80 protein-coding genes and 2 rRNA genes are annotated in these 88,995 nt (G+C 39.0%); 3 read left to right on the top strand and 79 right to left on the bottom strand.

The window, feature by feature from the left end; all coding sequences use genetic code 11:
• Positions 1-189: 189 nt before the first annotated feature.
• From lepB to VCHSUH04_RS08275, 48 genes are all read right to left on the bottom strand, one after another.
• Positions 190-762 carry a signal peptidase I gene (gene lepB / locus VCHSUH04_RS08510; protein ID WP_005387312.1) on the bottom strand — a complete coding sequence of 191 codons (573 nt, stop codon included), beginning with the start codon at positions 760-762 and terminating at the stop codon, positions 190-192.
• A gap of 9 nt (positions 763-771) precedes the next feature.
• Positions 772-1,641: a YitT family protein gene (locus tag VCHSUH04_RS08505; RefSeq protein WP_105086201.1), complete on the bottom strand. Its 870-nt coding sequence runs from the start codon at positions 1,639-1,641 to the stop codon at positions 772-774.
• Positions 1,631-2,158, bottom strand: a complete 528-nt coding sequence (locus tag VCHSUH04_RS08500; protein WP_105086200.1) for a hypothetical protein — start codon at positions 2,156-2,158, stop codon at positions 1,631-1,633. The genes VCHSUH04_RS08505 and VCHSUH04_RS08500 overlap by 11 nt, the downstream gene beginning before the upstream one ends.
• 114 nt (positions 2,159-2,272) lie before the next feature.
• Positions 2,273-3,487 (bottom strand): DUF3084 domain-containing protein, encoded by a 1,215-nt coding sequence (locus tag VCHSUH04_RS08495; protein ID WP_105086199.1) that lies wholly within the window; start codon positions 3,485-3,487, stop codon positions 2,273-2,275.
• 83 nt (positions 3,488-3,570) lie between these two features.
• A complete protein-coding gene (locus VCHSUH04_RS08490; RefSeq protein ID WP_105086198.1) occupies positions 3,571-4,662 on the bottom strand; it encodes an LptF/LptG family permease in 1,092 nt (363 codons plus the stop codon).
• 9 nt (positions 4,663-4,671) lie between these two features.
• Positions 4,672-5,391 carry an LPS export ABC transporter ATP-binding protein gene (lptB, locus tag VCHSUH04_RS08485; protein ID WP_105086197.1) on the bottom strand — a complete coding sequence of 240 codons (720 nt, stop codon included), beginning with the start codon at positions 5,389-5,391 and terminating at the stop codon, positions 4,672-4,674.
• 9 nt (positions 5,392-5,400) lie between these two features.
• Entirely contained in the window at positions 5,401-6,123 is a 723-nt protein-coding gene (locus VCHSUH04_RS08480; protein WP_105086196.1) for an LptA/OstA family protein, read from the bottom strand.
• A 12-nt stretch (positions 6,124-6,135) separates the two neighbouring features.
• Positions 6,136-6,672, bottom strand: a complete 537-nt coding sequence (gene lptC, locus VCHSUH04_RS08475) for an LPS export ABC transporter periplasmic protein LptC (protein ID WP_105086195.1) — start codon at positions 6,670-6,672, stop codon at positions 6,136-6,138.
• Positions 6,662-7,591, bottom strand: coding sequence for a lysophospholipid acyltransferase family protein (locus VCHSUH04_RS08470; protein ID WP_105086194.1), 930 nt, complete (start codon positions 7,589-7,591; stop codon positions 6,662-6,664). The genes lptC and VCHSUH04_RS08470 overlap by 11 nt, the downstream gene beginning before the upstream one ends.
• 14 nt (positions 7,592-7,605) lie before the next feature.
• Complete coding sequence (locus VCHSUH04_RS08465; protein WP_105086193.1) at positions 7,606-8,127, bottom strand: HAD family hydrolase; 522 nt, start codon at positions 8,125-8,127, stop codon at positions 7,606-7,608.
• Entirely contained in the window at positions 8,127-9,098 is a 972-nt protein-coding gene (locus VCHSUH04_RS08460) for an SIS domain-containing protein (RefSeq protein WP_060924938.1), read from the bottom strand. The genes VCHSUH04_RS08465 and VCHSUH04_RS08460 overlap by 1 nt, the downstream gene beginning before the upstream one ends.
• An 11-nt stretch (positions 9,099-9,109) precedes the next feature.
• Positions 9,110-9,928 carry a 3-deoxy-8-phosphooctulonate synthase gene (gene kdsA / locus VCHSUH04_RS08455; protein WP_105086192.1) on the bottom strand — a complete coding sequence of 273 codons (819 nt, stop codon included), beginning with the start codon at positions 9,926-9,928 and terminating at the stop codon, positions 9,110-9,112.
• Complete coding sequence (gene kdsB, locus VCHSUH04_RS08450; protein ID WP_105086191.1) at positions 9,929-10,660, bottom strand: 3-deoxy-manno-octulosonate cytidylyltransferase; 732 nt, start codon at positions 10,658-10,660, stop codon at positions 9,929-9,931. It lies immediately after the preceding gene.
• A gap of 44 nt (positions 10,661-10,704) precedes the next feature.
• A complete protein-coding gene (gene lpxK / locus VCHSUH04_RS08445) occupies positions 10,705-11,817 on the bottom strand; it encodes a tetraacyldisaccharide 4'-kinase (protein WP_105086190.1) in 1,113 nt (370 codons plus the stop codon).
• A gap of 56 nt (positions 11,818-11,873) precedes the next feature.
• Positions 11,874-13,178 carry a 3-deoxy-D-manno-octulosonic acid transferase gene (locus tag VCHSUH04_RS08440; protein WP_105086189.1) on the bottom strand — a complete coding sequence of 435 codons (1,305 nt, stop codon included), beginning with the start codon at positions 13,176-13,178 and terminating at the stop codon, positions 11,874-11,876.
• Between the two features lie 2 nt (positions 13,179-13,180).
• Positions 13,181-14,911 carry an ABC transporter ATP-binding protein gene (locus VCHSUH04_RS08435; RefSeq protein WP_105086188.1) on the bottom strand — a complete coding sequence of 577 codons (1,731 nt, stop codon included), beginning with the start codon at positions 14,909-14,911 and terminating at the stop codon, positions 13,181-13,183.
• Positions 14,904-16,046 (bottom strand): lipid-A-disaccharide synthase, encoded by a 1,143-nt coding sequence (lpxB, locus tag VCHSUH04_RS08430; protein ID WP_105086187.1) that lies wholly within the window; start codon positions 16,044-16,046, stop codon positions 14,904-14,906. The genes VCHSUH04_RS08435 and lpxB overlap by 8 nt, the downstream gene beginning before the upstream one ends.
• Complete coding sequence (locus VCHSUH04_RS08425) at positions 16,046-16,882, bottom strand: LpxI family protein (protein ID WP_105086186.1); 837 nt, start codon at positions 16,880-16,882, stop codon at positions 16,046-16,048. The genes lpxB and VCHSUH04_RS08425 overlap by 1 nt, the downstream gene beginning before the upstream one ends.
• A 367-nt stretch (positions 16,883-17,249) precedes the next feature.
• Positions 17,250-18,062, bottom strand: coding sequence for an acyl-ACP--UDP-N-acetylglucosamine O-acyltransferase (gene lpxA / locus VCHSUH04_RS08420; RefSeq protein ID WP_174683260.1), 813 nt, complete (start codon positions 18,060-18,062; stop codon positions 17,250-17,252).
• Between the two features lie 19 nt (positions 18,063-18,081).
• Complete coding sequence (gene fabZ, locus VCHSUH04_RS08415; protein ID WP_004695477.1) at positions 18,082-18,507, bottom strand: 3-hydroxyacyl-ACP dehydratase FabZ; 426 nt, start codon at positions 18,505-18,507, stop codon at positions 18,082-18,084.
• Complete coding sequence (gene lpxC, locus VCHSUH04_RS08410; protein ID WP_105086185.1) at positions 18,504-19,343, bottom strand: UDP-3-O-acyl-N-acetylglucosamine deacetylase; 840 nt, start codon at positions 19,341-19,343, stop codon at positions 18,504-18,506. The genes fabZ and lpxC overlap by 4 nt, the downstream gene beginning before the upstream one ends.
• A gap of 262 nt (positions 19,344-19,605) precedes the next feature.
• Entirely contained in the window at positions 19,606-20,508 is a 903-nt protein-coding gene (locus VCHSUH04_RS08405) for a lysophospholipid acyltransferase family protein (protein WP_105086184.1), read from the bottom strand.
• Positions 20,509-20,514: 6 nt separating this feature from the next.
• Positions 20,515-21,546: a UDP-3-O-(3-hydroxymyristoyl)glucosamine N-acyltransferase gene (gene lpxD / locus VCHSUH04_RS08400; protein WP_105086183.1), complete on the bottom strand. Its 1,032-nt coding sequence runs from the start codon at positions 21,544-21,546 to the stop codon at positions 20,515-20,517.
• A 31-nt stretch (positions 21,547-21,577) separates the two neighbouring features.
• Entirely contained in the window at positions 21,578-22,108 is a 531-nt protein-coding gene (locus VCHSUH04_RS08395; protein WP_105086182.1) for an OmpH family outer membrane protein, read from the bottom strand.
• Positions 22,109-22,119: 11 nt separating this feature from the next.
• Positions 22,120-23,091 (bottom strand): hypothetical protein, encoded by a 972-nt coding sequence (locus VCHSUH04_RS08390; RefSeq protein WP_105086181.1) that lies wholly within the window; start codon positions 23,089-23,091, stop codon positions 22,120-22,122.
• A 29-nt stretch (positions 23,092-23,120) separates the two neighbouring features.
• Entirely contained in the window at positions 23,121-23,609 is a 489-nt protein-coding gene (locus VCHSUH04_RS08385; protein ID WP_105086180.1) for an OmpH family outer membrane protein, read from the bottom strand.
• 107 nt (positions 23,610-23,716) lie between these two features.
• The gene (locus VCHSUH04_RS08380; protein ID WP_105086179.1) at positions 23,717-25,918 is read right to left on the bottom strand and encodes an outer membrane protein assembly factor; all 2,202 of its coding nucleotides are present in this window, start codon (positions 25,916-25,918) and stop codon (positions 23,717-23,719) included.
• Positions 25,919-26,095: 177 nt separating this feature from the next.
• On the bottom strand, positions 26,096-30,382 hold the full coding sequence (locus VCHSUH04_RS08375) for a translocation/assembly module TamB domain-containing protein (RefSeq protein ID WP_105086178.1): 4,287 nt from the start codon (positions 30,380-30,382) through the stop codon (positions 26,096-26,098).
• A 330-nt stretch (positions 30,383-30,712) separates the two neighbouring features.
• Complete coding sequence (locus VCHSUH04_RS08370) at positions 30,713-32,173, bottom strand: TolC family protein (RefSeq protein ID WP_105086177.1); 1,461 nt, start codon at positions 32,171-32,173, stop codon at positions 30,713-30,715.
• A gap of 42 nt (positions 32,174-32,215) precedes the next feature.
• Positions 32,216-33,475, bottom strand: a complete 1,260-nt coding sequence (locus tag VCHSUH04_RS08365; protein ID WP_105086176.1) for an MlaD family protein — start codon at positions 33,473-33,475, stop codon at positions 32,216-32,218.
• Positions 33,475-34,233, bottom strand: a complete 759-nt coding sequence (locus VCHSUH04_RS08360) for an ABC transporter ATP-binding protein (protein ID WP_105086175.1) — start codon at positions 34,231-34,233, stop codon at positions 33,475-33,477. The genes VCHSUH04_RS08365 and VCHSUH04_RS08360 overlap by 1 nt, the downstream gene beginning before the upstream one ends.
• A 20-nt stretch (positions 34,234-34,253) precedes the next feature.
• Positions 34,254-35,015, bottom strand: coding sequence for an ABC transporter permease (locus tag VCHSUH04_RS08355; protein WP_105086174.1), 762 nt, complete (start codon positions 35,013-35,015; stop codon positions 34,254-34,256).
• 31 nt (positions 35,016-35,046) lie between these two features.
• Positions 35,047-37,029, bottom strand: coding sequence for a SpoIVB peptidase S55 domain-containing protein (locus VCHSUH04_RS08350; RefSeq protein ID WP_105086173.1), 1,983 nt, complete (start codon positions 37,027-37,029; stop codon positions 35,047-35,049).
• A 12-nt stretch (positions 37,030-37,041) separates the two neighbouring features.
• On the bottom strand, positions 37,042-37,326 hold the full coding sequence (locus VCHSUH04_RS08345; RefSeq protein WP_005387253.1) for a biotin/lipoyl-containing protein: 285 nt from the start codon (positions 37,324-37,326) through the stop codon (positions 37,042-37,044).
• Between the two features lie 88 nt (positions 37,327-37,414).
• The gene (locus tag VCHSUH04_RS08340; RefSeq protein WP_105086172.1) at positions 37,415-38,758 is read right to left on the bottom strand and encodes a phosphodiester glycosidase family protein; all 1,344 of its coding nucleotides are present in this window, start codon (positions 38,756-38,758) and stop codon (positions 37,415-37,417) included.
• Positions 38,759-38,973: 215 nt separating this feature from the next.
• Positions 38,974-40,359, bottom strand: a complete 1,386-nt coding sequence (locus tag VCHSUH04_RS08335; RefSeq protein ID WP_105086171.1) for a rod shape-determining protein — start codon at positions 40,357-40,359, stop codon at positions 38,974-38,976.
• Entirely contained in the window at positions 40,340-41,605 is a 1,266-nt protein-coding gene (murA, locus tag VCHSUH04_RS08330; RefSeq protein ID WP_105086170.1) for a UDP-N-acetylglucosamine 1-carboxyvinyltransferase, read from the bottom strand. Before murA ends, VCHSUH04_RS08335 begins: the two co-directional genes overlap by 20 nt.
• A gap of 223 nt (positions 41,606-41,828) precedes the next feature.
• Positions 41,829-42,791 (bottom strand): class II fructose-bisphosphatase, encoded by a 963-nt coding sequence (glpX, locus tag VCHSUH04_RS08325; RefSeq protein WP_105086169.1) that lies wholly within the window; start codon positions 42,789-42,791, stop codon positions 41,829-41,831.
• 66 nt (positions 42,792-42,857) lie between these two features.
• Positions 42,858-43,502, bottom strand: a complete 645-nt coding sequence (gene fsa / locus VCHSUH04_RS08320) for a fructose-6-phosphate aldolase (protein WP_105086168.1) — start codon at positions 43,500-43,502, stop codon at positions 42,858-42,860.
• A 13-nt stretch (positions 43,503-43,515) separates the two neighbouring features.
• Positions 43,516-44,796 (bottom strand): serine--tRNA ligase, encoded by a 1,281-nt coding sequence (serS, locus tag VCHSUH04_RS08315; protein WP_105086167.1) that lies wholly within the window; start codon positions 44,794-44,796, stop codon positions 43,516-43,518.
• Between the two features lie 124 nt (positions 44,797-44,920).
• Positions 44,921-45,874, bottom strand: a complete 954-nt coding sequence (locus VCHSUH04_RS08310) for a cation diffusion facilitator family transporter (RefSeq protein WP_105086166.1) — start codon at positions 45,872-45,874, stop codon at positions 44,921-44,923.
• Between the two features lie 166 nt (positions 45,875-46,040).
• Positions 46,041-47,321 (bottom strand): guanine deaminase, encoded by a 1,281-nt coding sequence (gene guaD / locus VCHSUH04_RS08305; RefSeq protein WP_105086165.1) that lies wholly within the window; start codon positions 47,319-47,321, stop codon positions 46,041-46,043.
• Between the two features lie 62 nt (positions 47,322-47,383).
• Positions 47,384-49,552: an ornithine decarboxylase gene (gene speC / locus VCHSUH04_RS08300; protein ID WP_105086164.1), complete on the bottom strand. Its 2,169-nt coding sequence runs from the start codon at positions 49,550-49,552 to the stop codon at positions 47,384-47,386.
• Positions 49,553-49,720: 168 nt separating this feature from the next.
• Positions 49,721-51,244, bottom strand: a complete 1,524-nt coding sequence (gene lysS / locus VCHSUH04_RS08295) for a lysine--tRNA ligase (RefSeq protein WP_105086163.1) — start codon at positions 51,242-51,244, stop codon at positions 49,721-49,723.
• Positions 51,245-51,273: 29 nt separating this feature from the next.
• Positions 51,274-51,747 (bottom strand): transcription elongation factor GreA, encoded by a 474-nt coding sequence (greA, locus tag VCHSUH04_RS08290; RefSeq protein WP_105086162.1) that lies wholly within the window; start codon positions 51,745-51,747, stop codon positions 51,274-51,276.
• Positions 51,748-51,873: 126 nt separating this feature from the next.
• Positions 51,874-52,860, bottom strand: coding sequence for a tRNA dihydrouridine synthase DusB (gene dusB, locus VCHSUH04_RS08285; RefSeq protein WP_105086161.1), 987 nt, complete (start codon positions 52,858-52,860; stop codon positions 51,874-51,876).
• Between the two features lie 88 nt (positions 52,861-52,948).
• Positions 52,949-53,716 (bottom strand): type III pantothenate kinase, encoded by a 768-nt coding sequence (locus VCHSUH04_RS08280; RefSeq protein WP_105086160.1) that lies wholly within the window; start codon positions 53,714-53,716, stop codon positions 52,949-52,951.
• A 9-nt stretch (positions 53,717-53,725) separates the two neighbouring features.
• On the bottom strand, positions 53,726-54,700 hold the full coding sequence (locus VCHSUH04_RS08275; protein WP_105086159.1) for a biotin--[acetyl-CoA-carboxylase] ligase: 975 nt from the start codon (positions 54,698-54,700) through the stop codon (positions 53,726-53,728).
• Positions 54,701-54,871: 171 nt separating this feature from the next.
• On the opposite strand from VCHSUH04_RS08275, the gene VCHSUH04_RS08270 reads away from it, so the two are divergent.
• Positions 54,872-56,215, top strand: a complete 1,344-nt coding sequence (locus tag VCHSUH04_RS08270; protein ID WP_105086158.1) for a threonine/serine exporter ThrE family protein — start codon at positions 54,872-54,874, stop codon at positions 56,213-56,215.
• A gap of 146 nt (positions 56,216-56,361) precedes the next feature.
• Here VCHSUH04_RS08270 and ftsH read toward each other — a convergent pair whose 3' ends face one another.
• The 22 genes from ftsH to VCHSUH04_RS08160 form a co-directional block, all read right to left on the bottom strand.
• Positions 56,362-58,290 carry an ATP-dependent zinc metalloprotease FtsH gene (ftsH, locus tag VCHSUH04_RS08265; protein WP_105086157.1) on the bottom strand — a complete coding sequence of 643 codons (1,929 nt, stop codon included), beginning with the start codon at positions 58,288-58,290 and terminating at the stop codon, positions 56,362-56,364.
• Between the two features lie 88 nt (positions 58,291-58,378).
• The gene (gene hpt, locus VCHSUH04_RS08260; protein WP_105086156.1) at positions 58,379-58,924 is read right to left on the bottom strand and encodes a hypoxanthine phosphoribosyltransferase; all 546 of its coding nucleotides are present in this window, start codon (positions 58,922-58,924) and stop codon (positions 58,379-58,381) included.
• A 23-nt stretch (positions 58,925-58,947) separates the two neighbouring features.
• Positions 58,948-59,946: a tRNA lysidine(34) synthetase TilS gene (gene tilS / locus VCHSUH04_RS08255; RefSeq protein ID WP_105086155.1), complete on the bottom strand. Its 999-nt coding sequence runs from the start codon at positions 59,944-59,946 to the stop codon at positions 58,948-58,950.
• Positions 59,915-60,811 carry a phosphatase gene (locus tag VCHSUH04_RS08250; RefSeq protein ID WP_105086154.1) on the bottom strand — a complete coding sequence of 299 codons (897 nt, stop codon included), beginning with the start codon at positions 60,809-60,811 and terminating at the stop codon, positions 59,915-59,917. Before VCHSUH04_RS08250 ends, tilS begins: the two co-directional genes overlap by 32 nt.
• 94 nt (positions 60,812-60,905) lie before the next feature.
• A complete protein-coding gene (locus VCHSUH04_RS08245; protein ID WP_105086153.1) occupies positions 60,906-61,307 on the bottom strand; it encodes a S1 RNA-binding domain-containing protein in 402 nt (133 codons plus the stop codon).
• 69 nt (positions 61,308-61,376) lie between these two features.
• Complete coding sequence (locus VCHSUH04_RS08240) at positions 61,377-61,709, bottom strand: septum formation initiator family protein (protein ID WP_105086152.1); 333 nt, start codon at positions 61,707-61,709, stop codon at positions 61,377-61,379.
• A gap of 164 nt (positions 61,710-61,873) precedes the next feature.
• Entirely contained in the window at positions 61,874-62,821 is a 948-nt protein-coding gene (locus tag VCHSUH04_RS08235; RefSeq protein ID WP_105086151.1) for an L-lactate dehydrogenase, read from the bottom strand.
• 232 nt (positions 62,822-63,053) lie between these two features.
• Complete coding sequence (locus VCHSUH04_RS08230; protein WP_005387228.1) at positions 63,054-63,290, bottom strand: GlsB/YeaQ/YmgE family stress response membrane protein; 237 nt, start codon at positions 63,288-63,290, stop codon at positions 63,054-63,056.
• A gap of 10 nt (positions 63,291-63,300) precedes the next feature.
• Entirely contained in the window at positions 63,301-64,107 is an 807-nt protein-coding gene (locus VCHSUH04_RS08225) for a hypothetical protein (protein WP_005387227.1), read from the bottom strand.
• A 123-nt stretch (positions 64,108-64,230) separates the two neighbouring features.
• Positions 64,231-64,704 (bottom strand): 2-amino-4-hydroxy-6-hydroxymethyldihydropteridine diphosphokinase, encoded by a 474-nt coding sequence (gene folK / locus VCHSUH04_RS08220; RefSeq protein ID WP_105086150.1) that lies wholly within the window; start codon positions 64,702-64,704, stop codon positions 64,231-64,233.
• Positions 64,704-65,066 carry a dihydroneopterin aldolase gene (gene folB / locus VCHSUH04_RS08215; RefSeq protein ID WP_105086149.1) on the bottom strand — a complete coding sequence of 121 codons (363 nt, stop codon included), beginning with the start codon at positions 65,064-65,066 and terminating at the stop codon, positions 64,704-64,706. The genes folK and folB overlap by 1 nt, the downstream gene beginning before the upstream one ends.
• Positions 65,066-65,902, bottom strand: a complete 837-nt coding sequence (gene folP, locus VCHSUH04_RS08210; RefSeq protein ID WP_105086148.1) for a dihydropteroate synthase — start codon at positions 65,900-65,902, stop codon at positions 65,066-65,068. The genes folB and folP overlap by 1 nt, the downstream gene beginning before the upstream one ends.
• Positions 65,895-66,464, bottom strand: a complete 570-nt coding sequence (folE, locus tag VCHSUH04_RS08205; protein WP_005387220.1) for a GTP cyclohydrolase I — start codon at positions 66,462-66,464, stop codon at positions 65,895-65,897. Before folE ends, folP begins: the two co-directional genes overlap by 8 nt.
• Before the next feature lie 8 nt (positions 66,465-66,472).
• Positions 66,473-68,029 (bottom strand): ABC-F family ATP-binding cassette domain-containing protein, encoded by a 1,557-nt coding sequence (locus VCHSUH04_RS08200; RefSeq protein ID WP_105086147.1) that lies wholly within the window; start codon positions 68,027-68,029, stop codon positions 66,473-66,475.
• Between the two features lie 111 nt (positions 68,030-68,140).
• Positions 68,141-69,280: an amidohydrolase gene (locus tag VCHSUH04_RS08195; protein WP_105086146.1), complete on the bottom strand. Its 1,140-nt coding sequence runs from the start codon at positions 69,278-69,280 to the stop codon at positions 68,141-68,143.
• 63 nt (positions 69,281-69,343) lie between these two features.
• Positions 69,344-70,282, bottom strand: a complete 939-nt coding sequence (locus VCHSUH04_RS08190) for an LD-carboxypeptidase (RefSeq protein WP_105086145.1) — start codon at positions 70,280-70,282, stop codon at positions 69,344-69,346.
• A gap of 56 nt (positions 70,283-70,338) precedes the next feature.
• On the bottom strand, positions 70,339-71,940 hold the full coding sequence (locus tag VCHSUH04_RS08185) for a peptide ABC transporter substrate-binding protein (protein ID WP_105086144.1): 1,602 nt from the start codon (positions 71,938-71,940) through the stop codon (positions 70,339-70,341).
• Positions 71,937-72,755 (bottom strand): serine hydrolase, encoded by an 819-nt coding sequence (locus tag VCHSUH04_RS08180; protein ID WP_105086143.1) that lies wholly within the window; start codon positions 72,753-72,755, stop codon positions 71,937-71,939. Before VCHSUH04_RS08180 ends, VCHSUH04_RS08185 begins: the two co-directional genes overlap by 4 nt.
• Positions 72,756-72,767: 12 nt before the next feature.
• Entirely contained in the window at positions 72,768-73,715 is a 948-nt protein-coding gene (locus VCHSUH04_RS08175) for an ABC transporter ATP-binding protein (RefSeq protein ID WP_105086142.1), read from the bottom strand.
• Complete coding sequence (locus VCHSUH04_RS08170; protein ID WP_105086141.1) at positions 73,715-74,695, bottom strand: ABC transporter ATP-binding protein; 981 nt, start codon at positions 74,693-74,695, stop codon at positions 73,715-73,717. The genes VCHSUH04_RS08175 and VCHSUH04_RS08170 overlap by 1 nt, the downstream gene beginning before the upstream one ends.
• On the bottom strand, positions 74,695-75,594 hold the full coding sequence (locus VCHSUH04_RS08165; RefSeq protein ID WP_024066371.1) for an ABC transporter permease: 900 nt from the start codon (positions 75,592-75,594) through the stop codon (positions 74,695-74,697). The genes VCHSUH04_RS08170 and VCHSUH04_RS08165 overlap by 1 nt, the downstream gene beginning before the upstream one ends.
• Positions 75,587-76,519 (bottom strand): ABC transporter permease, encoded by a 933-nt coding sequence (locus VCHSUH04_RS08160; RefSeq protein WP_105086140.1) that lies wholly within the window; start codon positions 76,517-76,519, stop codon positions 75,587-75,589. The genes VCHSUH04_RS08165 and VCHSUH04_RS08160 overlap by 8 nt, the downstream gene beginning before the upstream one ends.
• Before the next feature lie 135 nt (positions 76,520-76,654).
• Here VCHSUH04_RS08160 and VCHSUH04_RS08155 point away from each other — a divergent pair, with 135 nt between their 5' ends.
• Together VCHSUH04_RS08155 and VCHSUH04_RS08150 are read left to right on the top strand one after the other, a co-directional pair.
• Positions 76,655-77,488 carry a pyridoxamine kinase gene (locus tag VCHSUH04_RS08155; protein ID WP_005387198.1) on the top strand — a complete coding sequence of 278 codons (834 nt, stop codon included), beginning with the start codon at positions 76,655-76,657 and terminating at the stop codon, positions 77,486-77,488.
• Positions 77,489-77,509: 21 nt separating this feature from the next.
• Positions 77,510-78,094: a DUF805 domain-containing protein gene (locus VCHSUH04_RS08150; protein WP_105086139.1), complete on the top strand. Its 585-nt coding sequence runs from the start codon at positions 77,510-77,512 to the stop codon at positions 78,092-78,094.
• 109 nt (positions 78,095-78,203) lie between these two features.
• On the opposite strand, the gene VCHSUH04_RS08145 is transcribed toward VCHSUH04_RS08150, so the two are convergent.
• The 9 genes from VCHSUH04_RS08145 to VCHSUH04_RS08105 form a co-directional block, all read right to left on the bottom strand.
• Positions 78,204-79,373: a hypothetical protein gene (locus VCHSUH04_RS08145; RefSeq protein ID WP_105086138.1), complete on the bottom strand. Its 1,170-nt coding sequence runs from the start codon at positions 79,371-79,373 to the stop codon at positions 78,204-78,206.
• A 210-nt stretch (positions 79,374-79,583) separates the two neighbouring features.
• Complete coding sequence (cydD, locus tag VCHSUH04_RS08140) at positions 79,584-83,171, bottom strand: thiol reductant ABC exporter subunit CydD (RefSeq protein ID WP_105086137.1); 3,588 nt, start codon at positions 83,169-83,171, stop codon at positions 79,584-79,586.
• 225 nt (positions 83,172-83,396) lie between these two features.
• Complete coding sequence (gene cydB / locus VCHSUH04_RS08135) at positions 83,397-84,416, bottom strand: cytochrome d ubiquinol oxidase subunit II (RefSeq protein ID WP_105086136.1); 1,020 nt, start codon at positions 84,414-84,416, stop codon at positions 83,397-83,399.
• The gene (locus tag VCHSUH04_RS08130) at positions 84,407-85,795 is read right to left on the bottom strand and encodes a cytochrome ubiquinol oxidase subunit I (RefSeq protein WP_105086135.1); all 1,389 of its coding nucleotides are present in this window, start codon (positions 85,793-85,795) and stop codon (positions 84,407-84,409) included. The genes cydB and VCHSUH04_RS08130 overlap by 10 nt, the downstream gene beginning before the upstream one ends.
• A gap of 62 nt (positions 85,796-85,857) precedes the next feature.
• A complete protein-coding gene (locus VCHSUH04_RS08125; RefSeq protein WP_105086134.1) occupies positions 85,858-86,310 on the bottom strand; it encodes an Rrf2 family transcriptional regulator in 453 nt (150 codons plus the stop codon).
• A gap of 220 nt (positions 86,311-86,530) precedes the next feature.
• Positions 86,531-87,025 (bottom strand): molybdenum cofactor biosynthesis protein B, encoded by a 495-nt coding sequence (locus VCHSUH04_RS08120; RefSeq protein ID WP_105086133.1) that lies wholly within the window; start codon positions 87,023-87,025, stop codon positions 86,531-86,533.
• A gap of 8 nt (positions 87,026-87,033) precedes the next feature.
• A complete protein-coding gene (locus VCHSUH04_RS08115; protein ID WP_105086132.1) occupies positions 87,034-87,894 on the bottom strand; it encodes a polysaccharide deacetylase family protein in 861 nt (286 codons plus the stop codon).
• A gap of 542 nt (positions 87,895-88,436) precedes the next feature.
• A 5S ribosomal RNA gene (gene rrf / locus VCHSUH04_RS08110) occupies positions 88,437-88,553 on the bottom strand.
• A 77-nt stretch (positions 88,554-88,630) separates the two neighbouring features.
• Positions 88,631-88,995 (bottom strand): 23S ribosomal RNA (locus VCHSUH04_RS08105); the annotation flags it as partial.

The following is an 88,995-nucleotide window of genomic DNA, read 5'->3' as shown; positions in this document are numbered from 1 at the left end:
AGATGTGTATAAGAGACAGTCTTTATTTTGTCTCTCTAATTTCTATTAGTAATAACCTTATCAAAGCCATGCATCATATATTAGCTCTTAAAATATGTCATTAATAATATTAAGCTTTAAATACCCCATTATTTAAATACAAAAAACCTCTCTATAGTAATTACTACTATAGAGAGGCTTTTAGAAGCATTAAATTGCATAGGATACAAAACCTAGGACGTGATCAACTGGAACAGGACCAATGAAACGACTATCACTAGAATGATTTCGGTTATCCCCCATCACAAATACATGTCCTTCTGGAACAGTAACCGGTGTAGAACGTGTATAATTCATTATTGTATCTTTAGTATATGGTTCTTGTAATTGTTCACCATTACGCCATACATGACCATCTTTAAACTCTAATACATCACCTGGACGACCAATAACACGCTTAACCCATACATCATTTGTTTGAGCAGCTTTATTAAAGACAGATGCATAGTTCATCAATGGTTCTTCTACATCATCTACCCAAGTACGTGCACGATTAACACGACTATCAATGATTACAATTTGTCCATAATTTGGCATTTCATTCATAATATGATGCCACTTCGTTACAATTAAATATTGACCATTATGTAGTGTATCCTCCATTGATTCACCAGATACCCGTGTTGGTTGAATCAAGAAGATATGAATTACCATAGCAATAACCAATGCTAATACAATGGCATAAATCCAATCTAATATTTCTTTTACTATTTTATTACTCATATTAACCCCTTAATGACCGTTTTTTGTAAATCTACCACCAAATACATCATGTACATCCTGAATCGTAATAAATGCCGATGAATCTACTTCATAAACAGTATTTTTTAACCTCATAATCTCAAGTCTTGTCACCACAGAATACAAAACATGTTTAGGTTGCTTTAAATAGCCCCCTTCACCATACATGATGGTAACACCACGATTTAGGTTCGCATTTAATGCATCTGCAATCTTTTTAGAATTCTCTGCATCGGTAATAATCATGACCCCTTTAGATTCATCAAGGCCTGTAATTGTAATATCAATCATCTTATAGGCAATGAAGTATGCAATCAAGGAGTACATAGCACTATTCCAACTATATACAAAACCCGCTGCGCCGAGAATAATAAGATTCATGGCCATTACGATTTCACCTACAGAGAAGGTTGAACGTTTATCAAATATAATGGCTACGATTTCAGAGCCGTCCAAAGAACCACCGTTACGTATAATGAGGCCAACCCCAATGCCTAAGATGATACCACCAAAGATAGATCCTAAAAATGGATCCGATGTAATCGGTGTGAAATCATGAGCAAAGGTTGAAAAAATAGCCATCCATACGATGGAGAACAGTGTAGAAAATGTAAAGTTTTTACCGTTAGCTCTATAGCCAAGATACAAAAAAGGCAAGTTCAAGAGTACAACGAAAATACTGAAAGAAATTCCTGAAAGCTCTGCAGCCATCAAGGAAATACCAACTACACCACCATCGATGATACTATTCGGTACTAAAAATAAATCTAAGCCTATAGTATAAATTAGAGCCCCTAAGATCATCATTAAGCAACGCATAATAAAATTTGACCACTTATGCGTTGAAGCTTCATTTTTCATGCACTTCTCCTTTACCGTACAACTGCTCCATAGCATGTAGTCTCTTTTCTTCCAACTCACTAGAGTCCATCATATTATTTTGTATATCATTAGCAGTTTGGTTTAACTGTTTTGTATAACGTAAACCAATAACAAAAGCAGTCAAATCATCTACAGGCTCTGGTGGAAATTGCATAGACGTAGGGATAATCTTACGCCACCCTGTAGGTGAATTATATTGCCAATATAATTTTCGAGCCTCCTCAGTACTATGCGATTCATCAATTAAACTAGTAGTAATTCTGTGATTTCGTCCAATTTGTTGGAGAGATGGATATAAATATTTATGATTTGTACCATTTCCACATACCATATGAACAACACCATAATATTCAGTTAATATACGTTCAATTTCACCATTGAACTGTTTTGTCATAATAATTTTACGACATACCATAGTACCAGAAGGTGTTACAATTGCTACACCTGTTTTTTCATTGCCTGGATCTACAGCCAAAATGTACGTAGTATCAGTCATATTACTATCCTCATTTCTAATACAGCATTTATATTTTAACACAAAACGAAGGTCTTATGTAAAAATTTACATAAGACCTTCGTTTAAAGTATATAAACCAAAATACTATTCAATTTAATAAGCTGGCATTTTAGCCTTATCATTAAAAACAGGCATTTGAGTAATACGTAATTTAAGATGTACAGGACCAGATGAATATGTATCACCATCAACATACGCTTCCACATGAACCTTGCCATGCATTGTAGCAATACGACGAATAGCAGTAAACAAATCATCCCCTGGTATCGTTCCGATATCACCAGATAAGGAATCCGGAATAATCCCTTTCTCTCTTGCCTTTTCATTTACTTGCTTTAAGAATTGAAGCATAGCAGATTGAGCGTTAGGGCCACCATCCATTACAGCAGAATAGATTACTTCTCCATTTTTATAAATAAATTGTTGTGGGTAAACTTGAATAACTGCTACCGCTGGTTCACCAGCAATAATATTTCCAGCAGCAACCACTTGAACCACCATTGGAGTCTTTGCACTATTAAGCTTTTGTGTAGCTACCTCAATATTTTGACGATCTACATACACAACAGCCTGACCTTGATCTTCTATACCAAGACGACGTAATACCAATTTATTTGTATCATCAATAATATTTTTGATGGCTACATGGCTATCTTCTTCACTTAAACCAGGTCGAACAACAGCTTGAGCCAATAATTGATCAACTTGGAAAAGAATTGTACCTTCACGCAAATGAATAATGCCATTTTGCAACTGTTCCTGCGTTGTCTGTAAATCCTTAATATGAGCTTCCATCTTGGCTCTTGTAGCCTCTAAATCAGCTAATTTTTTAGATACTTCATCATATGAAGCTTGAAGTGTAGCTAACTCAGCTTCAGTCGCATCTTTAGCCGCTTGTGCACTAGCCAACTCAGCCTTAGTTGCATCAACCTCTTTACGAATTTGCTCTATTTCAGCCATTCGTTCTGCTAATTCTTGCTTATTTTGCTCAAGCAATGCTTGTCCTCGAATAAGCTCTTGCGTCTTAGCAGCTACCTCATCATTAAGTTGCTTCATATCTGCTCGTAACTGATCCATCCCAAAGAGCGCTGTTCGTACGCTTTGAGATGTAATAGTTAATACACCTACTGTAGCAGCAGCAACTAACAATCCCGTTACGATAGTAACAATAATCGATGTATGCTTAGGCCTTAATCCAAAGAGGGACATGCGACGCTTACCAACTTTGGTGCCTAACTTATCCCCCATGTAGGCAATAAGTCCACCCATAAGGGCGATAATAACTAATATTTTAACACCTACTAACATCGAGTCCCTCCTTTCATAAGATTACACAATTATTGGATGCGAAAATATGCTATTTCTTAAATCAAATTTATTTATATACTAGGTTACTTAGATACACGCCAATTTAAGTATAGGCCAGCAATAATGCCTAATGTATCTGGAATTAATGCAGCAAATACGGTTGGCAATGCACCACCTTTACCTAATGCACCAGCAAATGTCATCACTCCATAATAAATAAAGATGATTAAAATACTGATACCAAAACCAATCGATGAGCTAGAACGTTGCTTTTGAAGACCTAATGGAGCACCTACAAGAGCAAATACAAAGCTAGCTAATGGAATTGTAAAACGTTGATACATTTCCATTTCTAGTTTATTGGCATTCGTATAAGCCGCCTTATACGCTTTAATTTGATGACGTAATTCTTTGATTGTTAATTCTTCTGGTTTACGTTGATCTTGTTGAATATCCTTTGGTGCAGACTTAATTGGCAAGGATTGCTCCTTGAACTTCATTGTACGTTCTACACCATCGCCAGCGGAAATATCATAAATGATACCATTTTGCATCACCCAATATTGACCATTCCAGATAGCAGTATCCGCATTTTCAACTTGTTGTAGTTTTCCACCTTCTCCAAACTGTTGCACCGTAATCATAGATAACTGTTTAGTTTCAGCATTATAGCTCTTAGCATACATCAATGTACCTAAATCATTACCATTCATTGTTTTCAAAACGATATGATTTTGTGTTTGAGGAGACGCATTTTTCATAATCTGCTCGCGCACAATCGTTTGATACATATTATTTGTACGTGGTACAACAAATTCATTAAATGCGACAGCCCCAATTGAGATGATAAGGGCAATAATGTATACAGGCATCGCTAAGCGTAAAAAGCTAAGACCACCGGCACGCATAACAACAATCTCACTAGTACTACTCAAACGACTAAAGGTCATAAGAGAAGCCAATAATACTGACATCGGGAATGTTAAGATAACAATACTTGGCAAGGCCAACACAAAAGCTTTCATAACAAGCACTAGCGGTGCCCCATATTCAGTAATATATTGAGCAATTCTAAACAATGTGCCTGTGCCAATAAAAATACTGGTAAAAGCAAATACCCCAAATAGGAACGGACCTACAAAGGCTTTTAATATATATTTATCTAATAATCTCATAGTCCCCTCCTATAATCTAAAGTTATCCCCTAAGTAATGCTCACGAGCGATTGGGTCGTTTGCAATTTCTTCAGGGGTGCCTTCTAGGAGGATCTTACCACTACTTAAAATATAAGCCTTATCTACAATCCCCAATGTTTCACGCACATTGTGATCTGTAATCAAGATACCAATACCGCGATTTTTTACATGCAAAATGATTTGTTGAATGTCAGCAACCGCGATAGGGTCGACGCCAGCAAAAGGTTCATCGAGAAGAATAAAATTCGGTTCTAACGCAAGACAACGAGCGATTTCTACACGACGGCGTTCACCACCAGATAGCTGCATCCCCATACGATCCCGAACATGACCAATATGAAATTCTTCAATGAGGGATTCCACTATAGCTTCAATTTCATCAGATTTCTTCGATGTTGTCTGTAACATTGCTCGAATATTATCCTCAACAGTCATAGAGCGAAAAATTGATGCTTCTTGCGGAAGATACCCAATACCTTCAGCAGCGCGTTTATACATTGGAATATTCGTAATATCCTTGCCATCAACGGTAATGATACCTGAACTAGGTCGTTCAATGCCAACAATCATATAGAATGATGTAGTTTTCCCTGCCCCATTAGGACCTAGGAGCCCAACGACTTGCCCCTTATCAACGCGTAGACTAACCCCGTCTACTACGTTGCGCCCGTTAAAGGTTTTGACTAAGTTTTTGGTTTCTATATACATATTTAATCCTTATTGATTTGGAACAATGATAAGCGTACTACGACCACCTAATGTTTCAGCAGAATCATCAGCAAGGCGAATCTTAAGCTCTGGTGCATTAAGTACATTACCGTTTTGAACAGCATGAGCAGAGCCAGATAAGAGTACAACTCCATCATTTTGATTTGGTGTTTGTGTATAGGTAGCTCGTTCTGCAGAACCAGATACATTTCGTTCTGGATTAGAGAATGTCACATCCCCTTGTGCTACTGCGCGAATTTCTTTTAGCCAACCTTCTACTTGATTACCTGTTAATGTAGTACCTTCTGCAATTAAACGAGCGTTGCCAGATACAAGGCCATATTCTGTATCTGTATTATATTCAACTTTATCGCCAAAAATTTGACGATCACTACGTTGTAAATGAACACCGCCATTAGCAGTAAATTTATTATTATTGTAGCTGTGCACTGATTGTGCAGACATAGCCATATCAGAACCAATCAAAGATACACCACCTTCAAGACTTGCTTCTTGAGTTTTTGTGTTGTACCAACCATTGGCACCAGTCATAGTTTTATCAGCTTGAGTAATAACAACATTACCGGTTGCATCAGCACGACCTGTATTGCCATCATAAGACAACGTATCAGCGCTAATAGTCAATGGGTCATTTGCAGCCCAAGCTGTAACAGATGCTGTCATGAGTACAGCCAAAATAGCCATACCAATCTGTTTTTTCTTATTCATCATATTTCCCCTCAATTACTTCTTCGTTAATTTTGCGTTGCCAATGGCTTTAATAATTTTCAAAGCCATATTACCTTCAAGCTTATCGCCTGTAATAGTTACATCCTTACTGTTATAAGTAAAAGCCGTCTTAGATGTCAACGTTTTCGTTTTGTTATCAAAGTGAAGGGCTTCTGTTTTAAATTCTGCACCTTCTGTATTGGTAGCTGTAACGCCTTGGTCGATATCAAGAGAATTGCGGTCCCCCGTCAATACAGCATGAGGAGCTGTAATAGTAGTGGTCACATCATCTTGATAGAAAAGACCCTTCAAATTAGTCAAAACGATGGCCTTTGTCCGTGGGTCATATTCAATCTTTTCAGCTGATAAGGCCCACACTAATTTGCCATCCTTTTCCTCTTGTAGGTCAGCACCTTGGAAATTAACGAGTTGACCATTCTGATTTTGAGTGGTACCCACATCACCAGAGTCTTTCATAATATATACGATAAGACCAATTAGAGCCAACACTATAACGGCCACTATGGCAATTAATTTTTTATTATTTTTCATGTGCCCTCTCCCGTGCAGCTATCTTCTTATCATAATCAATAATTTGATCCATCTTAGTCATCCAGCGATGTTGGAACCAAAGCCATTCATCTGGATGCTGGCGAATAAAGTCTTCAGTAACGCGTACACATTCCTCAGTTAGGCGATACATATCTGCATCTTCATCGCCAGTGTCAATATAATGCAATGCTGGTAAAATGTGAACAATATGCCCACCTTCAGCCTTGCGAGATGCAAAAATGGGAACTACGGGAGAACCAAATTTTTTCGCAAATGTAGCTGGCCCAATAACCGCTGAGGAGTCTTGACCTAAAAACGGAACTGGTAAACCATGTATATATCCATCTTGGTCAGCTAAGAAGCCAAGCAGTTTTTTCTTCTTTAAAGCCTTTGCAGCGGAAACGATTTCATTGCCACCACTAGCAAATACATCAAGTCCCACCATCTCACGATACTCATTCATGAGACGTGTAAATTGAGCATTCGGTTGTTTTTTAACAATTGTGGTAGATGGATATCCATGAGCCGCCATAGCAGCGCCCATCCATTCCCAATTGCCTACATGTCCAGTAAGAACAATAACGCCTTTATCTTCTGCGATGGCTTCTTCTAAATATTCGACACCACGCATTTCAATATGTTTATCGATAAAGGATTTTGTAAGGTTTGGCATGTACAATACTTCCATAACACTACGGCCAAGATTTTTAAATAACTTTTCAATTAATTGTTCTGCCTCTTGATCATTCATGTTCATGCCAATTTTTATGTTTTTTATACCTCTAAGTTTTTGCTTCTTCGCTATGAGACCATATACTGGTCCTAAACTAGCGCCTATGAGCAAAATGAGCTTATACGGCAGTCGGCAAACGAGCCAGCTAATGCCTTTAACTAAATGGTATTGCCATTCGTTATTCATTCTGCCCACCTCCTTTATTGTCCATGAGCATGGGCCTCTCGTGCATAGTCTGCTACAACAGTTTCCCATAAACCTTGATTTTTCAAGATATATTCTACAGCCTCTCTAACAGCACCATGGCCTCCATTGACAGTAGATATAAATTTAGCTAATTCTTTGACCTCTGGTACCGCATTATTTGGTGCCATTGGTAAACCTACGATTTGGAGTGCCCCTAAATCATTTAGGTCATCCCCCATGTAAGCAATCTCTTCTAAATTGATTTGATGCTCTTTACAAAGGGTTCTTAATGCTTCTGTCTTATTCGCATGCCCCATAAGCAATGCATCAAAATGAAGTTCCTTAGCACGTCGCTCAACCATAGGAGATATCCGTGCTGTGATGATGGCAAGCTTAAGACCTACTTTTCGAGCTGCCGTTAATCCTAGACCATCTTTTACAGAGAAAGACTTAAGCTCTTCCCCACTTGATGTATAGATTAGAGTACCATCAGATAGCACGCCATCAACATCAAGAACAATCCATTGAATATTCATTATACAATGCCTCTACGCAATAAATCCGTAATATGAACAATGCCTAGACATTTATTATCTGTATCTACAACTGGTAACACCGTAATAGGGCGTGGTTGATTTTTCTCCATTAAATGAAGAGCTTCAGCCGCTAATTTGTCCTTTGTAATCGTACGAGGCATAGAGGTCATCATATCCTCTACAGGCCATTCTAGGAAATTACTACCAGAATCTAATCCGCGACGCACATCACCATCGGTAACAAGGCCTAATAAGTGACCTTCTTCATCAATAACATTAGTAGCACCTAAACCTTTTTCGGTCATTACAAAGAGTGCATCTCGCACTGTTGCACCTTTAAATACCGTAGGATTATCTTCACCACCATGCATAATATTTTCTACGGTCAACAATAATTTGCGACCAAGAGAACCACCTGGATGGAATACAGCAAAGTTTTCAGGTGTAAAGTGATGTCGTTCTAATAAGCATACTGCTAAGGCATCACCTAATGCTAAAGCAACAGTAGTACTTGTAGTAGGCGCTAACCCTAATGGACAAGCTTCACGTTCTACTTCAGCAAGCAATACAATATCAGAATTCTTAGCTAATGTAGATTCTGGTTTACCTACAACACAAATTAATTTTGCACCTATGCGACGTAAGGATGGTAAGATACTGATGATTTCGCCTGTTTCACCACTATTGGAAAAAGCTAATACTACATCATCTTCTGTAATCATACCAAGATCGCCATGCACACCTTCACCAGGATGCATGAAAAGTGCCGGTGTACCAGTACTAGCCAAAGTAGCCGCAATTTTGCGACCAATATGACCAGATTTTCCCATACCAGTACATACTACACGACCCTTACAAGCCAAAATCATATTTACAGCATTTACAAAATTGTGATCCAAACGAGAACTTAATTCCTCAATAGCACGTGCTTCCTCATGAAGTACCTGCGCTGCTTGTTCTAAAATAGTCACAAATACCGCCCCTAACCTTTTACGATTTTATCAATAGCTACTAAATCTCGTAGCAAAGCTTCAAAATTATCTAAGTATAACATGTTTGGACCATCGGATAAGGCTTCCTCTGGATTATCATGTACTTCAAAGAATAGACCATCTACACCACTTGCAACAGCGGCACGAGCCAAGTTTGGTACAAATTCGCGATTACCACTAGATTTAGTACCTGCACCACCAGGTAATTGAACGCTATGTGTAGCATCGAATACTACTGGATAATCGAAAGAACGCATAATTGGGAAGGATCTCATATCTACAACGAGATTGTTATAGCCAAAGCTAAATCCACGCTCTGTAAGCATAAGATTTTCATTGCCTGTTTCTTTCATTTTGTTTAAGACATTTTCCATATCTTTAGGCGCCATAAATTGACCTTTTTTCACATTTACGCATTTGCCAGTTTTAGCTGCACCATATACAAGGTCTGTTTGACGACATAAGAAGGCTGGAATTTGTAAAACATCCAATACTTCTGCAGCCGGTTCGATTTGTTCAATGGAGTGAATATCACTTACAACTGGTACATTGAGTTCTTTTTTAATAGAAGCAAGGATTTTTAGACCTTCCTCAAGACCTGGTCCACGGAAAGAACCATAGCTAGAACGGTTAGCCTTATCAAAAGAAGCTTTAAAGATATATGGAACTCCTAAGCCTTCACAAATTTCTTTTGCTCGTTTGCCAATAGCCAATGTACGGTCATAATCTTCAATAACACAAGGTCCAGCAAGGACAAAAAGACCTTTACCGCCACCGACAGTAATATCTTTAATTTGAACTGTTTTCATTTATTTCTCCTCTTGCTCGTAAATTGCATTTACACGAGCTAAGTCTTCCGGTGTGTCTACACCGATAAATCGTTTATCTGTAAGAATAACACGAATAGTATAGCCATTTTCAAGAGCGCGCAATTGCTCTAACGATTCGGTTTGCTCCGCTGGTGTTGGTTCCATCGTTGCATAGTTTAATAAGAAATCTCTACGATATGCATAGATACCAATATGTTTTAACGGCGCACGTACAAAATCATGACGAGGATAGGGAATTAAGGATCTAGAAAAATACATCGCATCATTGCGATTATTTAAAATAACCTTTACCGCTGACGGTTCATCGTATTCATCCTCCAATAAAGGAGTAGCTACGGTAGCCATTTGCAAGTTTGGATCTTCTTCAAAAAGATGGGCCAAGTCATCAATAAGGTTTGGCTCAATCATAGGTTCATCACCTTGAACATTAATAATGACATCTAAGTCTGTATAATGATTAGCAACCTCGGCTAATCGATCAGTTCCTGTAGGGTGATTAGGGTCTGTCATCATAACAGATCCCCCAAAGTTTTGAACTGCAGAATATACACGTTCATCATCTGTAGCAACAATAGTACACTCTGTTTTTGTCGCTTGTGACACTCTTGCATAAACCCGTTCAATCATTGGTTTACCTGCAATATCCGCTAATGGTTTCCCTGGTAATCTTGTAGAACCATAACGAGCAGGAATAACGCATCCAAACTTCACAATAAAACCCCATTTCTGTTATTCGTGTATCTAATTATTATACACTAAATCTCTAAATTTTCTATGAATTCTTGTTTTCCAGAGATGAACTCAATTCCAATAGATAGCACTAGAATCGGTATTTTTAAATCTTCAATTGCATGCAATTGACTTAACTTCACCGCATCCTTCTCCGTGATACAAATAGCATCTGCTTGATGAGCAAATGCCTCTTTCCAAATATCTACAACATCATCATTTTCGAAATTATGATGATCACCAAATGGCATTGTATGGACCACATTATATCCGATATCGGTCAATGTTTGTGTAAAGGATTGAGGGTTCCCAATACCACTAACCGCCATGATTCGATGCTTTTCATATGTATCGACTGGAGAACCATTTTCTCCGTTAGCCCACTCATCTAATGTATACATACATTGAGGCTTATGGATTGTTTCATATACAGGTGTATTGGGAAGCATATGAGCTAAACGCTTACGGATGCCTGAAACAACACCTGGTGCCACTTGATCCACCTTGGTAAGAATGATAATACTAGATCTCTGTAAGCCACTAAGCGGTTCTCGTAATAAACCACGAGGTAATACATGGTCATAACCAAATGGGTTAGAAGCATCAATAAGAACGATATCAATATCTCGAGCTAATGCGCGATGTTGAAAGCCGTCATCCATAACTAAACAATCTGCACCGAGCTCATCTATGGCAATTTCTGCAGATTTGGCCCGTTCACGGCCGATAATCACATTAGACTTTTGTAATACTTTTGCCAACAACCAAGCTTCATCACCACTAATAAATGGCTCCACCAACATAGCACCATCTTTAGAAATAATTATATTTTTCTTATTGTCCTCAGCCCGATAGCCACGACTAAGCACAGTAGGATGGAGTCCTTTTCGGGTGAGCACATCACATATAAATCTCACCATTGGGGTTTTACCTGTACCACCAGCAGTAATATTACCAACACTGATAACCGGAACGGTAACTTTAGTAACCCCTTTTCCCGCATCAAATCGAGCGTTTCGTATAGATACAGCCTTTTCGTAACCTTTACTCAGAAAGCCCAAGCTGGAACGAGCTATATCACCTAATATGGATTGATTCTCACCACTAACGATGGATTTAAATAATGCTTCCCCACTCATAGGTGACTCCTCCTATTATGTAACATCATAGATGAATGTAATAAATTATATCTAGCTTATGGAATAATATGGTGTTTTTCAAATAACTGACGTAACTCTTGTGTATTGCGTTGTGTAGCACCGCGATTTTCACGAATAATATCAAGACAGTTTTGACCCATTTCCGTTGATAAATCCTTATCCTTACATAATTGCAATACCATATCAGTTAATTCTTTACCATTCTTTACCTGCTCACAAGCATGACGAGAATGCAATAAAGCGAAAATCTCTTTGAAATTGAACATATACGGTCCTACAAGAATTGGTTTACCATGTGCTGCCGGTTCGAGAATATTATGGCCCCCAGTTTTCACAAGAGAACCACCAACAAAAATAATATCCCCTAAGCTATACAAACGACCGAGTTCGCCAATAGTATCCAAAACAACTACAGGTATTCCTTCATGAACTGGCTCAGTCATATCACTACGACAAATAGCATTTAATTCATAACGGTTCGCTAGATTTTGAACATCATGACCGCGATATATCTCACGAGGCGCAATTAGTAAACGAGCTTGAGGGTATTCTTGCAATACTTGTTTAAAGGTCTCAAATATTGTTTCTTCCTCACCCTTATGTGTACTACCAGCAATAATTATAGGATGATTATTACCAAAGCCAAACTCTTCAAGAAGAGATTGTTTTTCTTCATCTGATACAGTAGCGTACGTTTGGTCGTACTTCATATTCCCTGTTACGGTAATATCTGGTGTATGAGCTCCTAACACTTCAATATGTGCTGCATCAAACTTAGATTGCATACAAAAACGTTCAATAGAACGCAACATTTCTTTTGTGAACGCACTAATATATTTATAGCGTTTCATACTACGATCAGAAATCCGCCCATTAACCATCATAACAGGAATATCTTCTGATTGCGCAATACGCAAGAAATTTGGCCAAATTTCTGTTTCTACAAGCAAGATGGCAATAGGTTTAATAATATGCAAAATCTTACGTGTCAAATAAGGTAAATCAAGAGGGAAGAAAATAATACCTTCTGCCTCAGGAATAATGCGATGTGCCATTGCATGACCTGTAGCCGTTACAACAGATACGACCACAACGGCTTCAGGAAATTCCTTTTTTACCTCTTTTACTAATGGACTAGTAGCTACAATTTCCCCTACAGAAGCAGCATGAATCCAAATAGCACGACGGCCTTCTATTTTCTTTAGTAATGAGGCTGGCATATAGCCTGCACTCTGTTTGATACGCTCATAAAATCCATCTTCAAAGGCGAGACGGTATAAAATAACCGGAATCAAGCCAATCCAATAAAATATGAGCAATACATTATATATCCAGTACATGGTTATCCTTTGTTGGAGAATTGAACGGAATAGAGATGATTGTACAATCCGCCATTAACAGCTAATAGCTCTTGGTGAGTCCCCTGCTCTACCAAGTGACCTTGATTAAGTACAACAATTTGATGAGCATTTTGAACTGTGCTCAATCGATGGGCAATAACAAATGCAGTACGCCCTTTCATGAGGCGATCTAGTGCCTCTTGTACAAGTTTTTCACTTTCTGTATCTAATGCAGATGTGGCTTCATCCAAGATTAGAATACGAGGATCTTTTAAAATAGCACGTGCAATGGCTATCCGTTGACGTTGACCGCCAGATAAGGAGCTACCTCGCTCACCTACAACTGTGTCGAGACCATCAGGCATCTTTTCTACGAACTCAAGAACATTAGCAGCCTTAGCAGCTTCATATACCTCTTCATCAGTAGCATCTAATCGACCATACAAGATATTCTCTTTAATCGTGGCATTAAATAATACTGTTTCTTGTGGTACAAGTCCAATTTGCTCACGTAATGATTTAAAAGTAACATCTTTTACATTATAACCATCAATGGTAAGAGCGCCACCCGTTACATCGTAGAAGCGAGGTAACAAGTTAGCAAGAGTCGTTTTACCTGCTCCAGATGGACCAACAAGGGCTACACTTTCACCAGCCTTAACAGACAACGTGAAGTTTTCAAGCGCCGTTTTTTCACCATCATAAGAGAAGGAAACATCTTTAAACTCTACATCGCCTTTAATGGATGGCAACGTAGTAGCATCAGCTTTTTCTACAACATCCGTCTTAGTATCTAAGATTTCAAATACACGATCAGCTGCTGCTAAGGCTTTTTGAATATTACCATACACTTGGCTCAAGCGTTTTACCGGGTTGGACAAGTTAATGGCATAAATCAAGAACGCAATTAAAGAACCAGCCGTAATTGCACCAGTTACTACGGAATAGCCGCCGTACCATAGAATAACCGCTACAGCGATAGCCGCAGAGAACTCAACCATTGGGCTTAGTAAGCTAGTCAATTTGGTAGCCTTAATAACAGCTCTAAAGTTACGATCATTTTCATCTTCAAAGCGCTTGCGCTCAAAATCTTCACGAGAAAAAGATTTCACCACTCTAATAGCGCTGATAACCTCTTGTAAAAGTGCCGTAATATCGGCTATACGTCCTTGCACGTCATGACCTGCAACGCGAAGCTTTTTACCAAACACATTAATAATTATCAAGACTACTGGAACTGTAACGAAGGTAACGAGTGTCAATTTCCAATCGATGAGAAGCATAGATACCAAGGAACCGATAAGTGTTACGGATTCAGTAATAAAGGAAATCAAATTATCTACAACGGCAGTTTGCAAGGCAGCAACGTCATTCGTAAGATTACTCATGATGACGCCAGTCTTACGACGGTCAAAATAAGATAAACTTAATTTTTGCAAATGATTAAAAATAGCCTCACGGACATCGATGATGACACGTTGTCCAATGTAGGACATATTATAGGTTTGACCATAGGTAGCAAAGCCACGAATTAAGAATATAAGAATGATAGCCCCTACAATGAGGTTCAACATAAACATATTTTTGTCATCTAATACTTGGTCTACTACATTTTTAATTAGCCAAGGCACTACCAAGTACGCCGCAGCCGCAATAATCATGCAAAATACTGCAAAGATCATGCGTTTATAATAAGGCTTTACAAAGTATAAAAGCCTAGAATAACTATTCATTACATTTCTCCTTACCGAGATCATATACAAGATGTGCTACTCGTTTTACAGCACCAGGCTCACCTAATTTATGATGCACCTCACGTAATTCACTGCGCATAGCTTTATTTTTCTCAACATCAGTTAGAAGAGGTTCCACTAAAGATACAATAGCCTGTGGTGTAACAGAATCTTGTAATAATTCAGGAATTACCTCTTTACCGGCCACAATATTAGGCAAGCCTACATGTGATACATTTACTACCATTTTCCCAATACCATAAGTAATTGGGGATACACGATACAGTAACACGGTCGGTAATTCCATCATTGCCGTTTCCAACGTAGCAGTTCCTGATGCGGCCAGGCATACATCACAAATCTGCATCAAGTCATACGTATGGTCTTCTGTAATCGTAACAGGCACCTTATGAGCATCGATGAAAGTTTCTAGTTCACTACGATCGATGGTATGTGCCCGAGGCAAGAAGAATTGAATATCTTCATGGTTTGCCATCAATTGCTCGCCACTTTTTAACATCGTATCAAGCAAGGATAAAACCTCTTGCTTACGACTACCAGGCATAAGCAATACTTTTTTAGCTTCTTTACGAGCCCCAAAGTATTCTTCAGCCTCCTCTTTAGTCATCGTAGGATGTACGATATCTAATAATGGATGCCCCACGAACTCTACATCGCATTTATATTTGCGATACGCTTCAGCTTCAAAGGGGAATATGGATGCAACCTTTGTTACATACTTACGAATTGTATTACCACGACTGCTATGCCATGCCCAAATTGTAGGAGCAATGTAATATAGAACAGGAATCCCTAATTCATGGGCTACGGCTGCCAGCTTCATATTAAATCCAGGATAGTCTACACATACGAGAATATCTGGTTTTTCCTTCATCATGACGCGTTTTAAATATGTGCGAAGTTTAAAGAATTTTGGTAAGGATTTAACAATCTCTACAATCCCGATAACACCTAAATTTTTAATATCATATACGATGCGAACACCAGCGCGTTCCATCAAGGTGCCACCCATACCAAACATATCGACCGAAGGATCTATTTCTTTTAGTGCATTAGCAACGCTGGCCGCATGAGTATCACCGGATGCTTCTCCGGCGGAAAACATGACTTTCATTATGCATCCTTTCTGGAATTCACAAATTCTTGGTCTACAGCACAGATGACAATACCATGGCGATTCGCCATATCAAGTACGTCTTCTTGCTGAACAAAAATAGTCTTTTCTGCTTCAACAGCTAACACTTTACAGCCACTGTCAATCATAGACATTAATGTTTTAATCCCCACAGCAGGTACATCAAAACGCACGTCTTGATTTGGCTTTTCTGTTTTAACTACAACTGCATCGCCACGACCTAACTCACCACCACGCAAAATGCACTTATCAGTACCCTCAATAGCTTCAATTGCCATCGCCGCTTTATGCTTAACAACAACGGTTTGACCAATATCAAGCCCCCCCATTTGTTTTGCTAATTCAAAGCCAAAGCAAATATCCGCCCATTGTTCATCAGTTGGTTGTGCTTTGGAAAGCACCCCCACCTTCGGCATAAATGGTTTAAGATATACGGTTTGATCTAAAACTTTAAACCCTTCTCTTTCAATTTCATCAACGATGGCAAGCATAATCGTGTCATCCTTACGATTTTTCAAACGTTTAAGCACGCCTAATGTTTTCAAATCTGGGAAAGCAAGGCCCTTAAAAAGAATTTCTTTAGTAACTTTGCCTAACATAGTTAACTCTACAACACCTTCATTTTTCAAGGTTTTGAAGATTTTACCTAGTTTAGCAACACTGATATCATAGAAAGCATCGGCCTCAGTCTTCAAAGCCGGGTCTATATCTGGAACCACGCCGATAACAACTACCTCGTGACCTAATACATGAGCGGCACGCATGAATTCTACAGGTAAAACTCCAATGCCTGCAATCAATCCTACCTTTGCCAAGACTATACCTCCTAGATGACCTACGGCCTATATATCAATTAGTAATTACAAATTTACAATAAATAATGCCTCAAAAAAGACATAATCATATACAATATATTGTACTATAAATGGACACTTTTTACCATTAAAACACCATGTTTTATGCCTATTTCTTCAACATTTTAACAGAATTATTTTAATACCAATTTTACAACTTAGAAACGTAAAATTTATTCAAATATTTTTATCAAAATATTTTATATTAATGAACTACCATTATAAAATTCTTATCCAATTAAAACTCTAAATTTTATAGATCATATAAAAATATTAATATTTATAGATTACACAAAAAGACCTCGTACATTGTACGAGGTCTTTTGAATTAGTCGCGACGTGTACGCATAATACCACGATCGGCATTGCGCAAGAAGCGTAATAAATTTTCAATTTCTACAGAAGAATCAAGCTGCATTTCCATTTCTTCAATAGCCTTAGATAAGCTAAAACCAGAACGATAAATAATACGGAATGCTTGTTTCAAATCTCGGCGTACTTCTTCTGAAATGCCTGCACGAGATAAACCAACAGAGTTAAGGCCGATAACACGCGCCGGTTGACCATCAGCAATAACGTACGGCGGAATATCTTGAACCACCTTAGCCATGCCACCAACCATAGCATTTCGACCGATCTTAACAAATTGATGAATACCTGCAAGGCCACCAATAACTACGCGATCTTCAACGATAGCGTGACCAGCTAAGCCTGCACAGTTACTCATAATTACATTATTACCAACAATACAGTTATGAGCCACATGTGTACATGCTTGAAGCAAGCAGTTATTACCTACACGTGTTTCTTCACCTTCTCCAGTAGCGCGGCTAATAGTAACAAATTCACGGATAACCGTTTCATCGCCAATATTACAATAGCTTTTTTCACCTTTGAATTTTAAATCTTGCGGTTCCAACCCAATAGATGCGTTAGGATAAATCTCACAACGCTTACCAATGGTTGTCCAACCACCAATTACAACATGTGCACCGATTTGTGTACCATCGCCGATTTCGACATGTTCGCCGATTACAGCACCAGGACCTACGATTACATCTTTGCCCAATTTAGCATTTGGATGGACTATGGCTGTACTATGGATGTTGGATTCTGCATTTTCCATGCCTACAACTATCACTACAATCACTCCTCAATCATTATACAAGGGCAAACATGTATTCACCGCTAGCGCACAATTTGTCGCCAACATAGGCACGGCCTTCAACCTTACCCATTTTACCTTTGATTTTTACAATATCAACTTCCATACGTACTTGATCACCAGGTTTTACAGGATGACGGAAACGAACTTTATCAATACCTGTAAACATAGGTGTAAGACCTCGGTTTTCTTCAGGGTATAACAAAGCAATACCACCAACTTGTGCAATAGCCTCAGTCAATAACACGCCTGGCATTACTGGATTACCTGGGAAGTGACCTTGGAAGAACAATTCGTTAAATGTAGCATTTTTAATGCCCACAGCGCGTTTCATAGGTTCTAACTCAACGATGCGATCTACCAAAAGCATAGGATAACGATGAGGTAAAATTTCTAAAATGTCTTCGTGATTAAGAATCATGGCTGTGTCTCCCTTATTTCTTCCATTATACTACGAGCCAATTTTGAGTTTAATTCATGACTCGATTTCATAGCAATTACATGACCTTCGATTCGTCCTAATAAGAATAAGTCGCCTACTACGTCTAATGCCTTATGACGAACTAATTCGTCATCAAAGCGAGGTACAGACAAACACTTCTCATCATCATAAACTAACGCATTATCTAAGGTACCACCTTTTGCAAGGCCCATAGCCTGTAATTGTTCTAATTCTTTCATAAATCCGATAGTTCTAGCAGCACTAATATGCTCTTTAAAGTATTCTGGTGAAACCTCAAAATCGCAATTTTGCGTACCAAGTAACGGATGACTGTTAACCGATGTAAATGTAATGCGATAGCCATCGTATGGCAAAATAACTATAAAACGATCACCATCATAAATAGCATGGGAGCGAGTTATTTTATATACATGACGTGGTGCTGTTTGTTCTTGAATGCCAGCCTCTTCTATAAGGCCTACAAAAATAGCACTACTACCATCACCTACAGCAGGTTCAGGAGAATCCATCTCGATATAACAGTTATCAATATTCATAGCACTGAACGCAGCCATAACATGTTCTACAGTGAAAACCTTCGCTTCACCATTTTCCAATGTAGTAGCGCGCATAGTGTTCGTCACATTATCAATGTGTGCTCGCACAGAAGGATGACCTTCAATGTCCGTGCGGATAAACACAATTCCTGTATTTTCAGGTGCAGGTTTAAAAACCATATTCACTGGTTCACCGCTATGAAGGCCAATCCCTTGATATGAAATAGCCTGTTTAATTGTTTGTTGTGGCTTACTCATAAGAAAGTCCTTTCATAATCTGAATTCACGTTTACTATACACCAATATGTATTATACCCTATTTGCATAGGTGATACAAGAAATTTACCATATATTCAATGATTTTGAAAGCATTTTTCACATAATTAACTTTATATAAATTTAATTATAAATACTACTTTATACACTGCAAAATAAAAAGAGACTTTACTATGCTTTATTCATGCGGTATCTAAATCGATACTGTACAAATAAACATGTAAAATCTCTTTATATTTAATAATTAGCGATATACATCTGGCGGAGTATCAATCTGCTCGCCGTAGAAACGACGTGTCCACTTCCAACGGTTATGAAGCCAGAACCAATCTTCAGGATAACGCCTAATATAATCTTCAATAAACTCATTAAGTAGAGTAGTAGTAACAGCTATATCGCGTTTTTTATCATCTGTACGCTCCACATAAATCGGTGGATGTGCTTCAATCTCATATTTTTCAGAAAATGGACTATAATGTATAGTCACAAAAATGATTGGTACATCTTGCATACGAGCCAGTACAGCCGGACCAGCAGCTGTCAATGTTTCATAACCAAAGAATGGTACAAGAACGCCATCATCACCAGGATCCTGATCCATAATAAGGCCTAAAAAAGCACCTTTTTTTAGTTCATTGATCATTTCCCGCACACCAGTTTTATAAGTCACATGTTGGTGCATAATCCGACGATATTCATTGATAAACTTATCGGCATCACCATTCTGTTTCATTGCTACAGAAATCAACGGATACCCTTCCGAAGCAAGAACCCCCCCAAGGAGTTCCCAGTTGCCACTATGAACAGCCGCCAAAATTGCGCCTCGACCATTTTCTAAAGCATCATCTAAGTACTCTTTGTTAATAAACTCTACCATATCTTTGTATGCACCATCCTTAATTTCAGGATAGCGTAATACATCGATAATCATGCGACCAAAGCGTGTTGTACTAGCTTTCGCAATGCGTCGAGCTTCCTTGGGATCATCGGTAATATTACAGAATAGAATTTGGCCTATCGCTAGGCGCTTGCGTTTAGGCGGCACTACTAGCCACGCAATTTCACCAAGCAATGTACCAATAGCATATTGCAAACCTTTAGGTAATAAGCAAATAAAGGCACTAAAGATTTTCATAAACCTATACATGGATTATTAGCTCTCCTTCAGCTGTGCTTTCAAAGCGTCAATTTCTTTTTGTAATTGTTTTACTGTTTTAACCATATCCGGCAAACGGTTTTCATAAGCGGCCAATTTTAACCATTCTTTATGTGGTCTCATAGGATAGCCCGCCATAATAGAATTAGATGGTACATTACCTGTAATACCAGTCTTTCCAGCAAATTGCACATTATCTCCAATTGTGATATGTCCAGTACAACCAGTTTGACCTGCAAAGATTACATGATTACCACATTTAGTACTACCTGCAATACCAACTTGAGCAATTAAGAAGCAATCTTCACCAATTTCCACATTGTGACCAAGGTGTACAAGGTTATCGATTTTTGTACCACGACGAACTAATGTAGATCCCATTGTAGCATTGTCAATTGTTGTACAAGAGCCAACCTCAACATCATCTTCAAGAATAACATTACCAACTTGTGGAATATGAGTATGTACGCCATTCTCTGTAGCAAAACCGAAGCCTTCGCCACCAATTACTGCTTTAGCACGCAATACAACGCGTTTACCTAAAATACAGTTTTCATGAACAATAGCGCCTGCATAAATATCAGAACCTTCACCAATACGCACATTATGTCCAATATAAACATATGGGCGAATTGTTACATTATCTTCAATGACTGCATTATCATTAATAACACAATAGGCACCAATAGCAACATTTTTTCCAATCGTTACATTTTCGCCAATAATAGCAGTGCTATGCACTTCTCTAGGAACAACAACAGGTGGATGGAAGAGTTCTAACACTTGTGCAAACGTTGCTTTTGCATTATCAACTACAATTTGAGCCATCGGTGCATCTTTCACTTCAGATTCAACGATCACAGCACCCGCTTGGCATAATGCAATATGTTCAACATATTCACCTACTGCAAAAGTTATGGATTGTTTTACAGCTTGTTCAAAGCTACGTGTCTCAGTAATAACAATAGATGCATCGCCTATAACACGACCACCTACTAATGTTGCGAGTTCCTGTAAAGTTTTTTCCAAGGTAAACTCCTCCCCCTGTAATAATCCTTAATTATTGTGCACTTTCCTCAGTATTAACTGCTGTAGTTTGACCTGCTTGTTGAGCATTTTGTTGTGCATCTTGTTGTTCTTGTGCTTTAGCTGCATTTTGAGCTTCTTTAATTTGGTCATCAGAAGCTTTGCCCATCTTCGCAATCAGATCATCAGTCACATCAGTGCCACCACCAACAACAGCACCTTTTTCGATAACAACATCAAGTTTTTTCTCTTTTACAAGTTCACCAACTTTTTGTTCTTGATATTGACGATATTCTTGTGCTTTTGCATTGGCAAAGGCGTTTAATTCTTGATTAGCTTGATTAAATACATTTTGTTTAGAGGCTTCATCAGCGGCTGCAATTTTAGCATCCAACTCAGCTTTTTTAGCATTGATTTCTTTAGTGATTTCAATACCTTTTTCAGTGCTGTTTGCTACTTTCACGCTATCAACATAACCGATATTATTAGAACCACAACCACCTAAAATAGCCATAGAAGCCACTAAGGATGCACCTAATACTAAAGATTTAATACGTTTATTCATAATATAACTCCTTATTGAACTCGATAGGACGCTTTTACAGCATCAGTAATATCAAGCCCCTTAATATTACCACCATCATCGATGATGACTAAATCTAAATGTTGTTCCTCTGCAATAATTGCTACACGCATACGGACATCTTCTAAAATGGCCTCATGAAGTGCACTCACTTCAGCTTCTTTATCTGAAAGCTTTTTAGCCCAAGAATCATTCCAGTCCTGAGCAACAGGTAAGTTATTATTAGCAATAATAGATTGTGCTTGTTGTTGTACCATAGTATCCCGTTTTGCAGCCAATTCCTTTTGTAAAGATGCTGCATATTGGTTAAGCTCTTCTTGCCCTTTTTGTTGCATAGGAGCAAGTTCTGCTTGTACTTTAGCCTTAATAGAGTCTACATCTAGATTAGATGGTTTTCTCTTAGCTAATAACTCCTTCAATCGTTCCTCTTTCTTAGCCTTCTCTGCCATAGCCGCTTCTTTTTGTGCATCATCAATGTATACACGAGCATCATAAGCATATAAATCTAATTGAAGATTTACAATTTCAAGATCATATTCATTAGCACTAACTTTTAACTGGGCTAAATATTTTTGAGTGAGTTCATTTCGTTTCGCATTTAATTGCTGATTCAATTCATTTTCTTTTGTTGCAATACGAGTTTGCAATTCCACCGTAAGAGCATCTGACAAGGTTGAATCTAATGCAAGAGATTTCAACTGTTCCTCTTGTGTCTCTGACTTGGCATTTAGAGCTTGTTGCTCAAGTTCATATTGACGTTGTAAAAGGTCCAATTCATTTTTTGCTTGTTTATAATCCTCATAAGAAGGATTAAACTCTAATACATCATCAATACGTACAACACCTATTGATACCCCATCAGGACTCTGCTGACGATTCGTCACAAATCCATAGGCCCAAACCATAGCACATAATGCAACAACGAGAAATATGGCAAATCCTATATATCGTTTTTTCCCGTTCATTGTCGTTCTCCCTTACATAGAACTACAGTTTATTTTTTCGCATCATTAGCTAATTTTTTCAATACTTGATCTGTAATATCTACACCACCGTATAATACAGTATCTTTAGTCATTACAACGCTAAGGCCTTTTGCATCACCCACAGCTTTTGCTGCTTCCATCGCTTTATCTTGAACGGATTTAGCAATTTCTTGATCTTTTTTTGCTAAGTTTTGACGTGCTTCTTCAGCTAATTTTTGTTTAGTCGCATCATCTTGTGCTGCATCAATTTTTGCTTGTGTTTCTTGTTGTAATTGACTTTGATAACTCATATATTCTTGAGCTGCAGAGATATAAATTGGATTATCTTGAGACATCATACGAGATGTATCGATAACACCAATTGTACTATTACCGCTATTACCACTTGGCGTAGCCATTTGTGTATACGCTAAAGCGCCAATACCAATAATAAAAATAGCAGCAATGACGATGGAAAAAATTTTCACATTCGCCTTGTTGTTCATCATTCGCATCATAATAGAGTGCCCTCATTTCTTTAAATTACTGCATCAAAGGATGCCATATAGAGATATTGGTGAAAGCCTCTTTAGAAACGAGGCCTCCACCATATATATTTACTATATTAGAATTGTGTGCCGAAGCTGAAGTGGAATTTATTTTTGTGTTTACCCACGCCATAATCAAGTTTAACTGGGCCAATTGGTGTAGTAATACGAACACCAGCACCAACGCCATAGTTAAAGGTTTTCTTGCCATTGTACCACGTAACATTTGGTGCATCCCATGCATCACCGATATCAGTGAACAACACACCACTAACCTTTTTAACGATTGGGAAACGGAATTCCAATGTCGCATTATACATATACTTACCACGGAATTGATCATCTTCGTAACCACGTAAGGAATCAGCGCCACCCAATGTAAATAATTGGCTATAAGGTGCATCACCTTGGATAAAACCACCACGTGCGCGGAATGCCAAAACGTTCTTAGCACCTAGTTTTTTATACATACGTGCTTCAGCTGTGAATTTATAGAAGTCGAAATCACCGCCTAAACCATGACCAGCCCATTGAGCTGTATAGGAAATACGACGACCACGTGTCGGATCATAAATATTATCACGGGAATCGTATACCTTTTGCCATGTAATGGAGTTAATACGGCCAAAGTTATTTTTTACGTAATTATTAGAGGCAAAATTCCAACTACCACCAGTATTTGGATTAGTATTATTCCAATCATTACCGCTACCACTTGTATTAGAGATAGCATCTGTGTCATAACGATAACCAGAGCTATCGTCACTATCCCATTTATAAGTATCTTTACGGGATTCTAATGTCAAGTAGTCACGTGTATATTCCCCAGTTTGACGACCGAAGGAGATATTGAAACCACGAGATTTCTTGTTATATTCTGCTACTTCATTACCATCTTCGTTGTAATCTGTATATTCATCTTCACGGTTGAAGAAGGAGAAACCAAGGGATGTACCCTTGCTGTCAATCCAAGGTTTCAAGTAAGAGATTTGGTAGTTTTTGTATTTTTTCTTACCACCGATTTCCCAGTGAACTTTGAATTTATCACCAGTACCGCGGAAGTTATCTTCACCAAATTCAATGATCCCCATCAAGCCATCAGATTTGGAGTAACCAGCACCTAATGTAATAGTGCCTGTTTTATGTTCCAACACATCGATTTCAATGATTACATTGTTAGGATCTTGTTCACCAGGCAACATACGGACATTTACATCGTCAAAGAAGCCTAAGTTGTATACGCGTTCTACAGAACGGCGTACCAAGAACTTATTGAAAGGTTTACCTTTCTTTTGAACGAATTCGCGAGTAATAACTTTGTCACGAGTTTTCTTGTTACCAGCAGGAACGATATCTTCTACAATACCTTCTACGATATGAACATGAAGCACACCTTGGTCATCTACACGAATACCATCTACATGTGCCAACATATAGCCATCACGAGCATATGCTGCGTTGATACCTTGAACTTTTTGGCCTACGTATACAGAGTTAAGAACTTGACCTGGTTGTAAATCCATGAATTTAGTCAACACTTCAGATGTATAAACCGTATTGCCTTCGAAAACTACACCAGTAGTAATTGGGTTTACTGTGACTGCAAAGTCCAATTTAACCCCTTCAGGTACGGTAGTGAATACAGGATTTACTTCAGAGAAGTAACCAGTATTACCTAAGTTAGTCACGTCTTTAAATACACCATCAACAGATACAGCATCGCCGATTTTTTCTGTTAAGATAGGTAATAATTGTGCTTGTTGTTCAGCTGTTACGCCAGAGATAGATAAACCAGTAATCAATTTACCTACATATGGATTAATAGACTCTGCATTTGCAGCTGTAACATATTGAGCCTCTACAGTTGTAACAGCTTGAGTTTGACCATTTTCAGCAGCCTTATCAAGGTCAGTACCACCAGTAGTTTTAGACACCATTTTTACTTGTTTGTCATCTGTTTTCAAAGCAGCATTATTTACTGTAACTGTTCCATCAGAACCTTTAACTACAGTACCATCGCTAGATATAGTTGTATCACCACGAGCAGCTAAGATAGCTGCATCAGTTTCATCTTGTGTACTTGTAGTAGTTGCATCAGCATTGTAAACAGCTTGAGTTGTAGCTGCATCATTAGTAGTAGCAGCATTAGTTGTTGTTGTGCTATTTAAATCTGGAGTATAGCCAGCTTGTACCTCAGCAGCAAATACACTGCCTGTCCCCATGACAGCAGTCAACACGGACGCTGCAAGCATACTTTTATAGGCTTTTGGTTTAAACATAAATTCCTCCTAGAACTCATCCCCATAAAAAGTTTACATCTTATTTTATAAAGACCAATAAATCTTTATTATTATAGCATAAAATACTGGGAATGAGTACTATATTAAACAAATTTTATGAAATTAATATGACTAGAATGTGCATACCTATGGGATTTGCACACTCTAGCCATAAACTTAAAAGCTTCTTGTCCAACGACCGCCTATATAATTGTTCCCTTGCGATGTATGCCATGCAGTGAACTTGAGGTTTCGTTTAACAGAATACTCTATACCATATTTATTTTGTTTATTATTGATACCCTGAGAATAAGTAAGCATAACTTTCGGAACAATATACTTGCCAATTTCAATATTATAATTGCCTGCTGTTTCTCTATTAGTCGGCTCATCAGGATCAATGGACCCAGTCGTAATATTAATCCTATCCAACCCCAATGTGTTTTGTAATGCATCTTGTACATAACCAAAGGCAAACATTTGTAGACCTGCTGTAGCAACAGCATTCACATCCTCATTTGTCAATGTACTACTATTAGAATCCGCACCACGCCCAAAGGTCAACATAGAGATAATTTGATTTCTAGACAAGCTAGGATTAGACGTCAAAGTTAAATCCATATGGTCCACAGTGCCCTTTACACCAAGCATGATATTATAATTGCTTACATTAGTTTCTGCCTCTAATTGCAAATTTGGTAAATAAGAGCCACTTACAAAGTGTGCATCGCCCTTAGTAATATTAAACACATGGTTTAAATACTTAAACGTACCAGACTTAACATCAAACTGCCCACTAGCAGTTGGATTTTGCAACGTGCCACCAAAATGAACATCACCACCAATGAACATGTTATATAAAGTACGATCATATAAACGTACCCCTTTACCAGCATGGACAGTAACATCTACCCCCATATTGGTACTACTTTCACTAGATTGTAAGGAAAGCGGAATCTTGAATTGGATATTTTCCAAGTCCAAATTACCTATCAATGTAGGTAGCCCATCGCGTTCAGCAATATAAAGTTCCCCATTTAATGGTCCCTTAATATACTCACTACCAATTTCTAAGCCATCCAGTTGAACCGCCGCCTTATAATTTGTGAGCTCATGACCAGACCAATTTACTTTAGCAGCTAAACCTGCAGTACCTTTCCCCATTGTAATTCGAGATTGGAAGTCTCCTTGTTGTCCAGAGAATATCAAATCCCCATCAATGTTTGTAATTTCACTATACGCATCAGCAAGCTTCATCGTACCATTTCGAACTGAAACTGTACCATATGCTTCAGGTTGATCTATAGTCCCAGTGAGTCTAATAGCACCTTTCAACGGGCCCGTAGCATCCTTAACACGCGTTGTTACTAAAGGAATAACCGCCATATCAGCTTCGTTAAAGTCAATCGTTACATCCATAGATTTAGCATCACTAGCTTCTAAATAACCAGATGTATAGAGTGCAGCCAATGGAATTTTACCATAAATACTGAGTTTATAACCGCTCTTTGTACCTTGGATGCGTTGAATTTGAATAACATGATCTTGCATTGTAGCTAATGCAAAGCCCTCATCAATACCAATTCCATTGAAAGAACCAGATTCTACCGCACCAGATAGTTCAACCTTTGGATTTTTGGTTTCTCCAGTAACATTCACAACGCCGGTCACCCAACCCGTAGCTTGGATATCCTTACCTATAAGTGGCAAGAATGGTACAATATCAACATCCTTTAATGCAACTTGTAAATCAGCTTGTCCATCAAGATCCAATGTGCCCCCCATTGCAATGAGGCCTTCATCTACAGGTAGCTTTAAAGTAGTAATTTTAAACTTTCGATTAGCTAAGCTAGCATCGATAGTCGCATCGCCTACAATTTTATCGTCAATACTAACATCATTAATCTTACCGTTAACAGTAACACTAGGATTATCCTTTGTCCCACCAACTTCAACGGAACCGTTTAATTTACCATCAAGATGCTCATTTGAGCGATCTAGCAAGTTTAATAAACTGTTTACACTACCATTAGTAACATCTAACACGCCAAATAGCTGTTTACTATCGTCGATCTTCATGCCGCCTTTAGCAACATAACGACCACCATCTTTTTCAGCAAAGGTAAAGTCTTGTACATTCACTACCGTTTTATCTGCATACACATGACCATGAATATCATTTAATAATTCCCCATTAATCGATAGTGCATCAGATAATATGTATCCATTAAATTGAGGGTTATCCATAGAGCCCGTGATAATTCCGCGCCCCGATAATAAACCATCAACGTGATAGTCTGTATTGATGAGCAATCTACCCATATCAATTTTCTTACCTTCAAAGTCTACATTAATGGCATCTTTAGAGATTGTACCGCCACCAGTGATAGTCGCACCATAACCTTCGATATCAAATCGATACAGCTCTAATATGTCATTTTTATAGTTGTATTTTACAAAGGCATTTGTTACGAGCTTGCCATAGGCAGAACCATCCCATAAATGAGCACGACCTTCTATAATAGGATTCGCCGCAGTGCCTGTAATATGATTATCTGATTCAAACCAGCCTGTAATTGGAATATTTGTAACTGTACGGATTAGGTTTTCAATGCGTACTGCTCGAGCTCGTGCATTTAAGTCTAATGCATCAGTATTAATGTTATACCACCCTGTTACATCATAGCCGCCACTAGCATCTCCAACATGTCCACTTGTGATGGTAAGAACATGATTATCCAACTGAATATCCCCATGGATATTATCAAATCGAGCCCCTTTATAGTGAACCTCTTGGCCCCATACAGTGCCGATCACATTTGGATTGTCCAAAACACCTTTTATTGTAATAGACGTATTCAACGTACCATCTACATCTTGTCCGATAATTGGGCTTAACGATGCCAATGGTAATGCATCACCAGAAACTGTAGCATCTACATTGCCGTTTTGGATATAGCCATATCCGCTAAACACACCATCTCCCATATTGCCTACAAGAGTAAGATTTGTTCGATTATCACTATGGGTAAAATTAGCTTTTGCTGCATCAACTACTACACCACGAATGCCAATTTGACGCCCTTCAACTGCGCCCACTACATCCGTAACTTGATTGTTTTTACCTAAGATACGAACCTCACCATCCACATTACCAGTAACCGGAGTGGACATATCTTTTGTAAAAGTATCCAAAGGTAAATTCTGAGCCTTTACGGTAGCATCAAAGTCACCTGTATCAACTACATATTGACCATTGACCTTAGCATTACCTTCGCCAACTGATAGGCGAGTATTTTCAAGACGAACTAATCCATCATCATAAACAATATCGCCTTGCAGGCGATCAACATGATACCCTTTATAAGAAATGCCATCGCTACCTATTGTTGCATCTACTCGAGGCGCTACAGTGGTTCCGCCAATATGCGCACGACCGCCAACAATACCAGTAACCCCAACATCGGTAATGGCTTCTAAATTCACCTTATCAGCTACAACATTAAGATTTAAATACTCTTCCTCTTTTCCCAATGTAATGAGACCATTCAGCTTTGCTTCCTGATCATTAATACGCCAAGAGCTGTGACTAATAACGATCTGGTCATGATTTAGCATAATGCGGCCTTCACCATCAGTAATAGTATAAAGCGTATTTCCCCGTTTATAAGTACCCGTTAAGCCTTTAAAGCCTACATTGCCACTCATAACATATTGGCCATCTTTACTTTTAACATTAAGATGTAAATCTTGTAATTTCCCACCCGTTACAGATAAATCTTTACGAAGTGGTACAAAACTCATGATACCAGTAGTATCAATTTCATCGGCTTGTACAAACACATCAAAATTAGATACATCATCCATGTCTATGTTGCCATTTACAAGAACAGATGAACCATCCACATCAGCAGTAAAAGCACCTTTAGACATACCACTCATATTGAGTGCAATAGTGCCATCAAGCTTTTCAACATTTCTCTTTATCCCATCTTTAGTACGTAGCGCTACACGACCGTTATTAATGGTAATATCGCCATCAAAACTGCCGGACTGATTCGGATCTGATGGTTTTACTAACTTTTCTACACTCCAAGATCCATCGACCAATTGCCATATGTGAAGATCAGGTGACTCCACTTTGACACTAGATATAGCTGTTGCCCCTGATGTATTACCACCAATTATGCTTGGCAACGCTGATAATTTAACCCCAACAGCTACATCTTGTGCAGTTCCTACTAAATGACCATCCCGATCTTTAATCACCACATCGTTTAGAACTACATCGCCATTCCAATTGATACGAAGAGAATCATAGTCCACCGAGCCGTTTATGGCATTATTTACTTGTTCTTTAACCATAGGTGCTACATAAGTTTGAGCGATAGGATTAATGCTGGCACCAATACCAGATAAACCTAAAATCGCTGCACCTATAAGGCACCACTTTTTACGGGTCATAATGATACTCCCATACACATTATGAATAATATAAATATATATACTAATCTTACCACAGACACAGTAATAACCATAGTGTTTTAGGGGTAAATTTTATAAAACTAATATTATTTCACACTAATCAATTTCTGCTATAAGTACACAGCTAATACAATCGCTCTAATATAAGTACGTTGAGTTATACGACTATAAATATATAGGCAATTAATTACTTGTTTACCATACCACAACCAATCTGAGCTAATATGAAATACACATATAAACTATTCAAGTAAATACTGCAATAGCAAAAAAGACGACCGAAGTCGTCTTTTTTGGTTACATATTATATTATTGATTGCTACCAAGTTTTGCTAATTGTTCAAGGGCACCACTATTAGCAATAACCTCACCACTTTGGCCAACTGGAGTATTCAATGGAACACCTGTTAATTGCTCAAGCGCTGCAATGCTAATATTGTAGTTATAAAGAGCTTGTACATAATTGTTACGAGCTGTTGTCAATTTAGTTTCTGCATCAAGAACGTCTAGGTTAGTACCAACGCCTGCACGATAACGAAGTGTAGCGATACGGAAGCTTTCTTGACCTTGAGCTACTGCAGTTTGTGTACTTTGAATAGTTTGTTCAGCAGAACGCAAATTCAAGTATGCTTTTTGTACTGCTAATAATACAGCATCTACAGTTGCTAAGTTAGCTTCTTTAGCTTGTTCAAGTTGCGCATTTGCTTTTTTAATGGCATTTTGTGTAGCACCGCCATCCCATAAACTCCAAGATGCACTAGCACCTACGCTCCAGGATTTTGTACTTGTTCCAAAATAACCATCTGGATCAATATAACCACGACCAGCTTTTACTGCTACAGTCGGTAAGTAGCCAGCTTTAGCAGATCTTACAGCTTCTTCTGCAGATTTTACATCAAGGGCAGATTTTACAAGAGCAGAACGATGAAGTAAAGCATATGCCTTAGCTTGTTCCAATGTAACATTATAAGGTTTATATTGTAAATCATGTTCTGCCGTATTAATAGCTGTTTGTACAGGATATGCAATGACTTGATTTAAACTTGCTTCTGCTAAATTTGCAGCATTTTGAGCTTTAACAAGGCTCGTTTCAGAGTCAGCAAGATTTGTTTTAGCAGCCAACACATCAGAACTAGCTACCAAGCCAACATTATATTGAGCTTGCACATTTGTTACATGACCTTGGTAATCTTTAACAGCTTGTTGAGCCACATCAACAAGATTACGGTTCATAATCAATGTATAGTAGCCACTAATAGCATCATATTTTGCTTGTTGAAGTGCTTCTTCATAGCTAGCACCAGTACCTTCACGTGTATAACGTGCAGAATCAATGCTTGCATCAAGTTGAGGATTAAATACAGGCGCACTTATGGAGAAGTTATGACTACCAGTTTTACCGCGACCAGTATCACCACCTGTTTTTTGAGCTGCCCAACCATAGCTAACAGTCGGGTTTTTAGCCGCAGCCACCTGGCTAACTGCAGATTTAGCAGCTTCATAACCCCATTTAGTTTGTTTTGCAGTGCGGTTATTCGCTAATGCTAACTCAATCGTACGAGACTCATCAAGGTCCAATTTGCTCTCATAAGTTTTGCTATCTTGCACAGATTTTTCAGCTAATTGCTTTTGTGTTAATTGAATAGCTTCTTTCTGATATTTACTTAATTGATCTCCATTATTAACGGAAGTTGTAACTACATCAGCAGCCATTGCACCTGTAGTAGCCAAGGAGAGCATTACCCCCAAGGATAAAACCTTTTTGTTCATAATATGTACCTCCATATTCACCTAAAGTGAATGTACTAGTCTTTAGAATACTTGTTTAATACCAAAGTAGGTACCACCGTTCGTGGAACTGAACGGCCTGGTCATTTGAATAACCCCATAAGTATCTTTATGTAAACGTATATCACTACGAATACGATATTTACGATTGTTAAGATCATATATAGCTGCGGACAAAGAAATTGGACTACCTAAATTATAATCAACACCTAGACCCAATTCACTTTCAAATATACCACCGCGCACTAACCATTTAGAACTAACGAATCGACCTGCATTCAAGTCAAATTTAGTGCCGTCTCCAATATTGGAAAGACCAAGCTCAGCCATCCCTTTATCATTAAAAGCACGAACACGACCATTGATGCGGAACTCATCATCTGTTGTGTTATACAACAAATCTACAGATGGCTCAATTTTAGTAGACGACTTTTTTTCAACGTTATTTTCGTCTACAACATTTCCATTTGCATCAGTTTGATACGGTTTACCACCCATCAATTTATTGATACGAGCAGAAATTTGTGCCGTATTATGTAATGTTTCCTTAATATTTTCCTGTGCTTTAGGATCTGTTACAGTAGACTCCATTGAACGAGCCATATTATCTACACGATCCGTAGTTTGTTTTAAGTTAGTCAAAATAGCACGCATATCATTGCCTGCATTACCATCTGCATTAAATTGCTGCGCTGTCTGATTTAACTGTGCTGTTACATCAGCCATATTTTGTGTAATCGCTACAGCATTATCAGCCATCGTTGCAGTAGATTGCAAGGAGTGCTTAAGTGCATTTTGCGTTGTAGGATCACCAATAATATTATTGATAGACTGCAACATTTTCTCTGTGCCATCCATTAATTTCTGAGCACTTTGCATGGCTTTCTCCATAGCATCTGCGCCTTCGCCCTTAACAGTGTCGCCATCTTGTAAAAATACTTTAGATTGACCTGGTGATATTTGAATAAATTTATCACCTAAAAAACCATCTGACCCTAATGTGAAAGTAGAATCACTTGGAATTTGTGTCTTTTCATCAAGCTTCATTTTTACTACAACACCATGCGGTGTAATTTCAATATCGGAAACATTACCGATAGCTACCCCAGAGTATTTAACCTGATTACCATTTTTTAGACCATTAACTTGAGCAAAATCCCCAGTAATCGTCATTTGCGGTTTAGCCAATATATCAATGCGTCCTACAAACAGTATGCCCGCAATAAATAATGCTATACCTATTATCGTGAAAGCCCCTACCTTGGCCTCCGTCGTCCACTTCATTATACCTCTCCCATCGCAGATACGTTAATTGGTTCTGCTTCGCCATGAATAAACTGTTGTACCTTTTTATTTGTAGAATTCTTAAAGTCTATTGTATCAGAAATTTCCACAAATTTCCCCTTATCAAGTAAAGCTATGCGGTCTGCTACATAAAATGCAGATTGCATATCATGTGTTACCACGATAGATGTACAACCGAGCCGTTGCTGCATTCCCTTAATCAGCATACTAATCGTACCTGATGTAATAGGATCTAACCCAGATGAAGGTTCATCATAGAGAATTAAACTCGGATCTAACGCTATGGCACGAGCTAAGCTAACACGTTTCTTCATGCCCCCAGATAATTCGTTAGGCATATAGGATTCATACCCTTTTAAACCGACCCAATCGAGACGCTCTGCTACAATGCGTTTTATTTCATCATCTCCTAAGTCCGTATGCTGACGTAAGCCAAAGGCTACATTTTCACCTACTGACATAGAATCAAATAATGCAGAGTATTGGAATACCATCCCCATTTTTCTTCGTACTGTATTAAATTCATCTTCAGATAATGTTGTAATATCTGTGCCATCTACTATAATCTGTCCCGATGTAGGACGCTGCAAGCCAATCAATAAGCGAAGTAGTGTACTTTTACCACTACCACTACCACCTAATATGACTAACGTCTCCCCATCATCGATAGTGAGATTAATAGAGTCTAAAATCACACGCGACTCATAGGCAACTACAACATTGCGTAGTTCTATCATAAATCCCTCTAATGTATCTACTAATATAATAAGGTAGATAAAAAGTAATTTAATACAAATACTAAAATGATACTAGTTACTACAGAACTAGTTGTGGAGAAGCCTACTGCTTCTGCGCCCATTTTAGTTTCCATCCCCTTATATGCACCTACCAACGCAATGACCGCGCCGAATACACTAGATTTAATTAAACCTAATGTAAAATCAGAAATAGTAGAGAACATTTGAATGGAATCTAAATATGTACTTGGTGCCAAACCTTTAATAGCAGTAGCTACAAAGTAACCACCAGCAATGCCAATTACCACACCGTAAAAAGCCAAGATTGGAACCATTACCATACAAGCCACTACACGAGGTACTACAAGATAACCAACAGGATCAACAGCCATAACACGTAGCGCATCAATTTGTTCTGTCACCTTCATTGTACCAATTTCAGCCGTGATAGCAGCACCAACACGGCCAGCCAATACAACGCCTACCAAAATAGGTCCTAACTCTCGCCCCATAGCAACAGCCATAAGACCACCCACAGTGCTTTGAGCACCATATGTAATCAATACGTCTGTAATCTGTAAGGTCATAACTGCACCAGCAAATAGCAATGTTAAACTGATAATTGGTAATGAATCCACGCCTAGGTGAGCCATCTGCTGAAATACATGCCATAGATTAATCATTTTCAGTTGTTTTATTGTTTGCCACACTAACAATGTAGCACTACCCATCTGTGATAGGCCTTTTATTACAGCTCGGCCTATCGATTCTAGCCAATTCAACAGTCTAGCCCTTTCCCCTTACGCTTTCAGCTTATTCAGCTGTATTAGTATCATTTACTTTAGATTCATCCTTTTTATCAGGTGTTTTTTTGTCTTGTTTATCAGACTTTTTCACATCTTTTTTACTGGATATATCCTTCTTAGATTGATCTTCCAATTCTAATTTATGTTCCATCTTAACTTGATTTTTAACTTCTCTTACGCGTTTAGCTAATGCTTTATCACGATCAGCTGGTTTCATAACATGAATTGTAAATTGACCATCACCTTGAACGATGTATTCTGTATCAATAGCAGTTTTTTCAATTTGATTATCATCGTCCTTACCAGAGCTCAAATCTTCTTGCCCTGTTTTTTTCTTTACATCCCCTGGCATAGGTTTTGATTCTACATCTTTAAGTTTAGCTTTTTTAACTGATTTAGAACCATCTTCATCAACCAGACTAATGCCATCTTCTAAAAACTCTACAACGATTTGATTATTCGTATCAGTCTTTTGAATTTCATCATAAAGCTCATTAAAATCTTTATGAACTTTTAATCGACGTAAAATTTCATCAGTTAAATTATATTTTTGTTTTTCTAATACATAAGGTAATGGGATCTCGCCTCCCCCACGTACCTCTAAGGTATACTTGCCAACAGCCTGATTCTCAGGAACTTTAAAGAAGATTTGTTTAACAACCTTCTCCCCACGGAATGGCTCCAATGTTACATCTACAACGATTGTATCCCCAGGAGAAACAATGGTAGAAGATGCAGACGCATCAATAAGCTTCGCAGTTTTCTTATCTTGTGTTACTTCAGTTTCTACAGAAATATCAGAGATTTCATAATTAATGAATCGGTTATTCATAAGAACATCGATAACATTGTAGAACTCATCAACAGCCTTCTCTGAGATAGAGTCAGAACTATAGAACATATTAGTTCGTGTCAATGGTTTATGTTCTTTACCTCTTGGAGTAATAGTATAAGAAATTGTAGCTGTACCAGCGCCACTACGATCTAATGTTTTATTCAACATATTATATAGAGATGTAGCCGCTAAGGTCGGTGTCATTTCACTATCTTCAATGACCTTAACAGAGCTAGTCTTATCACGCCCCATATCAAGGTCTTTCAAATGGAAGCGCATAGGAATGCCTGGAGAGATCACTCCAGATACGCCAGCAATACCAGCACCTCTATCTTCAGTTACTGAGCCTACTTCCTTGCCCATAGAACCTAATTTGAAAGCAGCATCATAACTTTTGACTACCGTAAAGATACTTGCATTGTGCATAAAGTAGTTTGAAGAGCCATGTTTCAAGAATGGATGACCAAAGGCTACAATTTTTTCACCATCTACATAAGTAACAGTACCAATAGCCCCTAATTTAAGATCTCCATCAACTAATAATGCTGCTACAGATCCACCAGCCTCTAATGGTTTAGTAATTTCATCACCACTAGCGCTAGCAGTATCATAAGTTTCATATTTATATTGTGGCAACTTAGATTTGAAGTAATCCATGGACGCTGCATCAAAGCCATAAGCCATAAGTGGGGTTCCAAGAGGGATCAATTGTTTATCGTCCCATGGTCTAGATAGATTCTTCTCATATGGAATATTCCATAACTTCACCATATCTTCGATAGGAGTAATCATCCCAATCGTACCATCCGCAAAGCCCCATCCATAGGCTACAGCACCAACGAGCTTGCCATTTATATATACAGGACTACCACTCATGCCATGAGCAATGCCTCCAGTTTTTTCCATAACAGGACCAGAGAACTTTGCCAAAATAAGATGACCAGATGGCCCCTTATCCTTCATGACACCCAGTACCTTTACATCAAAGGTTGAAATGGTATCTCCTACAATTACAGTTTTTGCAATACCTTCCATACCTGTAGTTACATCATTGACAGGCATGAAATCAACAGCCTGTGCAGCTGTAAGTGAAGTACAGAAGAAAAGCGCCAGTATCGCTTTTCTATACCGACGCCAAGAATGAGAAAACTTCATTCCTTCTCTCCTTTATTTACTTTCTACTGTGACAACGATTTGATCACGAGAAACGTCTGAACCCACTGTAACATTAACCGCCGTTACAGTACCAGTTACAGTAGATTTAGCAGCAGCCATAGGGCCAGCCAATGTCTCTACAGTTACCAATGTTTGACCTTCTGTTACAGCAGAGCCAACAGAAACTGTAGAAGCAACTTTACCTGTTAATACACTTTGGTATGATACAGGGGCCGCCATTACAGAGCTAACACTTAAAATGCCTAAAGCAGCTAAGGCCAACACTACTCTTTTCATAACGATCCCTCCTTTTACAAAATTAGTTATGTATGTATAGTATACTAAATTATTAGTAATTTTTCAAACAAAATTGTATGCAACGAATTCATTTTATAATTACAATATCCTCATAGGTCGTAGGATTTGGAGTAGCTTTATGTACGTACGTATCATTAACCACTAAATCAACGCTACCTTGATTTGATAATTCAGCACCATCTACGACACCTAGATTAGATAACAGTTTGGCCCCTTCTTGTTGTGTGACCCCTACAGATTGAAGGCCTGCTTTATCAACAGTAAGGACCACTAAATTATGATCTTTTGTAGTTCCTATGAAACTGCGAGCTTTATTATGGGTCCCATCAGCACCTACATAATTGCCATTCTTCAATACCATAGTACCCGCTTGTAGCGCTGCACCACCAGTAGTGCTAACTTGTGCTAACTCCGGTCTATTTTGAATCGTAATCGGTGTGCCCACTTTTAATTTACGCAGTGCATCTCTTGATTCTCCATGCCCAGATAATACATATTGGTTTTCTCCAATTTTAGAATTTCCTTTTTGACCACTAACAACCTTGCCATTGGCTACAGTCACTTCATAGCCGAAATCATTAGTTTTTGTAGAAGGCCCATAAGCTGATGTATATAGAGTCAAGGCATTTTCTTTACGTCCTGTATTAACAGATGTAATTAGGAATGTATCTTTTTGTGTTTTAGCTTGTAATAATGGTCTCTTTTCTTCAATAAAATATCCCCGATTTGGTGTATATCGCAAGGTGCCACGATTAGAAATACGCTCTAAATCAATCGTTCCATCACTAGCTACTGAATAAGGACGATCAAAACTTCCGCCCTTTACCTTTGCTCCAATGATGGCAGTATGTGATTGAACCACAGATGATAAGGTTTTTCCTTCTGGAACATGGGCTACTACCATAGGTGAATCATTATCAACAGATAACGCAAAGGCTTGAATCTTACCTTCTGCTACAGTGTTATTAATCTTGCTATACGTAACGGATTTATTTACATCTTTTGTTGTTTGTTGAGCATAGCTAGAAAATAAATCCACTACAATACGCGATGGCTTTTCCAATGTAAACTCATGGTGTTGTACATCCTTATTAGCCGTCAATGTTACTTGTAAAGCGCCATTAACAGGTTGCAAACCAATACCTTTTAAAACACCTGTTTTCGTGTTATTTTGAGCTACAGGTCCAGTCAATCCATTTGTGGTACCACCTAGGTTAAGGGTAAGAGCATGTGTGGACTCATTATAAGATTTAGTCCAAGATACAGGCATTTCAGACACATCTAATACGATTCGACTTGTACCTTCGTGATTAGATACACGTACGCCGGTTAAATTTCCAGCTTCCGCATAAGGTATTGTACTGCCTAGAAAGCCTAACACAGCAAAAGTCATATATAAATATCGTTTCATTTACAATTCCTCTATAGCGACAACCCATATTGATAGATTTATATTCATACATCAATTTTATGCAATATACTTTTACTATAGTATACATCATAACGATGAAAATTACAAAAAGGATGCACTAAAAAAGAAGTTACTATCTACCGTCATTCCATTTTTCAATGGTCTATCTATAAATAGTAACTTCCTCAAATTTTACATTATTTCAATGAAATATTTTATTGTAATTCATCCAATGTATCACGCAATTGTGACATTTCATCAAGAGCTTTTGCAACCCCTTTGATAACAGCATATCGCGGAGACTCTACCAAATAAGATGCAATACCAACAGAACGTGTAATAACACGATCTAAACCATCGATGAGAGCACCGCCACCTGTCAGAATGATACCATGATCATTAATGGCTGCTACAAGTTCTGGAGGCGTTTTTTCTAAAATCGATTTAATGCCTTCTAGAATATTCATCACTTGCGCCTCTAAGGCACGTTGAATTTCTAAGGAATTAACAGCAACCATCTTAGGTAGTCCAGAGCTGGCATCACGCCCTCTAACCTCTATAGTTCGTTCTTTAGCTCGTCGATCTACGGTACCAACAGAAATCTTTATCTTTTCTGCTGTTAAAGGTCCAATAACAAGTCGCTTCTTACGACGTATATAGCGAATAATAGATTCATTGAAGGAATCTCCCCCAATACGAAGGGATTCACTCACAACAACACCAGTATCACAAAGAACGGCAATATCAGTAGTACCGCCACCTACATCGACAACCATAGCTCCAACTTGGTCAGCATCATTGAGACCTGTACCCATAGCTGCTGCTAATGGTTCCTCAATAAGAACAGTCTTTTTCGCGCCTGTTCTAAGTAAAGCCTCTAAAATAGCACGTTTTTCAACAGGCGTAATTCCAGATGGCACACATACGATAATACGCATTTTCATCAATCTAGAAGCAGGCACAACGGAACGAATAAAGTATTTTAACATAAATTCGGTCATATCGTAATCTGCGATAACACCCGCTTGAACAGGACGAATAACAGATATGCCTTTAGGTGTACGCCCAACCATAGAACGTGCAGCTTCACCTAACGCGAGTATATCTCCGGTTTTATCATCACGTGCAATATAGGCAGGCTCATCTAAGACAAGCCCTTTCCCTTTAGCAAAGATAAGAATATTGGCAGTTCCCAAATCTATACCTAAGTCAAAATTCAATGAACGATTCAATCGCCCCATTAAATCGCCCACTTGTTCAGGACGAACTAAACGCTTTAATGTCATAGCAGGCGTAGTTTTAGCAATAGCTACGGTTTCACGACTACGGCGCTCTGCACGGCGCATCTTTGTAACCCTAACCATAGCCTCGCGCATATTAGAAGCTAAATGATTCGCTTGTTTAGCTACACCTTCTGAAAGTTTCGTAGACTTACGTTTTGTTCTACGCAAGGGCTTACGAGTCGTGCTCGCCTTAGAGTTTTCAACCTTTGCAGCACCTAAGTTTTGTTGCTTGTTGTATAAAGCCGGCCCTTTTGAGCGCCGGCTTCGTTTCTTTTTATTCTGTTTTGGCTCTGTACTTTTATTCGTCAACCCGAACAATATCAGCACCTAACCTTTGCAATTTACCTACGAAATCATCATAACCACGATCGATATGATGTAGACGACCTACTTCAGTTCTACCTTCTGCAGTCAACGCAGCACAAACAAGAGCCGCACCTGCACGCAAGTCTGTAGCATTAACTACAGCACCATGTAAGCGTGGCATACCTTCTACAATCGCTTGACGATTGTCGATATCGATATGGGCACCCATTTTGCGAAGTTCCGCAACGTGCATGAAGCGGTTTTCAAATACAGTTTCTGTTACAGTACTTGTACCTTCAGCGATTGTAGTAAGCGCCATAAATTGAGCTTGCATATCTGTTGGGAAGCCTGGGTATGGCAATGTTTTAATATCAACAGCTTTAATGCCTTTGCCAGTACTGATAACGCGAATACCATCAATTTCTTCCTCTACAGTAACGCCAGCTTCTTTTAACTTAGCTACTACTGGTTTCAAATGTTCTGGCAATGCATTTTCTACAAATACGTCACCACCAGCCATAGCAGCAGCAATCAAATATGTACCAGCTTCGATACGGTCAGGAATAACCGTATGAATCGCACCATGTAATTGAGGCACACCTTCAATGCGGATTACATTTGTACCAGCACCGCGAATATTAGCGCCCATTGCATTTAAGAATGTTGCTAAATCAACGATTTCAGGTTCTTCCGCAGCATTTTCGATAACAGTTTTACCTTCAGCCATGGAAGCTGCCATAATTACGTTTTCTGTAGCCCCTACACTTGGGAAATCCAAATAAATTTGAGTGCCTTTAAGACCTTCTGGAGCATGAGCATATACATAATCTTCAGTAATTTCAATTTTAGCACCTAGTGCTTCGAACGCTTTTAGGTGAAGGTCGATAGGACGTGCACCAATCGCACAACCACCTGGCATGGAGATTTTCGCCTCCCCTTTGCGCGCCAAAAGTGGCCCCATCACAAGGAAAGATGCACGCATTTTGCGTACAAGCTCATAAGGAGCTTCCGTAGCAGTCAATGTAGACGCATCGAAAATAATTTCATCATCTGCTTTATTACGAGTAATTTTAACCCCCAAAGACTCGATAACTTGGCAAATTGTACCTACATCTTCCAAATTTGGAATTTCAAGTAATTTACTAGGTGTTGATGCTAGCAAAGTACCGGCAATAATAGGGAGTACCGCATTTTTAGCACTACTAACACGTACACGGCCTTCCAACCGGTTGCCACCTTGAATGATTAGCTTTTCCAACAGAATTCCTCCTACACTTTATATCGATCATCTTGTATGAACTACAAGACGTTGTATTTATAACGTCATATACTAAATGTTATTATACTATTTTTCGATATATCTCATCAAGAGACTGTGAGAAAATACTGAGAAAAAAAGCCCCTCATTTTTGATATGTACCCCCTTTACTGGACAACCAGTAAAAATGGAGAGGACATATCAATTTTGAGGGGCTAAATTATTATTTGGCTTTTAAGGATTTTAGCTTCTCATCCATATGCACTGTATCTAAGAAACGAACAGTACCTGTTTTAGAACGCATTACGATAGTATGTGTACGCGCACCACCTGGGAAGTATTGAATAGCATTCAATAAGTTACCGCGAGTAATAGCAGTAGCCGCAAAGATGACATCATCTGTACGAACTAGATCATCCAATGTAAGTACTTGATTTACATCGGTAATACCCATTTCATGACAACGACGAATTTCTTCTTCTGTTTCTGGTTTCAAGCGCGCTTGCATATCGCCACCTACGCATTTTAAAGCTGCCGCAGCCAATACGCCTTCTGGTGCACCACCAGTACCAACAACCATGTGCACACCAGAGCCTTCGATACAACATTCCATAGCTGGGTTAACATCGCCATCAGAAATTAACATAATACGTGCACCAAGATCACGCGCTTCTTTCATCAAACCATAATGACGCTCACGATCAAGCATTACAAGTGTAATTTCATCAACATTGCGATTCATTTTTGCAGCTACATTTTTAATATTTTCTGTTAAAGATTTTGTAATATCGATAGCACCTGCACCACGAGGACCAACACAAAGTTTTTCCATGTACATATCTGGCGCATGTAACAAGCCACCTTTTTCAGCAATAGCCATAACTGCAATCGCACCATTTTGGCCTTTTGCAATCAAGTTTGTGCCTTCAATAGGGTCAACTGCGATGTCTACTTCTGGGCCACCCGCACCTACATGTTCACCAATGTAAAGCATAGGTGCTTCATCGATTTCGCCTTCGCCAATAACAACTGTACCAGAAATACGAACAGAGTCAAATGCTTGACGCATTGCGTCTACAGCAAGACCATCCGCTGCATCCTTTTGACCGCGACCAAGTAAACGACCGCTGCGCAAAGCAGCCGCTTCAACGACACGAGCAAATTCCAAAGATAATGTACGATCCATAATAGGCCTCCTTATAAGTCCTGTGTCTATTGTAATATGACCCTTACATCGAGCCGAATACTTAACTTATTGATTAGCTTGTTTCCAATCTGCCATAAACTTTTCAAGCCCTGCATCTGTTAGTGGATGTTTCATAGCTTGCATAAGCACTTTAAATGGCACAGTTGCAATATGAGCACCAGCTTTTGCACATTGAATGATATGCAATGGTGTTCTCACACTAGCCGCAATAATTTCAGTTTCAATGCTATGAATAGCAAATATATCTGCAATATCTTGAATCAATGTAAGACCATCCATACTGATATCATCAATACGGCCAACAAATGGGCTCACATATGTAGCACCTGCACGAGCTGCTAATAAGGCTTGGTTGGCAGAGAAGATTAAGGTTACATTAGTTTTAATGCCTTCTTTGCTTAAAACTGCAACAGCTTTAAGGCCTTCTGGAGTCATAGGCACTTTGATAACTACATTAGAGCCTAATTTTACAAGCTCATGAGCTTCCGCAATCATACCTTCTGCATCAGAAGCAATAACCTCTGCACTCACAGGGCCCTCTACCAAATTAGCGATTTCAGAAATAACTTGTTTTAAATCGCGTTTAGCTTTCACGATAAGGGAGGGATTAGTAGTAACACCATCGATAAAACCAAAAGCATACGCCTCTTTAATCTCATCAAATTCTGCTGTATCAATAAAGAACTTCATAGAATGCCCCCTCTTATTTTCCAGCCTTAATTACTTCTACGCCGCCCATGTAAGGTACAAGCACTTTAGGAATCACAACAGAGCCATCAGCTTGTTGATAGTTTTCCAAGATAGCTGCTACTGTACGACCTACAGCAAGACCAGAGCCATTTAATGTATGAACGAATTCTGGTTTACCTTTAGGTCCACGACGGAATTTAATGTTTGCACGACGAGCTTGGAAATCAGTCATATTAGAGCAAGAAGAAATCTCTCTATACTTGCCTTGAGCTGGCATCCATACTTCTACATCATATGTTTTAGCAGAACCAAAGCCAATATCACCTGTACAAAGTGTAATTACACGGAATGGTAATTCTAATAAGCGCAATACTTCTTCTGCATTATCAGTCAATGTTTCTAATTCTTTGTAAGAATCTTCAGGTTTAGCTAATTTAACCATTTCAACTTTGTTGAATTGATGTTGACGGATAAGACCACGAGTATCACGACCTGCAGAGCCTGCTTCAGCACGGAAGCATGCAGTAAATGCAGTATAATATTTTGGCAATTCCTCTTCGCTCAAGATTTCGCCACTGTGATAGTTAGTCAATGTAACCTCTGCGGTAGGAATCAAGAAATATTCAGTATCTTCTACATGGTACATATCTTCAGCAAATTTAGGTAATTGACCAGTACCTGTCAAAGTTTCACGCGTTACCATGTATGGAGTCATCATTTCAGTGTAGCCTTGTTTATCTACATGAAGATCAACCATGAAGTTAATGAGAGCACGTTCTAAACGAGCACCCAAACCTTTATATACAGTGAAACGAGCACCGCTCATTTTACCAGCGCGATTGAAATCAAGAATGTCGAGATTTTCACCTAAATCCCAATGAGCTTGTACATCAAAGTCGAATTGACGTGGTTCGCCCCATTTGCGTTGTTCTACATTTTCATCTTCATCAGCACCAACAGGAACAGATGCATCGCACATGTTTGGTAACATCAATGCCGCGTCACGTAATTTTGCTTCTACATCGCGAATACGATTATCAAGCTCAGCAATATCATCGCCTACTTTTTTCATTTCTGCGATTTTATCATCCGCATTTTCTTTATTGCGTTTTAATTGGCTAATTTCTTCAGTTACAGAGTTACGAAGAGCTTTTAACTCCTCTACTTTACCAATCAACTGACGGCGTTCATCATAAGCGGATACAAAGGTTTCCAAATCGCCTTTCGTGTGACGATTATCTAAGTTTTGTTGCACTAAATCAATATTTTCACGGACAAATTTCAAGTCTAACATACTATGAACCTCATCTTCCAACTATGCTACGAACAATATATTCAATACGTTTAAGTATACCATATATTGGTGTATTTATCATTAAATTATAAGACATCTACTAGTTTTGTCATTAATTTTTATACTATTCATCATCATCTTCCTCTAGTAAATAATCTTTTGCCATCCATTTTCGGGTGCCGGTGAAAGAAATGGTAACCCATTTTTCCGAAGGGTTTCCTCCGATTTCTTGGTCAATTTCATTGCGAATCGCATCGATTTCAGCAATCGTTTGATAGGGAAAATTCTTACGAACTAAAATATCAATCTCAATAATTCGAGTGTTGCCATATACTTGTACGCTAGAAACATAATCCTTGAAATTGTACTTTTCCATAAAACGATCCATAATTTCCTGCACTTCATTATGTAATGAAGTTGGTGCCCACCCCAACACTTGTTTTACAGATGGGATGATAATGCGGAACGCAGACGGTATCATTTGCACCGCTAATACAACGAGAACTATCGGGTCAATATAAGATGCCCAATCAGCATATTCAGTTCCTTCTAACATGATAGCTACGACGAAACTGATTAAGATAGCTGCTTCTAACAAAGCATCTACATACCAACTTACATTATCAAATTTGATTAAGTTGGACTGTAGACTCTTATTAATGCGACGCACATATAAGTAATATATTGTGTCCGCCACTGTAAAGAAGATAGCATAGTAAATAGCGGGTCCAAAATCTACATGACGACCACCCGATATAAGATCTGTAATACCACTAGATAAGGCATAGATTACAATTAGTAATATAAAAAATCCTTCTACGGCCAACACTAAAGGTTCAAACTGCCAATACCCAAACTGAAAGCGCTTACTCGTTTCACGCGCTATTAATTTGGCGGTCATTAACATCATGATTTTAATAACAACATCGACAAAGGAAAATACACCATCTAATAAGACCGCACTAGAACCCGTCACAATCCCCATTATAGTACCGCTTACCGCTACTAGAGCCATCAGGCCAACGGATTGCATAAGTAACTTCTGCTCTATAGAGCGCCTTGCCCCTAATATATCCATCAAGTACCCCACTTTCTTAATTTATACATTATTTTATTATACACCAAGGGTATTGATGCGCAATATGAGGCCAAATCAAAACAGGTAGTTTGCCTTATATACAAACTACCTGCTATAAATACTATTTAATTCTATTTTGTATTCCCATGCTATTACATATCACATATTAACCTTGAGGATTAGGTACTATATGGCCGGCTACATAGCGCTCAACAATATGTCGATCATCACCAACATATAACCAACGCTCTAATCGTTCTTCTAAGGTGCGTTCATTAGGGTCAAATAGTGATGTGTCGTCAATGACAAGGGCATCTAAGTCACAACCTTTTTCAAAGCTACCAACCTTACCAAAGAACTTGCCGCCGCCCTTTGTAGCCATATAGAAAGCTTCACTTAATGTAAGTGGAGCATATGTTTGATCGACTTCTACCCATTTCATTTTTGATAATCCAATAGCTTCCGTAAGAACTTTTGCCATCGATACAATATGACCACCTGAGATATCTGAGCCCAAACCAATCGGTATATTCCATTTCATTAGCTTACGAATCGGTGCAATACCACTTGATAGATTTACATTGGAATATGGACAATGCGATACCATAGTTTGTGTTTCTGCCATACGATCCATCTCAACATCACTTAAATGGATGCAATGAGCCATTACAGTTGGTACAACACCCATCAAATGGTGCTCATAGTACACATCTGTATAGTTTGGTGACTCCGGATGCAAGGATGCAACCCAATCAATTTCGCCATGATTTTCCGATAAATGAGATTGAATTGGTACATTGTACTCTTCGGCCAATTTACCTAGCCCAGACATTAACTCACTTGTACAGGATGGTACAAACCGAGGGGTAATGATAGGTTTTACTAAAGGGCTAAATGGAACAGATTCTTCTAACCACTCTTTAGTATCCACTAATGATTGATTCGTTTCTTCAATCAAAAAATCAGGACTATTGCGGTCCATATTTACCTTACCTACATAGGCTGATAATCCAGCTTTTTGTAAAAGTTCCATCAACACCAATGTACTTTCTTTATGGATAGTACCAAACAGTATACTTCTAGTAGTCCCATTTCTCCATAAGTCTTGGACAAAGGCGCCATATACTAACCGTGCATAATCTGGATCACTAAATTTTGCTTCTTCAGGGAATGTATAGGTTTCTAGCCATGGTAATAATTCTTTGTCCATACCAAGGCCACGATTACAATACTGCGGAGCATGAGCATGCGTATCTACAAATCCTGGAATGATGAGATTATCACCATAATCAGTAACCTCGCACTCTGCATAAGCTGGTGGAATACTTTCACCACAATATACGACCACGCCATCTACGGCAATGATATATCCATGTGGAATAGATATAAATTCTGAAGGCCGCGGTGTATATAATATATTTCCTTTTAAAATAAGTGTCGAATTCATATAACCTCCTCGCGTGATGAGAGCCCTAAAGCACTATGCTCGAATAACACGCTAGATTTTCTTTAATATTCTTTTTTCAATACATAGCCATAGGCTTGTTTATATCCATTTGATTGTTCAGTAATGTATACACCTTGTATTTCCGGCGCAAAACCAGGCAGTTGATTAATGCCTTCTTCTAAGGCTAAGAAATAGTCACACGCAGTCTTGGACCAACGCTCCCCTGGCTGAACACATATTACACCTGGCGGATACGGAAGAGCTCCTTCAAGAGCAATACGCCCTTCTGCTTCGCGTAGCGGCACTAATTCTCCCTTGTTACGTTGAAACTCAAAATTTGCCTCTTGTGGATTCATTACATAGTTAGGGAAATATTCACGAGAAAATAGCCGTTGTTGTAATAGGCTTACATTTCTTGACTTATAAAAATCATGCATTTCTTGACATAGCTGACGAATACTATAACCTTTATATTTCTCTATATGACTATAGTAAATAGATGGTAATACTTCCTCCATAGGTGCATCGCGATCTATAAGGTCTTCAAAACGAATGAGTTCCTCCACGAGCGCATCCATCTTACTTTGAGATTCTGCTGGTGTCATAAGGAATAAGATCGTATTTAAATCACATTTTTCAGGAATGATTCGATTTTCCCGTAAATAATTAGCAAGAATATTAGCAGGAATGCCAAATTCTTCATATGCTCCAGTTTCTACATTAATTCCTGGTGTAATTAGTTGAAACTTACAAGGATCGATAAAATACTGTCCCTTACCATAGCCTTTAAAGGAATGCCACTTTGCTCCTGGTTCAAAAGCAAAATAATTTACATCTTTTGCCATTTCATATGTATTTCCGTCTTCCCACTTTTTGCCATGCACTATCGGTGGTACTAGCGGACGGAGATATTTGCAGCGCTTCAAGACAGCTTTACGAGCATCAATAGCAACTTCAACACATTCACGCCATAAATTTTGACCTAGTTCACCTTCATGGATTTTCGCATTGACATCGAGAGAGGCAAATAACGGATAAAATGGAGAGGTAGATGCATGCATCATAAAGGAATTGTTAAAACGTTTATGATCTACATAACGATCTTCCCCCTTTGTATGACTATCCTTCTTATGAATTTGAGAGGTTTGAGAAAAACCTGCTTGTTGTTTGTGAACAGATTGAGTCACCAAAATCCCCGGATCATCAGGGCCTAATTCTAACAGTAATGGACTACAATCTTTCATCATAGGAATAAACTGTTCATATCCCACCCATGCAGAGTCAAAGAAAATATAGTCACAAAGATGTCCTATTTTATCTACTACTTGCCGCGCATTATAAATCGTACCATCATAGGTTCCTAGTTGAATAACTGCTAATCGAATGGGACGTTTTGCATTTGCTTTTTCAGGTGATTTTTCTGCCACTAATTGACGTATATAACTTTCATCAAAGCAATGATCTAAAATACCACCAATAGAGCCAAAGGGATTACGTGCTGTTTCAAGATATATAGGCGTAGCACCAGACATAACGAGGCCACCAAGGCAGATAGATTTATGATTATTACGATCATATAAAATAATATCTCCTGGTGTTAAAAGAGCATTAAGCACTACCTTATTCGCAGAAGATGTACCATTCAATACAAAATAGGTTTTATCCGCATTGTAGACCTTAGCTGCATGTGCTTGAGCAGCATATGCATAGCCTTCATGAATTAAGAGATCCCCTAATTTTACATCTGCATTGCAACGGTCAGCTCTAAATATATTTTCTCCAAAGAAATTGTAAAAGGCACGACCCGTAGGATGTTTATAGAAGAATTGGCCCCCTTGATGACCTGGACAGTCAAACTGTGAATTTTCATCCCCTACATAATCAGACAAAGCCCTGAAAAATGGTGGTAAAATAGATGCTTCATAGTTTGCTACAACGTTCTCTATCTCTGATGTACAGTCGTCGATACTCATAGATAAGAGCTCTATAATGGATGTGATACGATTTCCGTAAAGAGATATATCTTTAGATGCATCAAGTCTTAAGACAATAACAGGTATACCAAAGGAGCTAATTTGATTATTATTCACAAAATCTAGCTCACCATCGTCGATAACAACGGCACCTACATCTGTAAAATCTGTTTCAAAAACGCCAACACATGTGCGTCCTGCTATGGATTTAATTTTGGATTGCACAGAATCAGATAAAGCAACCTTTAAATGTTTCACAGTCTTTTCCTTTCGTAACTAAATATCATAGTCAACATATACTACAACACCATATATAGAATAAATATAATATTCATAGAATGCAATAATCATAAAACATAATATTCATATCATATAACGAATAAAAAGGCTCTCTACTCAAAGAATAGAGAGCCTTTTGTTTTTAGATTATTCAGCCGCTTCTTCTTCAGCTTCAATATGCTTAGGAGCTTCTGGTTTCATCAATGGGAACAACAATACATCGCGGATGGATGCAGAGTCTGTTAAGAACATAACAAGGCGGTCGATACCAACACCTAAACCAGCTGTTGGAGGTAAACCGTATTCAAGAGCTGTAACGAAGTCTTCATCCATACGGTGAGCTTCATCGTCGCCAGCTTCACGTTCTTTCAATTGATCCAAGAAACGTTGTTTTTGGTCGATTGGGTCATTTAACTCGGAGAAGCCATTTGCCAATTCACGACCATAAATGAACGCTTCAAAACGTTCTGTAGCCAATGGATTTTCACGACTTGCTTTCGCAAGTGGAGAAATTTCTTTTGGATGACCATATACGATAGTTGGTTGAATCAAGTTTTCTTCTACATAATCTTCGAAGCAAAGATTTAAGATTTTACCAATACCATCATTTTCTGTATATTCTACATTTAAACGATCTGCAATAGCACGAGCTTCTTCTACAGTAGTAACTGCATCAAAGTCTTCACCAGTGTATTTTTTTACACCTTCAGCCATTGTGATACGATTCCAAGGTGGAGTCAAATTGATTTCTGTACCTTGGTATGTGATTTCTTGTGTACCTAGAACCTCTTGAGCACAGTAGGACACAAGATTTTCTGTTAAGCGAATAGCATCCTCAACATCGCCATAAGCTTGGTAAGATTCGATAGTAGTGAATTCTGGATTATGACGGTTGTCGATACCTTCGTTACGGAAGCAACGGTTCATTTCGAATACGCGGTCCATACCACCAACGATCAAGCGTTTAAGGTATAATTCTGGTGCAATACGCATGTAAATATCGATATCAAGCGCATTGTGGTGAGTGATGAATGGACGAGCTGCAGCACCACCAGGAATAGCATGCATCATTGGTGTTTCTACTTCCATGAAACCATCACGCATCATGTATTCGCGAATTTTAGCAACGATTTGGGAACGTTTTACAAATGTATCACGCACTTCAGGATTTACAATCAAATCAACATAACGTTGACGGTAACGAAGTTCTGTATCCTTTAAACCATGCCATTTTTCTGGCAATGGACGTAAAGATTTAGATAACAAAGTTAATTTGTTAACTTTAATTGTAACTTCACCTGTATGAGTTTTAAATACATGACCTTCTACACCGATGATATCACCGATATCAAGCATTTTTACGTATTTATAAGCATCTTCGCCCAATACATCTTTACGGAAATATACTTGAATATCCCCAGATTTATCACGAATATTGGCAAATGCTGTTTTACCATGGGAACGGATTGTCATCAAACGCCCTGCAATAACTACAGGTTGACCATCATATTTCAAGAAGAAGTCATCTTTAATTTCTTTTGCATTATCTTTTACAACAAAACGTTGACCAAATGGATAGATGCCATCCGCTTCGTATTCAGCCAATTTGTCGCGGCGAATTTGCATTTGCTCATTCAGCTCTTCTTGTACATTTTTAATTTCTTCACTCATGTTATCGCCTCTTCGTCAGTAAATGTAAATTATTGGATTGCTAACACTTTGAATGTAACAGGACCATCTGGTGTGGAAACTTCTACTTCATCACCTTTACGTTTGCCCAAAATAGCTTTACCTACAGGAGATTCGTTAGAGATACGATTGTTAAATGGATCCGCTTCAGAGGAACCAACGATAACATATTCTAATTCATCATTGTACATTGTATCTAGTACCGTTACTTTGCTACCTACGGATACAACATCACCTTTTACGGATTCGTCGATGATTTTCGCAGTGTTAATTTTATTTTCAAGCTCTACAATATGACCTTCAATGAAAGCTTGTTCATTTTTTGCATCATCATATTCAGAGTTTTCACTGATATCGCCATATTCAATAGCAGTCTTAATACGTTCAGACACTTCGATACGACGTACAGATTTATAATACGTTAATTCTTCTTCTAATTTCTTTAAACCTTCGGCGGTAAGTAATGTTTCTTTTACGTCTGCCATGGGTACCCCACTCTTTCTACATATAAATTAAATAAGAAAAAAGTGCCATAGTAAGATGACACCTTATCTTTTATTTCTAAATTATCTCAACCATTATATAAAAATACTGTACATTTGTCAATCTAACTACATTTCAGACAGTATTTTACGGTATGATTCTAGCTCATTGTGAAAGCTTGTTACAGTATGAATTGTATTCACACGATTGCGCCAATATGCAGATTCAGGAAGGCCCTTCATATACCACCCTGCATGAGTTCGTATTTCCTTAACGGCCATACTTTCACCCTTATATTGGCATAACAAATCAAAATGTTTTAATAGCATATCGAGGCGCTCAATATCTGTAGGTGCCGGTAATATTTCACCAGTCGCCAAATAATGGTGAATACGATCAAAGATCCAAGGATTCCCCTGTGCACCTCGGCCTACCATCACCGCATCACATCCTGTTTCATCGAGCATGCGCTTCGCATCCTCTGGTTCCACTATATCCCCATTGCCCATAACTGGTACAGACACAGCCTCTTTTACAGCCTTAATATAAGACCAATCAGCATGCCCACTGTACATTTGCTCCTTAGTACGGCCATGTACAGCAATAGCCGCCACACCTGTGGATTCGATACGCTTCGCAAAGTCCACAACATTGATGGAATCACTATCCCAACCAATGCGCATTTTTACGGTTACAGGCACATCGACGGCCTTAACCGCAGCCTCTGCTACACGAGCTGCTAAATCTGGATTTTTCATAAGCGCAGAACCATCACCAGAGGTTACTACCTTTTTCACAGGACAGCCCATATTAATATCTACAATATCGGCACCTGCATCAGCTACTACCTTTGCGCCTAATGCAATTGCTTCTGGATTGGAACCAAAGATTTGCATAGATACAGGACGTTCTTCCTCTTCAATACGCAACAATTCATGGGTGCGTTCATTTTTATATTTAATGCCCATGGCGCTAACCATTTCGGTGCAAACCAAGGCGGCCCCATGCTCTTTAGCAAGTAAGCGATAAGCAATATCGCTTACTCCTGCCATTGGCGCTAATATGGCTTGTCCGTCAATTTTGACAGCTCCAATTTGCCATTGTTTATTATTCATATATATCCCCTAATAAAAAGGGTACAGCATAAGCTGTACCCGAATGTACACTACTTTGTTACATATTCGTAACTATATTATAGTAGCATTATTTATTTCTTTCGTAAATAAGGCGTAAACCTTCTAATGTAAGCATAGGTTCTACATGATCGATGCAGTCTGTAGCACTGCTAATAAGCTGTGCCAAACCACCTGTAGCTACGACAGTTACATGATTGCCCATTTCGGCTTTCATACGAGATACAAGGCCTTCCACTTGGCCTACATAACCATAGAACATACCAGCCTGCATAGAAGATACAGTATTACGACAAATCACTTGCCCTGGGTCTCTTACATCAATACGTGGTAATTTAGCAGCCCGTTGGAACAGAGCCTCCGCAGAAATGGTAACACCTGGAGAGATAACACCACCCATATAATCGCCATTACCTTTAACAGCACAATAGGTAGTAGCCGTACCAAAGTCGATAATGATTAAATCCCCTTCATATTGTTCATGTGCTGCCACAGCATTTACGATACGATCAGCACCTACTTCACGAGGGTTATCATACTTAATGGCTATACCGGTCTTAGTGCCAGGCCCTACGATAAGAGGATTTACATTGAAATACCTTAAACAAACGCGCTCTAATGTAGGCATCAATGGTGGCACAACTGAGGAAATGATGATATCTTTAATATCCTTCACATCAACCTTGCGGTCATGGAAGAATAAGTTCATCATCAACATGCCATATTCATCAGTGGTACGAACTCGATCCGTGGAAATACGCCAGTGACCTACAAGCTCTGTCTTGTCGTATACACCAAGAACAATGTTGGTATTCCCCACATCAATTACTAATAACATGAATGCCTCCTATTTACGCGGACGAATTGATACGTCCCCTGCCATAACACGTTTAACAGTCCCATCCGGGATTCTTACTAATAAATTACCATCTTCATCAATATCGGTTGCTACGCCTTCATAAGTATTTCCTGGTGCTCTTACTTCAATTTCCTCACCAAGCGTTACCGATAATTGACGCCATTCATTTAGGGTTTCCTCAAAGCCACTATCAAGAACTTCATAATATTGATGTTCTAACGATTCCAATATAATTTTAAAGGCTTCTGTCCGCTCAATATCGATTCCTTCCATTGCGAGGGACGTAGCAATTAATTTTAATTCTTCCGGAAGTTCTTCTTGTTTAGTCTTTACATTGACACCTATGCCCATAACAATATAGGAAATTTCCTCCATAGAGCCGGACATTTCTGTTAAGATACCTACCAATTTGCGGCCATTCACTAGAATATCATTAGGCCACTTAATCCCCGCATCAGTGAGCCCCATTTTATGGAATGCCTTGGTTAATGCCACGGCAGCCATTAAAGTACACTTTGGTGCTTCTACAGGCGCAAAATCAGGGCGCAAGATAAGACTAAACCATAGACCTTTCCCAAATGGAGAATACCAGCCCCGCGATAAACGACCTCGGCCAGCAGCCTGTTCCTCTGTTACAACAACAGTACCTTCTTCTGCACCTTGTTGTGCTAAACGACGAGCTTCTAGGTTAGTAGATTCGGTAGTGTCCATATAGACATACCGCTTTCCAAATACATCTGTTTTTAAGATTTGCTTCATTGCTAATGGACTCAACAAATCAGGTTCCTCCAATAATCGATACCCCCTCTTGGTATAAGATTCTATTTTGTAGCCTTTTTGACGTAACGCCTTGATATGTTTCCAAATTGCTGTGCGCGAAACATGGCATGCTTCGGACATATCTTGTCCCGATACGAAACTACCTTGGTTTTGTCTCAAGAATTCTAGCACTTCATCACGCATAGTTTAGAGCCCCTTTCTTTGTCAACCTAGGTTTACAATTCGATTGTACAAGTGTACTCTATAAAAAGCAAGAATTATTTAAAATAATTAATGGTATAATACATATAGTATTAAGTTATACCGTATGTAAAAGATAACAATAATATAATCTATCATTATCTGGGGAGATATATGAAACAATTTACATTAGAAGAAAAAAATGAAGTTCTTGAGAACCCGTTTATTCATATTCATAGAAAGCTCGATGTCCTATTAAATATAGGTAAATTACTCATGGAATGTGGTGCCGATACCAATCGAATCATTGAAGAAATGCTTAAAGCCGCCACATTTATGGGTATTCCTCATCATTATTTAAATATACATATTTCCTATACTACGATTATGGTCAATTTACTACATAAGGAACGATCTATTACCGTATTTAGAAAAACACCGGTCCATGTTCCCAATATGGCCATGATTAATGCAGTATCTAAACTAACTTGGCGAGCCTTTGAACGTCATTATTCACTTACAACGTATGAACAGTTAATTTCAAAATTAGATTCCACTATTCCAGTATATCCTGATTGGATAAAGGGTATTGCTTGTGCCCTCGGATCAGCAGGCCTTGCCTTTTTGTATAGTGGCGATATGATAGCTTTTATTGTAACTGTTATTTGTTCTCTAATCGGTTATTTCACCCGTACTCTATCTGTGCGTTTAGGCTGTAATGAATATGTAGGTATTGCATTAGGTGGATTTGCTGCTATGGTTTCTGCCTATGGTTTCTATTCACATATTGAACAAGATTCGTTAGTTTATGTTCTTGTATGCTGTACCTTATTTATGATACCTGGTGTACCGCTTATTAATGCCGTTATCGATACCATCAACAACCATATTTTATCGGGAATTACAAGAGCTATTAGAACGATCCTTATCGTTGGTAGCATGACCTTAGGCATGGCAATGGCCTTGTACTTTAGTCCGATGCCTGCATTTAGTTTTGTAGATATTAAGCCTCATGTACTATCCATTGAACAGATTATAGGTTCTTTTTTGGCCGCTGCCTCATTTGCAGTTTTATTTAATGCTCCTGTGCGGCTCTTATTATCAATCGGTATTGGCGGTGTATTATGTGTATTCATTCGCAATTTATTAGCGGTTGAATTAGGGTTCTCTATTGCTGGTGCTACCTTTGTAGGGGCTGCCATCATGAGTATAATCTTTGTAAAAGTTTCAACTTGGCTTAAAACCTCTAGTACGATCATTATTGTACCGTCTGCTATCGCATTAATGCCTGGTATTTTATATTACAGATTCCTCTTTGATATACTTCATATCAATGCACTAACAGAATCTGGTTTACTTCATATGGTCCAAAACGGTGTAACAGGTATCCTCACTATTGTAGGTATTGCGGTTGGTGTAGCAATTCCAAATGTACTGGCGCAAAAATATTTGAAAGCATTAAAAGAACGTAGAATTCAACAGCACTTGGCAACACGTCATATTAACGATGGCCAATAGATATGCCTCACCAACTACATTACTAGCTTCGCAATATAGACAGCATACTAATTACCTATAGCTAGTAATGGGTAATTATAATCAAAAGAGCATATATAAAAAGAGCTGGCCCTCAACGAGGCCAGCTCTTTTATTTACATATCTCATTATTTGATTTCATTAGAAGGTGTTTCACTAGGAGCATCTACTGTTGCAGTGTTCTCTTTAGTTTCAACCACCTCTGGTACTACAATACCTGCCGCTTCTAGAGCTTCTTTAGGCTCCTCAGTTTCTGGTGCTTTTGTTGTACCATATTTGTAAAGATTATCTACTGCTTTCGCATCGATTGTTTCTTCCTCTAATAAAGCATTTGCCATATCATGTAAGAATTTCTCGTTATCGCTAAGAAGTTTTGTTACATCTTTATAAGCTTCTTCAACAATGCGATGAATTTCAGCATCGATTTTTGCAGCAATTTCTTCACTATAGTTGCGTTCATGGCCAAGGTTTTTACCCAAGAATACTTGTTCTTGTTGTTCACCAAATACGATAGGACCAAGCTCATCGCTCATGCCCCAACGCGTTACCATAGCGCGTGCTGTATTCGTTACACTTTGAAGGTCCCCAGAAGCACCTGTACTGATTTCATCTAAAATCAAAGCCTCTGCAATTCGACCACCAAGGGCTACGCGAATATCTGCCAATAATTGAGATTTTGTTTTGTAGTTTTGTTCCTCTGTAGGAAGCATCATAGTGTAACCACCTGCTGCACCACGAGGAATAATAGTTACCTTATGAACAGGATCAGCGTGAGGCAACAAATGTGCCACGATGGCATGACCAGATTCATGGTACGCTGTTAACTTGCGGTCTTTCTCGCTCACAATATGACTACGACGTTCAGGACCCATGCTAACCTTTTCACTAGCTTCTTCCACTTCAGCCATAGTGATAACTTTTTTGTTAAGGCGAGCTGCCAATAAAGCTGCTTCATTTAACAAGTTATTCAAGTCAGCACCAGTAAAGCCTGGAGTTTTCTTAGCAATTGTTTTCAAGTCTACATCGTCAGCTAATGGCTTGTTACGAGCATGTACTTTCAAGATGGCTTCACGACCGCGTAAGTCTGGACGTCCTACGATAACTTGACGGTCAAAACGACCTGGACGCAACAGCGCTGGGTCAAGAATATCTGGACGGTTTGTAGCAGCGATAGTAATAATCCCTTCATTGGCACCGAAGCCATCCATTTCAACGAGCAATTGGTTCAATGTTTGTTCACGTTCATCGTGCCCACCACCAAGACCAGCACCACGTTGGCGACCTACCGCATCAATTTCGTCGATAAAGATAATACATGGCGCATTCTTTTTCGCTTGTGTGAAAAGATCACGCACACGAGATGCACCAACACCTACGAACATTTCTACGAAATCAGAACCAGAAATCGTAAAGAACGGTACCCCTGCTTCACCAGCTACGGCTTTAGCGAGCAATGTTTTACCTGTACCTGGAGGTCCAGCAAGCAATACACCTTTCGGAATTTTAGCACCGATTGTTGTAAATTTACCTGGATCCTTCAAGAATTCTACTACTTCTTCTAATTCTTGTTTGGCTTCTTCAGCACCTGCTACATCTTTGAAGCTAACCTTTACATTACCTTCACCCATCAATTTGGCACGGCTTTTACCAAAGTTCATCACTCGGCCACCGCCACCTTGTGTTTGTTGCATAATAAAGAAGAACAACACAACCAAGATGATAATAGGAATAGCAGAACCTAATAGGCTCATCCACCAAGCTGGTTGCTCAGGCGGAGCGGCTGTAATTTCTACGCCATTATCTTGTAATGTTTTAATTAATGTATCATCACTTGGCGCATAAGAATTAAATTCTGTTCCATTTTTTAGTTTACCTTTAATACCATGATCATTGGTAATCGTTACGGACTCAACCTTTTTCTGTTGTACTTGTTGAATAAATCCTGTATAACTTAGTTCAGATTTATTCGCACTTTGACCAGAGAAAGCGTCAATGGCGATAACGAAAGCGGCAATGATAAGTAAATAAAGGACGATATTTTTTGTAAATCGACCCAAAATATTACCCCTTTCAATAGTAATTTAGTTGTATAAACGAATTGAGTACATCTCATTGAGAGATGCACTCATATATTATATCATATTTTTAATTTTGATACATTTCTTCCTTTAAAATACCGATATAAGGTAAGTGACGATATTTTTCTGCGTAGTCTAAACCATAACCGATAACAAAATAATCAGGAATAATAAAGCCCACATAGTCAACGTCTACATCCATCTTACGGCGATCTGGTTTATTCAATAATGCAGCGAGGCGTACGCTTTTAGCACCACGAGCATGTAAATTTTCTAATAAGTAATGCAATGTTGTGCCTGTATCTACGATATCTTCCACAACAAGCACATGCTTACCCTCTACAGAGCGATCCAAATCTTTTAGAATTCGTACTACCCCTGTACTGGTTGTGCCACTACCATAGCTAGAGCAAGAAATAAAGTCAAAACTTACATCTACGCTATCATCAATAGCGCGAGCTAAGTCTGTAAAGAAAACGATGGCTCCCTTTAATACCCCTACGAGCACTACAGATTCATTTTTATAGTCTTCGCTAATTGCTTTACCTAACTCGGCTACACGAGCCTGTAATTGTTCCGCTGTATATAAAATCTCTTTTGCGTCTTGATGCATCTATATGACCTCCACGATTCATATTAATGTTTGCAATATACCTTTATTGTATCACATTGAGCAATTACTTTTATACTTTTTATAGTGAAAGTTTTCTTTTCTCCTGTGTTTACAATATCCAGTAATTGCTCTTGATGAGCTGATGTAAGCATTAGTTCAGGGTCAATGGTACTTACTAAACGCTGCCATAACCTCCGCTGTATTGCCAATGGTTCCTGTCTCAAGGCACGGCGAGAGATTCTCACCTCATCATCACCAATCGACACTAATTTATCAAAGGTTCTGGCCGTTAAATCAGAGATAACCATTACATCTTCATTTACAGAACTTCCGAGTCTAACTATGGCATCTACCACAGCAGGGTTAACAGCTTCCAATTCAGGTATAATGCGATGACGAATCCTATTTCGTTGGTATCGTACATCATCATTTGTAGAGTCTACACAATACGAAATCTGTTTTGTCCCTATATAGGTTAATAAGTTTTCTTTTGTTACGTCTAACAGCGGTCTAACTACAGGAATAGAATATTCATAGTGTACTACAGACATGCCAGTTAAACCATTTAGACCAGAACCCCTAATGATATGCGCCAAAATCGATTCTGCTTGATCGTCTTTGTGATGAGCTACTGCAATATAATCATAGCCCTCAGACTGAGCTATTTCATTTAGCCATTGATAACGAACTTGGCGGCCTATAGTTTCTTCAGACTTTTTATGTTCCTTGCTTAGGCGCGGTACATCAAAGGTAGCGGAATAAAATGGTAGACCTAACTCTTCCACTTGATGTTGGAGCCACAAGACCTCATCCTTACTTTCAGGGCGAATACAGTGATCTACAATGGCTACACCTATTTTGTACGTTGTATGACGATGCGTAGCAATATCTTGTAACAAATACAATAGAGCCATTGAATCGGGGCCACCAGAGCAAGCTACCAGAATTCGACTATTTTCAGGAAATAGCTTATGTAGTTTTAAAGTGTGATTAACTCTTCGAATGAGCGCTTTCACATTCACGAGCCATCGCCTCCATACCATCTTGGTCGCTCACAAATACATGAGGAACCTCATAAGCATCCATAAAGGACGTTAAAATTTCTGCACCAGCTACGATGATATCGGCACGTCCTGCAGGTAAACCTTTTACTTGTAATCGCTCATCGCGACTCATGTAACGTAAGTTTAGAATGATGCCCTCTACTGTTTCACGACTTAATTTATGACCTTGTACCTTCGTACCATCATAGTTTTCAAGGCCTAAATCAATGGCCGCTAGCGTCGTTAGCGTACCACCGATACCAATGAATTCACCAAATTCACCTTGAATCATCATCGGATCCCAAAGGAATCGAGTTTCTTCCCATACTCGTTGAGGACCTTCATCAGACATAGATTGAAGGCGTACAGCCCCTACAGGATAAGATCGGCTCCAGTAAACGCCGTCCTTATTGCCTAATGCTAGCTCTGTACTACCGCCACCGATATCGATAGTTGTATAGTGACGACCATCATTCAACTGATCTCCTAAGGCACCATTAAAGCCATAAATAGCCTCTTCATCGCCCGTGAGAATACGCCATTCCATCGGACAATGTTCGCTAATGCGGTCCATAAATTCAAGGCCATTAGATGCTTCACGAACAGCGCTCGTTGCAAAACCAAAGCAGCATTCCACCCCATATTGGTCTGCTAGTTTTTTTATTTCTGTAAAAGCTTGATAGGACGCTTCCATCGATTCAGTGCGCAATGTACCATCTGAATTACGTTGGCCTAAACGAGTAGTCCACAACTGTTTCGGCTCATAGTGCCATATATTATTTTCATAAGTAGCCAATAATAAGCGTACTGAATTTGATCCAATATCAATAATAGCTAACTTCATAATTGCTCCTTACATAATTAGTATGCCTCTAACACTATTATACTGTTAAGACCTATACATAAGTAAAGAGATGGCTCAATGCCATCTCTCACTATTAATCTCGACGACCGCCTCGGCCTCCGCGTTTACCTTCTGTATTGCGTTTTAAATCGTGTAAGCGTTCATTGCTATCGCGCAAGAATGATTTCATCTTTGCTTCGAAAGCCTCTGTGCTTTGTTTAGATTGAACACGACGAGGACGTCGCTCTTCACTTGCTGTCTCTTTAGGTTGTGTTTGACGAATAGAAAGGCCGATTTTATTACCTTCAATAGATAAAACCTTAACCTTTACTGGATCTTCAACCTTTAATACGGTATTAATATCTTCGACATACCCATGAGCTACTTCAGAAATATGAACTAGACCTGTTTTCTTCTCTCCTAAATCAACAAAAACGCCGAATTTTGTAATACCAGATACGGTACCATCAATAATGTTACCAACTTCGATTGCCATGCAACCTCCTAATTAATGCGGAAACCTCAAACTACAAACTAATGCGAATCTAAATTACTACAGTCAAACCTATTTTACATAAGGCACTTCACCAGGTTTTACAAGGCCGAGCTCCTCACGAGCCACCCCCTCAATGGTCTTTGGATCTTGCAACTTAGCCTTTTCCTGTTCTAATTCTTCATTTCGCTGTTTTAATTCTTGCAATTGTTGCTCAATATGTTGTTTTTCTTGATATACAGCCACCAAGCGATAGGCTTGCCCTAATAATAGCAGCACCATAATCCCTATACCAATTCGCTTGATCCACATGAGGATAATACGTTGATCCTGCGCTTTGCGATTAGGTCTAACCCGTCTGCGAGGCTTTTTTGGACGTTGTACTTCCATAGTGTCTTGAGTCATAATATCCCCCAAAAATATTCATCATCTGTATACTGTCATTTTTTAATTATATCACAGAACCTCGTTAGGGACTAAATAAATTTATCTATAGTTTATCTTATATCTATCATATAGTTAAAAAGGTCTTATCAGAGATAGATTTATTAGTAACAGCCACTATGGCCTTATAAAGACTCTGCTTTATGAGCATATTCACGAATTACTGCACAAGACTTTTTAAATAAAGCTAATTCATCTTCAGCAAGCTTCAATTCAAATACATCTTCGATACCATCTTTGCCAATAACTGCTGGAGTCGATGCAAAGATTCCTTCTTCACCATATTGGCCATCTAGATAACAAGAACATGGCAACACTTTCTTTTCGTCATGAAATACAGCACGAATTAATTCTGTTGTTGCACTAGCAATGCCAAACTCTGTGGAGCCTTTACCAGCCAATACATGGTAACCACCAATTTTTACATCATCTAGCACTTGAGTATGATCAAGTGTAGGGAATCTATGAGGCAATTCTTGTTGTAATTGTACTAACGGTTTTCCTTGTACATAAACATGAGACCATGGCACCATAGCACTACCGCCATGTTCACCTAAACAATACGCTGTAATTGTACGGTTACTAATATTAAAAATGCGCGCCAATTCTTTTTGTAATCGCGCTGAATCTAAAGCTGTCCCACTGGAAATAATACGTTTTGGGTTCCAATTTAAATGTTTACATAAATAAGTAGCAACAACATCAGCAGGATTAGAAATAGAGATAATAAAACCATCAAAGCCGGACTTTTTAATTCGCGGAATAACATCCTTTAAAACCTCTACTGTATCACCAAGACTTTCTAAACGATCTTGATATAAATTTGGTAAAGGACCAGCGCTAAATACGAGAATATCACAATCCCCACAATCTTCAATAGGACCTGCAGTAGCTGTTACTTTATGAGGAATATAGCTAACAGCATCATTTATATCCATTGCCTGTGCTTTAGCTTTTTTCTCGTCAATATCCATCATATATAGTTCATCTACTTCACCTTGTAGAGCAAGAGAAAATGCTACATGAGAACCTACATGTCCAGTGCCAATAATACCTACTTTACGTAACTTCATAAGGGCCTCCTACGATTCGTACTAAAAGATATACATCTTCTAATTCAATTCCACTTAAACCAGCGATTACCAGTATATGAATCGACAATTTTAAGTTATATTAAAGCATATTGCTTGTAAAATACATAAACTATTATATACCTATTTTCTCATAGGTATATAAGAAAATAGATTTATAGTGATAAAAAAAGACTATTATAGGAAATCCTATAATAGTCCTTCTATTATATAGTTAGTCTCGTCCAGTAAAGAAGCTTACTACAGCAATCACTATAACTGCACCAACGATGGACGGAATTAATGCCATGCCTGCAAGACTTGGGCCCCAAGTACCAAGCAAAGCTTGACCTACAGAAGCCCCTACCAAACCAGCAATAACACGAAGAATAATCCCCATGCTTTGCGCCTTTTTAGTAATACGACCAGCTACAAAACCAATGAATCCGCCTACAATAATTGACCAAAGCATAATATACCTCCTATAAAGTCATCTCATCAAGATTAAGCGGGAATAAATCCTTATTCTCCATCACTTGTGGTGACTTTTCTAAATATTGTTTTCGCATTGACCATAAAATCTCTAAATCCTTTGGATCTAACTTGGACAATGCATATATCATCGTGAAATCTGAACCATAATGGCCACGCAAGCTATCAGGTACTCCTTTGGGTCCTTCTCCACCTAGACGATTATTAAAGAACCCTTGAATACGACGACTATCTAAATCAATGATAATAAACCCTGACGCATCATATACATACAATGTATGATTTATACGCTTTAAAGCTCGTACCGTATTCGTTATAAAATATTGATCCTTCATGTCAATGAGGGATGACTCATAACCTGAATGGTAAAAGTCCCCATAATAATGAGCTCCTCTATCTGTAGATTCCAACAAATCCTTGAGTACGGATTGTTCTGGCCCACTAAAATCAGAGAAAGTTTTTACCATAGTAATCTCTCGTAAACCACGTTGGTAATTCTCGGTCTTCGGTGGCTCAATATGTTGGCCACGAAAGGTAATAGGCATCAACCGAAGTGTATTATCAGCTAAATTATAAATACCATACCCTTCATAACCTAGAAAGTACACTTGTGAGTCGATAGACTTCATCGCTAATATTCGTTTTGAAATGATGGCATCACTAGAATTTACTAATGTATGCTCTTCTGGGTCTATGCGTACTGTTTTACTGTCGTAATTGCCACCTACTGCAAGCCAATAGGAGAGCCCCACTACAATTAATGCTAGTATGCATAAACCGATACGTTTTATATTCATTTATACTCCCTATGAATCCCCAGGCATAAAACGTAATAATATATTGCCATTACAGTAAGTCCCTATTAATATAATCCCAATTCTAGGTATAACTGTAAATTTTTTTAATATCTTTGTGGACTTCTATGCCAAACTTAATGTAGCTAGTCGCTCGCTAATTGAGATACCCTTATAGGTAAAAGTTGGTAACAACTCATGTAAAGGTTCTAAGACAAAGGTTCTATCCCAAAAATAAGGATGCGGTATAGTTAGAGTTTCAGCACAAATGGAAATCATAGAACCGGCTTCATCAAAAGCCAAAATAATATCTAAATCTAATGTACGTGGTCCCCAGTGAATGAGTCGTTCACGACCAGCCTCTTGTTCTAAGGACTGAAGGACACTTAACATTTCATGAGGATTCAAAGTACTTTTACAAGACCACATGCCATTAATAAATGACGCCTGATCTGTATATCCCCAAGGTTCCGTTTCTATCAAAGAAGAACTAATAACCTCTGAAACGGCCTCATGCCCTTGTAATAGGTGAAAAGCGGAATTAATATAGCCTCTTTTATCACCTATATTTGAACCTACACTGATGTAATAGGTATACATCAAATTTGACCTCTTGTAGTGACAACCTCAACATAATCTAGGATACCAGCAATAGGTACAGATGGTTTGCGCACCGTTACAGATAAGCCAACGATACCTTGATAATGTTGGTATAAAGAGTCGGCAATAAGTGCACCTAAACGCTCTAATAAATTATGTTTTTCTCCAGTCATAACAGATTCTACAAGCTCATATACTTCTACATAATTGATAGAATCCTCTAACTGGTCACTTTGACCGGCCTTTGTAAGATCCGTAGTAATTTCAACATCTACAAAAAAGCGCTGTCCTTGCGCTTGTTCAGATGTCAAATTGCCATGGTATCCATAAAATGCCATGTTTTTTAAAACGATTTTATCCATTATTCACCTCGTAATAGGCCATCTGCTACGGCCAAGGCGCGTTTGTGCATTTTCACATTATGAACACGCACCATATCAACACCTTGGAATACACCCGTAATACAAGCCGCTACCGTGCCTTCATCGCGTTCTTCTGGAGGTAAACCGCCCAACATAGAACCGATAAAACCCTTACGGCTAGGCGCAAGTAAAATAGGGTATTCATAAGCCGTTAATTCGCCTAAACGTTGCATAACTTCAATATTTTGTTCTTCTGTTTTACCAAAAAATCCGATACCTGGATCAAGCCAAATTTGTTGTGGTGTTACACCAACCTTTAAGGCTTTATCTACAGCAAAGAAGAAGTATGCCTTCATATCTTCAATGATGTCACCATAGTTTGTATCATTACTATTGTGCATGATGATTACAGGTACCTTGTATTTTGCGGCTATTGCTGCCATATCAGGATCATAGTGTAAGCCCCAAATATCATTTAAAATATGAGCGCCCTTTGAAAGTGCATAATCAGCAGTTTTAGCATGATAGGTATCGATAGATACAGGTACTGTAGATGCATGTAGTACAGGGTCTATCAATTGGGCTAAGCGTTCAATTTCTTCATCTGCTGTCAATGGTGTGCAACCAGGGCGCGTAGATTCTACGCCTAAATCAATGATATCAGCACCATCTTCAATCATTTGCGTTACATGTGCTGCTGCCGCTTCTGGAGTATTGAATTTACCACCATCAGAGAAAGAGTCAGGCGTACCATTTAGTATCCCCATAATAAGGGTACGATCGCACAAAGATAAACTTTTGCCATCATTCCATGTGTAATTTCTACGTTTAAACATTTGCCTGTCCTCCACCTAACATTGCCAACGCTTCATCTCGTAATGTGCCAGTCTCTGCTAGTACACCACGGCTTTCTAATGTAATAACCTTTGAATCTTGCTGCATGGTCCCTTTGATAAGCATACACAACTGAGTCGATGTAATGCGTACGAATACACCATGAGCAGATAAATCATTCATAATTGCATCTGCTAATTCTGATGCTAACCGCTCTTGTAGTTGCGGCCTCCGGCTAAGAATATTAACAATATCTTGAAACTTGCTAAGCCCTGCCACACACCCATCCTTAGGTTGGTACACAATATCCACGGTTCCAAAGAATGGCAACAAGTGGTGCTCACACATAGAGTAAAAAGGAATTCCTGTAACCGCTACAAGACCCTTATAATCAGTACTAAATGTTTCACCCCAGGCTGACTTTGTATCTAATCCTACGCCACTGAATAATTCACTATATAATTCTGTTACACGACTTGGTGTTTTCTCTAGCTCTGGCGCCTCAGTATCAACAGATAAAGCCGCTAAAAATTGCTTTATCCCGTCCTTTGCACGTTGATTCATCGGTCCTCCTAAACGATTTTCGTCGTCCAATCCTCAATATTCCAAATATCCGTAACCCAATCTTTATAAAATTCAGGTTCATGACTTACTAAAACGATAGTTCCTTTGAACTCACGCAAAGCACGACTCAGTTCTTCTTTTGCATAAATGTCCAAGTGATTCGTTGGTTCGTCTAATACGAGTACATTGTACTTATTTTGCATCAGTTTACATAAGCGAACCTTTGCATTCTCACCACCAGATAACACGCGCATTTGCGATGTAATATGCTCGTTAGTAAGGCCACAACGAGCAAGCGCTGCACGTACTTCTGCATTAGTCATTGCCGGATATTCATTCCAAATATAATCTAAGGCAGTTTCAGAATTGGATGGTGTATCTTCTTGAGCAAAATACCCAATTTGTAAGAAATCACCTTTTACCAACTCACCACTCACCGGTTTTAATAACCCTAAAATTGTTTTCAATAATGTCGTTTTACCTAGACCATTAACGCCACGAATAGCGATTTTTTTATTTCTTTCAATTTGAAAGTCTACTGGTCGAGTCAACGGTTCATCATAGCCTAATTCCAAACCAAAGGCCTCTACAATAAAACGACTTGGCGTACGGCCTTCTTTAAAACCAAAACTTGGTTTAATGTACTCTTTTGGCTTTTCCAAAATCTCCATTTTCTCTAACCGTTTAGCTCGAGAATTTGCCATACCACGCGTTGCTACACGAGCCTTATTGCGTTGGATAAAGTCTTCCATGCGCTCAATTTCTTGTTGTTGACGCTCATAAGCCTTAGCTGCTTGCGCTTTTTTCACTTCATAAGCCGCTTGGAACTGATGATAGTCGCCAGTATAACGCGTTAAAACTGCTTGCTCGATATGATAAATCACGTTGACTACGGAATTTAAAAACTCCATATCATGAGAAATCAAGATGAACGCATTTTCGTAGTTTTGTAAATAGTTTTGCAACCATTGGATATGCTCTACATCAAGATAATTTGTCGGTTCGTCCAAGAGCAAAATCGTCGGTTTTTCTAGTAAAAGTTTTGTAAGTAAAACCTTTGTACGCTGGCCACCGCTGAGCTCCGTAACATCTCGGTCAAGTCCAATATCCATAAGGCCCAAACCTGCAGCTGTACGCTCAATAACCGCATCAATTTCATAGAAGCCACGCTGCTCTAGAATTTCTTGCCACTCCCCTACTTGCTCGAGAAGCTTATTCATTTCATCTTCAGACACATCACCCATGCGATTGTACGCATCATTAATGTTTTGCTCCATTACAAACAAATCATCAAAAGCTCGTTGCAATACATCGCGAATGGTCATGCCCTTTTCAAGGACCGCATGTTGATCCAAATAACCTACAGTTACTTGGTTGGACCATTCAATTTTACCTTCATCAGGAGGTATTTTACCTGTAATGATATTTAGGAATGTAGACTTGCCTTCACCATTAGCACCAATTAACCCTACATGTTCACCTTTCAACAAGCGGAATGATGCATCATCTAAAATTTGTCGCGCTCCAAAACCATGGGTTACATTTGAAACGGTTAAAACACTCATATCTATCTCCACCGGAATAAAAGCCGTCTTGTTGAAGACGGCTTGTTTCATACTTACTTAAATATTATATCTATTGTACCTTTTTGACCTCTATATGTCAAAAATTGAACATCACTTACCCAATGCATAACGCAAGGCTACCACAGCCATAATCTTAGCGCCCTTAATCGCTTGCTCCAATCCATAGTCGGAACCTGCTGCACAAGTGAACTCTGGTGTATGAGCCTCTAAACCTAACCCAATCTGTAAAGTAGGCTGTGCTGTTGGTACTTCATAAGATACATTTCCTACATCTGTACTACCATCAGCCTCATCATCAGGCAATATACGAGGCGTTTCACCAAATTCAGTCATCACATCGTTAAAGAGATCTAATAGTTGTTTATCTTGACGCATATCCTTAAAGAGAGGCTCATAATGATGCATCTCAACACGGGCGCCATAAGATGCTGCAATTTCTTGAGCAGCCTCTTTGATAGCCGGCAAAATAATACCTTCTAAATCGTCCACCGTACTACCGCGAACAGTCATGCGAATCGTAGCCTTAGAAGTTACTACATTTGGTGCTGTACCAGCTTCGGTAAAAATGGTCCCTACAATAGCCCCTTTAGGAAATGTTTTCTTTAACTCTTTTATTTTTTGATATAAATCTACAGCACAGTCTAAGGCATTAATACCAGAGTCAGTTAATGATGCTATATGACAAGACCGTCCATGGAAGGTAATCTCTAGTGGATGCGTCGCTAATGATGTGCCCCCTACCTCATTTTCACCGCCTGGATGAATGATTAGTGCCGCCTCATAGCCCTTAAATAAACCAGCCTCAGCCATGTATACTTTACCACCAATAGTTTCCTCCGCAGGACAACCAAAGAAGGTCGTTCCCCACGTTTCCGGTACACTTTGACTGAAGGCAATAGCCGCCCCTAAACTCATCATAGCAATGAGATTATGTCCGCAACCATGGCCGAGTTCTGGTAGTGCATCATATTCACCTAAAAAGGCTATTTTATGCTGTGCAGTACCGTTATAGTCACCCCGTAACGCCGTTTGTAACTCTGGAAGATCAGTTAGCCCCACTTGAGATGTAAAATTATGATTTTCTAAGAATTGGTTAATTACCTTAACTGCTTTATGCTCGTTTAAGCCCAATTCTGGGTTATCGTGTAAATATAAGGAGATATCGCGCAATTCCTCTGTCATACTATCTATGATGGCACAGGCACGAGCCTCTCGTTCTTGTAATGTCATAACTTCCCTTTTTAATTTCTAATTTATACTGTTTATTATTTATTCTATCTAAGAAGAATGTGTCTATTTCGTATAGGGATGAACAATTATGGTATTTGAAATATACCTAAAGTTTATCATCGCTCCTAGTGGTAATGTTTGATGCGGCGTTCCATGACCTGTTGGGACATAACATACAAAAGGCTCCAACAATTCAGGGTCTCTATTTTCCTCCATGTAGCGTAACGCTTCATAGCCTAAATCGTAATCACGCTCATCATCGTCGCCTTCACAATCTGTAAAAGTACCAATCACTAAACCTTTAATACGACTCAATAAACCACTGAGACGAAATTGTTGTAACATGCGATCCAGCTTATACGGTGCTTCTCCTACATCTTCAATAAATAGCAACGTGTCCTCCCAAGACTCGTCCTCTAAAAAATAAGGCGTTCCTAACAACATAGATAACATCGTCATATTACCACCTCGTAAAATCCCTTCTCCCAGCTCAGTACCAATGGCACCACGCGGCGGTTCAGGTAATGGTTCTATGACTTGTAATTTACCTTCTAAAGTATTAAATAAAGCATCAATATCTGCTTTGCGTTCAGGCTTAAAATCTACGCCCATCGGCCCGTGATAGGTAATGAGTCGGCTATATCGATTGATCGCCATGTGAAGTGCTGTACAATCACTATACCCAATAAAAGCCTTTCGATGCTTACGGATTGCTGTATAATCTAATAAATCTAGATAACGCATCGTTCCGTAACCACCGCGCAAGGCAAGTACCGCCTCACAAGGTGCGTTGGTCATCATATATTGGAACTCTTCGGCCTGCTCCTCTGGTGTACCACCATACAAGCCTTTGCGATGTGCACTTTCACCCAAAAGAACATTATAGCCCTTTGCGTTACAAATTTCTTCTATTCTATGTAAATCTTCATCGCTTGCACTAGCAGGAGCCATAATGCCTATGGTCATGCCCGGTGCTAAGCGCTTTGGTTCAATCCAGTTCATATGTCCTCATAAAATACAACAAAAGACGTACACATAGTGTACGTCTTAAGTGTATCTTATTTGTATGCTTTTTTAAAGTCAACAAGGCCTAATGTAGTCCAGAAATAATTTTGAATACTTCCATTTGTTACATATGGTTGTGTTGTGAAATACAATGGCATTACTAGAGCTTCATCAAAAATCATCTGTTCTGCTTTATGCATCAACGCATCCCGTTCAGCCCCATTTGGTGTCGTACGAATACGAGCGATTAACTCGTTATAATCATCACTATGGTACTGACTATCATTGTCTTCAGCAGAAAATACTTCTAAGAAGTTTTGTGGATCACTGTAATCCGCAACCCAAGAAGCACGAGCAACTTGATATTTACCAGCTTCTCGGTCGGCTAAGAATACCTTTGTCTCTTGATTTTGTAAGCGCACATCTGCACCAAATGCATTGACCCAAGCATCTTGTACAGCTTCGGCAATCGCTTTATGTAATTCACTTGTATTATACAAAATCGTAATTGGAGGCAATGGATGATTTTTATCATAGCCAGCGTTTTTCAAGATTTCTTTAGCTTGTTCTACATCTTCATAAACAAGATAGCTACCCGCTTCACGGAAATCTTCACGCCCATTACTTTCAAGCATACCGTATGGAACAAATGCATAAGCAGCCTCTTTACCACCGCGAACAATATTGTTAACAATATTAGCACGGTTGATAACCATGGAGAAAGCTTTACGCACCTCAGGATCTGTGAAAGGTTCTGCTTTCACATTGAATACGTAATAATAGTTACCAAGCATAGGTCCAATATGTAATAGACCTGCCTCTTCTAATCGTTTTTGGTCCGCTACAGGAGGCTCAACCGTCATATCTGCTTCGCCACCTTCAACCAATGTAAGGCGTGTGCTTTGGGATTCACTAATAGGCCAATTCATTTTCTCTGTTTTCACAGAATCTGCATCCCAATAGTTAGGATTCTTGATGAAATCCATTTCTCCATTATGCTTCCAGGATAGTAAGCGGTATGGACCATTAGATACAAATGTATCCGCATTGGCAGCCCAGTTTTCATGAGCCTCTACATCTTTTTGGCTCACTGGATAATAGCTATGAGAAGCTAGTAATTTTAAGAAATACGCTGTTGGATTCTCTAAGGTAACTACTAATGTATTATCATCAGTGGCCTTAACGCCAACATCATCAGCTGAAGCGTCACCATTATTAAAGGCTTCGCCATTTTTTAATACATATAACATATATGCATTGTCCGCATGGACTTCAGGGTCTAATACGCGTTTCCACGCGTATTCAAAGTCATGAGCCGTCAAAGGCTCTCCATTAGACCATTTCAAATCAGGTCGTAAATGGAAGGTATACTCGCGACCATCATCAGAAATATCCCAGCTTTTGGCAAGTGCTGCCTCTGGTTCACTTTCATCATTTAAACGAACTAAACCGTCAAATAATTGAAGTTGAACTGTAGCCTCCGGAGAGGTAGTAGACTTTGCTGGATCCAATGTGGATGGTTCCTGCTCAATAACATATCGAATGGTATGCTCATCAATTGGTTGTTCCCCGCGAGGATAACCAAATACAAATAAGAGCACACTCACCCCAAGAGCAAGGACCATGAGTTTTAACAAATTTCGTTTATCCATCATGGCAATGCTTCCTCTACAAATTCTTTCATGATACGCCCTACTTGAGCGCCTAACTCTTTACCTCGGTCATTATCGATATCGCTCATCAAGAGGATAAAGCAGAAATGACCTCTAAATGTTTCTAATACGCCCCCATCGTGCTCTACGCGGTCAAGGGATCCTGTTTTATGGTGAAAGCGTATATCTTCGCCCCAATAAAATGGCAAGATATCACGGAATTGTTGGCGACCTAAAATATTCCACATTTCTCGGCCATAAGCATCTCTATCGCGACATTCAAAAATGTGTTTATACAGACGAGCCAACGACAATGCAGTCAAATGGTTATCACGGCCTTCTGCTAGAGCGTCAAAGTCCATCATCATACGATTGAGTTCTATTTCATCTACACCAAGCTGTTCTGCACGAGCATTGATATTCTCCATGCCTAGAACAGTAATGAGTAAATTTGTCGCCATATTATCGCTAAGAACCATCATAAGACGACATAACTCAAGATACGTAAAGCTATGCTTTGCTACCAGTTCTTGTAATGCACCACCGCCTTCAACACGTGGTGTTCTAGATAGAGGAACAGTATCATTAAGATCCAACTGCTCTGTACGAGCTAAATGGAATACATACTCCATAATGAGTACCTTAATCAAACTTGCACTAGAGTGTACCGTATCTTCCCCTTTAGAAGCAATAATAGTCGGTTCCTCTTCATCGTCAAATCGAAGTACTACATAGGATATGTTTCCCTTTGGTGCTAATTCTTTGATGACTGTATCGAGTTGATGTTCTAAGGACTTGCCAACAAGTAACTTTTCCATACTATTCTCCCATTATATGTGCCAGCATGCGATGCGGCGATCTGCCCAATCACGAAGAGGCGGACGTTCAGTAAAGCAACGACCTTCTGCCTCTGGGCATCGACCACTAAACAAACAACCTTTTGGTGGATTTAGTGGATTTGGTGGGTCCCCTTTAAGCGGTGCTCCAATTGGAGCATGCGGTATAACAGGACCGTTTAAGGCGGTCAAAGCACGAGTATACGGATGTTGTGGAAATTCATATAAATCCAACGCTGGACCTTCTTCCATAACAGCCCCTAAATACATAACTACCATGCGATGACTGATGTAGCGCACCATATTTAAATCATGAGAAATAAAGAGATACGAAATACCATGTTGTTCTTGTAATCTCTCAAGCAAGGTCATAATTTGTACTTGAATGGATACATCTAGTGCAGAAATCGGTTCATCACAGATGATACACTGTGGCTGCATAATGAGAGCCCGTGCAATACCGATACGTTGACGTTGACCACCTGACAATTCATGAGCATAACGCTCACCAAAGGACATGTTTAAACCAACTTGATCAAGCACTTCTTTTACACGAATAACACGATCGCGAGGTGTATATTTTGGATCTAGCTCCAATGGTTCCTCTAGAATCGCATTAACTGTAAGACGTGGATTAAGAGATGCATAAGGGTTTTGGAATACCATTTGCATCACCGGATGAACAGCTTTTCGATCCACATACGGATCAATCTGACGACCGTTCATATAAATAGAACCTGATGTAGCTTGATGTAAGCCCATCAAAGTGTAGCCAAATGTGGATTTACCACATCCAGACTCACCTACGATACCAAGGGTCTCCCCTGGTGATTGATATAGGCTCACGCCTTGTACAGCATGTACCGTGTGTTTTGGCTTAAATAAGCCTCCTGACAGAGTGAACTCTTTAACGAGATTGTCAGTTTCCCATACGTAACTCATTAAAGTCCCTCCAACTTAGCTAACCAACATGTAAATTGATGATTCTCACCAACATTTGTAACCATAGGAATCCGATTACCACAGATACGCATAGCCCACTTGCACCGTAGATTAAATGCACAGCCTCGTGGCAAATCAAACAAATCTGGCGGTTGACCTTCAACGGCTTTTAACTCACCATGCCATTTACCTTGTGGCAGAGCGAGCAATAACCCTAATGTGTACGGATGGCGAGGTTCATTAAAGATGCCCTCCACCGTAGCAGATTCAACACATTTACCAGCATACATAACCATAACACGGTCGCAAATTTGAGCGATAACACGTAAGTTATGAGAAATAAAGATAATCCCAATACCAGCCTCTACAGCTAATGTTTGCATAAGGCGTAAGATTTGAGCCTCTGTTGTAATATCAAGCGCCGTTGTAGGTTCATCGCAAATTAAAATCTTTGGACGACCTGCCACAGCCATGGCGATACAAACGCGTTGACGCATACCACCACTTAACTCATGAGGATATTGAGACAATCGTCTTTCCGGTGTAGAAAGGCCCATCTTCTTTAACAAGTCGATGGCGATAGCTCGTTCGTCATAATCCTCACCATATGCATTGGTACGATGGATAACCTCATACAGTTGCTCCCCAATCGTCATGATTGGATTCAAAGATGTCATAGGATCTTGGAATACCATAGCAACAGTAGTACCGCGCAATTCATTCCAGTCATCTTCAGTGAATTCAAGGCAATCATTGCCATCAATCATAAATGTATCGGCTTTGATTTTTGTTTTACCATATGGTAGTAATCCCATTAATGAATTAACTAGCACTGATTTACCACAGCCGGATTCACCAACAATACCTAAAATCTCACCTGGTTGTAAGGAGATATCTTGATTGCGAATAACCCGTAAAGGGCCTTGGAAGGTATCGATGGTAATGGACACATTGCGCACATCAACAATTGCGTTATTCATTATCTATCTCCTTCCTTAGGGTCTAATACATTACGTAAGCCATCACCAAGGAATGCGAAACCAAGCATGGTAACACTAATGGCAACAGCAGGAAAAATCAATTGGAACGGATAAGAGCGCATGCTACTAATCCCTTCAGAAGCGAGTACACCCCAGCTCGCCATAGGTGCATTTACACCTAAGCCGATAAAACTAAGGAATGCTTCTGTAAAAATAGCCTCTGGGATGGCCAATGTCAAAGTAATAATGATTGGTCCCACACAGTTTGGCAAAATATGACGCAATAAAATGCGATATTTTGGAATGCCCATCGCTTCAGCAGCAATGATATATTCTTCGTTTTTAACTTTCAAAATTTGACTACGTACGATACGGGCCATATTCAGCCAGTACGCAATGCCCAATGCTACGAAAATAGATGTTAAGCCAGGGCCAAGTACAACCATCAACAAAATTACATACAGTAAAAGCGGAATACCGTACAATACATCTACCAGACCCATCATGATACGGTCAACCTTACCACCAAGGTAACCTGCAATACCGCCATAGGTAACGCCGATAACAAGATTGATAAACGCCGCTACAAAACCGATGGTTAAGGAAATACGAGCACCGTACATAACGCGAGTGTAAATGTCACGACCTAATGTATCGGTACCAAACCAATGACTAAAGCTTGGGCTTTGGTTCGCATCAATCAAGGATTGGTCCGCATAGGTATACGGCGAAATTAGGGGGCCTAAAATAGCCAACACAATCATCACCAAAATGATGGTTGCCCCTACTACGGCCAAGCGATTTACCTTAAATCTCGCCCATTTACTAGGACGTTTTATAAAGCTTGTAATTTCTTCTTGAGGAGTTCGTTCAATAGGTAAAAAATCTTCCTTATTCATCTGTCCCCTCCTCTGTCGTAACACGTGGATCAATTAATGGATAAATCATATCCACCAAAATATTAAGAAATACTACAAGAGCACTATAGAAAATCGTAATGCCAAGAATAACGGTATAATCACGGTTATAAATAGATGTTACGAAATACTGTCCAAGGCCTGGAATAGCAAAAATCGTTTCTACGATAAAGCTACCTGTCAAAAGGCTGGCAGCCAATGGGCCCAAATATGTAATAACTGGCAAAATAGCATTCCCTAACGCATGACGTGTCAAAATAGTCCAAGAACTCAAGCCTTTGGCGCGAGCTGTACGGATATATTCTTGTTGGTACACATCAAGCAAGCCACTGCGCGTTAAACGTGCAATGAATGCCATCGGTTGTGCTGCTAACGTTAATACTGGTAGTACCATATAAGATGGGCCACGCCATAAGGCCACTGGGAACCAGCCCAGTTCAAAGCCCACTACATATACAAGAACGGCACCAATAATAAAGGTAGGCACGGATATACCAATGGTAGATAATACGGTTACCGCGTAATCAACGATACCATTAGGACGCATAGCACTAATAGCACCGGCTGCAATACCACCTACTACAGCCACCATTAATGATAATAAACCGAGTTGTGCAGAAATTGGGAATGCATCGCTGATAATATCATTTACACTGCGGCCTTCATACTTGTATGATGGTCCCAAATCACCAGTAATGACACCACCTAAATAATCACCATACTGCTTCCACACAGGATCATCAAGATGATACTTTGCTTCAATACTTGCTTTCACCTGAGGTGGTAATTTCTTCTCAGTTGTAAAAGGTCCCCCCGGAATTGCATGCATTAATGCAAATGTTACGGTAATGATGACCCATAAGATTATGATTGCGCCACCTAGACGTCGAAACACATACCTTGTCATTGTCACTATCCTCCATAAAAAGTCTATCTGTTTTATTATACTACATTATGAAGTTAATTTCATGAATTACATCATTACATTTACAGAAAGCCCTACATAACGTACAATAAAATATATAATATTTTGGAGGTGTCTATGACAGAAGTACCTAGAGTCTTAACAATTCAAGACATGAGCTCCATCGGCCGTTGTGCCCTAACCGTTATGATTCCAATCATCAGCGCTATGCGTTGCCAAGCGGTTCCATTGGCAACAGCTGTATTGAGTAATCACTTAGAATATCCACACTACGAGTTTGTAGATTTATCGGCACATATGAGAGATTTTATGGACTGCTGGGATAAAAACGAAATCGACTTTCACGCTATTGTAAGTGGTTTTTTAGCATCGCCAGAACAAATTCATCTCGTGGAAGAAGCCATCGATCGCTTCGGTAACAAAGGCCAAATGATTATCGTCGATCCTGCTATGGCCGATGATGGTCGCCTCTACTCTATTTATACACCTGATATGGTAGTAGCTATGCGCCAACTTGTTTCCAAGGCTCATATTGTAAAGCCTAATTACACGGAGGCTTGTTTCTTATTAGATATTCCATTCTCTACAGATCCTATTAGCGATGATGAATTGCGTGATCGTTGCAAAAGATTGTACCAAATGGGGCCTGACATGGTTATCATGACCAGCGTACCATCTGAAACACATGCGGTTATCGCGGTCTATGATGGGCCAACTGATTATTTAAAAACTTATGATATTCCTCTTATCCCTGTGAAAGCTACGGGAACTGGGGATATCTTTACTGCTGTATTATCCGGTGCAGTAATGAGGGGATATTCACCTTATGATGCGGCAGAGTTAGCAATGAATTTTACTACCAAGGCGATTCAAGCCACAGTGGATACTGTAAAATCAATGAAGCAAGGTGTAGCCTTTGAGCTAGTCTTGCCAGAATTAACTCAACTATAAGCTATAAATAAAGGGGAACTTATGGATTTACTATATGTTGTATTACGAACACTACTCATATGTACTGTCGGTTTGCTCATTGCATTTCAAGGTCGACGTATGGGATTATCGATTTTTAATCTAACGGGACGGTTAAATCGACTACAATTTATCATATGCTTCATTGTTTTAATGATTTTATTCCACATCGTTCACTACATTGATGATCTATTCTTGGACTTTGTTGTTTCTTTACCAGCCTATTGGTTTACAAGGGTTGTTATATGGATTTTATTAGCATCCTTATTCCCATTATCCTGCATCTTATTTGGCCGTCGTATTCATGATATCGGCTTTAATGCATGGGCAGGGATTCTATGGTCGGTAATCATCATTTTCATCAATACCTATTCTGCTGTATCACCATTCAATTACTTGCTTGAACTTTTCGTATGGCTCATAGGCTTCCTATTCTGGGTATTGCCTGGTCAGCCAGAACCGAATCAATATGGTAACCCACCATTTATGCCTGTAAATCGACCAACTTATGAGTCAATGCAACAACCTAAATCAGAAACAGAACGAGAAATTAGAAAAACCGTTCGCAAACGTCGTAAAAAGCGTTAACTCATAACAGGTCCCACTTCATAAAGAAAAACGTATCTCTAGAAAGAGATACGTTTTTTCTTTACTATAAACTATTCAGTTATTTCAGCTATTTAGTAAACAATTCCTATTAATTCATGAGTAACATTAACTCAATCAATGTACAACCAATATAGGCGATAATAAACTTAACCTTTTGCTTACGCATTCTATCATCGTCAGCAATTTTAAGTCGATTTGCGAGGAACCGCTTATCACGAATTTGTAATAATAAATGTTTAATTCGCTCTTGGCTTTCATTAGCCGTATCTTCATCACAATCAGATGTAAGTGTAGCCTGCTGCATGAAGATGCGACGGTGTAACTTACGCATTTGTATCTTGATATTGTTATGCACAAATGCACTTTGCCACTGTTTACGAGAATCAAAGTACATGTACAAATATCTCGGAATATTCATAACCAAGAAGGATATAATAAAAATCCCTAAAGAAATCAAGAAATATGTAGAAAATGAGAATTCTAAAGTTTCTGTAGGCAAGTAGTGATGCAAGATAATAAAGGTAATCCACACGCCGATTGGCAACAAGAGAACGGCCGCAATGTCAATAGAACGAAGCCAGCTAGTACGGGTTGGTACATCTGGTACAGTGAATGTATCTACTGGATCGTGGAACGCATAGTAATCTAACTGTAAAACAGATTGGCTAGTACGAGGATTCCCCAATAGAACAGGGCCATTACTACCGATATGTCGTTCAGGCAAAGGTATAAATTTTTTAACTTGTGTATTTGGTAATAAATCGAACTGGATAATCCCCTTTTTCTCGAACCGCATAGTAGATCCCTTCTCACCTAATGCAATAGGATTAAAGAATATACCAAAGAGACTGAGGCACCAGTTACCTAATAAGTGTAGGATAGAGTTTAAAATAAACCCACCTGTATCTATATTATTTGTATCGAGACGGATTGCAAAAGATGATGAGTAATCATCAAACCATAAATCCTCTAAGGTGAATTCCACATTGATCACATTCCCCCATTTAGTAATAATGGATAGGAATATTTGATTGTTTGGTTCAAATTCAAACGTTACAGCGTAGAAGAACCAATGATTGCGAAGAGCAGCCCTCAACATACGATTAACGGTGTCTTCTTCTATATATAGTAAACGATGGTCGAACAAGTCTTGTTCTAATGGTGCCTTTTCCATGGTAGGCATCTTATCCACCACTGTATCATGATCAGATAATGTTTCATCCACCAAAGCTCGTAATTTGGTGAAGATCTTAGTCATAACCCCTCCAAGGGTAAAAAAACAGCTTTTGATATACAAATTATACCATATATTGCATGATTTATCGATAAAAGACTACTACATATACTATTAAATATAGGTATACATAAAGCTCCTTTTACATAGTAAAAGGAGCTTTATTACTGCAGTTTAACATTCAGCCTATTATAGTTTAATATTTATAATAGATAGTTTAACTGATATTTATTTTTATTGAATACTTGCCATAGATAGATAACAATATTCATAGAAGTGACCACGAAGGGCAATTAATTCTTCGTAAGTTCCATCTTCTATAATTTGACCTTTATCCATAAATAAGATACGGTCCATATGTTCTAATCCTTCTAACTGATGTGTAATATATAAGCATGTTTTATCCTGTACATATTCCATCAAATCACGATGCAGAGCCTTTCTCGTTACTTGGTCTAAACCTTCTAATGGTTCATCTAACAAAACAACTTGAGGTTTTCGCAAGAATAGTCGAGCTAAAGCAACCCGTTGTCGTTCACCACCACTTAGACCATGACCACCACTACCAACAATCGTATGAATACCATCTGGCAAGCGTTCCACTACAGAGCGCAACGAAGCACGATCAATAGCATACTCTAAATCGGCTTCTGAGGCATCAGGTCTTGCTAGTCGAATATTATCTTCAAAGGACGCATGGAAAATATATGTATCTTGCGTTATCGTGCCTAAAGCATTACGCCATGTATCGATAGAAATATCCTTTAACTCTACATCACCAACATGGATTGAGCCTCTGTAATCATATAATCGCTCAAGCATATTAAACAATGTAGTCTTACCAGATCCACTAGCACCAACAATAGCGATCGATTGACCTTGTTTAATGTCCAATCTAAGATGTTCATAAATACGACGATGCGCATCATAACCAAAGGATACATCGGTAAATGTAATCTCTCGATTAGCATTAAATGGTTTTGGTGCCTTTGGTTCCACTACTGGAATTGGCTCATCTGCAAGTGCTATGAGACGACTCGTAGCCACTTTACTTTCAGCACCATGATGAACGGCAGCGATCATAGGTTGTAAGGCCTCAAACCAAGCTTGTGTACCAATAGCAGCAACTGCTACCATAACACTGGCCCAAGCTCCGGTCAACGCATTGGCTGCTAATATGGCTACAATGACAACTGTAATTTGGACTCCACCTAGGAACAGCGTATTGCCTAAGTTCATGCCCCGTTCGATAATACCTTTATTAGCATCCACAGTACTCATCATATATTGAATACGATCGTATACTAACTGTTCATTACCGTAACTAATAACATCCTCCAAGCTATCCATGGTATCACTTAATAGGGATTTATATTTCCCTTGTTGAGGTCCAATCGCCGTCAACGATTGTTTGTTATGAGCATATACACCTAAAGGCAAAACTAGACCTAATATAAAGGCTGCTAAAACTATAGGCGCAACTAAACTATTATCAATCGTAGATACACCATAGGCAACTAAAATAGTTAAAGCAATGGCTGCTGCAGGCGGAATCAACGTACGCAAGTAGAAAAATTGTAGTACCTCTATATCCCCCATAATGCGACCTAGCATATCCCCTGCACCAAAACGTTTAAGAATAGCCGGCGCCAATGGTTCTAAATGAGCATAAAACCATACACGCAAACCATACAGACCTTGGAACGCCATACGATGAGATGTATACCGTTCAAAATAACGACATACAGCACGACTAACGCCAAAGAAGCGGACGCCCACAATAGCAAGGCTCAAATAAGTAAGCCCCGGTTGCAATGCAGCTGATGCCAATAACCATGCGGATACAGTTAATAAGCCCACATTCATAAATACCGTTAAGAATGTAAAAATCAAAGCTAATACTAAGGACCACTTTGCAGGACTTAGTACAGTAAATAATAATTTCCATCCTTGTACGCCCAGCTTAGAAGTTGAAACCTCAGGAGTCTGTATTGTATCTTGCCCCAAAACGTAAGCTTCTTGATGATCTACCCGAATTGAATGATCAATCTCTTCTCTATGTTCTAAGGTAAATGACTTTTCTGTCTTTAATTGTTCTTCGATAGTTGAAGAAAATTCACCTAAACCAGAGGTGATAAGGTCCTTAAAATAACCATCTACTGCAACAAGCTTCGCATAAGAACCTTGTTGAATAATACGTCCATGTTTCAAAACGTATAGTGTGGATGCCCAATGCATCGTTTGTAGACGATGACCAATGATAATGACGATTTTATTATCCATCAAACGTTTGATAGCACTGCTTATAATAGCTTCTGTTTTTACATCAAGATGTGCCGTCACCTCATCGAGAATTAACACTTGACCCTTTCGCAAAAATGCACGTACTAAGGCAACCCGTTGACGTTCGCCACCACTCAGACCCAAGCCACCTTCACTAATAACAGTATCTAGTCCATCTTGTTGTCTATTGATCACATCTAGTAACTGTACCTCTTTACAAGCTTCTATAATCTCTTCATCACTTACATTCATCCCAAAGGATAATACGTCACGCAAAGTTCCTTTCATAATATGTGGATGTTGAGATACATAGGTAATTTGTTGGCGCCACCACTCAATATCGATGTCACATAGATCAAGACCATCTATAGTAACACTGCCTTTAGGAGCAGTTAAAAATCCCCCAATAATATGGGCAATTGTAGATTTCCCTGCCCCACTTTCACCAACAAGCATGATCGGAGAATTACGTTTAGCCTCTAATGAAATATGTTGTACACCATTTTCACTATCTTCATAGGTAAAAGTTAAATCCTTAATTTCAATTGCTTGTACCTTACCTTTAAGTTGAGATTGACCACCTATAGGCAACGATGGCTGGCGATTCATAAACTCTTCGTATTTTAAAATCGAGGTCTTACCTGCCATACCCGTATGGAATGCAGCCCCCAATTGTCTAAATGGCGTATAGAACTCTGGCGCTAATAGCAAAATAAAGAAAGCTGAAAAGAATGGGATTTCACCATCCAATAATGTTAAGCCCAGATATACCGCAATCAATGCTGTACTAATAGTACTTACGAGCTCAAGAACTAGAGCAGATAAAAACGCCACACGCAATACTCGTAATGTAGAATCTTTAAACTCCTCAGATAAACGACCAATAACCTTAATTTGATCCTTGGCACGACCAAAGAGCTTTAATGTTGTAATCCCTTGCAATACATCAAGAAAATGACCAGATAAGAAGCTCATCCGCTCCCACTGTTCTTTATTTAGACGATCCGCTTGCTTACCAATTAAGATCATAAAGAACGGAATCAATGGCACTGTAATAATCAAAATGATACCAATAATAGGTAATGTATCTACAATAGCAATACCCATAATAAGAGGAATCATAATAGCATATAGGATTTGAGGAATATAACGAGCTACATAAGCATCTACTTGCTCCAATCCATCAGTAAGCATATGTATTACATCGCCATGGCGTTCCTTATGTTGCACACCAAGTTTAAACATATGCTCTAAGGCCCGTTCTCTAAAGGTTGCTTTTACCGCAGTACCTAATCGATTTGCTACGGATTCTTGTATATAATGTGCAAGCAACCTTACAATAATAGCAATTCCTAAATAGATAATGGAATACCTTTCATCATGTAAGGTATTCTCTGAAAATATAAAATTATTAATTAAGGTTCCAAAGAACCAAGCTTGCCCAACAATAGCCAAACTCTCTACTAAACAGGTTAATCCTAGTAGTAATAGCTGACCTTTATGTTCTAGCAGCGCTTTAAAAGCAGTACGCTGTATCATAGTATCCTCTATGGTAAAACTATTAAAAATATAAAATCAAATCGATTAGACTGCCCTAACTAAGTCTCAGTTAAATTCTGTTAAAATATAATCTAAGTTAGTCCAAGTGAATCTAAATTTATCAATATTATATCCATATTACCACAAAAAAGAGGCGTGCCGCTACGACACGCCTCACATTGAGACCTAAATTTTACAATTCACTAGAATTATAATTCTATTCTATTAATAGTGTAAGTCTTTTTCAGATACACGATGACGGAATGTCCAGTATACCCAGATTTGGTAAGCCAAGATAATTGGCACAAATACAAAGGCTACACAAGTCATCAAAGTCAATGTGTAAGTAGAGTTACCTGCATTTGCAATAGTTAAGCTCCACTCAGGATTCAAAGAGGAAACCATGATGCGAGGGAACAAACCAGCAAAGTAAGCAGCCGTTACAGAGATAACGGATAAGGAGCTGAATACAAAGCCCCATTTTGTATTTCGAGTACGTGCTGCGCCCCAAGAAATGAGGAAGAACACGATTGCCAACGCAAAGCAAACAATTGCCAATACAGAGTTGAACAAATCTGTAAATACATAAGTTGCACCTACCAATGCTAATGCACCGATAGCTGTAGGAACACCTACTACCAAGGAAGCTGCACGAGCGCGTTCGGAAACAGCACCAGCAGTTTTGATAGAAGTGAACAAACCACCATGGTATGTGAATACCAAGATAAACGCAATACCGCAAAGTACTGTGTATGGGCTTAATAAATCAAAGAATGTGCCTACATAGGTCATGCTTGCATCGATTGGAGTACCTTGAATCAAGTTACCAACCGTAACACCCCACAATAATGCAGGAATCAAAGAACCAAAGAAGATGCAGTAGTCGAAAGTTTTACGCCATAACAAGTTAGGGCTTTTGGAGCGGAATTCGAAGGATACGCCACGGATAATAAGAGCCGCAAGCATCAAGAATAACGCCAAGTAGAAACCACTGAACAATGTAGCATATACATTAGGGAAGGACGCAAATAATGCACCACCTGCAGTAATCATCCATACCTCATTACCGTCCCATACAGGACCTAAGGCATTGATCATTTGACGACGTTCAACGTCAGTTTTGCCGATGAATGGTAATAAAATACCAGTACCATAGTCAAAACCTTCTAATAAGAAGAAGCCAGCGAATAGTACAGTAATTAAAATAAACCATACCACTTCAAGGTTATTAAAAATTAATTCCATAATCTCGCCTCCTCTTTTTCAACTACATCATGAGATGGATTGCCATCCGGACCTTTTTTGATGTGTTCTACAGCAAGGTAGATAGCCGCAATAGCTGCTATGATATACACAACTGTAAAACCGATGATAGTAGTCATAATTTCTGGAGCTGTAACGGCTTTAGAAGCACCGTCTACAGTCAATTGTAAACCATGTACAAGCCATGGTTGACGACCTGCTTCTGCTACAAACCAACCTGTGGAATGAGCAATGAATGGCAATGGCAATGTCCAGAACATAATTTTCAAGAATGTGCGATTTCCAACTAATTTGTCTTTTGCATTAAGGATGAGACCTACGAATGCAACAAGTAACATAATGGAACCAGCGGCAACCATGATACGGAATGTCCAGAAGATTGCTGGAACATCTGGAATATAGTTACCAGGACCGTATTGAGCCTCAGATTTAGCTTGAAGATCTTTGATGCCTTCTACTTTACCAGATGTAAAGGAGTTTTGAGTCAAGAAGGATAAACCACCAGGGATTTCAAGAGCACTAGTATTCTTTTGAGCTTTAGTATCAATGTTAGCTACCAAAGAGAATGGAGCAGGATCTTGTGTTTCCCACAATGCTTCCATAGCAGCCATTTTCATAGGTTGTACTTTTGTAATGTATTGACCTTGATGATGGCCCGCCAAAGCGCCTAAAGTACCGAATACAAGAGCAATAACCATGCCCCATTTAGCGGAACGACGGTAGAAGTCTGTCGCATTGTTGCGCAATAAGTGCCAAGCACTGATGGCCATGATAATTACGCCTGCTGTTAATAGACCATTCAACACAATATGGAAGAATTGACCTGGTACATAGCCGTTTTGAACAATTGTTAAAAAATTATCCATTTCTGCACGGCCATTACGGATTACATAACCTACAGGATGTTGCATAAAGGAGTTGGCTACGAGAATCCAGAACGCAGATAGGTTAGTACCTAATGCTACCAACGTAGCCACAAGAGCATGAGCAGTTTTATTTAATCGGTCCCAGCCGAAGATCCATACACCCATGAATGTAGATTCCAAGAAAAATGCCATTAATGCTTCAAGGGCTAATGGAGCGCCGAAAATGTCACCCATAAAACGAGAATATTCTGCCCAGTTCATACCGAAATGGAATTCCTGAACAATACCAGTTACCACACCCATAGCAAAGTTAATTAGGAACAATTTGCCCCAGAATTTTGCCATTTTTTTGTATACTTCTTTACCAGTAGACACATATGTCCACTCCAAGATAGCTACAGTCACTGTCATGCCTAGTGTGAACGGCACAAACAACCAGTGATAGATAGATGTTAGCGCAAATTGTATTCGAGCTAAATCTACAGCTTCAAACATGTGTTTTCCTCCTTAGAATAAAATACCTACATCACTTGATGAGCTTTTACCAAAATCTTGTATCATTGAGCTTGTAAATATGGTAAGGATTCAGACTCAATCAACTGTTCACGTTGAGCAAGAGTTTTAAAGTTAACCTTCTCCAACTGATTGATCAATTGGTCCTGAACCTTCCCCATAGCTTCATTGATAGCACAATGCCCCATACAAGATTTAGAGCAAGAACCTACATCATATAAACACCGTTGTAAATACGCATCCCCTTCTACCGCTCTAATTACATCGAGCAATGAAATCTCTTGCGGTTCTCGATTGAGAGCAAACCCACCATCTACACCGCGAAAGGATTTCATAATCCCAGCTGCAATGAGACTACGCATAATCTTGAGCAAAAATCGTTCTGGAATCAATTCTTGCTCAGCCAATACAGAACCCGTTAGCTTCGTTCCCGAAGGTAAGAGCGCCATATGTAAGACCATGCGAAATGCATAATCCGTGGCCTGATTTAACTTCATAAGGTCTCCTTTCTCGTGCACTCGGACAAACGTATTACTAAATCTAGTATAATCGAAATAAAACAATACTGCAATGGTATTGTTTTAAATATTGAGAATTAGCATATATAGATTTTAAGCCTATAAATTAGGTTATACCTGAATATTTTTATATCCATAAAATCACTTTTTGATTTATATTATCAAAAAAGACTGCCCACGTATGAGCAGTCTTAATTTATTATTTTGTAATTTCACGAACAAGATGTGCCATTTCAGGAATGATGAGTTTACTCATCGCCAAAGTAACAGCACCTACAGAGCCAGGAACAGAGAACATTAACGTATTATTGTTGACACCAGCTTCTGCACGAGATGCCATCGCCTTAGTCCCAATATCTTCTGTATAAGATAAATATCTAAAGATTTCCCCAAAACCAGGGATATGTTTCTCATAGAGACTATTTGCCGCTTCAATTGTTACATCGCGCTTAGCAATTCCCGTTCCGCCTGTAGAGATGATAACATCAATAGATTCATCATTACACCAAGGAATCATAGCATTTCTAATTTCGTCATAATCATCAATAACGATTTTGCGATCTGCCACGATATGGTCTGCTTGTTCCAAAAATTCTTGAACTTTATTGCCGCCCTTATCAGTTTCAAAGGTACGTGTATCAGAAACTGTTAAAATAGCAACACGCAAAGGTCTTGCTAATACTTCGTAAGACATAATTCCTCCTAGAATAACGGTATAATAGATGCTAATGTAGGCCATCCATTATCGCGTAAAAAATCACGTAATGACCATGTATAGTGAATGAATGGTGCACAATGTAGGCGTAACCAGAACGATAAGTACGGTGTGTCACCTTGGAATATAGCCAACCGATTTAAGGCATATAAATTATCGCCTGGCTGTACTGTACCTGGTTGTACTGTGAAAGCCATTTTATAACCAGATTGTTTACTTACATATTGAACGAGCTTATCATTAAACCCACCAGGATATGCTAGATACTCAATAGGCTCACCCAAAATCCCCTCCAAAGAAGTCTTCCCACCAAGAAGAGCATCCGGTAATTCGGTAGGATCAATTTTTGTTAAGATTTTATGATGATTTGTATGGCCTTGAATATCAAATCCACCCGCTTCCATTTGGTGCATTTGTTCTGTAGAAACAAAACCAGGCGTATTAGCTGCATCACTAATCATAAACAAGGTAGCCTTCATGTTGTATTCCTTTAAAATAGGCAATACATTTTTATAGTTATCTACATAGCCATCATCAAAGGTAATCACAATTGGCTTATCTGGTAATTCAGTACCGTTTTGTAAGTAATCATACAATTGATCTAAAGTAATCGTATTATACCCATGATTATGGAGATATTCCATCTGTTCTCTAAACTGATCAACATGAAGCGTCAAAGCAGAGTGCTTTTCATCATTCACTTGGTGATAGTTTAGTACAGGGACACCATAAATCTTATAATCAGTAGACAGCCCCCACATAACGCCAAAAGAGATAGCTAAAATTGCAATACATATTGTGAGAAAACATAATATTTTTTTAATACAGCTCTTGCCATATTTATACATATAAACTAATCACTCCAATCCACTTAAGCATATAATGAGAATATCACACATACCTTGTATTATCAAGAAAATCCCGCACAAGATATTTATAGTAATTCATTATTTTCATTTAAGAAATTTATAAGGTTATGCTCAAATAGTACTCTATCGCAATATATGTAATATATAAATATCATAAGGAATAAAAACATACATAAATCAATAAAACAACATACAATAAAAAAAGACACACCCTCAGGTGTGCCTTTAGCTTAATCAGCGGCTTCCTATCACACTCGCCCATGTTAGTATTAAAAATAGTCTTTTAATGTACGATACTGATTGTAGGGCTTCGTCGAACCTGATGCAATGGACGTACGCGTCGCTGCGCTCCTTTACGCCCTATTGCCCTAGGTTTCACACGCCGTCTGACACGGACACGTACATAGATAGTACCTCTACAACATTAACTGGAGACGGCTCTAGCAGGTAAGAAAGCTGTGCTCGTTAGAGCACAAAAATAGAGGGCCAACCCTTTAGGGTTGACCCTCTATTTTATGCTTAATCAGCAGCTTCCTATCCTCCCAGGCCGTCTCCAGCCAAGTACTTTCGGCGTTTATGAGCTTAACTACTGTGTTCGAGATGGGAACAGGTGGATCCTCATAGCCATCGCCACTGAATCTGTCAGAGTTTGTACTCTGAAAACCACATAGAAGTTATATATTTTTGTTGCACATGTCTGCTTAATGTTTTTATTTAAGTAAAGCCCTCGATCTATTAGTACCAGTCAGCTCCAAACCTCACGGCTCTTCCACACCTGGCCTATCAACCATGTCGTCTACATGGGATCTTACTAGCTTATGCTATGAGAAACCTCATCTCAAGGCTGGTTTCACGCTTAGATGCTTTCAGCGTTTATCCGTCCCGAACGTAGCTACCCAACTGTACCCTTGGCAGGATAATTGGTACACCAGCGGTTCGTCCACTCCGGTCCTCTCGTACTAGGAGCAGCCCCCTTCAAGTTTCTTGCGCCCGCGAGGGATAGGGACCGAACTGTCTCACGACGTTCTGAACCCAGCTCACGTACCACTTTAATCGGCGAACAGCCGAACCCTTGGGACC

The organism is Veillonella sp. T14073-2, from assembly GCF_002959875.1.
Lineage (GTDB): Bacteria > Bacillota > Negativicutes > Veillonellales > Veillonellaceae > Veillonella > Veillonella infantium.
Note: the sequence above shows the minus strand (reverse complement) of the source record. Positions and strands in the feature narration are given on the sequence as shown.

Bases quoted from the DNA above. Each gene is read 5' to 3' on its own strand.
- cydB (WP_105086136.1), bottom strand. From the start codon at position 84,416: ATGGAATTAATTTTTAATAACCTTGAAGTGGTATGGTTTATTTTAATT.
- VCHSUH04_RS08225 (WP_005387227.1), bottom strand. From the start codon at position 64,107: ATGAATATAAAACGTATCGGTTTATGCATACTAGCATTAATTGTAGTG.
- VCHSUH04_RS08495 (WP_105086199.1), bottom strand. From the start codon at position 3,487: ATGTTAGTAGGTGTTAAAATATTAGTTATTATCGCCCTTATGGGTGGA.
- VCHSUH04_RS08245 (WP_105086153.1), bottom strand. From the start codon at position 61,307: ATGGCAATCGAAGTTGGTAACATTATTGATGGTACCGTATCTGGTATT.
- folK (WP_105086150.1), bottom strand. From the start codon at position 64,704: ATGTATACCTATTACATCAGTGTAGGTTCAAATATAGGTGATAAAAGA.
- glpX (WP_105086169.1), bottom strand. From the start codon at position 42,791: ATGGATCGTACATTATCTTTGGAATTTGCTCGTGTCGTTGAAGCGGCT.
- VCHSUH04_RS08170 (WP_105086141.1), bottom strand. From the start codon at position 74,695: ATGAATAACGCAATTGTTGATGTGCGCAATGTGTCCATTACCATCGAT.
- lysS (WP_105086163.1), bottom strand. From the start codon at position 51,244: ATGAGTGAAGAAATTAAAAATGTACAAGAAGAGCTGAATGAGCAAATG.
- VCHSUH04_RS08280 (WP_105086160.1), bottom strand. From the start codon at position 53,716: ATGTTATTAGTAATTGATGTGGGGAATACCAACATTGTTCTTGGTGTA.
- lptB (WP_105086197.1), bottom strand. From the start codon at position 5,391: ATGTATATAGAAACCAAAAACTTAGTCAAAACCTTTAACGGGCGCAAC.
- dusB (WP_105086161.1), bottom strand. From the start codon at position 52,860: ATGAATAATAAACAATGGCAAATTGGAGCTGTCAAAATTGACGGACAA.
- VCHSUH04_RS08435 (WP_105086188.1), bottom strand. From the start codon at position 14,911: ATGAATAGTTATTCTAGGCTTTTATACTTTGTAAAGCCTTATTATAAA.
- guaD (WP_105086165.1), bottom strand. From the start codon at position 47,321: ATGAATTCGACACTTATTTTAAAAGGAAATATATTATATACACCGCGG.
- VCHSUH04_RS08360 (WP_105086175.1), bottom strand. From the start codon at position 34,233: ATGATAGAACTACGCAATGTTGTAGTTGCCTATGAGTCGCGTGTGATT.
- VCHSUH04_RS08250 (WP_105086154.1), bottom strand. From the start codon at position 60,811: ATGAAGTTAGCTATTATTGATATTGGATCAAATTCAGTACGCTTATTA.
- VCHSUH04_RS08310 (WP_105086166.1), bottom strand. From the start codon at position 45,874: ATGGATATATTAGGGGCAAGGCGCTCTATAGAGCAGAAGTTACTTATG.
- VCHSUH04_RS08185 (WP_105086144.1), bottom strand. From the start codon at position 71,940: ATGATGGATAAACGAAATTTGTTAAAACTCATGGTCCTTGCTCTTGGG.
- VCHSUH04_RS08500 (WP_105086200.1), bottom strand. From the start codon at position 2,158: ATGACTGATACTACGTACATTTTGGCTGTAGATCCAGGCAATGAAAAA.
- VCHSUH04_RS08150 (WP_105086139.1), top strand. From the start codon at position 77,510: ATGGATTTACTATATGTTGTATTACGAACACTACTCATATGTACTGTC.
- fsa (WP_105086168.1), bottom strand. From the start codon at position 43,502: ATGAAGTTCTTTATTGATACAGCAGAATTTGATGAGATTAAAGAGGCG.
- VCHSUH04_RS08380 (WP_105086179.1), bottom strand. From the start codon at position 25,918: ATGTTTAAACCAAAAGCCTATAAAAGTATGCTTGCAGCGTCCGTGTTG.
- VCHSUH04_RS08165 (WP_024066371.1), bottom strand. From the start codon at position 75,594: ATGAATAAGGAAGATTTTTTACCTATTGAACGAACTCCTCAAGAAGAA.
- VCHSUH04_RS08125 (WP_105086134.1), bottom strand. From the start codon at position 86,310: ATGAAGTTAAATCAGGCCACGGATTATGCATTTCGCATGGTCTTACAT.
- cydD (WP_105086137.1), bottom strand. From the start codon at position 83,171: ATGATACAGCGTACTGCTTTTAAAGCGCTGCTAGAACATAAAGGTCAG.
- VCHSUH04_RS08490 (WP_105086198.1), bottom strand. From the start codon at position 4,662: ATGAGATTATTAGATAAATATATATTAAAAGCCTTTGTAGGTCCGTTC.
- VCHSUH04_RS08120 (WP_105086133.1), bottom strand. From the start codon at position 87,025: ATGTCTTACGAAGTATTAGCAAGACCTTTGCGTGTTGCTATTTTAACA.
- VCHSUH04_RS08395 (WP_105086182.1), bottom strand. From the start codon at position 22,108: ATGAATAAACGTATTAAATCTTTAGTATTAGGTGCATCCTTAGTGGCT.
- VCHSUH04_RS08385 (WP_105086180.1), bottom strand. From the start codon at position 23,609: ATGATGCGAATGATGAACAACAAGGCGAATGTGAAAATTTTTTCCATC.
- lpxC (WP_105086185.1), bottom strand. From the start codon at position 19,343: ATGAGTAAGCCACAACAAACAATTAAACAGGCTATTTCATATCAAGGG.
- VCHSUH04_RS08375 (WP_105086178.1), bottom strand. From the start codon at position 30,382: ATGACCCGTAAAAAGTGGTGCCTTATAGGTGCAGCGATTTTAGGTTTA.
- folP (WP_105086148.1), bottom strand. From the start codon at position 65,902: ATGTTTAAACGTAGAAATTACACATGGAATGATGGCAAAAGTTTATCT.
- VCHSUH04_RS08365 (WP_105086176.1), bottom strand. From the start codon at position 33,475: ATGAAGTGGACGACGGAGGCCAAGGTAGGGGCTTTCACGATAATAGGT.
- greA (WP_105086162.1), bottom strand. From the start codon at position 51,747: ATGGCAGACGTAAAAGAAACATTACTTACCGCCGAAGGTTTAAAGAAA.
- kdsA (WP_105086192.1), bottom strand. From the start codon at position 9,928: ATGAAAACAGTTCAAATTAAAGATATTACTGTCGGTGGCGGTAAAGGT.
- VCHSUH04_RS08195 (WP_105086146.1), bottom strand. From the start codon at position 69,280: ATGACATTACAAGAACGAGAGGCTCGTGCCTGTGCCATCATAGATAGT.
- folE (WP_005387220.1), bottom strand. From the start codon at position 66,464: ATGAATCAACGTGCAAAGGACGGGATAAAGCAATTTTTAGCGGCTTTA.
- VCHSUH04_RS08270 (WP_105086158.1), top strand. From the start codon at position 54,872: ATGAAACAATTTACATTAGAAGAAAAAAATGAAGTTCTTGAGAACCCG.
- lptC (WP_105086195.1), bottom strand. From the start codon at position 6,672: ATGAAAAATAATAAAAAATTAATTGCCATAGTGGCCGTTATAGTGTTG.
- lpxK (WP_105086190.1), bottom strand. From the start codon at position 11,817: ATGAGTGGGGAAGCATTATTTAAATCCATCGTTAGTGGTGAGAATCAA.
- VCHSUH04_RS08200 (WP_105086147.1), bottom strand. From the start codon at position 68,029: ATGAGTGTTTTAACCGTTTCAAATGTAACCCATGGTTTTGGAGCGCGA.
- VCHSUH04_RS08370 (WP_105086177.1), bottom strand. From the start codon at position 32,173: ATGAACAAAAAGGTTTTATCCTTGGGGGTAATGCTCTCCTTGGCTACT.
- VCHSUH04_RS08470 (WP_105086194.1), bottom strand. From the start codon at position 7,591: ATGAATAACGAATGGCAATACCATTTAGTTAAAGGCATTAGCTGGCTC.
- VCHSUH04_RS08240 (WP_105086152.1), bottom strand. From the start codon at position 61,709: ATGACTCAAGACACTATGGAAGTACAACGTCCAAAAAAGCCTCGCAGA.
- lepB (WP_005387312.1), bottom strand. From the start codon at position 762: ATGAGTAATAAAATAGTAAAAGAAATATTAGATTGGATTTATGCCATT.
- serS (WP_105086167.1), bottom strand. From the start codon at position 44,796: ATGTTAGACTTGAAATTTGTCCGTGAAAATATTGATTTAGTGCAACAA.
- VCHSUH04_RS08275 (WP_105086159.1), bottom strand. From the start codon at position 54,700: ATGCGTGATGAAGTGCTAGAATTCTTGAGACAAAACCAAGGTAGTTTC.
- VCHSUH04_RS08160 (WP_105086140.1), bottom strand. From the start codon at position 76,519: ATGACAAGGTATGTGTTTCGACGTCTAGGTGGCGCAATCATAATCTTA.
- VCHSUH04_RS08155 (WP_005387198.1), top strand. From the start codon at position 76,655: ATGACAGAAGTACCTAGAGTCTTAACAATTCAAGACATGAGCTCCATC.
- VCHSUH04_RS08440 (WP_105086189.1), bottom strand. From the start codon at position 13,178: ATGTACTGGATATATAATGTATTGCTCATATTTTATTGGATTGGCTTG.
- VCHSUH04_RS08505 (WP_105086201.1), bottom strand. From the start codon at position 1,641: ATGAAAAATGAAGCTTCAACGCATAAGTGGTCAAATTTTATTATGCGT.
- VCHSUH04_RS08130 (WP_105086135.1), bottom strand. From the start codon at position 85,795: ATGTTTGAAGCTGTAGATTTAGCTCGAATACAATTTGCGCTAACATCT.
- VCHSUH04_RS08345 (WP_005387253.1), bottom strand. From the start codon at position 37,326: ATGAAAAGAGTAGTGTTGGCCTTAGCTGCTTTAGGCATTTTAAGTGTT.
- VCHSUH04_RS08190 (WP_105086145.1), bottom strand. From the start codon at position 70,282: ATGAACTGGATTGAACCAAAGCGCTTAGCACCGGGCATGACCATAGGC.
- VCHSUH04_RS08340 (WP_105086172.1), bottom strand. From the start codon at position 38,758: ATGAAACGATATTTATATATGACTTTTGCTGTGTTAGGCTTTCTAGGC.
- VCHSUH04_RS08175 (WP_105086142.1), bottom strand. From the start codon at position 73,715: ATGAGTTACGTATGGGAAACTGACAATCTCGTTAAAGAGTTCACTCTG.
- VCHSUH04_RS08145 (WP_105086138.1), bottom strand. From the start codon at position 79,373: ATGACTAAGATCTTCACCAAATTACGAGCTTTGGTGGATGAAACATTA.
- VCHSUH04_RS08390 (WP_105086181.1), bottom strand. From the start codon at position 23,091: ATGAACGGGAAAAAACGATATATAGGATTTGCCATATTTCTCGTTGTT.
- hpt (WP_105086156.1), bottom strand. From the start codon at position 58,924: ATGCATCAAGACGCAAAAGAGATTTTATATACAGCGGAACAATTACAG.
- fabZ (WP_004695477.1), bottom strand. From the start codon at position 18,507: ATGATTCTTAATCACGAAGACATTTTAGAAATTTTACCTCATCGTTAT.
- VCHSUH04_RS08405 (WP_105086184.1), bottom strand. From the start codon at position 20,508: ATGTATAGGTTTATGAAAATCTTTAGTGCCTTTATTTGCTTATTACCT.
- VCHSUH04_RS08230 (WP_005387228.1), bottom strand. From the start codon at position 63,290: ATGCTTTGGTCAATTATTGTAGGCGGATTCATTGGTTTTGTAGCTGGT.
- folB (WP_105086149.1), bottom strand. From the start codon at position 65,066: ATGGATAAAATCGTTTTAAAAAACATGGCATTTTATGGATACCATGGC.
- VCHSUH04_RS08350 (WP_105086173.1), bottom strand. From the start codon at position 37,029: ATGAAGTTTTCTCATTCTTGGCGTCGGTATAGAAAAGCGATACTGGCG.
- VCHSUH04_RS08465 (WP_105086193.1), bottom strand. From the start codon at position 8,127: ATGAATATTCAATGGATTGTTCTTGATGTTGATGGCGTGCTATCTGAT.
- VCHSUH04_RS08115 (WP_105086132.1), bottom strand. From the start codon at position 87,894: ATGTATAAATATGGCAAGAGCTGTATTAAAAAAATATTATGTTTTCTC.
- lpxB (WP_105086187.1), bottom strand. From the start codon at position 16,046: ATGAAAGTCATGTTTTCCGCCGGAGAAGCATCCGGTGATACTCATGCG.
- VCHSUH04_RS08480 (WP_105086196.1), bottom strand. From the start codon at position 6,123: ATGATGAATAAGAAAAAACAGATTGGTATGGCTATTTTGGCTGTACTC.
- VCHSUH04_RS08235 (WP_105086151.1), bottom strand. From the start codon at position 62,821: ATGAAGTTACGTAAAGTAGGTATTATTGGCACTGGACATGTAGGTTCT.
- VCHSUH04_RS08180 (WP_105086143.1), bottom strand. From the start codon at position 72,755: ATGGAAAAGTTACTTGTTGGCAAGTCCTTAGAACATCAACTCGATACA.